We start from the raw sequence: 115,343 nt of genomic DNA, 5'->3' as shown, positions 1-115,343 counted from the left end.
GCTCCGGGCCGTCCGGCGGACGATCACCTCAGCAATCCCCTTTTCGCTGAACGGCGTTGGCCTTTGAGGCACGACGGATACACGTTCAGCAGCAGACATCTGTCCAGGAAGTGGGCAGTGCCACCCTCGGGACGCGGGAGGGCTGGCAAGCCACGGTCCCTCCACTGTGTGCCCGTGCCACAAACCTGAACACACCGCTTGACAAGGAGCAAACATTGAGTCCCTGCACTGGATCCGCACTTCCCGTCGAGCGCTGGCTCCATCTACGGCTGACCCAGAAGGACAGTGTGGTGACGTTACGCTGGACCGTCCCGAGAAGCCCAACGCCGCCTACGCTGACCTGCGCGACCTGCTCGCCGAACTGTCTCGGGAGCGATCGGTGCGCGCCCTCGTACTAGGCGGCGAAGGACGCGGTTTCTGCTCAGGTAGTGACGTCGACGAGGTCATCGGTGCGACGCTGTCCATGGACACCGCCGAGCGGCTGTGGATTCCCGTGTCCTTGCTTCAGGCGGCAGCAGCCATCAGCCCGCTGCTGGTGGGCAACCCCATGAAGCCGACCCTTGAGAAGGCGATAAGTGACCTTGGCCTGCCGCCCACGTTGCGCTCGTGGAGTGCGTTCACCGCGTCAAAGTCGTCGAGGGTCGCGCGTCGAGTGGCGGTCTGGGTGGCAGCGTGCACGTGACTGGTCGTGGTGGCGTCGGTCCGCGACGCCGCGGAGGTGATGAGGCCAGGGGTGGGCACAGTCCCCGGCGGCAGCCCGGAACAGGAGTGGTACCGCGGGCCCTATAGCCCGCCTGAGCCGTCGACTCCCGACGACGAACCGCCCTCCCGCACCCGCCACCGCGTCTGGCCCTACGTCGCCACCGCCGCGGCTCTGGCCCTCGCGATCGTCGGAGGGGGGCAGATGGCCGACAGCGAGCAGCAACGCGAGGACCGCAAGCAGAAGGCCGAGGCGTACAAGGGCCGGTCAGGAGCCGAGCTACGCATCGACGGTGTCAACGCCGCCGTAATCGCCCAATGGAACAGACAAGGACCGCGTCGTCGTCGAACTCCGCTCCTACTTCGACCGCAACGCGCAGTACCTGCGGCTCGACGCGGACGGGAAGAGCGCCAGCAGCGAGCGTCCCGAAGGGTGGTTCCCCCGGACTCCCGAGATTGCGCTGCCGGTCGAGGATCCGCTGGCTGACGTGACGGTCCGGGTAGCGGTCGGCGGGAAGAGCTGGAAGACGGGAGTCAGGGCACAGTCCCGCATGGTCCGGCTGTCCGCGACGGGCATCGCCTACGACGCCGAGACCGGGGAGCGTCTGCCCTCCGACCTCTGACCACAGCACCAGCAGCACGGCCCGATGGCCCTCGCCCCCGCAATCCCGAGGGCGAGCGCCATCAGCATGCAGAGCCCTTGATGACCGGTCCTTCAGACAGCCAGCACAACACCGTGGCTCTTCCCCGGCCAGGAACCCGCGCGACCCATCCGGTCCGTATACCTCGGCCTACTGCTCCGACGCCACGACTTCGAAGGCCTCGCCAGCCGCAACAGCGCCCGTCTCGCCCTGACGTCCGACCTGCCGGCATCCGGCCTCGCCGACCTCACCGGCACGAGCATCAGCAACGACACACGGTGGACCGTATACGCGAAGCGGAACTGGTTCGACTACATCGCCTGTCGCAAGCAAACCTGACAGACCGCGCTCAGCCCGCTCCAAGGCCGACCGAGACTCGTTGCCCGCGCGTACCACGAAGCGTCTACTGGCCAGAGGGATCGGTGAACGAGATCGGCTTGCCGGTGGCGTGGGCGTATGCGATCTCCCTGCTCGTTGACTCGCCGATATACCCGCCTGGGTTGACGACCAGAACCCGGTCAGCCAGGTCGATCTTGCTTAGATGGAGGGCGTCCAGCGCGATCTTCTGCTCGTTGGTGATCAACTCGTCTGCCTCGCCGGGCGCGACGACGATGGCACCTGCGAAGGTCAGATCACGATTCGCCGCACGCATCTCGTCCACGAACCGGGTAGAGCCGCAGAGGCAGACGATCTCAGGTCGGTCGGGCACGGCTCAGTCCTTCGGGTCGAACGGGAACCGTCAGTTGCACGTTGACATCACAGACGGCACACGAGCCGACAGTTTACGCAGCGAGATGGACACCACGCGGCTGCATCGTCGCAGGCAAAAAGCGTGGCCCGGGCGGAGAATGACGCTGCTCGACGCCGAAGTCCGGGGTGCACCCGGCTCACCAGCTTCCTTCAGCAACACGGCCGCATCCCTCAGCGCTACCGGCACGGCCTCTGCGGCACCTCCGCCCCGGCATACGGCACCTGCAGAACAAGTGCGCTCCGCCAATACCCCTCAAACCCTGGGCTCCTGCCTGGAGTGCCACGACGGCACCCACGCCGACCCCACCAGCTACACCGCTCCCCCGGCCATGCACCAGCTGGCCGCGTGAAATCCCGGGGCGGCCGCAGCATCGGCTAATGAGTCGGCCGCCCCGGAGGCCCTCCCCTGTCTCCAGAGCGCTCTGAAAAGGGTTTAGGGCTTCCTCAGCATGCACCACGCCTCCCGGCTCTGACGCAGCAGCCGCCAGCCAACGACGTGCCGCCCAGAGACCACCCATGACAAGGAGAACCCAGCCACATGACCACGATCCCTGTGCCCGACATGGACAAGAACCTCGACCACGCCTGCGCCACGGTGGCCGCCGAGATCGCCCGCACCGACGCCAAGGCCTCCTTACTGCTCGCCTTCAACGGCGCGGTGCTCGCTGGAGTCGCCTCCGCGACCGACAAAGACCTACCACCGGTAACGAAAGCGTTCGGCGCTCTCGCCGTCCTTGTCCTGGGCGCCGCCGCCATGCTGCTGCTCCTGGTCGTCCGGCCCCGGCTCAGTGGGGACGACCGGGCCTCGTTCCCGTACTGGGCACGCCTCGACGACGACGAGATCCGAGCCAGCCTGACCAGCGACACCCGGGCCGCACGCATCCGCGTCCTGTCGACCATCGCCGTCGCCAAGTTCACGCGCCTGCGCCACGCAATCCACCTCAGCCTGATCGCGCTCGCCCTGCTCGCATCGGCTGCGGCGGGCGCCCTGATCTGACCCGCAGCCTGCACGGCACCACTGACAGGCAACGCCCGGGCGGCGACACCGCCAGCAAGCACAGCCGCCGGCCCGGGCTCCCTCTCAACAGGAAGAGGAAAACCCAGTATGAGCACCGCGCCGTTATCCCGGAAGACGCTCCACATCACCGCGGCCGCCGTACCGCTGGCCGGCTGGACCCTTCACACCGCCGTCCTCCACCGCCGCCTCACCAACGCTCAGCGCGACCCCCTGACCGGCACCTGGCGACGCGAAGCCCTCACCCACCGCGCCCAGCGCCTCCTCGAGCGCCGCCCGCACGACGTGGTCCTGATCCTCGCGGACGCCGACCACTTCAAGCGACTTAACGACGACTTCGGTCATGCCGCCGGCGACGCCGCCCTCGCCGCGATCGGCACCCGCCTCACCGCATGGGCCGGACGCCACGGCGTCACGGGACGCCTGGGCGGCGACGAATTCGCAGCACTCGCCCCCATTGAACCCCGACACCAGGAGCTGCGCCTGGACCACCTCACCCGCCTCCTGGCACGGCCGATCCCGTACGGCGCCGACCAGTTGCCGGCTCACCGTCTCTCTCGGTGCCGCCACTCCCGCCGCCCTCGGCAGCCGCGCACTACCAGTGCTCATGAGAACGGCCGACACGGCGATGTACGAGGCCAAGCACACCGGCCGCATCGTCCACGCCCGGCCCGACCACGCCCACACCCCCACCATCAACGGCCGCCGGCAGGGACGGCCCGGCACCGCCACCCCCACGCCATGACCAGGCCCGGGTAGACAGTCCTGCGCGACTGGCGGCACAGCAGCCACCTCCGCCGCGAACCACCCTGAGTCCTCTACGCAAAGCCCACCTCGGGACGGTTTACACCGCCGTCACGGACATGAACCAGCAACCGTCGCAAGGCACTTCCCATCCTCACGCAGACAAGCCGAAGCCCCCGCCCTCCGCACTTCGGGAGGGCGAGGGCTTCTTCACGTTCGCTTCGGTTGGCGGCGCTGTCCCTGCAGGGACCGACCGGCCGCCCACTGCCGTGAGCACCACGGCCCGCAGCTGTGCGTCGGCAGCCACCAGGAGGGGCGCCGCCTCGCCGAGACCGGGAACCCAGCCGCAGAGCGCGGCTACTTCACGCTGGTGGAAGCGGTCGTTCTGGCGGATCTTGACCTACCACTCGCTGCCCTCGGGCCCGCGCGCCCGCCACACACGGCTCTCCACGCGCGCCCAGGACGCGTCCGTCCAGGTGGTGATCCGGCCGACCGCCTGCTCGGCGAAGGCGCGCACCGCTTGCTCCGGGGCCGCGCCTCGGCTGACGGGGTCGGGGGCCAGGACCAGCCGGTCGGCGGACCGGTCGTAGGCAATCGGATCGCCGGGCTTCTGGCCATCCGCGCGCCGGCCCGGGAGTACGCCACCATCGGCTCCGGAAGGGCGGCGAGTAGAAACCAGTTCGTGGCGTCGCACACCCCGGGCTCCATGATCTGCGGGGTGCCGTGCCAGCGCTTCACCTCGAAGAACACCCCGATGCGGGCGCCACCAGCGGAAGAGCAGTGGTGCACGGTGACGGCCGCGTGGACATCGCCCGGATCGACCACGACTCCGGTCTCCTCCAGCGTCTCGCGTACGACGGCGTCAACGACGGTCTCGTGTTCCACATGTCCCGACGGCGCGTGCCACAGGCCCGCCGCGTACACGTCGCCAACTCGCCGGGACAGCAGCACCTCGGTTCCCGCCGTGCCGTCGGGCACGGCGATCGGGTGGGCGTCGAGCGGCTTGGTGTGCCGCTGGGGCTGCTCACGCGGCACCGCCGGGGCGGCAGTGGGCGTAGTCGGCGGCTTCCGGCCCGAACAGGGCATCGTCCAGAGCCGATGCATCTCCAGTCTCACCCGGGGCGTGGGAAAACTGCCAAGTCAGAGTGCCGGTCGGGTCGGCGGTTCGCTGAACGCCGTCGGCGTCGAGGTGGAGCCGGTAGACGGCCGGCTCACCGGCCGCTCTCCAACGACCTGCGACCTCCTGGACTTCCGCCCAGATGTCCCGGGGTCCGCAGGTCGTCACGTCCCACCGGCGGTAGCCGACCTCTCTCACCCGCATCCACGACCCACACCCGGGTGCTCCGATCATCAGGCCCTCGCCGCCGAAGTGGCGCACCAGGCCAGGGTGAAGGGCGTCCAGGGCCAGCCACATGCCTCGCGCCGTGACCGCCGGCGGCGCGAGCCGACTGCGCTGCGTCCACCCGTCGGCCGTGGTGATCGTCGCGCGGAACTCGGCAGACAGGAACAGCCGGTCGAAGCCGGCACCGGCACGGTGCCCGAACTCGACCGCGCGCAGCTGCGGCACCGTCCGGCCGTTTGCCGATCACAGCCAGGCCCGGCCACGACGGCGACGACGTCCCGAGCGTCATCAGCGCGAGCCCGCCCGGCGCAAGCTGCTCCACCAGGGCCTGCGGCACGCGGGGGACGGCGAAGGATACGAAGATCCGGTCGTAGCGGGCCGCGTCGGGCCACCCCGTGATGCCGTCTCCTGTCACCACGGCCGGCCGGTAGCCGAGGGCGGACAGGCGCTCGCGGGCGGCGGCGGTGACGTGCGGGTCGATGTCGAGGGTGACGACGCCGGCGTCGCCACACACGAAGCAGGCCACCGCCGCGGTCACCCCGGTGCCGGTCCCGACGTCCAGCACGCGATGCCCGGGCCGCAGGTCCAGGAGCTGGAGCAGGTCCGCGGTCATGCCCATCGTGCTCGACATCGCGGTCATGGCCCCCCGCGGCGCGGCCTGGCAGCGCGGCCGAGGATCGGCTCGCCCTCGTGCTGGATCGCGACGCTGTCCGCGCTGTGCAGCCGCTTCAGCAGCTCGTCCCGGTCGGCCGGGTGGGACCAGTCCAGCAGATCCCAGCGTGGCGGGTCCTCGTCCGGGGCGCTGCGCCGCACGTACGCCTGAGGGATCAGAACCTGGCGTGGGAGCGCGAGCAGGGCCTCGCGGACCGGTCCAGGCCTCACTTCTCCACTCGTCTCCAGCCGGGCGACCATCGCCGCCCGAGCTGCCGCGGCCCCGGCTTCGTCGGTGACGGGCTGCCATGTGCTCACGGCGTTCACCAGCCCAGTTCCGAGTAGGTGCGGCCCTCGGCGATGCCGGTGATGGCCGTCCGGGTGTAGGAGACGAGCCGGTCCGGGAGCTCGTGCTTCGGCCACCACCGCCAGGTCAGGCACTTCTCGGGCTCGCGGACCTCGGGGGTGCCCTTCCACCGGCGGGCCCTGAACACCATCTGCATCAAGGGCTGTCCGCCCGGTGTGTCCACGACGTGGAGGACGTGGGCGAGCTCCACGTCCACGGCGTCGATGACCAGGCCCGCTTCCTCCCAGGCCTCGCGGATCAGGCATGTGGTGGCTGACTCCTGCTCGCACCGCCCGGCCAGATAGTGCCAGGTGTCGCCCGCGTAGCGGGACGCGGGGTGGCGCAGGCCCAGGAGCACTCGCCCCTCGTCATCCTCCAGGTGCAGGTGGACGCCGACACCGTTCAGCACGGTCCGGCTGCCCCCGTCCCACAGCGGAGGGGCTGCGGTCGGCCGGCCGTCGATTGCGTTCTCTGCCGCGTGCTGGCAGATGAGGTCGTATGTGGCGGGGCTCAGACGCAGCGGTCCAGCTCGTCGGGGGTGAACCAGCGCAGCAGCACGCCCTCGTGCAGCCGGAGCCGGTCGGGGTTGCCGCGCCAGCGGCCGGTGAAGACCTGAATCGGGACGCTGAACCCGTCGATGCTGGTGGCCTGCTCCACGGCATACGGCTCCAGGTCTTCCAGACGGAGGCCGGGGACCTCCTCGGACAACTCACGCAGCAGGGTGCCTTGGAGACTCTGGTCGTGGTGCGCACGGCCACCGCCGAGAAGGGCGAACGCACCCGACTGCCAGATGACGCCGGGCTTGTGGTCGCGCAGATGGAGCAGGTAGCGGCCAGCCCCGTCATGAACCAGCGCGGAGGCGTTCACCGGCTCCGGCTGCCCGTCCAACTGCGCCTGGAGGAGCTTCGCGCGCAGAGTCGGCGAAGTCACCTCCGGCAAGGCCAGCCACCGGGCGCCGGACACCTCCTGGTCCTGCAGCGTGATCGCCGGCGACTCCTCGGCGACGAGGTAGAAGGCGTACCGGAAGTCGTAGTGCTGGTGGGCCGGTTCACCCGTGGACGGGCTGGCGTCGATGTCGTTGATGTCGACGTCGATCGGGGAGCCGAGCATCTGCGGGGTGAGGCACAGGGCGTCCGGTGCGATCCCGGCCTCCTCCGACACCTCGCGCAGCGCCGCGGCAAGCAGCGTACGGTCGCCGGGCTCGACGTGGCCGCCGGGTGCAAGCGTGAGGCCGGTGGCCCGGTGCCGGATGTGCAGGACCCGGCCCTGGTGGTCGATGACAACGGCACTGCAGGTGACATGCCCGGGCAGCGTCGTGCGGGAGGTCACGTCGAGCGGCCGGTCCAGGGCGGCGAGCAGCCGGGCCAGGGCGTCACGCTCACCGGGACGGCGCCCGAGGTATGTCTCGACGGCCTCGCGAATCGCGGAGGAGCTGGGTGGCATGAGCGTTCTCTCACCTTCGACGTGGGACGGTCTTGACGGCCGAGCTGTGGAACGCGGGCTGGAGGACAGCTCGGCGTCTCGCGATCTGGCCTGCATGCCATAGAGCTCGCTGCGGCCTTCGGCGGGTTCCTGGACCCACCGCTGCCTCGTTCGACGGACGTCAATCAGTTCCCGCGCGTGGACGTGGTGGGTGGTGTCGCCGTACTCAACGACGCCGGACCGATTTCGAACACCTGCGCTTTCGGACGGATTGCGCACCCTGGAGTTGAGCGGATTCTCCAAGCTGCGCGGTGCACCGACCCTTGCCGCGCAAGAGCCCTCACCCGATGGCCGATTGGCTGAAACGCCGACTCTTGGAGCTGTGGCCCTCAGGTCGGGCAGGGACACCTCGCTGCGGGTTCCAGGTCTCTACCGGAGCCGACCGGCCATAGATCGGTGGAGAGCGCAGGCTTCATGGCGCCGGTGGCCAAGAGGCACGTCGACGCCCCATGGCGCGTCCTTGGCCCGGGTCACCACAGGTCCAGAGCTTCCAGGAGGTGCGCGGCCGTGGGCAGCGGCCTGGTGGGGACGCTGGCGAGCAGGGTGTCGGGAACTTCGTGTCGAGTGGATCATCTCCCGCCAGCCCATGACCTGCGGCCAATGCGCCGTCTAGGCAGTGCGCAGCTCGTCGGCTGAGAACGTTCGCGGTGGATCTGGATCGGCCGCGTCCCTGTACCGACAGGTTGCGGCCACCTCGTTCCCGCTCGGCGCCGCTGCGACCATGGCCGTCGGCGGCGATCGGGATGGAAACACGGAGTACGCGCATGAGAAGACAGCGCCGCCCCGGCAGGTCGACGTCTCCGCGCTGGCGGCCTTGGATCGGCAGGTCCTGCGGTGGATGAGCGAGGCATTCCTCGCGGCCGCGCGCCGTCTGGCCGGCTCCGGCCGCAGTGAGGCGGATGTGCATGTCATCGCGGCGGCGCGGTCGATCCTCGCCGAAGGCGGCCGCCGGCCGGAGGGCCAGCCGCCGATCGCCCTGCATGGACCGCATGGTCCCGAGGGGGAGGATGTGGCCTTGCGGATCTGGCCCGAGCGCGGCCCGCCCGCCGATCCAGAAGGCCCCCGGTCTGATGTCCGGTGCCGATTCCAGTCTGGGTGATCCGTCGAATTCGTTAGCGTGGGAATTGCCGTCAGGGGAGGCAGAGCTCGTGATTCAGCTTCGTGAGCACCAGGTGGAGGCGAAGCGGGCGATTGTCAGGGCGGCCGCATGGTCGGCACGCATCGAGGCCCTGGCGCGTGGTGTGCGGGCAACGGTCGTCTCCGCGACGGGTTCGGGCAAGACGTACACCGCGGCGGCGGCCGCGCTCGATCTGTACCGGCATGGCCGGGTGCTGGTGATGGTGCCGACGCTCGAGCTTCTGGTGCAGACGGCCCAGTCGTGGCGGAGGGTCGGACACCACGGGCCGATGGTCGCGGTGTGCTCGATCGAGAAGGACGAGGTCCTCGAAGAGCTGGGCGTGCGGACGACGACGAACCCGATCCAGCTGGGGCTGCGGGCGGGGTCCGGCCCCGTGGTGGTGCTGGCGACGTACGCATCCCTGGTCGACCGGGACGACCCGGCGGATCCGACCGGGGTGCGGAAGGTACGCGGGCCGCTCGAGACGGCGCTCGCCGGCGGGGACCTCATGTACGGCCAGAAGCTCGACCCGTTCGACCTCGCGGTGATCGACGAGGCGCACGGTACCGCCGGTGATCTGGGGAAACCGTGGGCGGCGATCCACGACCAGCAGCGGAGATGAGGCCGCTCTGCGAGGCCATGCGTCGCGGGAGCTGGCCGAGGAGATGGGTATCCACACGGCTCCCGAGGTACTGCGGCTGTGGGCGGTCACCCGCGGAGAGAACAGCAGCGTCGGCCTGACCTACCTCACCCCCGCCCTGCCGGAGCGACTGCTGCGCGACAGCTTCGCCGCCGCGGCGAGGGCGGAACGAGCCCAGGGCCGTGATTCCGAGCTCGACCAGATCGCGTTTGTACGCTCTGCGGAGGAGCTGACCGGTCTGGTCGGTCCGCACGCTGACTACCTGGAGCCGGTCGTTCGCCGGTACACGCGGGCACCCCTTCGGCGCGACGCCTGAAATTCACCCGCCGGCGAGGAAGTCGCGGGCGCGTTCATCGAGTTCGGCCGCGCACCGCAGGCCGCGGGCCCGGAAGCGGGCCAGGTCGCCCCGCATGCGGCTGACGGCCTTGCGGGTGCGGACGGAACGGACGCCCTCCATGTGGTCGATCGCGCGGTGCCAGGTGGCGCACGCCTGCTCGATGCCGCCGCGCTTGAGGTGCATCTCGGCGCCCGCGACCAGGTCGAGAGCGACGATCCGGGCGTAGGTTCCGGCAGGGCGGGCGGTAGCGGCGAGGGCGTACTGCTCGGCGGCGGCCCGGTGATCGCCCAGGGTCTCGTGGACCTTGGCGGTGCGGGAATATACGGAGGCTGCCGGCGGGCCCCAGGTCAGGGCCCAGGATTCGAGTTCATCGCCGGGGGCTGTGGCCAGCAGGGTGCGGGCCTTTTCGGCTTCCGCGAGGGCGCATCGTCCCTTGCCGATCTTGGCGAGGGTGTGCGCATAAACAACGCGGAACAGGGCTTCGGTTTCGGCGTCGACCCGTCCCTTGGCCCGGTTCAGGCCTGTTTCGGCGAGTGCATGGCAGTGCTCGGGGCGGTGGAGTTTGAGGCCTTGCATGGCCATGGTGCGCATCACGAACCCGTCCTGCCCAGGGATGCCGGATTCGGCAGCCAGCGCGTAGGACTGGAGGTAGTAGCGCTGGGCGAGTCCTTGTTGGCCGGCGTCGTAGCTCTTCCATCCGCCGTTCACCAAGTCCAGCCTCTCCTGGCCGAGCGCGGCTGCACTATTCCACCCTCGACAGCCAGGTTCCGGACACCTGCTGACATCACCGCGTTCCTCGCCAACGGCAGCCCTACGAAGATCAAACCAGCATGTTGATCCTCCGAGCCCTTAGGTTACATGGACCTGTTTTCTGAGTCCTGGGGCCCTATTTCCATCGCCATCGCGAATTGTCGCCGATGGATATAGGTATCGTTCACGACGATTTGGCATCCGGCCAAACAACAAACGAAAGGTAAGGCAACCTTGCATCCCCTCAAGAAGTTTGCCCGGCTGCAGCCCGTCCGTCTCGGACTGGCCGTCGCGGGCGCTGCTCTCATAGCCACGACCGGAACCGCGGCATGGGAGTGGACGGAGCCGCTGCCCGCCGACGTGTCCGGGGCATGGGGTTGGACGGAGCCGTTGCCCGCCGACGTATGCAACGGGAGTTACGTCAACGATGGTCCCGGCCAATACATCCATGGCGGTGCATGGATGAGCGACGTGGACCAAAGCATCCATTACCCGGACGGGACTTACCGTCCGAATCCAGACGCGCCGCTCTGCCCGTCCCACCCGCTCATGCCCTGGAACGGGGAATAAGGGAGAAAGTATTCCGTGTACCGCCGACCTGTCGTAGCAGGGAGGTGGAGCTGAGGGCAGCCTGATCCGGGTGATGCCGGGGAGGGCGGGAGCGGCCCTGACAAAGCCGGGACGTGCCAGTATTGCCAGCTGGTGCGGGTCCGGCGAGCGGGATGGAGAGGAGTACGCGAGGAACCGGCGTCTTTACGTCTCTTAACGACTACACCGGCTCGAAACCTGGTGGATCTGGGCCGGAAGCGGTGCGCACTCGCTGCCCGAGGGCGGCGGGGAACTCCTTGACCGGTATTTCGAAGCCGTTCGGGAGGCCACGAGGAAGGTCTACGGCGTACTCGTGGCGATGCCGCAGGGACACAGTCGGGCTCCTACTCCAGCGAGCGAATCGCAGTGAACACGGGAACCGCCCGTTCTCAACTCCCCTGTCGTGCACGGCCAGTGCCCGGTCGGGGATAGGCGCATCGACCGCCGAACGGTCCGGGCGGGGAGGAGCCGCCGTAGTACTCCGAGCCGGGGAGAGCCCGTGCACATGGGGAAGGGCGGCAGCGGTTTCGAAGAGGGAAGGAGACTGCAATGCCGAAAGACGCACCGCTGAACAGCGGTGCTCTGCTGGAGGTGGGCCTGGTGGGTCCACGCCAGCGGGTATCGGAGATGCAGGCCAAGCTTCACTGTTGGGCGGCGGCCGATCCCGGCCGCCGGTTCGATGATCTGTTCAACCTCGTGCACGACCCGGCGACGCTGATCGTGGCGTTCGAGCGGGTCGCCGGCAACCGGGGTGCCCGCACTCCTGGCGTGGATGGCCTGACGGCCGCCGACGTCGAGGAGCGAGGGGTCCCCGGATTCCTGGACGACCTACGGGCCCAGCTCAAGAGGGGCTCGTTCCGGCCACTACCGGTGAAGGAGCGCAAGATTCCCAAACCGGGTGGGTCGGGGAAGGTTCGGCGGCTGGGGATTCCCGTGATCGCCGACCGGGTCGTCCAGGCCGCGCTGAAGCTGGTGCTGGAGCCGATCTTCGAGGTCGACTTCAAGCCGGTCTCCTACGGCTTCCGGCCCAAGCGGCGAGCTCAGGATGCGATTGCTGAGATCCACTTCTATGGCACCCATGGATATCGGTGGGTACTGGACGCGGACATCGCAGCGTGCTTCGACGAGATCGACCACGCCGCGCTGATGGACCGCGTTCGGATGAGGATCAAGGACAAACGGGTACTGGCGCTGGTGAAGGGATTTCTGAAGTCCGGCCTCCTCACGGAGCTCGGAGAGCGTCAGGAGACCTTCACCGGCACACCGCAAGGGGGCATCATCTCCCCTCTCCTGGCGAACATTGCCCTGTCGGTGCTCGATGAGCACCTTCATCGGGCATGGGAGCCGGATGGGGAACTGTCCACCAGCGGTCGGCGCGAACGACGGGGTGCCAAGGGCCTGCCTCGTGGCGGCTGGTTCGCTACGCGGACGACTTCGTCGTCCTGGTCAAAGGGACCAGGCAGGACACCGAGGCACTGCGCGAGGAGATCGCCCAGGTCCTCGCTCCGATGGGATTGCGGCTCTCGGAAGCCAAGACCCAACTGGCGCACCTGAGCGAGGGGTTCGACTTCCGGGGTTCCACATCCAGTGGCGCCGCAAACGCGGATCGGACAAGTGGTACGTCTACACCTTCATCGCCGACCGGCCTCTGCGGTCGGTGAAAGCGAAGATCCGTACCCTCACCCACAGAACGTCGCAGCAGGACCTGGCCGTGGTGCTGATCAATCTGAACAGGGCCGCACACGGATGGGCCAACTACTTCAGGCATGCCGTCGCGAAGCGCACCTTCAGCAACCTGGACAACCTCGTCTGGTGGCGGGTCATCCGGCTGCTGCAAGAGCGGCATCACTGGAACTGGTCGGACGTCCGCAGACGGCTCACCACCCCCACCGGGCGGTGGCTGCCGATCAACGCGGGCGAGATCGAGTTGCGGAAGATCAGCGCGATCCCGGTCACCCGGTATCGCTACCGCGGCAACAAGATCCCCAGCCCCTGGACCCCTGCAACCACCTGACGGCAGAGACCGTGGAGAGCCCGTTGCGTCGAGAGGCGCACGGCGGGTTCGGCGAGAGGTCCGGGGAAACGGACCGGGAGCAATCCCGGCACCGCGCCCCGGGCCTACTCAGCGAGGAAGCCGGATTCTCCCCGCCGCAGGCGAAGACCTGGTCACAGCGCGGCCGGACCCTGGTGGTGCGGGTGCGGGGCCGTTCCCGCAGACGGATATCGATCGCCGCACTGACCTGCTACCGGCCCGGCCACCGGTCCCGGCTGATCTACCGGCCGCGCCGGGACGACGGCCGGCGCGACGGACGCAAGAACTTCTCCTGGCGCGACTACCGCGACCTGCTGATCGCCGCCCATCAGCAGCTCGGCGGTCCCATCGTGCTCGTCTGGGACAACCTCAATGTCCACAAAGCCGCTGATCTGCGGGAATGGGCGGAAGCCCGGGACTGGCTGACCATCTACTACCTGCCGCCCTACGCGCCCGACCTCAACCCCGTCGAAGGGATCTGGTCCCTCCTGCGACGCGGCTGGCTCTCCAACGTCGCCTTCAGCACCCCCGAACACCTCGCCCAGCGCATCCGACGCGGCCTACGGCACATCCAGTACCGCAACCACCTCATAGACGGATGCCTTGCCGAGACCGGCCTGGCCGTCAGGCCCGCCTGACCAACAGCACGACATCACGAGTTCAACCTCAGTAGCCTCGAAGTTTCGTGACGGTCCGCCGACGGAGTCGGTGGGCCGTTTTCGTGCCGTGGGCTGAGGCTGTGCAGGCCGAAGAGCCGAGTGTCGCCTCGGCATGGCGCCGGATTCCACTGCTCCAGGTGTCGAGGTGCTGTCGTAGGGACGGGGAATCCGCTTGTCAGCCGGGGTCGGGCAGTTGGGTGAGCCGGTCGAGGGCTGCGGTGATGTGACCGGTCCGGGGCCAGTGCCGGGCCAGGCGGAGGATTCGCCGACGGCCGGTGGTCACGAGCTGTCACCGGCCGCGGTGAACAGGCGGAGCCCAGTCGGCGGGGCTCCCAGAGCCTGGCCTTGCCGGTCAGGCGAGCATCGGCATCCAAGCCAGCAGGTCGAGAGCGATCTGCACGATCTCCAGCCAGATCCGGTTCTGGGCCGTGCGGTGCAGGGGCAGGTTGCGCAGGCCGGTGGCCCGGGCGGCGCGGATGCGGTCCTCGGCCCGGGCCCGCAGGCGGTGACGGAGCTCGAGCTCGGCGATCGGCCGGCCCGAGGTGTTGGTGGCGAAACAGGCAAGCCGCATGCCGTCCGCATCCGTGAGCCGCAACTGGGCCCCAGGGTGCGGTCGTTCCTTCCTGACGATCAGCGGCATGCCCTTGGGCCAGCCGTCCAGGACGTCGCCGATGAGTTCGGCGACCCAAGCGCCGTCGCGGATCTCGCCGTCTGCCTCGACGGCCGCCGTCCAGGCCGATGCCGGAACCTTCAGCACATGCTGGTGGACCTGCTCGGTGATCACCATGCCGACCGAGTAGGACAGCCACCGTCCCCGCTGAGCGAGCCAGGCGACGAAGTCGTGGGTGCCGCCCGCGGAGTCGGTGCGGATCAGGGTCCGGCGCCCGCGCCGGTACGTCTTCGGCAGCTGGGGCAGGGCCAGTTGGGCGGCGGTGATGCGGTCGGTGGCCGTGTTCGATCCCGCGTTGCCTGGCCTGAGCAGGGCCGCGACCGGTTCACCCGTGCCGCCCGGTCCGTGGTCGACGAACCCCATCAGCGGGTGGTGGCCGTAGGTTCGCTTCCACGTGGGTGCGGCGTCCTCCTTGTCCGAGTGCGCGATCACCAGCACCCCCTCGAGGTCCACGGTCACCGTCCCGCCCGCATCAGGCGCTGTCCGGCCGGTCAACCGCCAGGCGTGTTGGCGGACTTCAGCCCGCGCGGCCCGGATGGCCCGCAGAGCCTTCTCCCCGGAGACTGCGAGGGTGTCGATGAGGCGGGAGACCGTCGGGTCGGAGGCCACCGGCCCGAACACAGCCGGCTCGGCCCGCAGCATGGCGACATCCGCGAGGCAGTCCCCGCCCAGCGCGACCCCCAGGGCCACGTCCAGCAGGATCTTGCCCGGATCGTGCACTGCCCGAGCCGTCCGCCAAGGCGTCAGCGCCGCTGATATCGCGGTGTCCACGCCGGCCTTGCGGACGGTCTCGACCAGCAACACGCCCCCCGGCCTGCGAGACCACCGCCCGGCCGCCGCCCTCGATGCGGACACGCGGGTACGACCCGATACGCTTTTTCACCTGGAGAGTGCTTCTTTCCGTGCAGCCAAGTTCGCACCGGTCTTGATGCCGCGTGCTTCATCAGTCTCCAGTTACTGGTGGTCTCTGAGACACAACTATCAATCGATGCCCCGGCACCCGTGCGGGAAGGCGGAATGCTCGGGTGCCGGGGCTCCCTGCGGGGGAGCTTGGGCGGCGTTGGGACTGAGCGCTTCACGCGATCTCGCGCGGACTGCTGATCCGTCCCGCCACCCACAATGGCATCCCTGCGAGATCACAACATCCGCCACTTGGCGGGGAAAGCAACGTGAGCGGCTCGAATGATGCGCAAGCCGTTCGTCGGCGGGGCATCGCCGCAGGTGCTCGTCACGTCGGTTCCCTGACCCGACCGACTGAATTGGCCGGCGAGGTTCGGGATGAGCGGTCGGCTGGCAGGTAGGGGCAGCGACATGCCTTCTCGTACTGGCGGTTCGACGCCGATCTCCGGTGGGCGCCGACACCGAAATCCGCAGGTGGAGGCGGCGTCCGCCGAAGTCCACCTCGCAGCCGCTGACCTGATCGAAGTCGGGGCCAGTGACCGGGAGATGGCCCGGCGGTTCGGGTGACCCGGATATCGGCGAACTGCTGGCGACAAGCCGTGGCTTCGGGAGGTCGGCAGGCCCTGGCCTCCAAGGGCCCCGGCGGCGCCCGCTGCAAGCGTGCGCCGGAACAACCGCGCGTTTTGTGGGCGGTTGGACGCAGGCCCGGCCGCCTCCGAGTGCTGGACGCTGGTCCGGATCGCCGAGATCGTGCACCGCCGGGTCGGTGTCGAGTACACCCTGGCCGGGCTGGACCTGCTGCTGCACCGCATTTGGATTCGTCCCCTCCCGCCACTTCGCCATCAACGCGGCCTTGTTCGAACTCAGCCTCGCGGCAATCGGTCTCCTCGCCCGGACCCGCGTCCTCCTGCTGGACGGCGAACTCGCAGCTGCCGGATCCTGCACGTTGCCGCCCGGATCACTCGGAGCGGCCTCCGCCTCCGCATTCGGATATCGACGACCTGGCCCTGGCGACATGAACTCGCGGCCGCATTCCACCGCCTGGCTGCACCGCCCCGTCACGCCAGCTGACTCGCGGTTCCTGCCCACCCTCGGCGCAAGGACCTTGGAGAACCCGACCCCCGTGTCGGCCCTCACCATGTCCACCGGCCGACACAGCCTCGAACAACCTTGCAGCCACCCAGCAGACCCAACTGAAACGGCGAGGCTGAAGGTTCTCCGAGTTCTCCGACACCTGGCGCAGGAATACCCGGCGATCGTTCGGCTCTGGGAGAACGCGTGGGAGGAGTTCACCCCGTCCCTCCGCTTCGACACCGAGGTCTGCCGCATGGTCTGCACCGCCAACGTGATCGAGTCCGTCAACGCCAGTATCCGGCGGGCGTTCAAGGCCCGGACACTTCCCGAACGAGCAGGCCGCCTTGAAGTGCGTCTACATGGCCATCACCACCGGCAATGACCATGCCCGCTGGACCACGTGAGGGGAGACCGCGGTGAAGCCTTCGACATCACACTCGACGACCGACTCTCCGCAGCGCGTCAGTAAGCAACAACCGCAGTCGCACCTTTCGTTTGGCCCTGTCTCACTTTCGGTGGTGACGGTGCGTGCTGCCATCCGAGGATGGATGCGATGGCGAAGCAGGGTGAAGCTGGCGCGTCCGTGCATCTGGCGCGCGATCCGCTTGGTCTTGGTGTTGACGCCCTCGGTGGGGCCGTTGCTGTACGGCAGCGTGAGGGCAGCGGTCACGGCATCGCGGTCTCGTTCCAGACCTCGGGCGAAGGCATGCAGGTAGGGCAGGTTGGCGCCGCGGATCTGGACGATCCAGCGCGAGAGTGCGTCAGCATTGTCGGCGTGGGACGCAAGGAGCGGACGAAGGCGCCGATACCCGAGGCCAGTTGGGTCATCTCGGGGCAGTCGGCGGTGCGCTTGGCCAAGAGCGCGTGTTGCTCGGCCTTGAGTTGCCGGGCGTGATCAGCAGCATCCGGGCGAGCCGCCGTCGGGAGATTCATCGGTGGTTACAGTAACCAACTCGTCCACCATCGCTTCCATGACGTGACGTCGCATGAGCCGACGGAGCCTTACGATCAGTCACCGCAGTGGTTCCGTCTCCATCTCGGGGCCTCACTCCATCGACTCCAGCCCCCACACGCACAGATGCCTCACTGTTGTTCCTTGGGAGCGCCAACGAAGCCGCTGCATGCCTGGACCGTGCCGTGGACAATCACGACGGTGTACGGGCCCCAAAGCGTCTCCGCTGACCTCTCGTCGTAGGGCTGGTGCAGATCTGCCTCCTGTAACTGCTTGGGCCAGTCGAAGGACCACGTCGTCCGACCCTTGGGCACCCTGACCTGGGTGTCCTCACCTTTAGGAAGGGTGACATGGACGACAGGCGGTTCGTCGAGCCCCCCAGCGTTGCCGACGCTGACTTCGATCACGGCCCTGGAGACATAGCCGCCGTCGTACGCCAAGGGGACCACCGAGACACGGTAGTCACCACTGGAAGCCTCCACCCCCAAGCCAGTGTCCATGGCACACTTCCCTCTCATGGGGTCAAACTGGAGGGAGTTGAGCAGCACCGCGGTGTACGAGTCTGTCTGCTCCGCCACCGGAGACTCTTCTGCCGGTTTCGTCGCTTCATCTGACGGCGTCACCGTGGGTTCGTGCAGGACAGGTGTCGAGGCATTGGCGGACGGGATGGAAGTTCCGGTGTCGGGGCGGTCGTTCTCCGGGAGAAGCCAGGTCCCGATGGCCGCTCCAGTGGCCAACAGCGCCACACCCGCCACAGCGAGGGCGCTCCGTTGGCCCCAGTGGCTTGCGGCAGCGGGGATGGGAACAGCGGTGACACGCTCCGCAGCGGCTGCCGCACCTCGCGGGGCACTGGAAGTGGACCAGCGGAAGGCGGCCGCAGTCTTCTCGTGGCCGTAGTCGCGCAGGGACGTGATGTGAGCGATGACTTCGGCCAGGGGCGGCCGTTCATGCGGGTCCTTGTGCATGCATGCGGTGATCAGGCCCCGCAGCTCCTCTGGCACTTCCGAGAGGCACGGCTCCTCGTGCACAACGTGGTACTGGGCGGTGAGAGGTGTGACGCCGCGGAACGCGTGGTCGCCCGATGAGGCAAAGGTCAGGACTGCGCCGAAGGCGAAGACGTCCGAGGCGGCGCTGACCGGCTGACCCTGCACCTGCTCGGGAGAGAAGTAGCCCGGAGTACCCAGAATCGTCCCGGTGTGGGTGGCATGGCTGAAGTCTGCGGCGTAGGCGAGCCCGAAGTCGATGATTTTGGGTCCGTCGACCGTGAGGAGCACGTTTCCTGGTTTGAGGTCCCGGTGGACGAGGCCGGCCTTGTGGATCGATGCAAGGCCGAAGGAGAGGCCAAGGGCCAAGTCCACCGCTGCGTGGAGCTGCAGGGCACCATGCCGATGCACGTGGTCACGCAGTGACAGACCGTCGACGTACTCCGTGGCCAACCACGGATCGTGCCCCTGGGTGTCGAAGCCGACTACTCGGACCGTGTACGGACTCCTGACCGAACTCGCTGCTGTCGCCTCGCGGGTGAACCGGCGCCGGAAGCCTTCCTCCTGCGCGTACTCACTCCTGATGGTCTTGACAGCTACCTGCCGACCTGACCCGTCATGTACGGCTAGATAGACCGTGCCCATTCCTCCGCTGCCGAGCCGTGCGACAGGCCGGAACGAGCCGATCGAACTCGGGTCGTCCTCCTCTAACTCCCACACGTAGACACTCCCCTCCCTCAGCGCCAAGCGCAGACCCTAGCCCCCCACCGCGTTCCACGCGGTGGTGGATGATTACGGTTGCGCGGCAGCGCTCGAACCCTCCGTGGACGTCTGCGGACACCTTGAGCTGAACCGGGTTTCGTAGAGTCCGCCGGTCATGTTTCAGGCGGTCTGCGGTTCTTCTTCCAGGCTTCGCCGGAAGTCGCGTTCGTACTCGGCGGGCGGTACGTAGTCGAGCGCGGAGTGGAGACGTTCCTCGTTGTACCACGTCACCCACTGGAAGATCGCCCGCTCGACCTGCTCGAAGTCCCGCCAAGGGCCCTGCATCTCGATCAGTTCGGCCTTGAAGGTGCCGTTGAAGGCCTCGCCCATGGCGTTGTCATACGAGTCCGCGACGGAGCCAACCGAGGCGGAAGCGCCGACATCTGCCAGCCGCTCGGTGTAGCGGATAGACACATATTGACCGTATTCAACCGGTCGTTGCAACACCAGCTTGTTGGAGCAACTGTAGCTGCTCGTTGAACGCCTCGGCGGGTGTCTTCCAACCGAGCGTCTTGCGGGGTCTGCTGTTGAGAGTGTGAGCGACGGCCTCGACTTCCTCGGCGGACCATCTCGAGAGATCGGTGCCTTTCGGGAAGTACTGGCGCAAGAGCCCGTTGACGCTTCTATGTCAAGCGGCGAGCTGATGCTGGGCGATGTGGTGCTGCCAGGTGGCTCGATCTTGGGTCATGGCGCGATGGATGACATCGATCGGCCACTGGCTGCTGGCGGCAGCCCCCGATCGCGGTGCGGCACGCCAGGAGTGGAACGAGCGCAGCGTTGCACTGTTGCCCTGTGGGGAGTTGTTCTCGGCCGTGCGTATCCCGCCCGCCTTGGTCCACGCCGCGGCGCGCACCACCGACGAGGCGGTCATCGACGCCTACCTGGCCTGCGCCCTGCTGGACGGGCCGGTCATCTGCGACCGGTACGCGGGCTGGTACTACGCCCTGGTGCCCGCGAGTACCGAACTGCGGTGGTACGTTCCCGACATCGTGCACCTGGGCCAGGAGTCCAGCCTCGGTGTGCCCCGGCCGGGACTGACCGGCGCCGGCCATGAACGGGTGTACTGGTCGGTGCCAACCTCCACGGCCGGAGAGCTGTGCTCGCCCAATGGGGTCACCCAACTCGTCATGACCGGCCGGCACCAATACATGCAACGCCCCGACGCCCCTCGGCAGGCCACCGTTGACCGGACAGACGTCTCCTGACCGGCCTGCAGTTCCCTGGTCTGGGGGGTGAAAAGACTCGGCGGGATTCAGCCGCGCCGAGGACGGTGCCGACAGGAGCTGCTGCTGGGGAGCACGACCAGCTCCTGTCGGCCCACTCGCACGGTGGGAGGGGGCGCTCCCCCGGCGACCGCGGCCGGCCGCAGGTGCCGCCAGGAACCGGCCGCGAGCCACGGGCGGGTGCTAATCGCCGGTGGCTGTGATGGTCGGGTTGGCCCTGTCCCCGCGGATGGGGCGGTGGGCGTGGCCCGATGCTGTGTGGTGGGCGCCGCAGCGGAGTCGCATTTCACTTCCTGTGCTGCCGCTGATCACGCTGCTGCGAGAGCAGGGCCGGGGGCAGGCCCTGCGGTGATGCCAAAGGCGAGGGCGACGTCGCGCAGCCCCGGCAGAGACGTCAGGTCACGATCGAGGAGCCGACCAGTTGCCTTCAGGCGGCTGCGAACGGTGGCCTCGGACATGCCGAGCGTCTTAGCTGTCGTCTCGACATGGGTGTCGCTGTCGAGCCAGACCTGCACGGTGCGTGCGAGATCGCCCGTACCTGATTCCAGCGGTTCGACAAGATTTCGGGCCCAGGTCTCGAGCCGCGGGCTGCACAGCAGCTTCTGCAGATCAGGGGCGGCATGGACCGACGGCGCTGTCGTGACCGGCCGTGCGCCCATGTCGAGCGCCAGGCCCACGAGCACCTTGCTGTGCGTGCGGGCGAGATCAAGGTCGAGCAGCTCGCCGACCCTCGCGAGCCGGTAGGCGATCGTGTTGCGGTGCACGTTGAGGATGCGCGCGGCCTCGGTGTAGGGGTTGCTGAGTGCCACGGGCAGCGTGCGGCGGAGGTCCGCAGCGTGGGTGGAGGGCAGGCGGTCGAGCGGAGCGAGGAACGCGCGGGCCCACGCGCTGGCGGGAAAGGGATCCAGCAGATCAACCGGGTTGGCGCTGCCGGCCTGCAGGACGGGCTGCTGGATGTATCGGCTCAGCCGTACCGCACCCTGGGCTTCGTGATAGGCGCTCAGGGCCTGACGGAAGGGACGGGGGTTACTTCCGCCCAGTCGGGGGCTGCTCGCCATCGTGAGCACCAGGCCATGGAGATCACGCGCAAGGCCGGTCGAAGCGTCGGCGTCTGCGGTCACGGGTTCCACGACCACGATCTGCCGGTCGCGGTGGGGGCAGCGAACGACCAATGCGCGGTCGGCCACGACCGCTTCGTGCCTGCGCAGCATCGCCTCACGCTGCTGGGCGCTCCCGCACTCGATGACGTAGACGCGCAGGTTGTCCGAGGCCCGGAAGCCTGGAACGAGGGCATCCAGTACCTTCAGGGCCTTGTCTGGCTCACCGTTGAGGAACAGCAGGTGAGCGGCTGCTCGTGCTTCCCGCGCGGACTGCGCGGCGGCCTCGAACCCTCGGTGCGCCTGATCGACAAGCCCGCACAGCTTCGCCGCGTGCTGGATGAGCATCGCGTCGGAGTGGTCGAGCGGGGCCTTGGCCTCTACATCCAGCACTGCGTCACCGCGGCCCGTGGGTGTCAGCGATACACGCCTCGCATGGGTGGGGCCCTGAGATGCGGGACGCGTCCACGTGGAGCTGTGTGCGGCTGCGAGTACGCCTCGGCAGGTGTCCCGCACCAGCACACGTGCGTCGAGCACGGTCGCGAGCCAGTCGACGACGCGCTGTATCGTCCGCTCGTCGGCCAGTTGTGACGGCAGTCTCTGCAGGAGTTCGTGGTGGCGGTTCGCCTGCCGTTCCACGTAGCGGATGCGGCAGCGGTCCAGCTCGCTTGCGAGCCGCTGCCAGACCTCGAGACGTGCTGTGGTCGTCATCACTGGCATGGCGAGACGGTCGGCAGTGCTGAGCATGCTCGGTGAGAAGACGTCGGCGGTCTCGGAGCCGGTGCCCCCGCTATCGCGAGGCCCGCGGCTCTATGCCCGTGTGGAGTGCAGCAGGAACAATGTCGCGGGAGGGTGGTGATCGTCGCTGGTGTGGCCCAGGCGGTCGAGTTGGTCGTGTTCCAGGAAGGCCAGCGTCGAGACGTTCGCGAGAGCGGACACGGTGCAGCCAGCGAGGACTTCGAGTTCCAGTTCCCGGTGGTGCTGTACCAGATAGGCGAGATTCAACATGTCTCCCTCCATCACTGTGCCCTAATCCCGCTGCCGATGACGGGAAGGTGGGTGCGCGAGGCAGGCGTCATCAGCCGGCACGACCGGCTGAGCAGGCCGGCAGCATGAACTGATCACTCTCGCACTTCGCACTCTCGAGTCACCGCGGCTTCGGCGGCCCGCAGCACTCACGAATCCCCAGGGTGGCCCGTCGCATCTGCGTACTGAGCGATACGCAGGCGTCTGAACGGAGTCACCCGGTCGGAGCGAAATGGAGCATCACGTAACCCCCGTCCGTTCGGTTGGTCAGCAAACGGTGAACACCCTTCAGCGCACGATGTCTGGGTCTCATCATCGCCATCTGCGGCTTCCTGACCAGCGAGGGAAAGTCGGTTTCCGCTTTTCCCCTCACAAGGAGACCCTTTGCCCCCTTTGCGGTATTAGTCAGCCGGGTCTCGAACGAACAGCCGCCGCGCTCGCTCCGTAGCAACGGGACGCGGTACGACACTCTGCTGGTCGACGTCGAATCCGGCCGCGCTGTCGATGAATCAGAACGTTCCGGCGCGCTCGCGTTGCGTTTGCCAGCCATTACAACCGGCAGGAGACTGGTGGTATCAGCGTGGCCCTGCCGGGGGAATCGGGGCTAGTCGGCGCCCGACTCCGCTTCCACTGCCGCCGCACCAGCGGGTACCCACTGTTGTCTGCTGTGCCGCGCGGCCACCCCGGTCTGTTCAGGGGGCCGCGGCAGGCTGCGCCCCGCCCGTTCGAAGGTCAGGAAGCCGTCCGCGCGTGGGTGGGTTCGAAGCCGTTGTCGGCACCTCGGTCCTTGGGCCCGGATGATCAACCGTCGGTCCTCTCACTCAGGAGGTATCCCATGAGTAGGACCCGCCCGATCAACTGCATCATCCCCCCGTACATTCTCGAAAAGCTCATGGAGAGCGACGACCGTGATGTCCGCCAGGCCGCCTTGGAGACTCTGCTGACCACGGCACGCCTGCGCGGTGAGCGCTCGGTCCGAGCGAGTTTCGCCGCCGCGGCCGCCCCCGGCAGCGGCCGGCGCACCATATTCGACTGCCAGCAGACTGAATCCTTTACCAACGCCGTCCTGGCCAGGTCGGAAGACGGACTGGCGGAGTCCCTGGACGAGTCCGTCAACCAGGCGTTCGAAGCACTCGGCGTGACACGTGACTTCTTCAAGGAGGTGTTCCACCGCAATTCGGTCGACGGCCGGGGGATGCGCCTGGACGGGTTCGTCCACTACGGCCTCATGTACGACAACGCCTTCTGGGACGGACGGCGCATGGTGTTCGGCGACGGTGACGGAGATCGGGTCGGCGACCTCACCCGATCCCTCGATGTGATCGCCCACGAGTTGGCACACGGAGTCACCGATTTCACCTCGGGGTTCGAGTACCACAAACAGTCCGGGGCCCTGAACGAGTCGATGTCGGACGTCTTCGGGTCGCTGGTCAAGCAGTGGCACCTGAAGGAGACGGCCGAAGAGGCGGACTGGCTGATCGGGGCCGACGTGTGGACCCCGGCAATCAAGGGCGACGCCTTGCGATCACTGAAGGCCCCGGGGACGGCGTTCACAGGTGACCCCCAGCCCGACCGTATGAGCAAGTTCGTCGACAAGCCCGACACCTTCTTCGGTGACTGGGGCGGCGTGCACTACAACTCCGGCATTCCGAACAAGGCGTTCTACCTGGCTTCCGTGGGCATCAGCGGATTCGCATGGGAGGCTGCCGGGACCATCTGGTACGAATCGCTCAAGGCGTCCACCGCCGACGATAAGTTCGAGGACTTCGCCGAGACCACCGTCCAGAAGGCCGGGCAATTGTGCGGCGTCGGCAGCCCCGAGCAGTCGGCCGTGATGGCGGCGTGGCAGGAGGTGGAGGTCCCACTGAAGAGTGTCCCGAGCGGCCTCGCCCGGGCACGGAGCTATGCGTTCAACAGGCACGGTGGCGCGGGCCGGGACGACGGTCTGGCAGCCCTGACCAGGCAGTTCGGCGCACTAAACGACATGGTGACGGGGCTGGCCAAGGAGGTGGCCAAGCTGAAGGGCGCCAGGTGACCACCGGATTTTCCCGCCGGTCGAGAGGCTGCGCGCAATGAAGGTGACTCTGGAGTCGTACGGCGGGCTGGCGGCGGCTGCAAACCTCCGCCGCTGGCCCAACATGCTGAACACGGATGACCTGCCTGAAAGCGCTGCGGCCGAGCTGGTGCGGCTGGTGGCGGCGGCCGTAGCGATGCCCGAGGAGGAGCAGAACGGTCGCGGCAGGGACGCGATGAGCTACGTGATCACGGTGGAGGACGGTGGCCGCTCGACGGTTCTCACGCAGTCGGACACCGCCAAGTCCCCCGAGTTCGCGGCCCTGCTCGCCTGGCTCCGAGGCCACTTCGCGCGGCAGCGGTAAAGCGGCACACGTCATCTGCTCGAAGGCGAGCACGCGGGGCCGCACAGCTCCGTGCACGTCGGACAGACCGCCGTAGCGAGGTCAGTCCGCGTAGATGAAGACCAGGCACAGAGCCGCGAACGGGACGACGGACGCGCCGAGCAGCGTCAGCACCGCCGGGACCGCCGCCGTCAGTCGCTCCTTGCCCTTGTCCCGGCCCGAGCGGAACACCACGCGGGCCAAGATGAGCGGCAGCGTCACGAGGGCGAGGAAGATCACCGGAGCCAAGAACCGGCTGAACGCGGTGGTGCCACTGTCGGTGACCAGATGCCAAGTGGTCGTACCGAAGACCACTGCTGGGGCGGCCAGCACACCGGCCGAGAGAGCCGACGCCACGGCGACGGTCAGCCCTTCGGTCAGCCGCTCGGCACGCGCAGGCTCCCGGCGCGCTTCCGTTATCCCGCTGTCCCTCATGCCCGCTCCCCCAGTTGTCGCAGTTCGGTACCCGCAGCGTTCCGGTCGAGCCGCTCAGTTCTTGGTCAGCAGAAAACGACACTGCCAAGTGGACACGATGATCTCACGGGCCCACCGGCCCAGCGGAGATCTCCGCTGCTCTGTACGACTCGCTTCCGGCTCGGCCAGCGACCGCTTCCGCGGTCGGTCTCGCACCCGCTGGACAAACGCACCGTCCCACCCAACGCCATACCGTCACGCGTCTCATGCAACGTCACTGACTACGCAGGTCCGGGCTCTCGCCGCAGCGCAACCCTCAAGTCCTGGCGGTTCCTCCGCAAGCTGCGGTGCTCAACCATCCGGATCACCAAACTCGTCCAGGCCGTCCTCACCCTTCATCTGACCAGCTCAGAGTGAGGATGGAAAAGGCTCACTGAGTGTTTCAGTTGGCGGGTGCGCGCTTGAGCTGGCGAGTTTCGCCGCCTGCCGGGCGACCGCTTGGTGAGACTGGCCCGAGACGCGGTCCCGCCCGAGCGCGTCTTGTCACGTTCAGCAGTCCGCAGGAGGGCCTTGGCCTGGCAAGTCCTCGATGCCGCTGCGGCTTCGGCCAGGCCGTGCACCGATGCCAAAGCCAGGGACAGTCCGAGCAACTTTTGCCGGTACGACGCTATTCGGCGGGGCGCGCCTCGTGCGCGAGCTTGGGGGTGGTGTGCTCAGCTTGCACGGCGGACCGGTCGGGGATGGTCGGCGCGGCCCGGCGGAAGTCCAGGTCGTCGAATTCTCCTATTGTGTCGGCGAGCTGGTCGCCGACGATGTCGCGCAGCACCTTGATGGCCGTCACCAAGAGGTATCTGTGTTCAGGGGTGAACAGATGGTCGAAGGCGGCCTCGGTATATGCGAGGTCGCCGCAGCGTGCGTCGAAGCAAGCCAGTTCGGCGGTCTGGACGAGGTCCCGCGCGATCGCGGGGTTGGCTCGCAGCTTGGTGACCAGGCCGATGTAGCGGTCAAGCCACTCGGGTGGTTCGGCGACAATGGATTGGAGGCTGGCGACGGCGATGTCCTGCCGGGTGGCGCCGACCCTGGTGTAGCTGTCGTGGATGCGCCGGACTTGGTGTTGGACGAGTTCGTCTGCCTGGCTGAGGATTGCCAGGATCTGGCTGTTGTCGGGATCGCCGAGGGTGACTGCGCGGGCGACCCGTTCCCTCAGGTCGCTGGCGGGTACGACATCCAGGCGGGAGGCGTCGCGGATTGCGGCCAGCAGCAGCGCGATCAGGGCGTGGCTGGCCAAGATCTGTGAGGTCGGATTCGGGACGACGCCCTGGCGTGTGGCGGAGTTCAGCGCGACCAGCGCGTTAAGACATTCGGGAGAGTCGGCCAGCAGGCTATCGGCACGCAGAAACGCCACCAGTCCACCGGGGATGTGTTTGAGTCCCTTGAGCTGGGTGTCAGTGCGACGTTCCGCCTGTTCACAGCCCATGCCCTGGATGTGGGCGAATCGTTCGGGTACCCAGGCGTGGCCCTCCTCCCTAAGGGCGAGGGTCTGCATGTCCATGATCTGCAGATCCAGCGCCTGGGCGATGGTCCGGCCCCGGCGGGTGATGGTTTGGCGAACGAGGACGGCTCGTTGGGTTCCGGTCAGGCGCTGCAGTCCGGAGAGCCACAACAGCCGATCTGGCTCGCCGGACTGTCCCTTGGTGGTCTTGCATTCCAAAACCGACAGGCTCGTCCGCAGCCGGCCGTCGATGTCGACCGCGAGCACGTCAAGGTCGGTCAGGATGTCGCGCCCCCGGTCGGCGGCTACCCGCAACGGGACCCGCAGGCGAGCTAGGGCGCCCTCAGCGAACTCGAGGCGTCCCACCCGCCGCTCCAAGTCCGCGCCTGGGTCCTCGGGACGAGTGCGGTTCGTCTGGGTGGCCGCCACTAGAAGTTCCTCCGGGCCGTCGTGTCGCGCAGGGCTGACATGAACCGCCGCGAGTCGGCGTCGTCCAATACGACCGCGGTGGCGACTTGGGCGCGCTCGCGTTCCAGGTGGTTGTACGAGCGTTGCTCGCCGATCCCGGCAAAAGTCGTGTTCTCGCCGCCAGCGGTGTTCCCGCGCGCGTCGAGGATCGCGAGCGCTTGCTCCGCGACCTCGGCCTGCAGCAGGCGCATCCGAGCACGGCGGCCCTCGCCTACGACTTCGATGGTTCCAGCGGTTTCGAGCATGGCGTAGTCCTCCGCGATGCGCTCGTGGTTGCCAGCTTCGCCGTCGCGGATGAGGACGTGCAGGAACGCGCCTGGGCTAGTGAGCTTCCAGGACGCGAACGTCGATGCGTAGATCATGCTGCCGACGAGCTGACGGATGTGGCCGGATGGGTCGCGGGGGTCGGTACCGAACGGGTCTCGATGCAGGTGTGGTGTAAAGAGGAGCTTCTTGTCGCTGGTGGCGACGACCTGGGACCGCTCGACCAACCCGGCACTGACAGCGAAGTCGATCCACCGCTGTTCGGTGCTCTTGACGTGCTCCTCCGGAATACCGGGGGAGGCCATGACCTCCTCAATCAGCGCACCGACCTCTCGCTGCACGCGCGCGTCCTCAGTGCGCAGCGCGGCCGTCACCACCTCGGCGTCACCGACCCAGATGTTCGGATTGAAGACCACCGCGCGACCGTCCTCACTCTGCGCCTCGCGCACGAGGTTGACGGTGATCAGGCAGCCCAACGCCCGCTCGGCAGACTCGTCCCCGTGCCCAGAGCCTGCCTGCAGAGCCGCACGGCGCTCCAACGGCTGGACTGAGGTCGCCCGCATGATCTCCAGCGCGGCACGCTGCGTCGGCGTGGCAAGCAGCATGCCCAGCAGCCGATCCGTCGCACCCAACAGCTCGGCATTCGGCGGAATGAAGGCCGCCACGCTGACCAGCCCCCCGTCGGGTCGCCGGTCGCATTGAACCCAGCCCAGCTGTTCCATCGTAGGCAGCACAAACCGGTCAAGATCCAACGGTCCGATCTTGGCTTCGATGCCGATGGCCCGTACTCGCTCGGCCGAGGAAACTTGGGCGTTACGCAGCCGCCAGGCCATCTCGTAGACCTGCCCGGCAAACCGCAACGTCTCCAGTTCAGCGTGCACAGCCGACACCGAGTAAGCGGTCAGGTGCCGAGAAAAACCCAGGATGAGCTGAGCGTCGCTGATCAAGAATCCCCCTGGACGTGATCCGTGAAGGCTAGACCGACGAGCGTAACGGATAGCAACGTCTTTGCAGGCCCAGCCGATCTCACCAAGCGGTCGCCCGGCACGCGGCGACAATCGCCAGCTCAAGCGCTCACCCGCCAACTGAAACACTCCTTACCTCGTTGGCGGGTTGGTTCCGGTCCTTCGTACGATCGGGAGACCCAGGGGCCTGGGTGTGGCTGAAAGCGCTCATGCCGTACGTGTGGCTTTGACTGATAGGCCGCCCAGTGTCCCGCGACGACACGGCCACTCATTGGGAATCAGTCTCATCTCCCCGGAGCGAGATCGGCCTCCACATCCGTTAGAGCTCGAAGTCGATGTAGTCGACGTCGGTGAACTCGACCTGGAGGTCCTGGGCGCGGCGGCCGTGGTCCTTGAAGTAGATCTCCTGGAGACCTTCGGCGGCGATGGTGCGGAGCTGCTGTTCGGTGGCGCCTTGGTCTTGGGCTTCGAAGAGGCGTGCCGCGTATTGCGGGGGCAGGGCTTGGGTGAGGTGGCGTAGTCGGGCGTCGTCGGTGGTGCCGGGTGCGGCGGTGTAGCCGAAGCGGGCGCGGGTGTCGATGATGATGCCGTCGGTGGTGGCGGCCTGCTGCTTGGCCTTCGCGCGGATCTGTGGCTGCCACCTCTTGGTGACTTCGCGCTCGAGGCGGGCGGCGAGTTCCCTTCGGGGCTTCTTGATCTGGTTCTTCACGTAGCGCTCCACGGTGCGCTGGGTGATGCCCAGGGCTTCGGCGGCGGCTCTGGTGCCTTTGAACTGCTTGACCAGGTATCGCATCTGGGCGCCTGCGGTCTTGGGGAGGGGGCGGGTGAATGCGCCTTGGACCGCTTTGTCGAGGCTGTCGCCGAGCTTGCCCATCTGCTACTCCCCCGTGTCCCTGGTGGCGGCGATGCTGCCGTCCTTGATGTACCGGGCGATGTTGAGGTCGTGTCCGTGCTCTTCGCGGACACCTTCGGCCCACAGAGTGGTCTGGGTGCCTTCGTGCTTGACCATGCCGGGGCTGACGCCGAGCCGGAACCCGCCCGGCAGAGGCTTGCCGTCCTTGTAGGGCAGGAAGTCGAGCGGGCTGGGCCCGTCGGCAGCGTAGACGGCGCAGTCGGAAAGGACTGCGACCGGGTACTGGCCGGTGGCCTGGGCTGTCTTGAGCATCTTGCGGTGCATGTTGATACGCGCCTTGGAGATGACGGCCGCGCGGATGTCCGGCCGCCAGGTGGGCCGGCCCAGAGCGGGCCACGACTGTCCGGGCCGCCAGCCGCCGCCCCGGGGCCGCTCACGGAGCTTGCCGATGCCGCCCTTGACGGTGGCCTTGATGGCCGTGAGGACGACCGCCATCTGCGGGTCGTTCTGCTTGTGAGCGTCCATCGCGGCGAGGAACTCATCGGGGCTCATGCTGGTGGTGACGCCGAGGTCGGCCATGGTGGCGATGTAGGCGTCGCGCAGTCGATTGTACCAGCCGTCCAGGTAGCGGCCGTTCTCGTAGCGCACGTAGGCCTCAATGGGTGTCACCTGGTGCCCGAGCTCCACGGCGTAGGCGACGGTCGGGGTCGCGTACCAGGCCGGGCCGGTCGGGCGTTCGCCGGTCGGCGTGAACGGCGAAGGCAGCCGCGGATCCAGTTCGATGTGGGAGAGGTCGACCAGCCAGGAGCCGGGCAGTTTCGGATCGAACGCCGGCCGCTGGACGTGGACCGGCGCGCCGAGGCCGACGATGGTGCCGTTGGCGGCCGCGGCGAAGGCCATGTTGACGTCGATGCCGACGACGTACCGCTTGGTGCACTCGTCGTCGGTGAGAGGGCGGGCCCAGTCGTAGGCCTCTTCCACCAGGACCTCGGGCGGGGTGCGCTGGTGGAACCGGGGCAGGTCGGCGAGCAGCGGGTGCCCGTCCGGCGCCTCCGGTGGCGCGCAGTCCACCGGCTCGGTTCCCAGCGAGGCGGGGTTGTGCTCGCGGTGCCGCTTGCCCGTCTTGTCCGGCTCGCTCGCCCGGGTCGGCGGGTGCAGGGCGGTCATCAGCTCCAGGCCGGTGACAGCGGTTGAGCCGCGCGGCGTCATCACCCGCTCCGCATAGGTGCCCAGCAGGTTCGCGAGGTCGGGTGCCGACAGGTGCGCGGCATGGCCCCAGGAGCGCTCGTCCAGGGCGTTCCAGCCGAGGATGCACAGCTGCACGCAGGAGCGCTTCGACCCCTGCGCCGGGCGGTAGATACGGGCCCACGGGCCGAACCCGCGCCGTGTGAGCTGCCAGTTCGCCTTGTCCAGCAGCTTGAGGATCTTGTGGTTCTCAGGCAGGCGGCCAGCGCGGCGCTCGTCGTCGGACAGCCGCACCGGCAGGCCGTAACGTTCGGCGGCAGCATCGGTGAGAACCAAAACCGGGTCGGCGTCCTTGCCAGACCGATGCAGGCGCGGCGCGCCGAGTTTCGCCTCCGCGAGGGTCCATTCCACCAGCGCCGGAAGGGACTTGGCCGGGACGTCCAGGACCAGGCCGCCCAAGCAATACGCCGATACTTCCCCGTCGGCGACGTCGATGACGGCCAGCGGGCCATGAGCGAACCGAGGGTCCCCCGTCTGCATCGCGGGTGCGGGCTTTGGTGCCGGCTTCTTCGCCGCCGGACGGCGTGACGTCGGCGCCTCCGCAACGTCCGCCGGCAGAGGGGGCGCGGCGTGAGCAGGACGGGAATGGCGCTGATCGGTCGGGGGGACAGCGACCGGCGCGCTGGGGCCGGTGAACGTTTCCGAAGCCGTGGGCACCTCGTCGACCGGCTCGGCAGCCGGCGCGGGGAAGCGCGCGGCCAGGCCCTCGAGGAGCCGGGAATACGCGGCACGCTTCGGCGGCCGCGGTTCCGTCCGGCCCGCTTCCCAGTTCCCCACAGCCTCACGCCGAGCGTTCAAAGCCGCAGCAATCTGCGCCTGGCTCAGTCCAGCAGCCTCACGCAGACGCTTCCGCTCCCCAGGATCCGGCAGATCATCCTGCGCAACCTGCTCCAACAGCGCATCCACAGCATTGAACAGCTCGTTCTCAGTGGGCATCAGTCCACCTCCATCAGCAATCCTACTCCAATCGCACACTTAGTCGCTCTTGAATCACACAATCAATCGCTCTCGAATCGCACCTGCACTCCGTAGCTGCCCAGCACCGCACTCCTGCCGCGGCAAGCACGGCTGCCCTGGGCCACCGAGGCACGAACCTTCGGATTGGGCATCCCAGTCAGCGGTTCTGCATCAGGAGATGCAGCAGCGTCACTACACCAACGCCCAGCAGGGCAGTGCCGAACGATGGGTGCTCGAAGGCTGCATATGTGGCGCCCCCGCAGCGAGCAGGAGTACCGTCCGCTGATCCAGCCGACCGTGCATAGATGCGGCCCTCCCATGTCTGCGGCGCCCTTGGACTACGGCATCGCTCGGGATGCGATCCGACGGTTCGTGAGCCCATCGAGACGCCTTGCTGTGCCGGCGCGAACGCGTTCGGCCGACCTGTCTGGGCAGCAGCTTCCGGGTCGGCACCATCCGTACACCCTCCGGGACTTGCATGACGCGCACCATCGTGTGCGCTCACAACGGATGCCCCCGATAGTCGGCTGCCCCTGGGAGAGGGCAGCTGGGGCCGAGGCGCCCCCCGCGCCCTTCAGCCTGCCAACACCGAGTGCCGCGGTAGCCCGAGCCGTCGCCTGCACCGACCGGCACCCTGCCGCCTCGCTGTCACCGCAACTACGTGGCGCCTCCTCGGCGCCTACGGTCTCATCGCCTGCCGTCCGTCCCCGTCACCGAACGACTTTCCGCCCTTGGGGAAAGCCTTGGCGGCAAATCAGCGGGCCACGGGCGGAGAACGGACGGACCGCACGGATTGGGTCTCCCGCAGAGCGGCCAGTGGCCCGGAACCACGCTCCCTCGCTGAAGCGTCCGACCATCAGGATCTCCGAGTTGTGAGGATGTATGCCGAATCCACGAGGGCGACAGCACCGATTACGTATCCGACAGCTGCCACCGCGTCCTCCGATACGACCTCGCTCCGCACCCGCCGACGCGCCCGCCGGTGGCTGGTCGGGCGTCACAGCACCTGTCCGCCTCATGAGCCGGTGGTACCGCCGCGTCGATTGGGCCAAGCACACCGCTGTGCTCGCGGCCCTCGTCGCTGCAGCAGGGCTAGCCGTGACGGCCTGGGGAACGCTGAAGACGGCTCAAGTGGCGGACGATCAACTCTCTCAGTCCCGGGAGCGTCAGGCGCAGGAGGCACGCCAGTTGGCTGCACGCGTCACACTGTGGCTACGGCCGGGAGTCACGGTGATCGCCAATCGGAGCCTCGACCCGGCGTTTGTCTACCTGAGGGTCTATGTTCCCAACGCTCCAACGGGCACCGGTAGCGTGAGCAGGATGACACTCGGGGCGGTGCCTCCCTGCACGCGTGTGGACGTACCCAACTCACTTATTGGGGAGAGGGCGCTGGACCCTGAGTACCGTCCTATTTCCCTCCTCATCTCGGAGCCGTCAGGGGTTCTGTGGGAGCGCGGGCTAGAAGGAAACCTCAGGGCAGTACCGCTGGATGAGACTCTCGAGATCTATCTCCGCAGGCCCGGGGCACTCATGGGAGGTGACCCGGAGAGTGGCCTGCTGACCTCTCCATCAGTGAAGTCAAGCGGACTGGAGGAGTGTTGGACGGGTACCTAGCGAATCAAGATCGTCCGTGCCCAACGGGCAAGCCTCCCGGATCAGCTCTTGCGTCGATGACGGCGCTGGCGCACAGGTTTCCCCCGTAGACCCGCGTCACCGGCAGCGCGGTCGGGACCAGGGTGCTCGAGGTGTTCGGCGCGCTCCGAGCGGCCGGGGCAGCTGAGGGCAGGGCATTGGCAGTCTGATGCGCATGGCTTCACGGATCGAGCTTCACTCCGGCGCTTCGGGCACATGGCTGACCCGCCGGGCTCAAGATCGCTCGCATCTGAGATGTCCGTCTCATCCATGAACACGGTGCTCAACCCGCGCGCCCGCACGCAACCTTCGGCTGCCATGAGACATGCGCGCAATTCACTCCGGGTGCTTTGGTGCCGTGCCCTTCCGTTCCGCCGCTCCCTCTGGCTCAAGTCATGAGGCTGCGGACAGTTGCCTGGGTTCGGCGTTCTGGGTGTGGCCGGTGCGCTTGTACGCCAGGGCCGTGCGGACACCACCTTGGAGGGCATCCTCTGGCTGCGCACGTTCGTCCTTCGCGCGCAGGATGTCCTCCTGCGTGGCAGGTTCCGTGAACGCGTCCTCGGGCTCGCGGCGGGCCAGCATTCGCCGTGTCTGGTCTTCGGCGGCGGCTCGGATGCGGCGGTCCATGTCGGTCTCGCGCGTCACCTTGTGTGCATTGTGGACTGACAAGGCTTCGAGGTACCGCGGATCCCTCGGGCGAGGGACAGCAGGCTGCGTGGAGGGAGCGGAATGTCGAGGCTGCGGGCCGGCGCACTCGGCAGGAGGCACCAGGTCGACATGGCTGGAGGTGAGGATCTTCAGAGCGTGGACAGTGCCCTCGCCGACCTTCTCGTTGATACGGGCAATGGTCTGCTCCCGAAACAACTCGAGCTGCTGCCGGTAGGCCGGCGACACGGGACGCAGATGCAAAGTGCGGGTGTCGTCGTCGAACTTGACGGCGGCGACCTTCCCTGCGAGTTCCGGGGCAATGGTGGGCCACTGATCGAGGATGCTGCCGCCCTTGGCCGCCATGTCCCAGCCGCGCTCGGTCATCATGCGTTCGATCGCCGCGGCGAAGGGCAGTGGGTCGCGTCCTCCGCTGCGGTCCCGCTTTGGCCGGGCGGCGCCCATGCGGCGCTTGGGGGCAGGGGTGTCCTTCGCGGCGGCTCTGGCTGCCTGGTAAGCCGCGCGGGCCAGGTCGACGCCGCTGGCAGGGCTGTCGGTCATGCGTGGGCTCCCGTCTGGAGGAAGGCGGCCATGTCGGCAGCCGCATTGGAGTCGGTGAGGTCGTCGAGGCCCTTGGCGGCCTGGTTGGCGGAGTAGGCGGCCATGCCCTGGTAGAGGCCAGCGAGGGCCTTTGTGGCGAGGTGATCGTTTCCGCCGTCCAGGCCGCCTTCGTAGCCGTCGTGACGGGCGCGTTCCGCGGTGCGGGATTCCTGCCAGTCGGTCACGAGTCGCTGCCGCTGGACGGAGGTCGGGTACAGCTGGTGGACGCCCTTGAGGCGGTGGGCGAGCATCCCGGAGCAGCGGCGGACATCGCCGGCGGTGAGCGGGCCGCCCATTTCGGCGATGGCCTGGACCTCGAGGACGGTCCACCCTGCGTCGGCGACGTGCCTGGTGATCCATGCGAGGCGTGCCCGGGATGCTCCGGCGAGCCACGGCACCTGGGTGAGGAGCTGCTGGGCGAGCTGGTAGCGGCGGCCGACGCGGTTGAGTTTCCTGGGCCCGCTGTTGCTGCTGCTCTTCGGGGTGGGGAACTGGTGCTCCCCGCTTGCGAGCTTGCTCTCAGAGGGAGAGCGAGTAGAACCGGTAGCAGAAGACGTTGAGGTACCACCCTGCATTGGGGTGCAACGCGACCGTCGCGAAACAGCCGCCTGTGTGCGGCGACGGCGCAACTGCCGGGCGGCCTTCTTCGCCAGCTTCCCGATGAGCTTCCGGCCCTCCTCGGCGATCCCGACCGGCCGCCGTTCGAGGCCTTCGCCGACCGTGCGGATACCGAGGGCCTCGTCGAACGCGACAGGGATGATCCGCTCGTACTCGGAGGCCCGGTTCACCCGCCCGGAGATACGGGTGCCCTTGTACCGGTAGGCGAGCAGCCCCGCCTCGCGCAGCATGGCAAGGTGGTACTTCACCGTGCGCGGGGACAACTCCAGCTTGCGGGCGAGGTAGTCGACGCTCGGCCGGCACTCGGTCAACGCGGAAATCTCCTGGGCGATGACGACCGTCGTCGGGCCCCACTTGGGGCCGTGCTTCTGCGACGGCGTGTAGAGGCCGGAACCGCTGACCCAGTGGACCGCCTGCATCCACGAGTACGCGTCCGGAGCGGTCCGCCCGGTCGTCGTCGACAGCCACTGGGTCGCGGGCGCCACACACAGGCCCTCGAGCAACTCCCCCTCAGTGTCCGGCGTAGTCGCGCTCATGCCACTGCCCGAGGCGACGGAGATGCATCGGCCGTCACCGGCGCGCCCAGAGGGGGCAAGTCAAGTGAAAGTAGGAAATGGTGGAGATGCAGATCCGCAGTGGAAAATGCGCAACTCGGCCGGAACCCCGCTATTCGGGCACTGTGGAACTGGCAAAAGGCAGCACGATGCTGCAACATGGAACTGGCCTCCTTTGGCACACAGGGGAGGGCATGAAAAAGCGCCTCTTGGCGCTGACTGCTGGGGAGCAGTGATCGAACCGTTCGAGCGGCCGCTAACCGCTTCGGACAATCCCTTCGGGAGGGCCTGCTAAGCCCGAACCCCGGAGACGATGGGGCGCTCGCTCCGAGTGACGGCTAATCACTTGGAAGGCTGGGCGCCCCGGCGGCTTCAGTCCGATCCCACGGACGCCGCCTCATCCCACTACGACGTCGCGACCTCCAAGAGGAGAGATCCGTCCGCAGCCAGGACGGCGCGGAAAACAGAGAAGGCACCCATCCGGAGCGACGCAAAGGTCGCTGCCACGGCGGGTGCCTTGGTGTGTGCCTGAACGAGGGTAGGGGTACCCTGCATCATGGCGTGACCATCCTCTAGTAGGTCTCGCTGCGCGCCCCGGGACTTGCTCAAGGTCCCGGGGCACTTAACGTCTGTATGGATCTTATCCACAGACACACTACTCCCGGCACGGCCCGTAGAGGCACCCCCGCACAGACCATCCCCCCGCAACCCTGTGCTCTTTTGACGCCCCAACAGGCACAATGGACGGCCCCGATCTACAGCCGAGAGTTGAGCGGCTGTACAACTGGCGGCGCACCATACGAGCCCAGCAACGTCGGGAGACATACACGACGCCCGTCCAGGGGCGCCGGTACGGTGCAGCCAGGCGGCGGATCGCCGATCGCCGCCAACCCGGGCCCGCTCGCGTCTACATCGACGCGGCTCCCCGAATGATCTACCAGACTCGGTACTCCAAGGAGTCCGGGATTCCCGCCGGCGTCGAGTACGTCACTTACGCCACCGCTTTCGGCGACCATTACTGCCTGTTTCTGAACCCCAGACCAGCAGGTCAACCAGCCATTGCCCGGAATGCGAAGTTTGCGGAAGCGTTCGCCGAACGGTCACCGTGACCGCTCGGCGAACGGAACTGCTGGGGTGTGTGGGACGCGCGGGGCGGTCTTCGGGGAGACCTTCACCCGGAGGTCGGCGAACGCGGTCGGTGGAGCGACTCAGCCTTGATCGTTCTCAAGTTGCCCAGCAGCAACTTGGCTCTCGGCTCACCTGGTACCAGGCTACCGACCCCGCAGAGTCCGAGGGCTCAGAAGCAGGCACTCAGCAGTACGTCCGGGCCTTCTTGATGGCGGGTTCGGCCCTTTGGGCGTCGGAGGTCACGTTGAGCAGCTGCTGCGCCTCCCTCAGGGCATCGGCGAGCGGCTGGAACCTGGCGTCCGCCAGGGCGGCCGCCCTGGCCAGTTCCTCGGCGCCGACGAGGCGTGCCACCGCGATGTCGAAGGCCTGCCCGCCGTCGGTGTCGGGCATCCGTTCCGGCAGCCGGCTCACGGCCGCACAGGCCAACTCGGCGTCGGTGCCCTGGACCTTGCCGGACGCCGCCCCCGACTGGCAGGCCGTCAGAGCTAGCAGCAGACCGACCGCGGCCACAGCAGCTGTCAGACGCCTCATCAGTTCCCCCCGCTCGAAGACTTCCGGCCATCCTCGGGGGCTTCGCCAAGGGGGCATAAGGGCTTGCAGATCATCAAGGTGTTGCTTCCTGTCTCATGGCTCGTTGATGTGGTATGCGCATCTCGGACGAGACCTGTACTCAACTCGCCATGAAGTTCGCGGTGTTGTTCCCGCATCTGGATGAGCGGCAGCGACGGCTACTGATGGCCGCAGAGGCCCGTGTTCTGGGACATGGTGGTGTTCGGGCCGTGGCACGGGCGGCCGCGGTGAGTGAGACCACGGTCCGCAAGGGCGTGTCCGAGTTGGAGACCGGCGAGGAGCCTCTGGGGCGGGTGCGGCGACCGGGCGGAGGCCGCAAGCGGGTCGCAGATCTTGATCCGGGGCTGCGGCCGGCCCTCCTTGCACTGGTCGAGCCGGACGAGCGAGGCGATCCGATGTCGCCGCTGCGGTGGACGGTGAAGTCGACCCGCACGCTGGCGCGGGAGCTGGCCCGGACCGGGCACAAAGTCAGCGCGGACACCGTCGCCGACCTGCTGCGGGAGGAAGGCTTCAGTCTGCAGGCCAACGCCAAGACCATCGAGGGAAGCCAGCACCCAGATCGAGATGCCCAGTTCCGCTATCTCAACGAGCAGGTTCGTGATTACCGGGACGCCGGCCAGCCGGTGATCAGCGTGGACACCAAGAAGAAGGAGCTCGTCGGCGAGTTCAAGAACAACGGCCGCCAGTGGCGGCCTGCGGCTGATCCGGCGCCGGTGAACGTCCATGACTTCGCCGACCCCCAGCTGGGCAAGGCCGTCCCGTACGGGATCTACGACCTCGCGGCGAACACCGGCTGGGTCAACGTGGGCACCGACCACGACACCGCCGCGTTCGCGGTGGAATCGATTCGCCGCTGGTGGCACGGCCAGGGCCGGGTCGCCTACCCGCAGGCAACTCGGCTGCTGATCACCGCCGACGCGGGCGGCTCGAACGGCTACCGCACCCGGGCCTGGAAGCTCGAACTCGCCCGGCTCGCGGCCGAAACAGGACTGACGATCACCGTGTGCCACCTGCCGCCGGGCACGTCGAAGTGGAACAAGATCGAGCACCGGCTCTTCTCGCACATCACCATGAACTGGCGCGGCCGCCCGCTGACCAGCCATGAAGTCATTGTCCAGTCCATCGCCGCGACCACCACCCGCACCGGACTACGTGTCATGGCCGAGCTGGACACCAACGTCTACCCCACCGGAGTCCAGATCGGCGAAGCAGAGATGGCGGCCCTGCCACTGACCCGCCATGCCTTCCACGGCGACTGGAACTATGCCCTGCACCCCCAGCCCTGCCCAGCCGTCCCAGCACCCCGGGCTCCGCAGAAACCGGTCCCAGAGTGGGACCACGATCTCCTGTCCGACCCCGCCCTGACCGGCATGTCCCGGCAGCAACTGAGCGATCTCACCGACACTTTGGCTCTCGCCGGCGACGTCAAGCGCGGCCGCCCGCCCCGGCTCGCCTTCCCCGACCAGGTCCTGGCAGCCGTCCTTCACCTGCGGGTCGCCCTGGCCGCGGAACCCCTCGCCGTGCTGTTCGACAGCAGTCGGACCGCCATGCACCGCACCTTGCTGAAGATCAGGACACTGCTCAAGGCGCACAGCGTCATCATCCCGCCGGCGGCCACTCCGCCCTCCGCCCTCACAGCCCTCCAGGCTCGGGTTCGAGCCCTGAGCAGCGACGCCAGCAGCATGATCAAGACAACGTGTTAATGATCTGCAAGCCCTAAGTCCAATCCCGGCCAGCTTGCACGGCTACCAACCCCGCAGAGTCCGAGGGTTCAGAAACAGGCACTTAACTTGTCTTTTATCCTCAGGCACTCGCGTGACAGCTACGGTTGATCGCCCGGATCGGGCCCGGTGCGGGGCGGTGTTGCCGGTCGGCGCATGATGACCGTCATGGAGAGCGCGGTCGAGAAGATCAAGGTCTGGTTCCGCCTTGTCCCTCGTGAGGGGTGGTTCCCACAGGACACTGAGGGGCTGTGGGCCACGAAGCTCGGCGACGATACGGCCTGTGTGCAGAACGCCCCCTTCCTTCAGGATGGGGTGGCCGAAGGCGACGTGGTGCGGTACCGGACTGACTCCGACGGGCTCCACTGGGCTGTCGGTCGGGTCAGCTCCTCCGGCAACTGCACGGTCCGTGTGGTGCCCGTGCCCACCGGCCCCCTGGGACGCAGTCCGCAGGCGGTGCATCAGCGCCTTTCGGCGTTCAGTCTTGGAGGCGAGGTCTTCAGTGTGGACTTCCCCATGGTGGCCTTCACCGCGCCAGCCGGCGCGGACTTCGCAGGGATCAAGGCCCTTCTGATGCAAGGCCAAGAGGAAGGTTGGTGGCACTACGAGGTCGGCTGTGGCACCGATGAGTGGTGGAACGCCTGAGTTTGTCTCTCGCCTCTGATCTCGAACATCGAGTCGCACAGGTTCACTCACCTGGGCATTCGCCGGACAGGCGGACGGCCCCCGCATGAGCATGCGTTCCGCCACGGAATCACGTTCATACGAAGGCCGCAGAGGTGAGTGTGCTCGACCATGATGCCCGGCGGGACGCTTTCGACTTCGCGTCCCACTTTAGGGAGGACTTCTACGCATGTCTGACCCGGCGCGGTGACACGCTGTTCGAGCTCACGGACGCGATGCTCTGCGGGGACGGCCCGGTGACCTCGCCGGTCGACCTGACGCTGCTGGCCGAGCACCGGCGTGGGCACGGCGCGTTGTACGACGCGCTCAACCAGGGCCACATCGACGTGGCCGGGCTGCGCAAGGCGCTGGCCATGCTGCCGCAGCCCAAGGCCGCCGACGGGCGCCTGGTCCTGGCCGTCGATGTCTCCGCGTGGCTGCGGCCCGACGCGCCGACCAGCCCGGACCGGCTGTTCTGCCATGTCTACGGACGCTCGGGACGCTCCAGCGACCAGTTCATCCCCGGCTGGCCGTACTCGTTCGTCGCCGCGCTGGAGACGGGCCGCACGTCGTGGTGCCAGCTGCTGGATGCGGTCCGGCTCGGCCCCGACGACGATGTCGCCGAAGTCACCGCAGCCCAGGTCCGCCGCGTCGTCACCGACTTGATCGCCCAGGGGCAGTGGGAAGCCGGTGACGACGACATCCTGGTCGTCTTCGACGCCGGCTACGACGCCCCGCGCATGGCCTACCTCCTCGACGGCTTGCCCGTCGAGGTCCTCGGACGCATGCGTGCGGACCGGGTGATGCGCCGTCCGGCGCCCTCGCTCAAGGAGTACGCCCTGTCCTATCCTCAGGGCGGGCGACCGCCGAAGCACGGCAAGGAGTTCCGCTTCGCCAGGCCCGAGACCTGGGGCGAGCCCGACGCGGAGACGGTGCAGGTCACCGACCGCTACGGCACCGCGAAGGCGATGGCCTGGGACCGTATCCACCCGCGGCTCACCACCCGCAGTGCGTGGATCGACCACGACGACGAACTCCCCATCATCGAGGGCACCCTGATCCGCCTCCAGGTGGACCATCTGCCCGGCGGTCACGACCCGCTGCCCGTCTGGCTGTGGTCCTCCAAGACCGGTATGACCAGCGAGGACGTCGACCTGCGGTGGCAAGCGTTCCTGAGGCGCTTCGATCTTGAACATACTTTCCGTTTCGTCAAGCAGACGCTCGGCTGGACCCGTCCCAGACTGCGTACTCCCGAGGCCGCAGACCGGTGGACGTGGCTCGTGCTCGCGGCACACACCCAGCTCCGGCTCACCCGCGACGCCGCGGCCGATCTCCGACGCCCCTGGGAGAAGCGGGCCGAGCCCGCCCGGCTCACCCCGGCCCGCGTCCGCCGCGGGTTCAGGAACCTCCGCCCTCACCTGCACAGTCCGGCCCGTGCACCCAAACCCTCAACGCCCGGCCCAGGGCGCCCACTTGGATCGAAGAACCGGCGACCCGCCACCCGTTACGACGTGGGCAAATCGACTAGACGCCCTGAAAGCATCGCTGAACGTAATCAACTCAAAGCTCACAAACCATAAAAAACAAGCTTAACGCCCCTACGACTGGAGCCAGATCGTCGACATCATCGACGCCCTGGTCGTCCCCTGCAGGCGGAAGAAGCAAGGCAGCGCCGAGCACATCCTCGGGCCGGCCGCTCGCCTCAAACTGCGGTCCCTCGTGGCGCACAAGCCGGTCTCCTGTACAGCGGATAATTCGGACTGGTTCCCGTCATCGACTGTTCAAGTCAGGTCCTCTCGCCGGCTGAAGCGCCACGGTTGAAGCTGACGCTCCCGCGAGCATGGAATCCGAGCTGCGCTCCTACGCTTGCGGCAGCACTTCAGCCATAACTCCGCGGCCGCGGACAAGGGCGACGCCTCGAGACCGCGAGCGCGTGGCCATGTGATCCGGACAGGATGCGTCTCACCATCAGGTGGTCCCCTGGAGTGCCGAGAGGTAGTGCCTCCTGACCTGCGGGCTAGGACACCGTTCCTATGGCAGGCGACCCGTTGGCGTCGCAGGGGAGACGAGTTGGCCTGTGGCGGTCAGCGCCAGGCGTGAGAAGAGGGTGCCCGAGAAGCCGAAGAGCAGAGCGATCGCGAGGGCGATGGGCTGTGCGGGCGCGTTCCACGAGTTGTCGAGGAAGACCTGTCCCAGGAGGTTCAGTTCTGGGTCCGCGAGCATGCGAACCAACAGCAGGCCGCCAACTGCAGCGAGTGCTCCGCCGACCGGGGCGAGGACCAAAACGCCCCAGGATGTGGGGCGCTGCGAGCGCATGACTCCGATCTGCGGCGAAAGGAAGCCCCCGAGGGCGCCGAGCATCATCGTCAGCTGATGGTCGAGGGTGACGCCGATCAGGAGGACGGCGCCGAGCCCGGTCGTGGCCAGCCAAAGGGCGGTGCGCTGCTGCTCGTACTCCAGATCCGCCTCGTCGTCCTCCCGGTCGTGAAGGTACGCGGTGGCAGCACTGACGAGGGCGACGGCTTCGGGACCGGTGACGGTCTGCGCGGCAAGCTGGGTGGCGAGTTCCGCGTCGCCGGGACGGGTGGAGGCAGCGAGGCGTAGCCGCAGCGACCGGAGCCGTGCTGCACTCTCCTCCGGCGGCTCGAGGTGGAGGAGTCGGCGTTCCGAGCTGTGGAGAACGCGCCAGGCGGCAGCCAGTTTGGACAATGGGATGGCGATGACCCAGGAGGTGGGAAGAAGCCGCCAGACGACCATGCTGGTCTTCTCCAGGTCGTCGAGCCGTGCGGTGACCGCCGCGATCGCCGCCGTACGAACGGGGTCGTCGGGAGCGGTGGCGGCCAGGACCGTTGCCTGCGCCCGGGCGTCACCGATGCGGCCCTGCAACCGGCGATAGCGCGGGGCGGCGATAAGTCCTCTGCTGGTGACGAAGACGATGGTCAGGTAGGAGAGGCACACCAGTGCCAGTCCCCCATGACTCCCCCCTATCACGCTCTGCCACATCTCGAGCCCCCTTCGGTAAGAACCCATCGTCCAGCCGTGTTACGGCCGGGCTCGGATCATCGTGCCGTAGGAGCGAGTGACTTCGAGGGCAGATGGGATGGTTCCGGGCCGGCATGGGACACGGTCGCCTTCTCGCCAGGTCGGCGAACCGGTGTCCGCTTCCGAATCGTCTATGGACGATGTATGCCGCGGCCGTTCCAAGTCTTCCGGCTTTCGGGGAACGCGAAGCGCCCCCCTGGTCTATAGTTACGGTCCGTCACCTTCGGGTTCCGGTGCGCAGGCACCGGCCGGTGACAGGCAGCGGGGTGGGCGCCCAAGCGGGGGGTAGCAGCACGTGAGCAAGGGTTGGGGACTGCCGCCGAGTCCGGCGGCAGTGGGCCGCGGCGGTCGGAGGACCGCCGTTCGACACTTAGTCGTCTTCGTGCCGGGGATCGGCGGAAGCGCTCTGTACCGCGCAGACGGCACGCCACTGTGGGCGCTCGACCCCGCGACCGGGCGCCATCCGATCCGCTCCTTTCGCGAACTCGCCGCCCCCGGGCCCCTATTACGGGACCCCGACTTCGATGACGGGGTACGGGCCACGAAGCTGATGGCGCTGCCGGTGCCGGGGCTCACCCGGTTGCTGGGCGGCTACCGGGACCTGCGTGCCACCCTGTTCCAGCACCTCGATCTGGTCGCCGGAGAGACATACACCGAGTTCCCCTACGACTGGCGGCGGCCGGCAGCCCACAACGCCCGGCTGCTCGAACGTCACGTCCGCGACCGGCTCATCCGGCTGCGCGGCAGGTACCCGAACGCCGAAGTGGTCCTTGTCGCCCACAGCATGGGCGGTCTGGTGGCCCGCGAATTCCTGGAGCGGCACGACCAACACCGCTCGGTGCACGCTCTCATCACTCTGGGCACACCTTTTCGCGGAGCCGTCAAGGCACTGGACTTCCTGGTGAACGGGCCGCGCGTGGCCAAGGTGCGATTCGGCTTCCTCGCTGAGGAGTTCGCCCGGCTGCCCGCGCTCTACGAGTTGCTGCCGGTCTACCCGTTCATTCGGTTGGGTACGTCGCCGGAGTCCCGACTCGGCGGGACACAGGACGTGCTGCACCTGCTCCCGCCCGGTGCGGACAAGCATGCGACGGAGGCGGCCAAGTTCCTTGATCGCCTCAACGAGAGCCCGGAGCCGACCGTCACCCGCTCGTTCGTGGGCTTCGGTGCTCCAACCCTGCAGCAGGCTGTGCTGTCCGGCTCACGACTCACCGTCATGCGGGGCAGTCACCTGCTGCCGGCCTCCCACCGGACTGTCGACGGCGACGGAACCGTCCCCCTGCTGTCGGCGAGCCCCCGCAGCAGCGAGGCGAAGCGGCTCGGCTCGACCCCACAGAATCAGACGCACAGTGGCCTGGTGACCGGCCGCGACGCGCTCAAGGCCCTCGTGATCCAGATCTCGGACCTGGTGCGCGAGGGCAAGATCCTCGACCGTGGGCGCCCGACGATCCGGCGCACGGACTGCGTCGGCGACACCGACATGCCGCCTGAGGCCGGCACGCTCGACACCGGATCCGCGCTGTCCCTGGACGTCAGGGACTGGTACGACGCCGATGAGCCCGTCAACATACCGGGCCGGGCTCCGGGGCATGCCGGCTCAACGCTCTGGTACCGCCTCGGCGGCCATGGCCCGACCGAGCTGCCGGTCGACGACGACGGCACCTTCACGCTCACTCCCGGCCCCCAGACGGAGGGCGTGCAGCGGCTCGACCTGCTGACTGCACCCGAGGGGGACGTGCTGCTTACCGACGTGATCGAGGCGGCCTGATGGCCGATTCCGAACAGTGGCTGCTCGTGGGCGACGAACTCCGTCAGCTCGACCGACTGGTGTACATGGTCGTCCCGGACGTCTTCCGAGGACGGGCAGACCTCGTCCCCCCAGCCGGCTCGGCGCTCCGCCAGACCCTCCGCTCAGTCGGCAAGGGCGGCCCCGTCGGCCAGGAGAGGATGGTCGAGGCGCTCTACGAGCTGCTCGCCGCTCACGAGCTCAGCTACGACCTCGATCCCAGTGACCCGGCCGGCGTCGAGCGGCAAAAGGTACGGCAGCCGCGGGAGGTCTTCGCAGGCAGGCGTGGGAACTGCGTCGATCTGGCTCTGGTGTTCTGCGGGATGGCGCTCGAAGCACAGCTGTTCCCGGTACTCGCCGTCATGCTGCTCCCGGACCGGTCACGCCACACCGTGGTGCTGATCGCCCCGCAGTCGGGAGACGACCGCGGAGCACCGCCCGACTGCTCCCTGGACGAGCGCCAGGGCACGGCCGACGAACTGCGGCTGGCCGAACTGCTCATGCAGGGCTGGATCGCGGTCGACGTGACCCGCGCCACGAGTGACGTGCTGGCCGGCACCTCAGGCTCGGGCACCTTCGCCGAGGCCCGTCATCTGGCCTGGTCCGCGCTGAAGTCCGCGAGGGACATTCGGACCCTCGACGTCGCCCGCCGCCAGAGTGCTGCGGCTACGCCGTTCCGGGCGGAAGAGTTGCCGCCACCCTACGGACAGACGTACTCCTCCGCGCTGCGGGATCGCTACGGTCCGCGCCTCGCCCACGCGGGTGTCGTCCCGGTCGAATGGAACGCCGCCGAACTGCACGCCCTGCGGTCGCGCCACCGCGCCGAGCAGCCGTCCCCGAGCCCTGTCGGCGACATCCTCGAAGCGTTGTGCGCCGCGCTCCAGGCCCGCCCCGTGTTCGACTCCGTCGGAGGCGACGACTTCGCCCTGGCCACACTCCGGCACCTGTACGCCGACCACGTCGGCCAGGCTCCCCGGGACGCATACTCCGCCGACGAACTCCTGGTACTGGCCGCCGCCGCAGGGATCGCCGAGTTCCGCTCAGGCCCCCGCCAGGCCGTCGGCCCACTCGCCCGCTTCCTCCTGGGGGTCGCTGGCCACGCCGACGAGCCCGAAGGCATCGACCTCGGCTCCGCCCGGTACGCCCTCCTCGACACCTGGCTCACCGACATCCTCGGACACCTGCGGGAGGACGCCCGCCGGTACCTTCTCAACGAGGTGAGGCGCAGCACCTGGGCCCTGATGGAACTCGTCGGCTGCAGCTCGACAGCTGCGGCCGGCCCGCCGTGGCCACGCGGGGTGGTGGTCGACCTGGTCGACCCGTTGGGCAACGTCACCACCAGGAACTTCCCCTGCCGAGAACGCTCCGAACAGGGGCTGAGGAATGCCCTGAGGCGAGCCACCGCAACATTCCTGCCCGGCCGGGCAGTGGCCGTCGACCTCGTCGTCCCGCGTGAATGGCTCGACGTCGGCCTCGAACACTGGGACGTCGTCGACGTGGGCGGCGCCTGGGACCCCATGACCCGCGACCTCCGCCCCCGGATGCGCTGGTCGGGTTTCAAGCACGACCGGCTGCGGGAGCGCCTCGAAACACGGTTGAGAAAAGCCGACTGGCACGGTGCCCCTGCAGTCGTCCCCGAAGCCGTCGCAGGCGACCGCACATCGACGGCGGCATGGCTCGATGATGAGTCGGCCGGCCCCGGCCAGTCCCCGTACCTAGTGAGCTGCCCACCGCCAAAGGGCGGCGATCCCTTGGAAGTACTCCTGAGCGAGGGGTGCGGATTCATCGTCTGGTTCATGACCCACCACGAGGAGACAAACTTGCAGGCGGCATGCGTCCAGAGCAACGGTGAGGAGACCTCGTGGGAGCGCCGCAGCAGCCTGCCGCGCCAACTGGCGGAGCGGCTCGACAAACAGCGGACGACGGTCATCTGGAACGACCCGCAAGGCCGTGACGGTTTTCCCATGCCGCTCGCTCGGCGAAGCGGCTCTCTTCGCAGCGGAGGAAGTCGATGAGTTGGGAGCTCTTCATCGGGGACGGCCAACCGCGCCGGGCTCGGCCGACGGGAAAGGCGTGGCATCGCATCCCGAAACCACCACCCTGGCGCACCCAGAGTGCCACCCGGCCACCGGTCTTCGATCTCCCCGACGGCCTCACCGTCGCCGTGAACGCAGCCCTGCATCTGCGCCGGCCTTTGCTATTGACCGGAGCACCCGGCTCAGGCAAGTCGACACTCGCCCAACTCCTCGCCCACGAACTGGAGCTGGGCCCGCTGCTGCGCTGGCACATCACCTCCAAGAGCACACTGACCGACGCGCTATACCAGTACGACGCGCTGGGCCGACTCCACGCGGTCCAGGCACGGTCGAACCGGCCCGCCGTCCCGGGCAAGGAGCCCGGCACCGAACCCGACGCCGCCGATCCCGAGCCGGTCGGCGACGGCACCGACGACGTGGCCCGCTTTGTGGCCCTCGGACCGCTTGGGACGGCACTCGCCTCCCGCCGGATCCGCGCGATCCTGATCGACGAGATCGACAAGAGCGACCTCGACCTGCCCGGCGACCTGCTCAACGTCATGGAGAACGGGCAGTTCACCATCCCAGTGCTGGAACGGGCTGACGGGGGCCCGTTCACGGTGAGGGGCGCTGACCACGACACGTACGTCGTCGCACAAAGCGGCACCGTAAGCCTCCGCCTGGAACACTTCCCGGTCATCGTGTTCACCAGCAATCGCGAACGCACCTTCCCTGCCCCCTTCCTGCGCCGCTGCGTGCGGTTCGAGATGCCGACGCTCAACGAGTCGGCGCTGCGCCGGATCGTCGCCGCCCACCTCACGGACGGCGACGTCGCGACCGCCGAGCAGGACACCATCACCGAATTCGCTCGCCGGATCGAGAGCGGCGACCAGCTCGCCGTGAACCAACTCCTGGAGTTCGTCTACCTGATGTCGGGGGCAGAAAGCGGCGTACGGGCCGAACTCAAGAAGACCATCCTGCAGGACCTGGGCGACACGTGATCGAGCGGCTGACGGCGGCCCTCACCACAGCAACCGGCATGTCCGCCGAGGAAGTCCTGGACGTCCTGTTGCTGTGCACGCGGCGCCCGCTGCCCGAGGAGGAGACCGGGCGTGACGCGGCGGCGCCCCACACGCCCCTGACACCCACCGAAACGTCCAACGACCGGCCCACGCCGCCCATGGTCCCGGAGCCGCCCCCGTCCCCCGTGCCCGAGCTCCGGCTACCCGCCGAACACCCAGGGACCGAAGTCGCGCCGGCGACGAGGATCAGCCTCGACGTGCCCGCACCTATCAGCGATCCATTGGCCGTACCTCGCGCGCTCCGGCGCTTTCGCCGGGTGCGCACTCCCAGCCCACATCCCAGCGTCGACATCGAGGCGAGCGTCGAGGCCACCGCGGAGGCGGGCGGTCGACTCGTCCTGGTCCACACCCAGGAGCAAGAACACGCCCTCGACGTCGTCTTAGTAACCGACGGCAGTCCGAGCCTGCGGATCTGGGACGACGCCCTCGACGCATTCGCACGGCTCCTCGCACAAACGGGTGCCTTCCGTGCAGTGAGCCGCTGCCAGCTCGTAGACACCGATGCGGGTCCCCGCCTGCGCGACCCGCAAGGCGTGCTCCACCCGCCGCGCTACATCGTCGATCCGTCCGGTCACCGACTGGTGCTCCTCGCCACCGACGCCACTGCGGAACCCTGGTACCACCCACCCTTGTGGGAGGCCCTGGCGACCTGGTGCCGGACCATGCCCACCGCAATCGTCCAGATGCTGCCCGTCCACTACTGGAGCGCGACCGCAATCGGTGATCCGTACCTCGCCGCACGAGCGAGGCGGCCCGGAGACCCCAACCAGCAGTACGAGCAGCGCCTCGCCTGGTGGGCGGACACGCCCCGAGGAGCGCCACTGCCGGTGGTCACCTTCGCGCCGGAATCCCTGCAGAACTGGGTGGAGGCAGTGGTCGACGGTGTGGCCTGGACCGATGCGATCTCCGTCGACCCGCCGGATGCCGTCCACGCGCCGTCCCGGACCGACACGAGCAACGCACAGGCACTGGTGAACTCCTTCAGAGCCCTGGCCTCCGAAGGGGCCGAGCACCTCGCCCACGTCCTCGCGCTGGCCCCCGTCCTGTCTATTCCGCTGATGCGCGTCCTCCAGAAGACCCTGGTGCCCGCGACCGGAACCGCCGAGCTGGCCGAGGTCCTGGCGGCCGGTCTGCTGCGCCCCACGGACGCCGCAGGGAGCGGCCGACTACGCTTCCACGACGGCGTCGATGAACTTCTCCTGCTCGGCACAACCGCGTTCGACGAGTGGGCAGCCTACGCGGCCGTGACCCACTACTTGGAGGAGCGCGGGCACTCACCCGGACCGCTGCGCGCGCTGGTCGCCGACCCCGAGGGCATGACACTCCTCGACCCCGATGACGAGCCCTTCGCGGAACTGCGCAACCGGCTCGCCCAACGCTTCACCTCGAGCGCGGCCCTCGGAGCCGGCCCCGCCTCCAGCAGCAAGGCGGGACGAGACACCCGAGCCGGAGACCCGCACCAGATGCCGGAGCCCGCGGGGCGCGGGAGTTACACCGCTCCGGAAAGGCCGATCACGGTCGGTACGATCCCCGCCTCGGCCGTGCCCTTCCAGGCCCGCCGGCGGACACGCGACGACGTCGACCGGCCACTCACCCGCGCCGCCGTCGTCCGCTCGCAGGTCCTTTCTGGCCCCCCCGGCGTGGGCAAGACCCAACTCGCGGCCGCGTACGCGCGCGAGGCCCTGGCCGACGATGCCAATGTGATCGTCTGGGTAAACGCCACCGACACCCAGGCCATCGTCTCCGCCTACGCACAAGCAGCACGACTGGCGCGCGTCCTGCCCGGCGAACCCGTAAACACACAGGCCGACGCCCACGTCTTCCTGGACTGGCTCGCCACGACACCCGAACCGTGGCTGATCGTCCTCGACGGCATCCCGACGCTCGACGCCGTGGAGGGGTGGTGGCCGCGCCCCTCTCCGGACGGCCGGGGACGAGTTCTAGCGACCACCCGTATGCAAGACCCGCACATGGACGAGGAGGACCGCGCGGCAACAGGAGTCGGAGCCTTCGTGAAGATCGGTGCCTTCCAAACGGACGAAGCGATCAGCTTCCTCGAAACGGCGCTGAGCCAGCAACCGGAAAATCGGACGAACCGCCACTGGGCCAACCTTCTCGCGTTTCGTCTGGGGTGCCTGCCCCTGGCGCTGGCCCACGCCGTCGCGTACATGCTGAACCAGAACGTGACGTGCAGCGAGTACCTGACGGAGTTCGATCACCGCCATCCACTGGGCCTCGTGCCCGGGGAAGAACATCACGCCCACACCGTCACCACGACCGTGCAAATGCTCCTGGACGCGGTATGGGCGCACCCACGAAGCGGACACAGCCGCGCCCTACTGAGCCTGGCCGCCGTCCTGGACCCGGCAGGCCATCCAGCAGCCCTATGGGACACCGAGGCGATCGCCCCCTACCTGCGCCACTTCCGCATCTCGCCAGACGACCACCATTTCGATTCGGTCCTAAACCTGCTGGAGCGCCACGCGCTACTCGGCCACGCCCCGGACGACCGGCTGCGGACCGTCCGCCTGCACCCCCTGACCGCCGAGGTGATCCGCAAGGGCGTGACGGTCAAGGTCTTCCCACAGGTGACCAGGGCCGCCGCTACCGCTCTGGCCGAGCTCTGGTCCGATGCGGAACGTCAAGATCCCGAACTGATCGCCACGCTCCGCGCGAACGTCGAGGCGCTCAGAACCTCCGCCGGTGCAGCCCTATGGGAATCCGGCAGCCAAGACATCCTCTTCGTGGCGGGCAGAAGCCTGCTGGAATCCGGCCTCTATCCGGCGGCGGTGCACTGGTGGTCGGAGGTAGGGCGTCATGCCTCGGAGTTCCTCGGAGCCGACCAGCCCAGCACAGCCGAGGCCCGCGCCAATCTCGTTCGCTCTTACCGCCTGTGCGGGCGGCTCTTGGAGGCCGTCGATTTCGCAGAGCAGCTTTCCGCCCACTGCGAGCAAGTCTTTGGCCCGGACCACCCCATGACCCTCCTTGCATGTCGCGAACTCGCCACGGCCTACGGCGACGCAGGCCGCACCGCCGACGCACTGCGCTCGAGCGAGCGCGTCGTCGCCGCCAGCGAGCGGGTTCTCGGTCACGACCACCCGCAGACCCTCGCGGCACGACGCGGCCTCGCAGTCGCCTACCGCAACGCCGGCCGCCACGAGGAAGCACTGGCCACGGGCCAGGAGTCCCTGGAAACCGGGCGCCGGGTTCTAGGCCCCGACCACCCTGACAACATCGCTTCCCTCAACGATCTGTCCATCAGCCACCGCGTAGCAGGTCACATCATTCAGGCGGTAGCCCTCGGCAATTTCGCCATCGGCGACAGCTTGCGAGTCCGGGGCTCTCACCACATCGACACCCTTACCGCACGCCGCGAACTCGCAGAGTCGTACCGGACGGCGGGACGCACCGGCGAGGCACTATCCCTCACCACAGAGGTCCTCCAGGACGGCATCCGCCTACTCGGCGACGACCATCCGTTCACCGTCCGCACCCGCGCGAACCTGGCCATGATGCTGCACGAAGCAGGCCGCCAGACCGAGGCCCTCTCCCTCGGACAGCATGTCCTGGCCGACAGCACCCGACTCTACGGACCCGAATCCCCACAGACGGTCCGAGCGAGAGCCGACCTCGCGTCGATCCGGCAATCGCTGGAGCCCTCAGAGGAGGAGCAATTCCTGGAGCTGAACCTGCACCAACTCCGTCGGTACGTAAGCCTGCAGGTCCGAGACCCGGGCGCCGCAGAGGACATCGTGCAATCAGCCTTGCTGGACTTCCTGCAAGCACAACGCAACACAGACAGACCCAGGCTTACACGGAGCCTTCTCTTCAGCATGGCGCGACGACGGCTGCGCGCCCACCAGAGCGAGGCTGAACGCACGCAGCTTTCGCTCGACTCTCTGGGAGCCATGGGGTGGGACACGCCCACCGACGAGGACGCCATGGCCTTGTCGGAGCAACAACTCGACGTCCTCGCCGCTCTCAAGGATCTGCCGCTCCAAGCGCGAGAGGCCCTCACCCTGGCGAGCGAACACGATTTCAGCACGGCCGAAATCGCCGAGGCGATGGGAGTCAGTCGCTCGACCGCCGCTCGTCTACTCAAGGTGGCACGGCAGGCACTGGCCGGTCGCGGGCCGTCCATCCACCCGATCAGACCGCCTGACGTCCGGCCCTGAAGGCAGCCTCCGGGCGTCGCTCCGAGTGTCGGGATAGTAGGACCCCATGCAGAAGACGTCACGTCCCGAAACTCGGCTTCACCCCCTCAGGCTCGGAATCGGGAGGCCTGCTCGACGTAAGGTCTGGCAGACGATGTGCTGTAGAAGGCGCGCGACCCCGCTCACCTCGGTCATAGCCGAGAGAAACGGGGCCGCAAAAGCAATCAGGCGTTATCGAACAGGAGCTGCGCCAGGCGCTGACGGTACTCCGGGCTGACGGTGCCATTGAGCTGACGAGCGAACTCGTCGGGTCCTCCCAAGAGCTCGAGGTACCGGGCAATCGCCCGGTCTCTCTCTGGGAGCAGCAACTGACGGAACATGATGTCCATGGAGGCGACACCGTCGGTCCACGGCATGTACGTCGGGCCCTTCTTTTCTGGCTCGGGCCGCGGGTCCGGCACGGCCGCCACGGGCGGCGCTGGGGTCGCATCCTTGGCCGCCTCGTGCCGGGTCTCGAGTAGCGAAACCGGCGCCCGCTGGTCGCTGACCGCTGGCAGGTCCACTGCTGCAGGCTCGTCAGCCGCCGCGGTCGAGGGCTGATGTGCCGTCGTGACTCGCGACTCGCTTTGTGTCGACGGCACTGCGGAGGCGATCGAGGGCTCTGCGCTGACCTCCCTGGATGCCTGTGGGTATACCGCGGTATACCCGGGCTCCTCCCGCACGGCCAATGCCGGTTCCTGCTGACGCGGCTGCGACGGCTTCTTCGGCTCCAACGCCTTCTGCTCGGCCGCGGCCTGATCCGCCTTCCACGCCGCCATCTGTTCTGCGGCTGGAAGGGCGGAGTAGCGTCGCATATCCCGGAACGCTGTCAGCTTCCCGCTGATGACCAGCTGCTGCATGTCCTCAGTGAGACGGAGGAGGCCGATGCGCTGGTTGAACCACTGCTTCGACTTCCCCAGCTGCGCGGCAGCTTCCGTCTGCTGCCCGCCGGTCATCTCGAGCATCCGCTGGAGGCCGCGCGCCTCTTCAATGGGGTTGAAGTTGGCCCGCTCAACGTTTTCTGTAAGCACGGCGGACAGGAACCGGGTGCGTGACTCGGCCAGATCTTCTCGGACGTGGACGTCGAGTGTTGGCAGGCCGACCTTCTGTGCCGCCTTCCAGCGCCGTTCCCCCGCGGCCATGACGAGTCGGCAGTCGGGCAGCTGATCGGCATGCTCCGGGAACAGCTTGATGTAGGCGGCACGCGTGACTGCCACGCAGGGCTGCAGCTGACCGGCCCGCATGCTGTTCCCCAGCTCCTCGAGCCCCGTGGGGTCGAAGTCTTGCCGAGGGTTCAACGGTGTTGCCGCAACCTGCTCCGGGGGGAGGTGGACCAGCGTCGGTTTGCTGCTGCCGGGAGTGGTCTCCACCGTCTCGCCGGCGAGGGATGCAAGGTTGAGTCGTCGTCCGGCCATCAGCGGCGACCTCCATACCCAAGCTCCAGAGCCAGGCGGAAGTAGTCTTCCCGGGCACGCAGCGTGGTGCCGTTATCGGCGTACTGAGTGACGACCTTCCCTTCAGCCGCCGCCCGAGTGTGGATCTTGTATCGACGGATCACGGTGTTCGTACGCGGCCAACCCATGGCGTCTATGTACTCAATGGTCTCGTCCCGGTCAGCCTTGCCGTCCCGGGGATCCCAAGCATTGATGACAACCTTGTACGGCAGACCGCGGGGCGCGATGACCTTGTTGATAGTGCGTGCCGTGGGGTCGAACGCCAGCGGCTCAGGCGGCAGCGGCACGAGGACGTCATCAGCAACATCGAGAGCAGCGGAGAGGATGTGCTCGTTCTCGAGGCTGCCAGGGGTGTCAATGAAGATGTGCTGCCGCTGCTCGCTGTCGCCGAGAACGTCGTGAGCGACTGCGGCCAGATTGACCGTGGTGGTGGTCTTTCCGACGCCACCCTTCTGGTTAGCGATCACGTGGATCGCGGCGCCGAGGTTCTTCAGGCCAGCCAGGCTGTCGGGGTCCTCGTGGGCGGCGGCGAAATCAAAAGGGAGGTCATCACCGATGCGGTCGGCCCACCAGATGGTGGAACCCTGCGGGTCGGTTGAGACGACCAGAATTGAAGAAGCCATGATGCTCCGTTCCGTGTGCTTCCCGAGGGGATTCTCGGTACTCGGACTGGGACAGCATTGCAGATGATCGCTGGAAACGAGTGCATCAGGTGTCGCATCGGCGCGTGCGGCCACCCGTATACCGCGGTATACGCCCTCGAAGCTCATGAGAGCCGCAGATTGGCACCGTGCCAGTGGTGGTGGTGTGGCTCGTCGACGACCTGTGGAGCGTCCCGCGCAGTTAGCGAAGTCCTGGCGGGGCACTCCAACTTCGGTGCCCCTCATGACTCGTCCTAACGAGAGCTGGCAGCGGCCTGATGCCGACGACTGTGGCTGCGCCGCTCCGGTGGCTGACGGCCAGACAGTTGGCCACCGCAGGCAAAGCCAACACCACACCATGGTGAGATTAGCCAGAGCTCCTATGAAGTGCTGAACCGCCACAGCGGCATCACGCCGGAAGGCCGCAGCACCCGTCAGAAGCAAGTCGGGCCTTCCCATGTAGCCGACGTCAGGTCCGAGCCGCGCGGGTTGAGGCCGACTGAGGGACGTGCGGTTCGGGGTATACCGCGGTATACCCGCGAGACGCCGAAGGCTACTCCTCCAATGTCACCATCGGATCGAGGGCACCTTTGACTGGATGGGGCGTTGCAAGGCAGCCCCGGGCTGTGCCGTGTCCGATCGTTACGCCGACGCATTGGTGCATCGCCGCCAGAGCGTAGACCCGGCCCCGCGCCGGCCAGGTGCACGCGGACCTGCCCGACACCTTGCAGACGTACCCGGGTCCGGATGTCGTGCGGACTGGAGTCCCCAGCGACAGCCGTCACCATCCCTCGGGAACACCACCGTATCGACGTGGGCTGGTCCTTCTCCTCCCAGCAGGCGACCCTGCGCCGTCTGAACAAGGGGTTTCAGGCGTTCTTCAAGCGGGTGAAGGGCGGTCTCACTCCCGGCTACCCCAGGTTCAAGGGGGGCACTTCGACACCGTCACGTGCCCCAAGGACGGAGATGGCTGCCACTGGGACTCCGCCCCGAACGACACCCCAACCCGCGAACGCCTGCAAGGTGTCGGGCACACCAGCACCGACCCGTGCGGGGCCGGGTCAAGACGGTCTCGTTGAAGCGGGAAGGAAGGCGCTGGTACGTCGCCCTCTCTTGCCACGTGATCCCCACGGAGCCCTTGCCGGCCACGGACAGCATCGTGAGCATCGATCTGGGCGTGACGAACTTCCTCACCACGAGCAACGGGGAGCCCCCGCTTCCTCCAGGTAATGGCTGACGAGCTGACCGCAGCCCCGCAGCACCCTTCCACGTTCCCTCAATGCACCAGACGCCGTACGAAGAGGCACCGGGCCGCTACCCGGCTCGTCGCCAAGCGCACGCCAAGATCCGCAGCCAGCGACTCGACCACCACCACAGGACTGCTCTCGCCCTGGTCCGCGAATACGACGTGATCGGACACGAGAAGCTGAATACAGCGGGCATGACCAAGACGCCCGCACCTAAGCCCGACCCCGACCGGGGAGGACACGTCCCTCCCCAAACGGATCCGCCGCCCAGGCCGGGCTGAACCGCAGCATCCTCGACAGTTCCTCGGAATCCTGGCGCAGAAGGGCGAGAGTGCCGCTCGCCGCCTGGTCCCGGCGGACGCCCGCAACACCTCCCCCACCTGCCCGCCCAAGATGGGCGGATGCCCGCACGTCACGAAGGAGAACCGCGTCACCAAGCCAAGTTCGAGTGCGTCCCGTGCGGCCTGGTGGAGAACGCCGACCGCGTGGGTGCGCTGACGTCCGGCACAGGGCCGGGCTGTTCCTCCGCGACCGTGCTTGGCCACCGACACAGGAAGCCCGCGACTTCAGTCGTGGGTGGAGTCACCGAGGCTGGGTACTTCCTCGCCGTCAGATCCGAGCCGCGGGGGTTGAGGCCGGCTCAGGGACGTGCGGTTCGGGGGTATACCGCGGTATACCCCGCGAGACGCCGAAGGCCACTTCTCCAATGTCACCATCGGATCGAGGGCACCTTTGGCCGGACGGGACGTTGCAAGGCAGCCCCGAGCTGCTGCCCTCTACGATCGTGGCGCCGGCGCATTGGTCAACCGCCGCCAGCGAGATTCCCACAGTCACCCACCCCTCACCGCATCCAGCAGCCGAGATCCTCCTAGTGAATGGGACCAGTACCAACGCGACCATCTCGCTGCAGACGATGAACACAGGATGTGCGTCCAGCCCCAGGCCGGCGGGTGAGCGAAACCTGAACGCAAGACGCGCCAAGCGAGCGCTGGCGCCTGGCAACTGGCCGGACGACCCCCAGAGAGGCAGCCCATCCGGCTCGCTGATTACCGGCCGGGCGCGCTGGGTTCAAGCACAATCGCCCTCGCGCGGCCACGTCTGCATGCTTTCAACCAGCTGGCTCAGGCAGTTGATCGGCTCAAGCACCGTCTCCCTCTCAAGGCCAGTCCTCAATTGCGGCAGCACTTGCACGACGAGCGGCTCGCCCCCACGTGTCGTGGGCTGTGATCAGTGCGTCGAGGTAGGTCCTCAGGTCAGTGTCAGCCTCACGTGCCGCCGGGTTGTCATCGTCATCCCAAAGTTCCGGCCGGTGGCTCGGGCTGGCCATTGAGAATGGTCCCCGAGGTTCGTTCTAGACGTCACCCTGCATCGAGTTGCTCAAGCGAGCAGCGTGGCGACGCAAGAATGAGCGAAACGCGCGAAGTAGCAAAAAGGCGACTCACAGAATGGGGCCGTAGACGGCCGTTCGCCGTAGGGGCGGTAGAAGATGATGCCCCGGGCGCAGATAGGGGCTCAGGGCGCCGTACAGGCGTTTTCGTTGGCTCGGAGTCGCTTCCTGTGCTTGAAATGGGGTGTACAGACAGCCTGTTGAGACTGAGCGCTTCACTTGGCGAGTGAGCCGTTGACTTGGCGGGGCTGTGCGCTTGAGTTGGCGGGCACGGCGGCGGGGCCTTGCCGGGACCGGGCCCAGAAGCGGGTCGTAGGAAAAGCAGGTGCCGAATCACGGGCCGTGCGGGCAGCATGCGTGCATGTCTACCGAAGTCAGCGGGATGATCGAGTGCCGGCCAGGTGCCCGCCTCTGGGGCCCCGACGACGAGGACTCCGTGTGGCACGCCGCCATCGACCTCTTCCTACTCAACAACGGCAACGCCTACGACGCCCTCGCCTGCCTCTTCGGCATCCGGAACCACTTCGGCTTCCGCCCTCTAGCCGAAAGCCGCGGCTTTCCGAGCGACGCATCCGAAGGGCTCCAGACCGAGTACGCCGCGTACGGCGGATCTCCTGACACCCACGGCACGACATGGATCACGTGGGCCGAGCTCGCCTCGACCGACTGGCAGGAAACAGACAGCTCCGGCACGCGAAACCGAGAATCGGTCGCCGGAAACGAAACCCGCTGGGGGCCGGTCTGGACCGTGATGCGGATACTCAGCGAACTCCATGGAGCAGAGCATGTGCGACTCGTTGCCTAGTTCCACTGACCTCGACTCCGCGGCGAAGCGCCGCTTGCCCGATGGGAGACCGGCGTGACCGAACGCGACGTCATACTCAACGAGCTTGCCCAGGGGCTCCGCCCGATGCCACAGGGCATCGCATGGTTCGACGCACTCGCCCCAGAGGAGCAGTCCGAGACCCTGCTGTTTCTGCGCCACCACTGTGTCCAGGCACGTGCCGACGCCGAGGACGGACCGGAGGGCATCCACCGTGCCGGGCTTGCGCCCGACGCACACGCCGGCGGTGCTGATCACGCGTGGTCGGATAGACGATCAACTGGGGAAGATCGCCTCTCTGACTCCCTGCGACGAACGCCGGAAGGCCTTCCGGCTGCTGGTCGCGGTCCTCGCAATCGCCGACGGACGACGCCGCGAGCGCTACTGCTCGAACGGCTGCAGTCACTGGTGGCACAGGCCGTCCGCCGCTGACTGGTCCCTCCGTCGGCATCAGCGCCCAGCTGGGATCCCGTATCAGGCGCGTACGTAGCCCAACGGACCGGCAGCAGCGTGGAAGTCACTACCGCGGCAGCTCGGCCAGTTAACGACCTGGCAAGGGTGCATCTAGAGGGATGGCACGCCGAGCGCGACCTGGAAGCAGCTGGAGCGCCTGGGGATAGCCCTGGCCCTGGATCAGCTCAACTGCAACGACGCATGCAACGATACGGAAGCGGCTTGATCGTCACCTCGGCAGCACCACACCCCACTGTGCCCTTCGCTGCAACGATACTTGCAGCGACGCCTGCGCCCTTTACTGCAACATCAGGTAGATGAACGAAGGCAACATGGGATAGCTCTACCGATGCAACCTCTAGTACGACGAACTCTAGGTTTTTATCTGCTTCGATACCTGCAACACTGTTTCCAACTACATCTCTAGCGATGTCTGCAACGCAGATGCTTTTTCAAGCTCTTTCGTGGTAGCTGTCCATCAATCTATCTACGTCAAAGACAATGCATCTACGCAACCGAGTATGAGACGGGGGAGTGAACGATCACTGCGACTTCCGAACGGGCTATCGCTCACCCATAGTTGCTTTCAATGGACCTAGCTTTCCGACGCACGCACCGTCCCTAGTTCATTCGGTCACCAATGCTTCGCAGCTGACTAACTACGTATGCAGCACTCATGGTTGCTGCGCATGAAGCAGCTGAACGATCTCGCGCACGGGCGCTGCTCGTGTCTGTCGCACGCTCCGTCCGGGACACTGACAGACCACTCATCGCACCTTCGGGCAAACTTCCGACAGCACCTTCGAACACGGGTGGTTACAAAGCCCCGTGCGTGCGAGGCAACAGGTGGCCCGCGCCGTGCGCCGGTGCAGCTAACGAGCAATCAGGCCCCCTGGTGGACGGCGCGCCAGGCCACCCGGGGCTGAAATGGCCGCGAGTCAAGGGTCTGGAGACCATCAAACCTGTTAATGTCAGGCCCAAAGATCGTGTGTCACTAGAGCAAGACGGCCACGGGGAGGCGGCCATCCGCCTGGCGAACCAGGCAAATTGCGCGATTCCCGCAGGTCAGGCGACTGCCCCCGCAAGCGGTGACTCTGGTGACAGTGACACGTAAGCACAGGTTGACTTAGAGAGGCAGGCAAGCGGTGAAAGTCATCGCCGTCGCAACACAGAAGGGAGGGGTCGGCAAGACCAGCACCACGGTCAACCTGGGCGCGGGGCTGTCTCTCGCCGGCGCCCGCGTACTTGTGGTCGATCTCGACCCTCAGGCTCAGGCCGGGACCGCTCTGGGAGTCAACCTCTCGGGCGAAGATCAGTTGGCACGCTCGCTCGGCTGGGTCCTGCAAGCGCGCCTTCAAGGCATGCGCATGGACCTGAGCTCCGTCTGGTTCGACCGCAGCGAACTACTCGCAGAGTTCGAGGATGCGGGCACACTCCACTTGCTGGCGTGCGAGGAATCGACCATGACCGCGGCTCAGGATCTGATTCACAAGAAGGGGTACCAATCCACCCCCACCTTGAGGCGCATGCTTCTCGAGCTAGAGCACATGTTCGACTACGTCGTCATCGATACACCGCCGGCCGTGTCTTCTCTTTCGGCAACTGCTCTGGCCGCTGCTGACTACGTCATCACGGTGTGCATCCCTGAGTACCCGGCGCTCAAGGGGGCAGCCGCTACCCGCGGCACCGTGGGATACGTCAAGGAGCGCACGGGGGACGAGTGCGACCCTCAGTATCTCGGCGCTGTCCTTAACCGGTCGAACCCTCCGTCGAAGTGGAAAGCCCAAGAAGTCAACATCCGCAACGGCATGCTCGATGCGAACCTTGCCCCCTTCATCACCGACGTACGCAGCGACAACCGCATCAGCGACTCCTTCGCATACGGAGTCCCCTCCGTACTGCGCTTCACCAGCCACACCCCTGGCAAAATGTATGGCGAGCTCATGCAGCAGATTCTCACCCGCATGACGCAGCCGGTGGAGAAGTGGGAGCTGCCGGAGCGGATCGAAGGCGAGGCAGTCGGTGGCTGAGGAAGAGCCCAGCACCGGGCAGTCCCGCCCTAAGCGGAAAAAGCGCGCACCTGCCCACTTCAAGCCCGGCGGTCCGGCCCTGGTACAGAATCTGCTGGCCGGCGCAAGCGATGTCGCGGGGCGATCCTTCCTGGGTGGGGGAGGCCCGAACCCGGATGGAGGCAGTACTGCACCCACGTCTCACCCACCCCTTCTCCCGGATGCAGCGCACGGGGGGGTGCCAGCCCCTTCCTCACCCGTCGAGGTCAAGCAGCCCGAACCAGAAGCCGACCCCACGCCCGCTGCTAAGGACCCCAGCGCACCCCGAGCGAAGCCCGCTCGGAAGGCACCAACACCGCGAGTGGCAACGCCCGAGTCGCGACCAGCTGCTGAACTCGTAGAGCCTGTGCCTCAGGTGCGCGCCGGTTCGGAGCTCGTACAGGAAGCCGCCCCCGAACCTGTAGTCAAGGCTGAGGTTGCACCTGAGCCACATCAACGGGCACCTGCCGCTGAAGCTGAACCCCGGCCTCAGCCAGAGACCGAAACGCAGACGGAAAAACCTCAGGTACAACGGCTTGGCCATGCCTGGGCTCACACAGCCATCCATGACAGCTTTGCCGACGCCAAGCTGCGGTCCGCTCGGTGGAAGTCCCACGGCTTTCGCATCTCTCCTGACGTCCTGAGCAGACTCAAGGAGCGCCTCAACGCGGACAGGCGCTCGACGGGGAACTCGAGCCTGGCGCTGGGGCACTACGTCGACGCGGCACTACGCAACCTTCCCGAGACGGTGAACGAGCAGATCGAGATGGCTGCAGCCTTCGAGGCGAATCAGCTGTGGGATCAGGAGAGGACTCAACCCTCCAACTACCGTGTGGGCGAGTCGGCTTATGACCTCATGTCGAACTTGAAACTCGCTCTCCAAGAGGCTGATTTCGGCCGCCGAGGGACGCATGTGGTTTCGGCCGGCATCGAGCGACTGCTCGACGCACTGGACACTGAGGGCCCGTTGCAGCGTCCAGTGCGGCAACGTCCATAGCATCAAGAAGCAGATCAGCTAGGGGCCGGCGACACTTCGTGTCGTCGGCCCCTAGCTATTGCAGCACGCAACACTCAGTGCAACTACATATGCAACTCTCGCACTAACGATCAATCTAACGACGCCACCATCTCGCAAGCACTCATGTCTTGCGACACTAGAACTCTCACGTCCACGACACACGAAGAGAATCCCCGAAAGACCCTCAAATTCGGGGCGACACCGGCCTGCAGAGACCTTCATGACACGCCGACCCTCTAGTGACGCGAGAATCAGAGCGGCTTCTTCCGCTATCGTGATCCTCCGAAGATCATTGGGTTTGCCAGGGAGTCGAAGAAGTGATGGCGGACGAGAAGCTCAGTACGAGCGCTGTCGCAGCAGCAGCCGGCCTCAGTGAGTCGTGGGCATGGAAAGCACGTGACCAAGGTGTGCTCCACGAACCGCACTTTGAGGAGGAAGTCGTAGCCCTCCGCGTGTACGCCTTCGTCTCCCAGATCGTGTGGCCGGGAACGCGACGACCCCGCAGCGCCCGACAGGCCTTGGAGCTCTGGCAGCAGTCAGCCGTCGAAGCAGCTCGCCAGGCAGCATCCGATCCCAGCACCACCCCGGACACAGCCCTCTGGGTTCTCGAGGACAGCGTTCACCTCGTCACCACGCCCGCCGAACGCGCAGCCTTCGACCTCAAGACACTCAACGGCCGCGTTGCCTTCCGCATCCCCGTCGGCGTGTGGGTCGCAGAACTCCCCAACGCCATAACGGCACTCGCCTCTCGCCGCCGCCGCAGTTCGGGCTCCAAGTCCGCCGCGTAGACCGCCTCGCTCCGTGCCCAGCCCCCAGGAATCCAGGAGATGGCAAGGCACAAGCGATGGAAACAAGAAAGCGGCCCGGGATGTGCCGTCCCGGGCCGCTCCTGTGATCGAGGAGGTGAGCGTCACCCGCATCCCTAACTGAACACCGTCGCGCGTCCGGCCTCTCTACCTCCCCAGGCGGAGCCGGATGGCGATGAGGGTTTCCCTCGCACCTCCTCGACAGGAGTAGATCATAGCTACCAGTCAGAGGGCTGGTTCGGTTGTGCCCAAAGCTGACTCGAATCACGCACAAGTACCAGTCCCGCATCCGAATTCCTCGGCGCCTTGTCCGCCCCCTTCCCCTGCCCTGCCCACCTCGGTCGGCAGCCGCAGCGCTGTCCTCGATGAGCCGCTGCTGCTCACGCGCGGAATGCGCAGCGCGCTGGTCTCGGCTGTGCGCGCCCTGCTCGAGGACCCCCGGGTTGCAAGCGAGTGTGACCTCGTACGGCTCGCCGCGGTGATTCTTCTGGCGAAGGCCCCGATCGGTTCCACGCAAGTGGAAATGCGCTCCCGGGACCTTGCCGGTTGGCTTGGCTGCTCGGTCTCGCACGTGGCTCACAGCGTGATTCCGCGACTGAAAAGATCCGGGATCACGCTGTGCACGCCAGTGCGCGACGCCGCTGGGCAGACCACCGCGGTTGCATTCGACCTGCTGCCTCTGCGAGAAGCCCGCATCGAGTCGGCCGGCCACCCTCTGGCGATGCTCAATCGGCGCGACCTCGCCACATTGCTGCGGCTTTGCGAGGCGGTGACATGTCCGGGCTGGGCACCGCAGAACAAACCCGCAACACCGGCCGGCTTCATGGCCAAACGGCAGGGGAGAGGCGCCGCAACGGATCGGCTCGCGATGCTGCGCCTGGTGCTCCAGGCTCGAGGGGACGGCCGGGTCCGGATGGCGGCCGGGCGAGTCGCCGAGGGGTATAGGCGTGCGGACGCCACTGTGGCCCAGGCGTTGGGCTGCTCGATCCGCAAAGCAGCGGGAGTATTGGACCGCCTTGTGGACATCGAAGCCCTGGTCTTGGAACTCTCCGACGACTTGGGGCGGAGCCGTCTCCGGATCCCAGCGGTTCAGGCCGCCTCGGTGCGTGCGAAGGCAAACCTGGCCTCTTCAGCTGCTGCCGCGCCCGCAGAGGCAGCAGGACGTCCAGTGCCCCCGTCACGCCCGGGGACGTGCACGCGGTGTTCCGGACAGCCCGACCGCTGGGACGAGTTGGTGCTCACCGGTGACGGTTGGGCGCAGCAGAGCTTCGAGGATCTCCTTGCCGACGAGTCGGGTTCTGCATCCGGGGATCAAACCGTGAAGTTCGCAGCATCACCGCAGGTCACCCCCGGTTCTGTAGCAGAACACCAGGAGAGTGGTTCTGCAGAACTCCACACCACCCACCCACCAGTGGTTGATCTCTCTTCAGTGGCTGCGGCTGATCTCTACTGCTTTTCCGGCTCTGCCGTCTCGGGCAACGACCGTCAGCGGCAACGCGCGGTTGCGCGCGAGGATCAACTCCACAACACGCGATCAGCAAACCCTCTGGTCGGGGCTGATGTAGGCCCGCTGCGCGGGGAGAAGCACACAACTCCCCAGCTGACTGGTCTTGGAGCCTCCACCTCGACGCTCGCAACCCCTGCAGCTGTGCCGGCGGACCTCAGCCTCGTCCTGACTCCCATCGCCCACCTCTGGGCTCGAACGCAGCGCGTCTCGACAGGCCGTTGGATGGCCAAGGCCGTGCGCAAGGAACTAGCCCGGCTCCGGGGCCAGGTGGGCGCACAGCGGGCAGGTCAGGCCCTTGCCGCACGAGTGGAACGGCGGATCGCCATGCAGGGCCCGCTTCCGGTGGAATCGCTTCCGGGCTGGCTACTGGGCCGGGGCCTGCCCCAGCGCGCAGGATGCTGGTCTCACCTGTGTGACGACGGCGTCCGCATGGACACAGGGCTGGCCTGCGACAGCTGCGCGTGCCTCGTTGAGGACCGGCGCGCCCTGCGCCGGTCAGTCGCAGCAACTGTGGCCGCACAGCACCCGAGTCTGGCGGCCGAGGAGAGGCGTGCGGAAGTCGAACGGGAATTGCGCGAACGACTTGCACACGAGACCACGATGGACCTCGCCAGGCGCGAGCGCACCGCCCAGGAGCATGTCGTGCTGCTGGAAGCCATCGACCGGCAGCGGAAAGCGCTGGCTGCAACCGAGGCGGCTCGTGCGGCGCGGCCATGTGAAGACTGTTCGATCGCCGATGCCGGGGGGTTGTGCCTGGCCTGCAGCACCCGGCGCGGTACGGCCGCCCTTGTCAAGCAAGCCGTCGACATCACGGTCGCCCTGCGTGCCGAGCTCGACGATCAGAAAGCGCTGACCGAGTTGACCGAACGCGTCGAGCAGGACACCTGGAGCGTCCTCACCACCGCGTGCGCTGGTGAGGACGCTGATGACGCCGTCTCAGAGGCGTATACCGAGCGTCTGGTCGCCGAGAAACTGCTGGCCCAGCGTCGAAGCGCCGCTCTCACTCACTTGAGGCGTACCAAGCTGGCCGAGGCCGAAGCTAAGCATGCCCACCGGATGACGATGCGACAGGGCTCCAACTATCCGACCCGCCAGGAAGCCCTCGAAGCGGCCGCCGCGGCGGGCGAGAAGGCCCGGGCCGGAGTCGCCCAGCAACTGCTCAATGACTTCCTCCAAGACTTGCTCCAAGCACGGTCAAACACCGCCCCCGTGCGAAGGCCCTGGCGTGAGCGGTGCGCCGAACTCTCGGCTCGTCCGCCCTCAGGCGAGGTGGCAGCCGTGCCGCTCTCCGGTCCCCGTTCAGCCACCGGTTCATTTCTGCAGGTCAGAGGCTCCACTGCAGAACGCGGAGGGACTGAAGGGACTCAACCTAGTTTAGGTCGCAGCAAGCTGCATGCAGCTCGGGCCTAAGTGCGCGTACGCACGCACTCATTCGACGAGGTGGCGTTGGCGCCAGCCATTGCTGAAGACGGTCAGCTCCCGCTCGCCGACCAGTCCTCACCGCCCTCGCGGGCGCCTTCCGCAGATGACCAACCGGGAGAACTGTCCACCGAGCTAGATGTGCCGTCCATCGACATGAGCCGCCAGCTCGCCAACCACCTCCCTGACTGCTGCGCGAGCTCGGCTGGCAGACGTCCACTCACCTCCGCGCCTGTCCCGGGATCCTGCTGGTGGCGGACGTCCGCAAGCGCCGTAGGCTGCTCTACGCGCCCGTCCAGCGCTGCCCCTGCCTGCCAGAGGGGGGCGGGCGGAACTGCCGGCGCGCTGTCACGCCGAACGCATCGAGGCGGCCGGACGAGGACGACCGCCTCGTGGCGGCCTCTCTCGGCGCAGCCGAGGAACGATGCAGGTGTGATCTCCTTTTCGGCTGACCGCAAAGAGCATGGAGCAGAGTGTGGCTCTGGTAGTCGTTGGCACCCCCCAGGCCGACACCGGAGGCGGGGCAGGAGGGCGAGGGCGCGCCTGACCGGTCAGCCTGGAGGCGGGGCTCGGCACGATCGACAAGCTGCGGCGGTACGCACGATCGGTCGGCCGCCAATGAACTCCTCGACGTCGCGCCGAAGGTTGTGGTCGGCGGACGGCCGCCGGGGGACTCCTGGGAAGCGGCGGGTGCAGCATTGCCGCTCGGTCGGACGGCTGGGTAAAGGTGCCGGTGTCTGACTGAGCCGTTGTCAGGTCTGTCTCGCCCCGGAAGCTTGGCCGGTGCAAAAGCCCCGACCGAGAGACCGAATGCCTTTGGTCCCTCGGTAGTTCAGTCCCTTCCCAAAAGACCAGGTCAAAGCGATTCCCTCGGGGCTCAAGGGACGGAAGGGACTGAAAGTCCCTGTTCCAGCTGCGTGCGCGCGTGTATGCGCGCACAAAGACTGGCCCGCCCATACCCTGGTCCGCTGATAACTAGAAAGTTGAGTCCCTTCAGTCCCTCCACTGGTAGGCGCAATTGCTTTGACCTGGGGAAACGCGGCAGGGGCCGGACGGGGACTGAAGAGTCCCTCGCCCGGAGGTAGCGCTTCGGTCCTCACTCGCCCGCCACGGCAGGCAGTTGGCCGTTCCCTTGTCCCCGACGAGGGACCAAGGGACTGAAGGGACTGTTTCTGTAATAAGTGCTCATGCCTCCGCACGGCCCGCGCACCCGTGCGCTAGGCTCTGCACGCTATAGGGGAAAGTCAGTCCCTTCAGTCCCTCCGTACGCCTGGGTAACCCCCCGACCAGGCAAAACTTCCGGGGACTGAACTGAGAGACCATCCCTGGCCAGTCAAGAGGAACGGACCGACCGACAATGCAGCGCCCGCCGATAGCCGCTCCGCCCGGAGTCGCGCCGCAGCCGCGTCCCGCGGATGTGGCCCGGTGGCTCGCAGGCCGTCAGTTGCCGGTCCATCCTCTTGCCCCGGGACGCAAGACGCCGGCTGCCAACTGCGAGCAATGCCGTGACCGTTCCCACAATCCTTCGGACTGCCCCTGCCACGCCCTGGGACGGTGGTGCCACGGCTTCCACTGCGCGACCACGGACCTCGCGCTGATCGACTCCTGGTGGTCCAAGGAGCCCCGCGCAGGCGTCGGTGTCTCCTGCGGGCCGGCACATCTGGTTGTCCTGGACGTCGACGCCCACGCCGCGCAGGTGCCCAACCGTGACCGACTTCTGCCCGGCATCCCGATTCCGGAGCAGGTGAACCTTGCCGGGCTCGCCTCGGGCTTCGACACGCTGGCCCTCCTCGCTGCCTACCGGCAGGAGAGCAACCCTGCGGAGGACGGCACCACTCTGCGCGTACGCACTCCGTCCGGCGGACTGCATATCTGGTACTGCAACCCCGAACCGACGGTTCGCTTCCGCTCGTCCACCGGATCCAGCCCCAAGACCGCACTTGCCTGGCAGGTCGACGTACGAGCGCACGGCGGATACATCGTCGCCCCAACCACTCGTACGTCCGCAGGCACCTACACGCCACTCGGAGCCGTGCGAGAACCCGCACCCCTCCCCGCATGGCTGGCCACCGAACTGACACGCACCGGGCACGTCATACTGGACTCCCCGATCCCGAGCCCGCGTCCGCACATCACCCGCCCGCGCACCCGGACCGGTGCCGCACAGGCGCTTTTGCGACCACTCCTCGAGATCGTCCGCGAATGTGCCGCTCATGCCGAAGGAACCGGCTTCACCGAGAAGCTCAACCGAGCCGCCTACACAGCAGGAGGACTTGTCGGAGCAGGCCACCTGAACCAGGCCGAAGCCCGCCAAGAGCTGGCAGAAGCCGCTCACTATGCTCGTCCCTACCAGACCCGCCGCAACGAGACGATCATCGACGCAGCCCTTTCCGCAGGCGCCAGCCGCCCGTTCCACCCCAAAGGACTCGCATGAGTAGCGCCGAGAGCAGCCGCTTCGACGCGGCCGCCGCCGCTCAGCAGATGCTTGACCTCGAGGCCGCCACCCCCGCGCGGGTCCCCGCCCAGCAGGCACCAAGGCCTGCCCCCGCCGACACCCCCGCCCTGCTGCCGCCCATGCTCACCGACCGGGGCAATGCCAAGCTGTTCGCCCAGCTCTACAGCGACCAGTTCCGCCACGTCGAAGGCCTCGGCTGGTACTGCTGGGACCAGTTCCGGTGGAAGCGTGTCGGTGGCGAGAAGGCTGCTCTGTGGGCGGCCGGCGACATGGCCGAGCAAATGTCCCCCACCGACCCCCGCGGCACCTTCAGCGACCACGAGATCGCCCAGCACCGCCGGCGGACGATGTCCACCAGCGGGATGAAGGCGCTGCTCCACCAGGCCAAGGCCGCGCCCGCACTGAGCCTCGACCCCGACGTCCTCGACGGCGACGCCTATTCCCTGTGCACCCCGGCCGGCGTCGTCGACCTACGCAACGGACGCCTGCACAAACCCGATCCGCTGCGCGACCTCCACTCCCGTGCCACCAACGTGGCACCCCAGGCGATGCCCACCCCGCGCTGGCACTCCTTCCTGGACGACACCTTCGGCGACGATGCCAAGGGCCAGGAGATGATCGACTTCCTGCACCTGCTGCTCGGGTACTCCATCACCGGCGACGTCGGCGCGCAGGTACTGCCCTTCCTGTGGGGGAAAGGGGCCAACGGCAAGTCGGTCCTCCTGGACGTCATGATCCAGGTCATGGGCGACTACGCGGACGCGGCCCCGCCCGGCTTCCTGATGGACAAAGGCAACTTCGCCGAACACTCCACGGAGCTGACGGAGCTCCACGGCCGCCGCATCTTCGTCTGCAGCGAGCTCAAGCCCAACGACAAGTTCGATGAGGCCCGGGTCAAGCTCCTCACCGGCGGCGACAAGATCAAGGCCCGTCGCATGCGGCAGGACTACTTCAGCTTCACCCCAACCCACAAGCTCTGGCTGCTCGGCAATCACCAGCCCGAAGTGGGCACCGGCGGCCACGCCTTCTGGCGCCGCATCCGCCTCATCCCCTTCGAACGTGTTGTGCCCGCCGAGCGGAAGATCGACAACCTCGCCGGCGAGCTGGTCCAGAAGGAGGGACCAGGCATCCTCCACTGGTTGATCCAGGGCGCCATCCGCTACCTCACCAGCCGAGACCCTCTGACCGGCCCGTCCTCGGTCCGTCTGGCCACCGCCGCGTACGAGACCACCGAGGACCACATCGGCCGCTTCATCAGCGAATGCTGCATGCGCCAGGGCCCCCACACGGGCGACCTGCGTGTCGAGCAGGGCCTTCTCTACGCCACCTACACCGGCTGGTGCAGCTCTGAAGGCATCCGGGCCGACACCACTCGCGCCTTCGCCGGCCGCATCCGCCAGGAGGTCGGTCTCGCGTCCCCTGCCGAGATGCTGAAGTCCAGCGGCAAGAAGTACTACCCGGCCCTCGCGCTGCTCCCGGACGACATCAGCCGCTCCGATGCCCGGCAGGTGGACGCGCATGAGTGAGGGCCTTCTGCCCAGGACCGCGGCGCCGTTCTACCATGGAAGCGTCCCAGACCTCCGTGCCCCGTTGCCCGCCCCGGGCGGCAGGACCCACGACCCGCACCACCACATTACCGACAAGGAGCTGCGTCCATGAGCTCGCTGCTGCACGAAAGCCAGCTCGCACACGAAGCGAACGTGGTGTGGCTGGAGGACCTCGACAACCTCGACTACGTCCGCCAGGCGCTCGACAAGAGCGCACGCCGCGGCGGAAAGCCCCGCTACGCCCGTGACGGACGCATGGTCGGCTACGCCGAACTTGACAAGGACGCCGAGGCCAATCCAGACAGCGGCCTCTTTCAGCGCCGAACCTTCTTCCTGCTGCCCCACGACCGGCCGAACGATCCCGAGGGCCTCTACAAGGAGGGCGCACCCGGCGAGGCGGTGGACCCGCGGACCATCGAGCCCCGCCGCGTGGGGGAGAAGACGCCGCGTTCCCAGGGGAAACGCAGAAGCGAGACAGTGTCCACCTGACACGCCCCAGGTGCAGGGGCAGACCGTCTGAGGGCCTCACTCTGGACGCGCAGCGACACCGGCCAGAGCTGAAGAAGCGGAACCCAGTTCCTCAGCCCGCCGACGGAACAGCAGGTCAAGGACCACTCGCTTACACGTACTTCCGGCCCTACATGACCGTTTCATCACCTGCCCAAACAGTCGCCGAACTTGCTACGCGCGCACGCCGGGCACGTCTTGAGGGCCTGGCACGACGGCGCGGCCTTTGCTGCAGGCGCACGCGATCATTTGTTGGCCCCTCGTATGACGGATCAGCATGGTCCATCAGTCAGGTGCCAGATGTTGTCGGCGCGGACTCCCGCTGCGTCCAGGGTGACGTCGAACAGCACGCGGTTGCCTGCGACGAGCGTCCAGTCAGCGTCGCCGTGAACCGCCGTGCGATGGGCGACGGCGTCAGGGCCGCCGCTGTCCTGGACGATAACGCCCAATCCGCAGCCGGGATCGAACCACTTCACCACGCCAGTCGGCACAGGCAACCCCCGCTCACGCGATGTAGTGGGGCTGCACCCACCACCTGCCAGCGCACTAGCTGCGACAACCCGACGTGCTGGCGCCCGCGGCAGGCGCCACGAGAACAGAGCCCGTCACCACGGCGTGTAAGGCGTACCAGCCCCGGGGCGTCGGCGCCCACCATGCCCGCCTCCCTGACCAGTCCCAGGTCGCATCGCCATGCTTGCGCCATGTCATCGCTAAGTGCTGCCGTTCGTCGAGACGTTCATACGGCTCCGACCAGCCAAAGGTCGTGACGCCGATCCACCCGGAGTTGGAGAGCCCGTCACCGCTGCCGCCGTCGCAGGCGACTCGATCTTGGCGGTGGTTCTTGGGGCCGGCCGAAGGCGTGATCACACCGTTTCGGCCGGCGGGTGCTGCTCAGCCTCTCGGGGGAGCAACATGAGCTAGGCGGAGGGCGAGTACGCCGCCGCTTCGCGAGCGAACCGCAGCCGGGACTGCTCACGCCGACGTACGGGTCAATCACCGTGACCGCCGGGCGGCAGCCGGACGGCGAGGTACCCAGCCCCATTCCGGCGGAACCGAGGGCCCATCCACGAGGTAGTGGTCGATTCGATTTCCTGCGACCTCACCCGGTGCACCCCCAAGCCTCCAGTCGGAGAGCGAGCTTTATCCGCGACGTCAGGGCAAGATTGGCTTCCGACCTCACCTTCCGTCTGTGTCATATTTGAAGCTGAACGTAGCAGGTTCAAAGCAGACAGGCCAGGCCCAATTCACATTAGGCCCTAGGGCCCATTGGGGAAGTTGCCGAGCTCGATCGTCGATTCATAGGCTGCACTCCGGATCGGCTGGGCGAACGCTCGCTTCCTCCAAGTTCTGCCCTGTGACTATCAGTCTGGCTCCTGAGTTCGGGGCAAGGTTCATGTCGGGGTGGGCCTGCAGTGACGACGCATTTGCGGAGTCGAAGCGATTAGATCACCTGCATGAGGTGTCGTAGGGTACTGCCACCATCAATCGTTCGATGGATCCCCCGTGTTGACGGTCGGCCTTGCGGTGCGTCCACCACTGACCCGCTGGCGATTGAGAGGACTCCCATGTCTGAACCCCCGACCTATTCAGCGTGCCCTGAACCCGGTCGGCCGAACCCCGCGCCCCCGACACTGGCACGGAAGAGACACGGCAGAACTCCGGCCCAGGAGTCTGCCCTGGACAGCCGCTCACGTTTCGCATTGATGCGACTCGCCGTCCTCCCAGTGGCAGGTATGGCGGTGGTCTCGGCCACCGTCGTCATATTCGTCCTGCGCTCCCAGGAGGGCACCGCCGATGCCGCCACGTGGAGCGTTCTCGCTGCCGCAACAGTTCTCGGCTGCGGTTTGCTCGTCGGCGCCTTCGTCGCGTCAAACTCCGAGGCACGATCGCGGTCGCAGCGGTACGAGCGGCTATATCGGACTATTGCCAGCGGCGAGTTGCATCTGCAGACCTTGCTGCGTCGAATGAACGACGGCGAGAGGTTGGAGCCGCCTCAATTCGCGCACCCGGCTCCGTCCGAAGGAGATGCGCTCGCCCGTCTCGAGTATGCGATTCAACTCGGCCAGTGGCAGGCGGGGGCAGCCGTCATACAGGCGGCTCACCGTGACGCGCCCATCGTCCACCCCACGTCCGGCGTACAGCCCGCACCCGCCAAGCCGACAAGGGGGGGGAATGGGGCGAAGGTTGAAGTCTTCGTCAACCTTGCGAGGCGGCTGCAATCGCTCGTGCACCGCCAGATTAAGGAGCTTGACGATCTCGAGCGGGAGGTCGAAGATCCCGAACTCCTTAAGCGTATTTTCCTTGTAGACCACCTGGCGACCCGTACCCGGCGTCACGCGGAGAATGTCGCGGTGCTCGGCGGCACAGTCTCTCGTCGGCAGTGGACCCGCCCCGTGGCACTGAATGAAGTGCTGCGTTCGGCCATCGCCGAGGTGGAGCAGTACTCAAGGGTGAAACTTGTGCCGCCAATCGAGGGGACACTGCAAGGCTACGCCGTTGCCGACGTCGTTCACTTGCTGGCCGAATTGATCGAGAACGCCACCGTATTCTCCGACCCCCACACCCAGGTGCTGCTGCGCTCGCGAATAGTCAGGGCCGGCCTCGCTGTGGAGGTTGAGGACCGAGGTCTCGGCATTCCGGCCGAGGAGCAGACTCGACTGAATGAGCTCCTTGCTGACCCCAATCACATCGATGTCGGCGGGCTGCTTGCCGACGGCCGTATCGGGCTGTTCGTCGTTGCCGCGCTGGCCCGCCGACACAACATTCCGGTACAGCTGCAAACCAACATTTACGGTGCCGTGCAGGCGGTCCTGGTGCTCCCGCAACCCTTGCTGGGGGAGGAGTCCGTCGCCGCGTCGAAGCTGGGGGCTGAGATGCCCCGGCGCGCCTCCGCAGTGACGGTACAGCGTCCTGCTGTGCAAGGCGTCCGGGAAGCCGAGCCGGTGGCCCCTCAGCAGGGGATTCCCACGAAGCAGCCTGAGGCTGCTTCGTGGGTTAGGCCGCCCGAATCGCCGCAGCAGCAGGATGCTGAGCCAGTTACACCACGGGGTGCCGTTCGCGCTATGGGCGTCGCATCCAAGGACGGGCGGCCGCAACTACCCAAGCGTAGGGCGCAGGAAAACCTGGTCCCGGAACTTCGGGACACGCCGCCCAGAACTCGCACGACCGGGGACGAGAAGGAAGTAGTGGCCACTCCGGGGCTATTGGGCGCCTTCCGGCAAGGATGGGGACTTGCCGACGACGCATCAGGCGGCACTCCCACCGACAGTCACAGCTAGTAACCCGCGAATAGAGAGAATGTCACCGTGAGTGATATGCGTACTGGCCACACCGACCGGCTGGACTGGCTTCTGCAGAACCTGTTGGTCAAGGTGCCGGGGGCTCGACATGCGCTGCTGCTGTCCTCCGACGGCCTGAAAAAGGCTGCCGCTTCAACAAAGGCCGACCACGTCGCGGGGCTGGACGACAGCGCAGCAGACCGCTTGGCCGCTTTGGCCTCGGGGCTCAGCTCCCTTGGCCGCGGAGTCGGCCAGCATTTTGCCGACGGCGGCGAGGTGCGCCAAGTGGTCGTTGAGCTGACTACCGCATTGCTGTTCGTGTCCTCGGCCGGCAGTGGCGCTGTTCTCGCGGTGCTCGCCGGACCGAATGCCGATCCAGGCACGCTGGGCTACGAGATGGGCATGCTCGTGAAGTCCGTTCGCCCGTTCCTCGCCACGCCTGACCGCCAGCCGATGGGTGCACCGCTCGATGGCAGGCTCTGAGGATGACTGACGGGCCGGACGGGCTCTGGGTCGACGACGATGCTGGGCGTCTAGTGCGTCCCTACACCGTTGCTGAGGGGCGCACCCGCCCCTCAACGCATTTCGATCTCTTGACGCTGGTACTTGCTACCGGCGCGCGGCCGCAGACCTATCTGGGGCCTGAACACGAGCATGCCCTTGACCTGTGCGGCGGTCCCATCTCGGTGGCCGAAGTGGCCGCCTACATGAAGCTGCCGGCCGTCGTCACAAAAGTGCTTCTCGCCGACCTCGTGCAGCACGAGGCGCTCACCACACGGGGGCCCATCGAGTCGGTGGCCTTGACTGATCGAGACACACTGGAGGCGGTGCTGCGTGGCCTACGAAAGCGACTCTGACCCCTTTCCCACTGCCCTGAAAATCCTTATAGCTGGGGGCTTCGGCGTCGGCAAAACCACCTTCGTTGGAGCGGTAAGCGAGATTGAGCCGCTGAGCACTGAGGAGCGGCTGACCCAAGCGAGCGCCGGCACAGACGACTTGGCCGGCGTTGAGGGAAAGTCGACCACGACCGTGGCCATGGACTTCGGTCGCATCACTCTTGACAAGGACCATGTCCTCTACCTGTTCGGAACGCCCGGGCAGGAGCGGTTTTGGTTCATGTGGGATGAACTCTCTGAGGGAGCGCTCGGAGCCGTAGTCCTCACCGATACCCGCAGGCTTGATGCGTGCTTCGCCGCCGTCGACTTCTTCGAGCGGCGCGGTATCGCATTTGCAGTCGCCGTCAATGAGTTCGATGGTGCCTACCAGTACACCCCTGATGAAGTCCGCGCAGCCATCGACCTCAAGCCCCATGTGCCCGTGGTGATGTGCGATGCGCGCCAGTGCGCCTCAGCGACCAACGTCGTCATCGCACTTGTACAACACCTCCTCAGCTCTGCTCCCGCAACGCCGGTTGCTGAGCCCACCCCTGTTGCGCTGACCCTCGCATGACGCAACTGAACCTGCAGTCGAACGGAGCGCCATGTCCTCCTCAGAACTCCATGACCTCTCACGTGACTCGACCGACCATCTGCGCCTGAATCCCGATGACCGCCATGCACCGGCCCGAGTCGCCCGTCTGCGCGCGCTCGGCCTGCGGGGGGACAGCCCGGTTCCGGAGTTCGACCAGTTCGCGCGAGACCTGGCCCTCAAGTTGGGAGCGCGTTATGCCATGGTCAACCTCATCGATGAGCACCGCCAATTCTTCGCCGGCCTTTACACCCCTGACTCCGACCAGACGGTGGAGCTGGCGCCACAGCAGGGCCAGGTCGGCCGGGAGATGGCGCTGGATTACGGCTTCTGCCCGCACGTCGTTCTTAGGCGGAAAGCGTTCCCGCTCGAGGACGTGTTCGACTATCCGAGGTTCGCCGGGAACCCCGTCGTGAACGAGCTGGGCATCCGCACGTATCTGGGTACGCCGCTCATCGACCCCGTCACGGACATGCCGCTCGGGACCATCTGCGTCGTGGACACGGAGGCCAGGCAGTGGGGGGCGCAGGGCGTGGAGACCATAAAGTTCATGGCCCAGGCGCTGGCCGACCGCATAATAAGCGCGGAGGACCGGGACCGGCTCTGAAGGAGAGCGGACGGCCGCGTTCGTAGGGGGAATCTTAATTAGATGAGGGAGCCGCGGACGACGCACTGCGTCCGCGGCTCCGAGTTCTCACACCGCGTGGCCGATTGTCGCCAGCTGCTCCATGTCGCTGCGATGCGGTGATGTGTTCCGCACTAGGGCAGCCAGGCGCTCGGACCACTGGCCCTTCGCAGTACCAAGCGCCATCTCGCCCAAGCGCAGCAGCTGGATGTCCGAGGTGCCAGCGGGTGCGTAGAGGTGTTGCGCATCCCGCAGATACCGTTCTACGGGACGGTCGGTGAAGAGGCCCGCAGCGGCGTGAATGTCCATCGCGTCGCGTGCCGATTCGACGGCGGACTCGTGGTTCAGGTACTTCGCGTTCATGAGTTCCGCGTCACACGGCAGCCCGCGGCCAAGCAGGTCCACAGCGTGGTAGGCGGTCAACCGCGCAGTCATGAGCCGGTGATGCATCAGGCCCAGTTTCAACTTGATGTTGTTGAGTTCCCCGAGCGGCGCACCGTACCGCTCCCGCTCAAGGCAGAAGGCCCGGGTCTCGTCGTACACCGCCTGGTGGATGCCCAAACTGACCGCCGTCAGATTGGGTCTGCCGTACAGAATTGAGGAGCTGTAGGCAACAGCGAGACCCTGCCCTTCCTCACCGAGCCTGTTCGCTGCCGGCACGCGGCAGGCATCGAACCGTAGCTCTCCGAAGGAAAAACCATGCAGCCCCATGGCGGGAATCTGCTTGGCGAGCGAGAAGCCGGGGCGGTCTGCCTCGACAAGGAAGGCTGAGAGTCCCTTAGATCCGGGGCTGGTACGGACGACGACGCCATGCAGGTCGCCTACGTGGCTGTTGCCTACGAAAACCTTCCTTCCGTTGAGGATGTAGTCATTGCCGTCACGGACTGCGGTGGACTGCATGCCGAGGACGTGACCACCTGACTGCGGCTCGGTAACCGCGATCGTCGGCAGTGCATCCCCAGCGGCGATGCGTGGCAGCCAGGTCCGCTTCTGCCTGTCGTTACCGAAGTGGATGATCTTCGCGACGCCCAACTGGCTCGCTTGGACCATCGCTCCCATGGCTCCGCTGACACGCGCGAGCTCCTCGATGATGATGGTCTTAGCCAGGTGTCCGGCGCCCATGCCCCCGTAGGCGGGGTCGATGGTTGCGCCAATCCAGCCCTGTCGGGCAATTGCACGGGACACTTCGTGGGAGGCGGCGCGTGATGCTTCCATCTCGGCCACCCTGGGCCGCACTTCTTCCTCAGCGAAGTCGCGCACCTGCCGACGCAGATCTTGGTGGTAGTCGTTGGCGAAATATCGTTCCACGACGAGCCTTTCTCCGTGCTTCCCCCGTGTCCAGAGGGGACACGGAGGTCGTACGTCGAGCAGTCGTTCCCCGTCCCCCACGCTGGCCGACTGGCAACATGGTCTACAGGTCGCCCCTTCACAGCCAAGATCATTTGCTACCTTTGGCCAAAATGCTACGTGTTGTGGTTAGGGTCGAACTGTGAGATACGACAAGCGCCTTGCTCGCATAGTGAGACACGATGAGTTGAAAATGCTCGCGGGGCAGCACTTGTTGCCCCTTGGCCAGTGGCCTTTTCACCAGGCACGTTCCTCAGTGGTAGGGCAGTCGCCACCAATGCGCACCGGCCATCGAGGGGCGTCTAGCCACCCATCAAGGTTTGACCTAGCCGCCGCCAAGTTTCGGCCGTGAACTCCTAGGTCCTCAGGCCCACTGCAGATCTGCACTGCTTCGTGAAGGCCCGGCGAGGCGAGCTTGTCCCAGGGGCTGTCCCGAAAATGATCTCCGATCGGTGGCATGCGGCGGATCGCTACGGGGATGGCCGCCTACTCGGCGAGGGTGACGTTGGGGAGGCGGGTGATGCCGAGCGTGGATGATGGATACCGTCACCTTTGAGGCTGCAGTCACGCAGACACTAACGAGCTCGTGCACGGTAGGCGGTGAGACGTCGCGAACTTCGGCGTGGCCTGGGTTCACGTCTGCCGTGTCGGCTTCAGGTCCACGGTCTGCTGGTGGGACAGCAGGCTGGCGATTGCTTGGATGGTGTCGCTCATATGCTCGCGGCGGCCGAGGTGGCGGGCCAGGGCCCGCCAGTTCTTCAGATGGGCGATGCCGTGCTCGACACGGATACGGCGTGAGGAGTGTGCCTTGCGCTGGTGTTCGTGCATCTCCTCGTACCAGTCCGGGGCGTTCTTCTTGAACTTGCGGTGCGGTGGTGTCACCACCCGTCCGCCGGTCTGAGCGCCCAGCCCCTGGTAGCCGGCGTCGGCGAGGATCTCCACCGCCGGCCCGTCGGCCAGGAGCCTGACCAGCCCTAACTGGCGGGCTTGGGTGATGTCTGCGCAGCTCGCGGGCCGTGCTGGGCTGCACCACAGCACGCGGCCTTCGCCGTCCGTGACCACCATGGACTTGACGGCGTTCTGCTTGTTCTTGCCGGAGATGAACTTGTCGCGGTCCTTGTGTCCGGCGGCCGGGCGGCGAACCCGGATCTCGGTGCCGTCGACGATGCCGGTCGTCCCGCTCGAGCCGAGATGGTCGACGACCTCGGCCAGGGTCCGCAGCCGCACGTCGGGGCTGACGGTGCACCCTCGCTCGGCGAGCAGGGGCCGCACCTCACCGACGGCACGGGTGATGGTGGATCGGTCCACGCCGAACCAGCAGGCCAGCACGTCATGGGTGACCCCGTGGCGGAGATGGACGAGGGTGGCCAAGAGACGGTCGATGAACACCAGCCGGTGCTTCGCGCCCGCGCCCACGGCCCGCTTCCGCGGGCGAGCGGCAAGCCTCGCTTGGTGACGCTCCTGCCACAACGGGCCGATTTCCTCGACGAGTTCAGCAATCACTTTGGCAGTCAGACCCGTGATCCGCCGATTGCTGATGATCACCGCACGCGTCGCGTTCCCCACCACCTGACCATGATCAACCATCCAGGCTCGACGTCTCACCGCCAACCATGCACGAGCTCGTAAAGCGTGTTGCAGAAGGTTGTGTTCAGGCAGGTCAGAGCCGGGTTGTGGCCGGTGTGATCACGCGGCGAGGGCGAGGTTGTGCATGTGGGCGATGGCTTGGACGGCGTGGTGGAGCCCGTTTCCGCGCTGGTGGCAGTCGCGGAGGATGTTGTAGTGCTTCATGCGGGCGAAGGCGTGCTCGACGCGGGCGCGGACCCGTCGGTGTTCGGCGTTGTCCTCTTCCTCACCGGGCAGGAGTGCCCGTCCGGGGCGTTTGCGGTGCGGGACGACGAGGCCGGTGTTGATGTAGGCCCCGTCGCCCAGCACGGTCACGCCTTCACATCGCTCGGCCAGGCCGGAGTCCCGCCATGCCTTCGCGTCCGCGGTCGTCCCAGGGACCGGCCTGGCCGCCGCGATGACGAGTTTGGTGTCGGCATCGATGATGACCTGCACGTTCGCGGAGAACCGGTAGTTGCGTGAGGAGGCTCCGACCTTCCGGTCGCGGACCGGGATCAGGGTGCCATCCACAATCCACAACCGCTCCACCACATCGGCAGGGCGGGTGGCCGGCTCGATGGCCAGGAGCGGCCGCAGCCGCTGGATGACCCGGCACACCGTCGCCGACGAGACGCCGAACAGCGGCGCGAGCTGCCGCATGGTGAGGTTCGTGCGGTAATACACCGCGACGAGCAGTACCCGGTCGGCCAGAGGCAGACACCACGGCCGACCACCGCCAGGACCGTTCCCACCCCGTCCCCGGACCACCTTCAGCAGCCGTTCGAACTGCCGCATCCGCAGCCCCGTGAACGTCTCCACCCACAACGGCTCAGCCCTCAACACCCCACCCAAACAGGGTAAAAGTTCCCGTCGCAGCCTTCTGCAGCTGCCTTCGACGCAGGCGTGCCGTACGATCTCGTCGCAGCCTTTGCCGCTTCCCTCAGTCCACCGCACCGGTCCTGCGGCTGGTGCTGCCGAGAGCACACAGGGGCTCCTGCACGCCCCAGTCGGCTGAGCCTCCAGCCCGGCCGCTCCGCCGGCTCGGTACACGACGAGCTCGGCCATCCCAATTCGGGATGACCGAGTTTCGTGCGTTCCGGGCTGCTGTTCACAACAGCAGTGAACGTGCCTCCGCAAGCAGTGCGTGAATCTCGCATACCGGGCTGGACGCTTTGGGGCGGGTCAAGACGCTCGTACGAAAGGCATTTAGAGCGACGAAACGTGTTGGACCACCAACTGCCGTCAGCCGCTTCGCAGCTGGTCGGTCGGGATGGTCGACAGGGCACCGGCCACCCGGGTACAGAAGTCGACTCCGCGTTCCCATTGGTTCTTGTCGATCTCGGTGTCGAGCACCCGCTCGCGGCTGGCCTGAATCAGTCGGTGGGGCCCCGAGATCGTCTGGATTGTCGGGACACCGACGTCATACAGGAAGGTGCCCTCACCGAAGAGGCCGTCGCTGGGAGAGGGGTAAAGAACCTTGGTGCGCCGGAAGTCCGCCGCTGCGGAGGCCCGGGCGCACAACTGCTGGAGAGCGGGCACCGGGCTGGTGAGGTGGACGTGCGGTTCTGTGAGACCCGTCGACACGTACTGGTTGTCCTTCTCGACCCACTGGCGCGGACCGACGTGTTCAATGGAGAAGCCGGCGACGGCCCGGCTCATCAGATCTGGCCGGGTGTCGATGAACAGGTGGGTACTCTTCAGACCCCCTGCTTCGAGGAGGAAGTGGCCCGTAGTGAAGACGGCCGCGTAGGTGCGGGGCCGCGCCGAGCGGGGCAGGCGGGCAAGTGCCTGCGCGATGCCAGCTTGGACCACTGCGCCGTTCTCCTCTATGGCGTTCATACCGTCCGTGTGGGTGTTCATCAGCACGACTTCGTCGCTCGCCCCGGGGATCACCGACACGAGCATGTCTGTGCTCTGCCGGCTGACGCTCGCAGTCAGTTGCAATGTGGCGCTGATGCCGCCCGCCTTGGCCTCGGTCCGCACCCGCGCCCCGGCCACCCGGTCCAGGATCAGCGCCGGGGTGTCCTGCAGCATGCGGTTATATGGAATCCACTGGTTGGCGGTGTAGCCGGGGGAGGAGTCGACGAGCATGATCGCCCCGATTGCACCGGCCTGCTTGACCGCGTCGAGCATCGGCAGGGGCGTCTCCCAGGCCAGGCTGATCGGTTCGTCGGGCCGGAACGTGCCGTCCGGGTCGTACGTGCTGACAACCAAGGGATCGAAGGCCGCGAACGGGACGGTCACGATCGGGCGGACCTCGAAGACGGCTATGTTGCCGCGCAGGTCCACTGCAGCCAGGTCCTCGGGAGTCCCGCGGCTGACGTAGACCAGTTTGCCCGTGACTCCGCTCGAGGAGGTGGCGCCGGAGTACGGGTACGGTGCGGCGACTTCGACCACACCCGCAGCCGGCCCGTCGGAGATGCTCAGCGCGGTCCCGAGAGGGTGCCATCCTGTGAAGTACTGGGTAGTGCGGTCAACGCCAAGACCGGCGCTTCGAAGCTGGCTTTCGATGGAGTCGAGAAATGCGGCGTGCGCCCGCGAACCGACCATGCGCGGCCCGAGATTCACCATCGCCTTCAGATCGCCCCACATGTCGGGTGCTTGCAGACCGGGGAGCCCGTCACTCAAGACGCCGACGGAACTTGGGGCCCCCCAGGAGGTCCGGCCGACGAGAGCTGTGGCGGATGCGGCCATACCCGCACCCAGAAAGCCGCGCCGGGAAAGAGAAGGTGCCATGACTGCCTCCAGATGACATGCCGGGACAATGTAGCGATCCTCTGGGCAACGCCCTGATCACCACTGTGCGGAAGGGAAGGGTGTGCATCAGAAAGGGGAATGCAGGGGGCCTGAATGCGTCTCAGGGTTCAAATTTCACCTGGTCCCCACCTGCAGGTGGCGAACATGTCGGACGGTCAGAACCACAAGAGTCCTGGGCCGCCAGTCCTGAGTTTGTGGCCTTCAACGGGCCTGCATTCACGACATGGGAAAGGGGGATATGGGTTCATTTCACTGCCGGAATACCGGCTGTCGGTGAAACTGGGCAGAGCCTAACAGCGCAAAATCCAAGCGGCATGAGCCCGTGGGCCCCATGCCCGAGGCCCTGAGCGAGGAGGACTGGGAGAAGTGGTTGGGACAGTGGGAAGTCCGTTGGTTCCGGACAGTTCAGTTGTGGATGGCCTTCGTCGGGGCCCCTCGGGAAACACTTTGCTGCCCCCGTCCATCCCGCTGGAACAGCGTGTCCAACTCCACAGTCATCACCGGCCGTGCCGACGCCCGGTAGGGCCGAGTTCCGCGCCCCACAGGGGCCCCCGACCGCTTCGCTTCGGGTCCGTCGGTCGCCATGCAGCCGGTGTCGGGGACTGCCCCTATCTCCCCCGTCAAGCTCGGAGAGGATTGGCGTTATGGAGGATAGGGATCAGGGTCGCGACTGGATGGATCGCACTTCGGTGCACTACGGCGCCTTGCATGGAGACGTCGCTGGCTTGCGGGCGGCCGTGGCGGATGGCGCCGATCCAGGCCTTGCGGACAAGGCGGGGATGACGCCCCTGCATTTCGCCGCGCAGTCCCAGGTCGCGTCGGCCGCAGAGATGCTCCTGGCGGCGGGTGCGTCCGTCGATGTCGGCGACAGCAACGGCAACACTGCTCTGATCAACGCCGTGTTCAATTACCGAGGTGATCCGGCGAGGCTCCGAGTACTGCGGGAGGCCGGAGCCGATCCGGAACAGCAGAACGCGAAGGGCCTGAGCCCGCGCGGTCTTGCCGACCTGATCGGCAATTACGACGTGGCCGTTCAGGTGCCCGGCGCCGGGCAGAACCGGTAGATGCTGGTCACGCCTCATGCCTTTCATGCGGCTGCTGGACGCGGCTCGTAGAAGGTGCCGTCTCGGAGCATTGCCAAGAGGACGTCGGCTCGTCGTCGGGCGAGGCAGAGGAGGGCTTGGGTCTGGTGCTTGCCCTGGCTGATCTTCATGTCGTAGTAGGACCGGGAGACCGGGGCGGCCAGGGCCGCGAACGCGGACAGGAAGAAGGCGCGTTTGAGCTGCTTCTTTCCCCGCCGGGACGGCTGCTCGCCGCGGATTGAGGAGCCCGAACTTCGCGCCGCGGGGGCGAGACCGGCATAGGCGGCCAGGTGGGCGGCGGACGGGAAGCAGCTGCCGTCGCCCACGTATTAGGATCCTGGCTCCGGTCCTGACGCCGATGCCGGGCATCGAGACATCCGATCGGTCTATGGCGTCGAGCCGGGGCCGGTAGCGGGGTGGGGAAGGCGGTGTTCACGTCGTAGTTCTGGCGTGTGGTGAGGCAGTGGTGCAACTGGCCGAGGAGTCGGCTGTAGAGGTTGCGCCGGGCTGCGGTGTGACGGTCTCCGATGCTTCTGCGGCGGTCGTAGTGGCCGCGGGCTCCGGGGGATCCGGACAGCGCGGCGAAGGACCAGACGTAGCCACCTGCGGCGAGTCGCTGGTTCTTCACTTTGCGGTGGTGGACGATCAGGCTCTTGCCCGGAGGCTCTGGTGATGGGGGCCGAGCTGGCGTATGCCTTGAGCGCGCGGCCGTCGGCGAAGCGGGACCGGTCGTCGCCGATCTCGGCCAGGATGCGGGCTCCGGTGAGTTCGCCCAGGCCGGGGAAGCTGGTGATGATCTGCGCGTCTTCGTGTTCGGTGAACTTCTCGGCGCATGCGGCGGCGAGGTCGTCGGCTGCCTGGGCGGCGGCATCGAGTTGCAGGACGAGTGCTCTGACCTGCTGGCCGAAGGCTTCCTCGACGCGAGGGAGCTGACGCATGTGCGGCTCGCGCAGGACTCCGGCGAGGTGCTCGGCCCTGGTTTCGGTGCGGCGCTGGCGGCCGGCCTTGCGCAGGAGAGAGCGAAGCCGTGCCTTGCTCAGCGCGGCAGCTGCGGCAGGAGTGGGAGCTGCGGGGAGGACGGTGCGGGCCTCCGGGTGGGCAAGGCCCACGTTTTTGACCTGGAAGGCGGCCAGTGCGGCCGGGAAGAACTCCGTCAGCAGGGAACGAAGTTGGTTGGCCAGCTGCTGACGGTTCCAGACCGCATCTTGCTGGGCCCGGGCCAGGACGGCGATCGCCTGGATAAGTTCGAAGTCGGCGGGCAGCGGACGGTGATGGTCCGCGTCCGTGCGCAGGGCGTTCGCCAGGGCGAGTGCGTCCGCGTGGTCCTTGGCCCGCGCGACCGAACGTCGCTCACGATAGCGAGCGACCGGCATGGGGTTGATGGCCTAGACGGGGCGGCCGGTGGCTCGCAGGCATGCCACCAGCAGACCGCGGCGATCGCGACGGGGATCGGATCCCCGGGCTCGTCCCCGGCCTCGGCGAGAAGGTGCTGCAGGGCATCTAGCCCGGCGAGGTCGTCGCTGATCCGTTGCTTGGCGACCAGATCGCCGCGTTCGTTGACCAGGGCGACGTCGTGGTGGTCCTCCGCCCAGTCGATGCCGCAGAAGATCTTCAAGTAGGCCCTCCTCGAACGCAGATAGTGCAGGAGCCAGTGCAGGGAAACGCCGCGCCCTAATGGGAGGACTCGCAGGTCCGGCATCCGATTGGCAGTTCGCATCCCCAGCGGTCGGCAAGGGCCCCGTGCTGTATGCGGAGCACGTGGCTCTGGTGTCGATGAGAGGTCTCCTTGCCGACGGCTCGGAAGACGCACTACCCAGCGGATGATCACGACGTGCCGGAAACGGAAGGCTGGTTACGCACAGCCTCAATAAAGCAGGAGTCGAGCTCCGGGTCAGGACCAGACGTCCTCCGGCCCTCCGTCACCGTCGTGCACCGCCATTAGGTCAGGACCTTCGAAAGAGACATCCCACTTCCTTAGCGCGTCAAGCGGCGCCCGCGACGATGTCCGAGGGCTGTTGGTTTGGGAAGGCCTTCGCCTCGTTGTAGGGCTCTTGGTGCTGGAGGCAGTGGAAGAGCATCCCGATGTAGCGGTTGAACAGGTTCCGTTGGGCTGCGACGTGACGGTCCCCGGCTTGTCGTCGGCGGTCGTAGTGGGTTCGGGCTCCGGGTGACTTCGTCAGGGAGACGAAGGCCCAGACATAGCCGACGGCGGCCAGCCGTTGGTTCTTGATCCGGCGGCTGGTCACGACGCAGCTCTTGCCGCTGGCCCGGGTGACGGGGGCACTGCCGGCGTAGGGCTTGAGGGAGGAGGCGTTGGCGAAGCGTGACCGGTCATCGCCGATCTCGGCTAGAACCCGTGCACCGGTTAACGAGCCAAGGCCTGGAAAGCTGGTGATGACGGAGGCGTCCGGGTGTTGTTCGAAGGCCTGGGCGCTGGCCGCTTCGAGCTCTTCGGCGTTGACGCAGGCGGTCTCCAGCTGCCGTAGCAGCGCGGTGGTCTGCCGGCCGAAGGCTTCCTCGACCTGCGGGAGGTGGTGCAGGTAGTCGCGGCGGAAGACCTCGTGCAGGCGGTCAGCCGCAGCAGCGATGCCGCGGCTGCGGCCAGCCCGCTTGAGGAGGGCCTGCAACTGCCGACGCGTGAGCCGTGCGACGGCGGTCGGAGTGGGCGCTGCCGCCAGGATGGTCCGGGCCTCACGGGAGCACAGCCCGAACTTGTGCTCCGGGAAGGCGGCCAAGATCGACGGGTAGGGCTCACGTAGCTGGGAGCGGAGCGTGTTGTGTGCCTGGTTGCGGTCCCAGACCGCGTCCTGCTGGGCTCGGGCGAGTACGGCGATCGCCTGGGCGAGTTCGGAATCTGCGGGCAGAGGCCGGTGCGCGGGCATGTCGACGCGCAGGATGTTCGCCAGGGCGGCCGCGTCGACGGCGTTGGACTTCTTCCGAGCGACCGAGTGCCGGTCCCGGTAACGTGCCACGGCCAGCGGATTGATTGCGAAGGCCGGACGCCCGGTTGCCCGCAGACAGGCGACCAGGAGGCCGCGGGATGTTTCGATCGCGACCGGGATGGGCGTTTCCTTGCTGTCACCGTGTGCTGCCAGCAGCGCGGTGAGTTGTGCGAATCCAGCGGCGTCGTCGCTTATCCGCTGCCTGGCGACCTGCTTCCCGCCCGCGTCGACGAGCGCAATGTCGTGATGGTCCTCGGCCCAGTCCACTCCGCAGAACACAGGTGCCGGTAACCCTGCGAGTTCCATACCGTCTCCTCATTTCAGCCTTTTCCGCAGGCCAGAGCCTGTGCAGGGTGCGCGTACTCCCTAATGGCAGTGAAACGCTGTCGCTGCTTGAGCGCGAGCAGTGGGCCGGTGCGGGCCACGATCCGGTCGGCTGCGGACTTCGAGACGCCGAACAGCGGGGCGAGCTGCCGCAGCGTCAGGTTGGTGCGCCAGTAAGCGGCGACGAGCAACACCCGGTCCTCCAGCGGTAGCGACCATGGGCGTCCCGGCCGCAGCACTTCGGCTCCCTCGCGGCGCAGCATCGTGATCAGCTTGCGGAAAGCGCACGGGTTCAGCCCGGTGAACGGGGCTATCCAAGACGGCTCCGACGCCGTGATCACTGCTGCCATATCAAGATCGTCCCACCACGCCAGAGCCCGGACTTACGGAGATCCCTACGCGCGGGAATTTCACTGGGCGGTCTCGTCATCGGCCGGTACCGTGCGACGCAGAACCAAGGGGGATGAGCTGGTGCGCCCAGTGCTGTTGGTGGATGTCGACGGACCGCTCAATCCGTATGCCGCGAAGCCGCACCGCCGGCCCGAGGGCTATCAGACGCACCGCCTGCTGACGCCTCGCTGGAAGGCCGCCGAGCGGCGCCGACTGACTGAGTGGGGGCTGCCGAACAAGCCCGTGAAGCCGCTGCGGGTGTGGCTTAACCCGGATCACGGCCCGGCGCTGGATGCCCTTCCCTTCGACCTGGTGTGGGCGACCACCTGGGAGGGAGAAGCCAACGCTTTCATCGCGCCAGTCCTGGGACTGCCCGAGCTGCCCTTCATTCCCTGGTCCTCGCCGCGGGCCCAGCCCGACAGCGGTGTGTTCTGGAAGACGCCGGAGATCGTCGCGTGGGCGAAAGGCCGTGCGTTCGCTTGGATCGACGACGAGATCACAGAAGCCGATCGTGCCTGGGTGAAGGAACACCACGACGGTCCCGAGCTACTGCACCGAATCGACCCCCGATGCGGCCTCGCCATCGACGACTTCGCCGCGCTGACGGCATGGGCGACCGGCCTGGACTGACTTCACCGCCGCTCGACAACCGCCCGTGACGCCGTTCCGCAGGCACATTGCGGGACAGCTCTTAGGGCTTGCAGATCATTAACACGTTGTCTTGATCATGCTGCTGGCGTCGCTGCTCAGGGCTCGAACCCGAGCCTGGAGGGCTGTGAGGGCGGAGGGCGGAGTGGCCGCCGGCGGGATGATGACGCTGTGCGCCTTGAGCAGTGTCCTGATCTTCAGCAAGGTGCGGTGCATGGCGGTCCGACTGCTGTCGAACAGCACGGCGAGGGGTTCCGCGGCCAGGGCGACCCGCAGGTGAAGGACGGCTGCCAGGACCTGGTCGGGGAAGGCGAGCCGGGGCGGGCGGCCGCGCTTGACGTCGCCGGCGAGAGCCAAAGTGTCGGTGAGATCGCTCAGTTGCTGCCGGGACATGCCGGTCAGGGCGGGGTCGGACAGGAGATCGTGGTCCCACTCTGGGACCGGTTTCTGCGGAGCCCGGGGTGCTGGGACGGCTGGGCAGGGCTGGGGGTGCAGGGCATAGTTCCAGTCGCCGTGGAAGGCATGGCGGGTCAGTGGCAGGGCCGCCATCTCTGCTTCGCCGATCTGGACTCCGGTGGGGTAGACGTTGGTGTCCAGCTCGGCCATGACACGTAGTCCGGTGCGGGTGGTGGTCGCGGCGATGGACTGGACAATGACTTCATGGCTGGTCAGCGGGCGGCCGCGCCAGTTCATGGTGATGTGCGAGAAGAGCCGGTGCTCGATCTTGTTCCACTTCGACGTGCCCGGCGGCAGGTGGCACACGGTGATCGTCAGTCCTGTTTCGGCCGCGAGCCGGGCGAGTTCGAGCTTCCAGGCCCGGGTGCGGTAGCCGTTCGAGCCGCCCGCGTCGGCGGTGATCAGCAGCCGAGTTGCCTGCGGGTAGGCGACCCGGCCCTGGCCGTGCCACCAGCGGCGAATCGATTCCACCGCGAACGCGGCGGTGTCGTGGTCGGTGCCCACGTTGACCCAGCCGGTGTTCGCCGCGAGGTCGTAGATCCCGTACGGGACGGCCTTGCCCAGCTGGGGGTCGGCGAAGTCATGGACGTTCACCGGCGCCGGATCAGCCGCAGGCCGCCACTGGCGGCCGTTGTTCTTGAACTCGCCGACGAGCTCCTTCTTCTTGGTGTCCACGCTGATCACCGGCTGGCCGGCGTCCCGGTAATCACGAACCTGCTCGTTGAGATAGCGGAACTGGGCATCTCGATCTGGGTGCTGGCTTCCCTCGATGGTCTTGGCGTTGGCCTGCAGACTGAAGCCTTCCTCCCGCAGCAGGTCGGCGACGGTGTCCGCGCTGACTTTGTGCCCGGTCCGGGCCAGCTCCCGCGCCAGCGTGCGGGTCGACTTCACCGTCCACCGCAGCGGCGACATCGGATCGCCTCGCTCGTCCGGCTCGACCAGTGCAAGGAGGGCCGGCCGCAGCCCCGGATCAAGATCTGCGACCCGCTTGCGGCCTCCGCCCGGTCGCCGCACCCGCCCCAGAGGCTCCTCGCCGGTCTCCAACTCGGACACGCCCTTGCGGACCGTGGTCTCACTCACCGCGGCCGCCCGTGCCACGGCCCGAACACCACCATGTCCCAGAACACGGGCCTCTGCGGCCATCAGTAGCCGTCGCTGCCGCTCATCCAGATGCGGGAACAACACCGCGAACTTCATGGCGAGTTGAGTACAGGTCTCGTCCGAGATGCGCATACCACATCAACGAGCCATGAGACAGGAAGCAACACCTTGATGATCTGCAAGCCCTTAACTTGTCTTTTATCCTCAGGCACTCGCGTGACAGCTACGGTTGATCGCCTGGATCGGGCCCGGTGCGGGGCGGTGTTGCCGGTCGGCGCATGATGACCGTCATGGAGAGCGCGGTCGAGAAGATCAAGGTCTGGTTCCGCCTTGTCCCTCGTGAGGGGTGGTTCCCACAGGACACTGAGGGGCTGTGGGCCACGAAGCTCGGCGACGATACGGCCTGTGTGCAGAACGCCCCCTTCCTTCAGGATGGGGTGGCCGAAGGCGACGTGGTGCGGTACCGGACTGACTCCGACGGGCTCCACTGGGCTGTCGGTCGGGTCAGCTCCTCCGGCAACTGCACGGTCCGTGTGGTGCCCGTGCCCACCGGCCCCCTGGGACGCAGTCCGCAGATGGTGCATCAGCGCCTTTCGGCGTTCAGTCTTGGAGGCGAGGTCTTCAGTGTGGACTTCCCCATGGTGGCCTTCACCGCGCCAGCCGGCGCGGACTTCGCAGGGATCAAGGCCCTTCTGATGCAAGGCCAAGAGGAAGGTTGGTGGCACTACGAGGTCGGCTGTGGCACCGATGAGTGGTGGAACGCCTGAGTTTGTCTCTCGCCTCTGATCTCGAACATCGAGTCGCACAGGTTCACTCACCTGGGCATTCGCCGGACAGGCGGACGGCCCCCGCATGAGCATGCGTTCCGCCACGGAATCACGTTCATACGAAGGCCGCAGAGGTGAGTGTGCTCGACCATGATGCCCGGCGGGACGCTTTCGACTTCGCGTCCCACTTTAGGGAGGACTTCTACGCATGTCTGACCCGGCGCGGTGACACGCTGTTCGAGCTCACGGACGCGATGCTCTGCGGGGACGGCCCGGTGACCTCGCCGGTCGACCTGACGCTGCTGGCCGAGCACCGGCGTGGGCACGGCGCGTTGTACGACGCGCTCAACCAGGGCCACATCGACGTGGCCGGGCTGCGCAAGGCGCTGGCCATGCTGCCGCAGCCCAAGGCCGCCGACGGGCGCCTGGTCCTGGCCGTCGATGTCTCCGCGTGGCTGCGGCCCGACGCGCCGACCAGCCCGGACCGGCTGTTCTGCCATGTCTACGGACGCTCGGGACGCTCCAGCGACCAGTTCATCCCCGGCTGGCCGTACTCGTTCGTCGCCGCGCTGGAGACGGGCCGCACGTCGTGGTGCCAGCTGCTGGATGCGGTCCGGCTCGGCCCCGACGACGATGTCGCCGAAGTCACCGCAGCCCAGGTCCGCCGCGTCGTCACCGACTTGATCGCCCAGGGGCAGTGGGAAGCCGGTGACGACGACATCCTGGTCGTCTTCGACGCCGGCTACGACGCCCCGCGCATGGCCTACCTCCTCGACGGCTTGCCCGTCGAGGTCCTCGGACGCATGCGTGCGGACCGGGTGATGCGCCGTCCGGCGCCCTCGCTCAAGGAGTACGCCCTGTCCTATCCTCAGGGCGGGCGACCGCCGAAGCACGGCAAGGAGTTCCGCTTCGCCAGGCCCGAGACCTGGGGCGAGCCCGACGCGGAGACGGTGCAGGTCACCGACCGCTACGGCACCGCGAAGGCGATGGCCTGGGACCGTATCCACCCGCGGCTCACCACCCGCAGTGCGTGGATCGACCACGACGACGAACTCCCCATCATCGAGGGCACCCTGATCCGCCTCCAGGTGGACCATCTGCCCGGCGGTCACGACCCGCTGCCCGTCTGGCTGTGGTCCTCCAAGACCGGTATGACCAGCGAGGACGTCGACCTGCGGTGGCAAGCGTTCCTGAGGCGCTTCGATCTTGAACATACTTTCCGTTTCGTCAAGCAGACGCTCGGCTGGACCCGTCCCAGACTGCGTACTCCCGAGGCCGCAGACCGGTGGACGTGGCTCGTGCTCGCGGCACACACCCAGCTCCGGCTCACCCGCGACGCCGCGGCCGATCTCCGACGCCCCTGGGAGAAGCGGGCCGAGCCCGCCCGGCTCACCCCGGCCCGCGTCCGCCGCGGGTTCAGGAACCTCCGCCCTCACCTGCACAGTCCGGCCCGTGCACCCAAACCCTCAACGCCCGGCCCAGGGCGCCCACTTGGATCGAAGAACCGGCGACCCGCCACCCGTTACGACGTGGGCAAATCGACTAGACGCCCTGAAAGCATCGCTGAACGTAATCAACTCAAAGCTCACAAACCATAAAAAACAAGCTTAAAGCGTGTTGCAGAAGGCTGTGAGGGGGGCATTTCTGCTGTTTGGGTGGGGTGTTGAGGGCTGAGCCGTTGTGGGTGGAGACGTTCACGGGGCTGCGGATGCGGCAGTTCGAACGGCTGCTGAAGGTGGTCCGGGGACGGGGTGGGAACGGTCCTGGCGGTGGTCGGCCGTGGTGTCTGCCTCTGGCCGACCGGGTACTGCTCGTCGCGGTGTATTACCGCACGAACCTCACCATGCGGCAGCTCGCGCCGCTGTTCGGCGTCTCGTCGGCGACGGTGTGCCGGGTCATCCAGCGGCTGCGGCCGCTCCTGGCCATCGAGCCGGCCACCCGCCCTGCCGATGTGGTGGAGCGGTTGTGGATTGTGGATGGCACCCTGATCCCGGTCCGCGACCGGAAGGTCGGAGCCTCCTCACGCAACTACCGGTTCTCCGCGAACGTGCAGGTCATCATCGATGCCGACACCAAACTCGTCATCGCGGCGGCCAGGCCGGTCCCTGGGACGACCGCGGACGCGAAGGCATGGCGGGACTCCGGCCTGGCCGAGCGATGTGAAGGCGTGACCGTGCTGGGCGACGGGGCCTACATCAACACCGGCCTCGTCGTCCCGCACCGCAAACGCCCCGGACGGGCACTCCTGCCCGGTGAGGAAGAGGACAACGCCGAACACCGACGGGTCCGCGCCCGCGTCGAGCACGCCTTCGCCCGCATGAAGCACTACAACATCCTCCGCGACTGCCACCAGCGCGGAAACGGGCTCCACCACGCCGTCCAAGCCATCGCCCACATGCACAACCTCGCCCTCGCCGCGTGATCACACCGGCCACAACCCGGCTCTGACCTGCCTGAACACAACCTTCTGCAACACGCTTTAGAGACCACGGGCCCAATTCCCTGGGCCTATGAGCCCTTATTCTCCCCTTCAGCTACAAAGCGACAGCGACACCTTTTAGGGTCTTGTCTGTATCGGTGGCTAGCTTTTTCAAGGAATTCATAATCCCTACCTGTTGATGGATGATCTCGCGCCTTGCGCCTCGATGAGGCTTTAGTAAGGCGAGGGCGGCATAGGTACCAAATTTTCTTTGGGGCCGGCCCGGCGGCGGGCCGTTCGCGTCGGGCTTACCGTCGCTGGCGTCGCTCTGGCAGCTTTGACCAGCGCGGCTGGATATTTCGGAGAGGAGGGCACCTCGTGGGGCGACGCATGGGGATGGGAGTACGTGGCACCCGCCGGTCTCGTGTGACGAGTTCTGGCGCTATGTTGAAGGTCCCATGGACGGCCGCTGGTACTGTGACCGCATCGGCTCACCCGGTTTCGCTCAGACTGCGGAGGCGAGGAGCCGTCCGCAGCAGCGGAGGCCATTCTCGCCGCGGACGCGGACGCGGACGCTACCGCTTCGAACCTTCGCTGCACGTGCCACCGAGCGGGAGTTGTAGGCGTGTCGGTCCTGCGTCACGTGGGTGAGCCTCTAGGAAACGGTGCACCGTCTGAATCATCGAAGACGGTGCACCGCCTTGTTGAGAAAGCAGCTAAATGTTCTTCCTGGCCCCAATAGTGGCCGGTATCCTGCTAGGTTACTTGGTCCGCGGACGGCTGCGCAAAGTCACCAATGCGCCTTTGCGGTACATGTGGTTGCTATGGACGGCGGGAATGTTTAGCTTCCTCAACTCCCTTGCCTTCACCAGCGACACAGCCAACCGCCTGCAGATCCCTTTGTTGGCCTTCGTCTTCATAGCCTTGTCGGTCTGGGGCGTGCGCAATATCCAGCACGCCAATCGTCAGATCCGTCCGCCGCTCCAATTGCTCTGCAGCGGCACTGTACTCAACGCCTTGGTCATCGTAGCCAACGGGCGTATGCCGGTTCTTCTGCCTGCTTCTTGGGCAGAAAAGCAAATGGGCAGCGAACGTGGGGAGATCGGGAAGCATGAGGTTATGAATGCCGACACTTTGCTGCCTTGGCTGGGTGATGTCATTCCCGTAGCGGGGGGCCGCCTCCTGATCAGCATCGGCGACGTCCTCATCGCCTTCGGCTTGGCAGCTCTATTTCCTGCCCTCATGCGACAGCCTGAAATCGCTCAGTCTGAGCATATAGAGCATTCACCGTCGGTGTTTCTTGACTCGCCTAGCAGATAACCTCGGTCGTCCGTGAGGCTGCGCCAGCTCGCTATTGCGACGTGCGGTCAGGTCCCGCGTCGGGTGGGCGCAGGACACTTGCTGAGGTGGTTGAGGCGCCTGCGGCGCATGTGATGCGAGCGCAGCATTGGGCGCTGTGTCGCCCGCAAGGGAACCGAGACGTCGCCACGACTGGGCCACCCCCGCAACTACCTCGCTTTCTTGGTTCGCCGCCGCAATCCACTGCTCCAAACGACTCCTCCACCTGACCGCATAGGGGCACGCTCCTCACGAGGTAGGCAGGGCAGCCTGCCTTCCGGTTGGGGATGCGGTTCGAGATCAACACGAGTGGTGCCAGTTCCTCCTGTTGAACGACGCGCCGCTCTCCCGCGGCAGCCGTCGCCTCCATCTGCGGATCTTCGCTACTTTGTCCTGGCGTCACGACTTGGCCTCAGCGTTGATGCGCCTTGCCGCCCCCAGCCGGCCACCTGATCTGCGGCACATCTTGCCGCCCACGACCTGAGGACCTCCCAGCCCTGGACCCGAGCATCGGGACCCAACCATGTCCATCTGGTGACCTTTTGCGCGAAACGGGGAGGCTGCTCAGCTGGGCTAGCCAATCGGCTGTCGTCGCCACCTGGGGTGGCGCGGCGAGCATGCTCCCTCCCCACAGCCGTCTGGTCACCCTGGCGCGGCTGACGCGCGAGTTCGGTACGTCGGCCGACTCACGGTGCCGACGGCCGTGCCCTTCCCCCTGGAGTGGCAGCTGGACAGGGCTCCGCAGACAGGAAGGTCATCCCATCGCGCTCACGCGAATGTTGGAATGGCCGTCGGCGATGGTAAGTCCTGAGGCCTGCGAGCAGCTGCGCAAGTCCTCTGTGACCGGCTCACCCTTCGTATCCCACCTCGCCAGACCAATTCTAATTTGGCGCTAGCGGCTCAATGCCGCCCGGTGCAGGGGCCCAAGGGCCCAATGCGCTAGGTTTTTTTGGGACTTCACCGAGCCCAGTGTCCTTGCTATCTTTATCGTCGACCGAAATTGCGGAGCGGTGTCCCGCAGGGCGAATAAGGTCAAAGCGGCCTGAGCTGCCGCTGTAGATTGATTTCGGCGTGCTCGACCGCCATTGGGACCGGAGTGTATCCCGAGTGCTTAGGTTCACCTTGCGAGAGGCTCTGTGCTTGATCGTGGCATGTGTAGGGGCAATCGCCATCGGAGTGATTTTCGCGGCACTCAACCGGGACCATATCGATTCGACCCGAGAAGCGCAGCGAAAAGCGCCTCTTTCAATTCAAGTCGGTCAGATATGTGCGGTAACAGCTCCCAATCAGCCCGGTAAATCGTGCCTGTCTGCGGGCTTCGGTGCTATTCGATTTCATTGCCTGCCTGGGAAGCTTGGTAGATGTCCTGAAACTCGAGTGATAGGGGTTAGGAATAGTGGAACCGTTCCGCTGCGGCTGACCGTTGTGAGCGGCTCAAGCTCGGGAAAGCGCTTGAGTGATGTGTCACTCCTCGAGGCTGGCAAGGAAGCCATGGTGTCGCCCCCAACGGGCGACACCTATCTGCTCGATATCCTAGTAAAGCCCATTGGAGACGGCAGGCTGCAGTTGCGAGTTATCCATGTGGAGTAGAGAAAATCGCGACTGGTCTCCATCTGTCGGGTGGAGGCGGCTGAGCGTCAAGATCGTGGTAGCGATGGCTGTCCTGGCCATTGGCATTCTTTGGCCTAGAATCAACCTCTCGCCGCAGGACAGTAAGCATCGCTCCGAGTATGTAACGATCAGTGCGGGGCAAGTATGCGAAAGTAGACTAGGTCCCGATTTTGACGTTTCATGCGGCACGGCAAGCTTCGGCGACGTTCGCTTCAATTGTCGAGAGGCGTACTCGCGGCAATGCGTCAGGACCAATTCCGTGACAGTGAAGAACGTCAGTCGCCAATCGGTTCAGATAGCCGTTATTAGCGGCTCGGTTCCCGGAGAGAGGAATATCACCCGGCAGTCAGTCCTATCGCCGGGGTCTAGGGTCACCTTGCGGCCTCGCGGCCATGATTCATTCCTATATGACATAACCCTACTTGCAACTATCCAAGGATTTTGCGGCATTAAAGTGATTCAGGTGACGTAGTGTCCTGCGCCGGAGACTCGTCGGCATGGCGAGGACTCGAGGTCTTCTCGCCTCTTATGAACGGCTTGGGGTCCTCTGGCCGGCGGCGGATGCAAGGTTCAAGGACCTGGGCCCCTGTTATGGGCGTCGCGACGGATGGTCTGGTCGGCCAAGAGGCCGAACCACCGCTCGACCTGATTGATCCGGGATGAGCAGGCAGCCGAGGATGCCGCGGGCGGGATCGACTAGCTAGGACATGTCGGGGGGACGCGCCCGCGGTGGCGAGCCCATCAGCACGCGCCGCCAGCGCGAGGTAAGCGCCCCCGGCTGCTGCTTCTCAAAGGGATGCCAGGCGGGGACCGAACCAGGCCGATCCGGGACTGCGGCAACTGGCCGCCGGATGAAGGAGGTGGTCGGATCGGCAAAGCCTGGGACGCCCTGCGGAGGCTTCACCACCCAAAATCCATGCCGAGGGACAACGCCGACATCTCGCGTTCGTCCTGCCGCCCGGACACTACGGTGACGGACTTCAGCTCGAACGGGTGCCGGAGCAGGTTTCGGTGCCCCGAACCGGAGTGGGCCGACCTCGCACCTGCCCGACCATGTCCTGCGGACATGCCCTACACGACCCGGGCGAACCGCCGCTACCTGCGACGACGCGAGATCCGGCGCTCCATCCCCGAACGTCTCGACCAGCAGAGACATCGAAAGAACCGAGGTTCCCGAGACAGTGGACCCACCGGTTTCGACAGCGAGTGCTTCGGTAGAGGACGGTGTGGGACTACTACGCGAAGGGGAACGGACGGGACTGCAGTTGGTCCACGACCGCTGCGGGACAAGACCCGGCGCACGTATGGCCGGTCCGTGGACCGGCTGGCGGGCGTGGTTGATGCGCAGGTTGTGAGGACTTCCACCAACGTGACCGGGAAGAGGCAGGCATCGACGCGAAGACGATCAATGGCCGCAAGCGCCAGGTGGCCACGAACGCCTTTGGCCTGGTTGATCGCCACGGCAGCCTCCGTGCACGACTCCGTCGGGGGCAGACGCTAGCTCGACGAGCTCGATGAAAGCGGACCGGACCGTTCATCAGATCACCCAGATGCCTTGAGGACGTCGCGCACGATGGGACCGGCAGTGTCTGCCCCATGTCCGCCTTGCTGCACGACGGCCGCGGCGGCTACATCATCGCGGTATCCCGTGAACCAACTGTCGGAGACATCTGAGCCGGAGACCTCTGCCGAGCCTGTCTTGGCCCCTATAGCGCCGGTCAGCCCACGCATCACGTCGGCTGCCGTCCCACGCTCCGCAGTTCTGGTTAGCATGTTTCGCAGCTGCCGTGTGACTGCAACAGGAAGAGTGCGCTGGGTTCGCGCAATCACGCGGTTGTCAAACTCGGGCGACAGCAGAATAGGTTGTTTAAATTCGCCTGTCGACGCTGTTGCAATTACGGAAGCCATATTTAGAGGGTTCATCTGCACCAAACCCTGTCCGATCATCGCCGCCGCTGAATCGGGTCCATGAGCGACGGGGACAGTTCCGTCTGACGTCGTGACTCCACTGCGCCAATCGAGTCCGATACCGAAGACCTCCCGCGACTCTTTCGTAAGATCGGATGCTGTGATGTCGTCGGCAAACTCGATGAAGGCAGTATTGCAGGATTGGATGAAGCTGTCCGAAAATACACCGTCAGGTATCTCGAAGCCATTGATGTTCTGGAAAGTTCCTCCATGGAACGTGGTGAACTTCGGGCACGGCGTCCTTCCCTTCTCGGTCACCAGCCCTTTCTCGAGCAGCATTGCTGCCGTTATGATCTTCATGGTGGAGCCCGGGGCAAGCTTTCCTAGGAAAGCCGCATTGAATCCGTCCTTTCTGTTGTTTGCCACCGCCAACACTTCGCCGGTGCTGGGCCGGATTGCGGCGACTGAGGATTCGGGATATTGCTTCACTGCCTTCTCTGCGGATCGCTGGAGGGCGCCCGAAAGCGTCGTGCGAATTTTTCCAGGCTTCCCTGATGTGACCGAATGCAGCGTCTCCGTCGTGTGCCGGCCAGCCTTCTTGATGTGAATTTCCAGACCCGGTGTGCCGCCGACTCGTCCGCCGTATCGCTCCTGAAGTTCCAAGACAACACCCGCGAGGGAGGCGTATCCCTCGGGAGCGAGCACCTCTCCATCGCGGTCGAGCACCTCGACCTGAGGCACTTGTGCCTCAGCGGTCTCCAGGACGTCTCCCTCTTCGAGCTGCGGATGGATGACACTAGGGTGCCACGCGACGACAGGCTTTTCGTCACTCCTTTTCCGCGTCACTTCAAGAGTCGATTCGTACTTCCATGTCGAGTCCCTGCCACCCGCTCGTATGCGTGCGGTCACCGTGAAAGTGACCTTGGGCCCAGTTTGCCGGTACGCATGCGAAATTTCGGTGACCCCTACCCTCTCCCCGAAGCTGCGAAGGGCTTTTGTTGCGCCTTCGGCATTGTCTGTGGCGCCGCCCGCCGTTTTCAGATCGCCGTCGGCCCACGAACTAAGAAAGGCCTCAGTAGCGACACGTATCTCATCACTTTTCAGCGGCTGCGGGGCTGTGAACTGGGGTGATTCGATGAGGCAGTAGGTTCCCGTCACTGCGAGCAAGAGCGCCGCCGCTCCTCCACCCACTGCCAGTTTCTTGTTTCCACGCATTGACTCTCCGTTTCTTGAAGCCGTTCTCAGCGAATTGAACCTTGCTGCCGTTCGGCTGTTCATTGAACGATCGTGGTGCTGGAGCGGGCGACGTGTCGTCGCCCCCTACCCTGCAACCCGTTATAAGGGTGATGAGCAAGACGGGTATGGATAGGTGAACTGCCATCCGAGCTAGAGAAGACATCAGGGCCACTTTTCGTATGGGCGCACGGGCAACGGCATCTGCTTCACGTGCGCATCCCTTCCGGGCGGCCGCTCCGCATAGTGTCGGTAGAGGGAGGGATATAGACGAACCGCGAACCAGTGCCCGTCCTGTCAACTGAGACGGTGAGCAATTTCGGCCTGCCTATGTGGTGCCAGGTGTTCGGTCCAGTAGCAGAGGAACCCTGGGGGTCTCAGAGTGCCAGTCTCGACATCCCCCAACGCAGAAAATGCTCTGCCCGCGGGGTTCCGTCCCGAGGACCGAGTACGCGACCGTCAGAGGTTCACCACCTACCAACCCAGCGGACGTACGGTGACTGCCGGACCCAGTCAGCCGAGGCCGCATGCCCGACGATGGCTAGGCCGACCAGGATGGTGTGGAACCGCCAGGATTTGGCCTTCGTCGGCAGAGCTTTCCGACGGATACTCCAGTGACCACCCAACAGGCATACTCGGCTATTGGACAGGCCCAACATTTCCTTGAGGCCGTGGTCCCATCGGCGACCGATACCGCCAGATCCGTCATGCACGGTTCAACGAACGATCAAGCCGTAAGAAACGACGTCTCATGGTCAGCTTGAGGAACCGCTTGTAGCAGCAGTGGGCGGATGCCAGCCCGAGAAAGGCTAGACACCTCATGTAGCTACTGATTCCCAATGTGGTTGTCAACACGGCCTGGTGACTCGCTGTGAGCGTGTCAGCCCAGCGGGAGGGGGCTCGGCGGCGGGGTGATCTCGAAGGTGCGACCGTCGCGTATGAGGGCCCACAGGACGTTCAGACGACGTCGCGCGAGCGCGATGATTGCCTGCTTGTGGTTCTTCCCCTCAGCTCTCTTGCGTTCGTAGAAGGCTTTGGAGGCGGGCCAGGAGCGGGAGGCGACCATGGCGGACATGTAGAAGACGCGCAGCAGCCGGCGGCAGTAGCGGCGGGGTCGCCGCATGTTGCCGCTGATGCGTCCGGAGTCCTTCGGAACGGGGGCCAGGCCGGCGACTCCGGCGAGGCGGTCGGAGCTGCCGAAGACGCTCATGTCACCGCCGGTGTGGGCGAGGAACTCGGCGCCCAGGACCGGTCCGATGCCGGGCATGCTCAGGATGACCTCGGCGTGCGGGTGGTCGCGAAACCGGCCCTCAATCAGGGCGTCGGTCTCGGCGATCTCCTCATCAAGGGCCATCACCTCCCTCGCCAGCCTGGCCACATGGCGGCGGCCAGCTTCTCTCCGGCAACGGTGGTGTGCTGGGCTTCGGCGGCCTCGCCGGCCGTGGCGGCGACGAGCTTGTAGTTGCGGACCTTGCGGTTCTTTCAGCCAGGTCGCGAGCCTGCTCTTGCCGGTCCTGCGGAGCGCGGCTGGGGTCTGGTAACCGCTCACCAGGACCAGGGCCGCCTTCGAGGTGCTGTAGTAAAGACGCGTTCCCGGGCGGGGCAGTACTCCAGCATCTGGGCGCGCAGCCGGTTGATCGCCCTGGTGCGGTCGGCCGCCAGGTCCAGGCGGCGCGAGGTGAGGATACGCAGGTCGACGGCGATGTCGTCGCCGCGGTGCACGGGTTCGAGGTCGCGGCGCATACGAGCTTGGTCGGCGATGACGAAGGCGTCCTTGGCATCGCTCTTTCCGTCGCCCCGGTAGGAGCCGGAGGCATGGTGGACGGTGCGGCCGGGGATGTAGAGGACCTGCTGCCCGTTGTCGGTCAGCAGCGTGATCATCAACGCAGCCCCGCCCGAGTTGAGATCGATAGCCCACGTGACCGTGTTGCCCTCGCTCAGCTCCAGCACATCGGCGATCAGCCTGAGCAGCTCGGTCTCGTCGTTGGCCACCCGCCGCGACAGCCTGCGTTTGTCCTCAGCGTCGATCACTGTGCAGTGATGCGCGGCCTTGCCCGCATCCGTACCGGCCCACAGCTCGGGCACGGCCACCTTTGAAGTCGATCCTGTACCTGTCCCAGCAGACGACCTCGCCAGTGTGTCCTTACCAAGCGATCTTGCCGCGCGCATCCCAATCAGTGGCCGAGTCGTCGCGGGGCAACGGGCGGCCAATCAGTAGAAGCCACTCGTGCGGCATGAGGTTGACAGCCACACCCAGTGCCCCAGGGCCTCCCGATCCCACGAGTGACCGGGATCAACCCACCATCAACGTAAGGAGGTTGAACTCGTGATGTCGCTGGGTTGCTCAGTCGGGTCTGATGGTCAGGCCGGTCTCGGCGTGGCAGCCGTATGAGGTGACTGCGGTACTGGATGTGACGTAGGCCGCGTCGGATGCGCTGGACGAGGTGTTCGGAAGTGCTGAAGGCGACGTTGGAGAGCCAGCCGCGTCGCAGCAGTGACCAGGTTCCGTCGACGGGGTTGAGGTCGGGTGCGTAGGGCGGCAGGGAGTAGATGGTCAGCCAGTCCCGGACTGCCGCCCTACCTCGTCCGCGGCGAAGGCATGCTCGACCAGGCGCGCTTCGTCCAGCCACTGCGCAACGTCCTCATCCGTATGGGCGTAAAGGTGCACGATTGAACGTCGAGGCCACCGGATTCACCGGCACAGGTTGTCCATCACCGCCTTGCAGACTCCCGGGGCGACTTGTCCGGCGCTGTTACTGCAACGGTCCTTTGTTCGACGGCGGTTCGGTTTCTGGTGGAGTGTGGCCGCGTCGTTTGTAGTGGCTGGTGTCGACTTGGTGTGTTGTCTGTGGCGTCGCCAGTGTGACGTGTGCAGGGCGTGGTCGATGCTCGGGCGGGGCCGGGTCAGTTGGCAGATCAAGCGTCTCAGTTCGGGAAGGGTGAGGGGGTACGAGCTGGGACGATCCGTCTCTGCTTTGCCGGTGCCCAACTCGCGGGCACGCAGGGCGGTGAGGCAGGTGTGGGCGGCCATGGCCAGGGTGATGTGGTGGTGCCAGCCGTCGTAGCGGCGGACCTGGTAGTCGCCCAGGCCGCATTCCTGCTTGGTGGTCTGGACGCATTCCTCAACAGCCCAGCGGCTGCCGGTGATGTGGATCAGCTGTTCGAGTGTGGTGCCGACGCGGCAGCAGGAGATCTCGTGTCGGGCTGGTAAACGCTGCGGCGGGCGATGACCCAATTGCGACGGGCTTTCCGGTGCCAGAGGCGGGCCTCGATACACAGAATGCTGCCTCGATCGCCCAGCCCGACGTCGACGGAGAGCCGCCGCATCCTGGGCGCTGCGGTCTCGAGCCTAGCCCTCGTCACAGGCCGTGGCCACTCGGTTCGGTCTGCTCGGTACGTCCCGCGGGGGCCGCGCCACCGGCTGACACGACGACCACGCGGAACGGCCGCCCCCCACCACAGGGGTGGAAAGCGGCCGTTGAGGCGGGGTCAGTCCGCGTACACTGACGCACCCGCCGTGCGGCGGATCTCCGGCAGCGCCGAGTAGAGCGTGGCGCCCGGGCAAAGAGTGGCGAAGCCGTCGCGGTGTCCAGAAATGGTGTTGAGCTTCGCCTGCTCGCCTGCCTCGTAGATGCCGGTGTCGCCGGCGGCGGTGAGCGTCACCTTCGCCTCGGGGTCGACGCCATGCAGGCCGAGCTTCCAGGCGGAGATGTCGGCGATGGCCTGCTTGGCCGCAGGAGTCGGTGTGCCGCCGTTCTCGTAGTCGCCGAGAAGCGAGACACCGGACGAGTAGCCGTTGAAGCCGTACGTGTGGGCTCCGCGTACCGGCTTGTCGACGCCGCCGGCGCGGCCCTCGAAGACCGTTCCGCACTTGTCGACGAAGAAGTTGTAGCCGGTGTCGCTCCATCCGTTGGTCTGCACGTGGTAAGTGAAGATCGCCCGGATGATCGCTGGTGATTCAGCGCAGTCGTAGTTGTTCGTGCCGGCGGTGTGGTGGACGAAGACCGCGTCGACCTGGCTCAGGTAGGCCGGCGGGTCTGTGACGAGCGACTCGTCCGCGCCCCATTCGGCGCGGCTGACGATCGCTGGCGCGGCGGGGACGGCTGGTGCTCCCCAAGTCCAGGCGCCCCGATCAGGCGCCGCAGTTCCTGGACCCTCAATCCCTTGTCTCTTACCGCCCTTCGTCTCGCCGGGATCGATCATGTCGAGCCGCAGCGCCTCCGGGACCCTGGTTTCCTTGCCGCCGACCACAAGTCGGGCCTCGACGGCGTCCGACGGCCCGACCCACAGCGGCTCGGATGCACCGCGCACACCTGAGGCGTTGCCCTCCTGCGATTCCGGGGCCCGGATGTCGAAATCGAGGTCGCGCCAGTCGGTCCATCCGCCGTCATCCACACTGCGGGTGCGTATCTGCGCAGTGCCCTCAAAGTCGTCGGCGCCGTCCTGCCAGGAGACGCCCACGAGCGAGAAATTCTGGGTGTCGGTACGCGGCAGTTCGCGCTTCGCCGCGCCTGCGCCGTCCAGCATGAGCGAGTGGGACTGGGGCGCATGTGAGTTGTCTTCGGTACCAGTGCTCGCAGAGCCTTGTGCCACAGCCGAAGCCGTCACATTCGTCCCCGCCAGCACCACCGCTGACGCTGCCAGCCAGATCGTGCGCTTCGACGTGCTTGCTCGCTGCGTGCGAGCTTCTCTCCGACTCATGCCGTCCTTCATAGAGCTTGTTCGCGAACGCTGCTCGCGGTGAGCAGTTTTCGGTGGCGGGCAGTTCGCTGTGGCAGGGACCCGAACCGGACTCGCCCATGGTGGTCCTGCTGGACTCTTTCCGAGCTGGGCGAAAAGTCCGAGGTCAAGGTGCCGCAGTACGGCACCACCTCGATCACCTACCGGACGACGAAGGTCCTTTGTCGCCCCTCGTCCCGTGCAAATGGCTGAGAGGTGGAGTCCGATGAGTGGCTCCTGTTGACTAGCCGATCCTAGGCAGCCTGACCGCTTGTGAGGCAGACCCAAGGTGTGCGGGCCTATGGCTGTTCCTATCCGAAGGGATCACCACTCGTACCGCCGCTGCGCCACCAAAGGACCGATGAACGGCGGAAAATCATATGTATCTGAGGTGATCACCGCCTCCGCTGAACTGCAACGACCCCACTGCCGCCTCACGGAGAAGGGGACTTTGGGCCCAACGACGACGTGCGTGCCTCCACCGGCCCAGTACCGGCTGGCTTCCGTAGGGGGCGTAGGTTGCGCACCGGACCGGTCCCAGCCTGCTGCCGATGACGCCCCGGGCGCCCGAGCGCCGCAGCCACGATTGCGTCCGGGCCGGCACCACCACTCTGTTCGCCGCCCTGGAGGTCGCCACGGGAAAGGACATCGGCTCCCTCCACCGGCGACACCGTGCCGGTTCAAAAAGTTCCTCACCAAGCTGGACAAGGAGGTGCCCGCCGGCCTCGACGTGCGCCTCCTCCTCGACAACTACGTGCGAACCCGCTCCGCGCCGATAGCGAGAGGCGGCTCGTCATCGCGCTGGCCATGCGCGAGAAACGCCACCGCGAGTTGCAGGGCCTCAATCCTGCTCCATCATCCGTCTCCAGCCCCTGGTTCGAAGAAGGAACCCTAACCGGCTGGGATGATTTTGGTGTGGCTGGTGTGATCACGGCGTCGGATTCGGCCTGGACAGTCCCATTCACCGGCCCCGGGGCCCCAGTTGCGGCTCACGGATGCGGACGGCATGCGGCTGACCTGTTTCGCCACCAACACCTCGTGCCGGCCGATCGCCGAGCTCGAGCTCCGTCACGGGCTGCGGGCCCGGGACGAGGACCGCATCCGCGCCGCCCGGGACGGGCCACCGGCCTGCGCAACCTGCCCCTACACCCCACGGCCCAGAACCGGACCTGGCTGCAGATCGTGCAGAGCGCTCTCGACCCTGCTGGCCTGGATGCCGATGCTCGCCCTGACCGGCAAGGCCAGGCTCTGGGAGCCCCGCCGACTACGGCTCCGCCTGTTCACCGCGGCCGGACAGCTCGTGACCACCGGCCGTCGGCTCCGCCTGGCCCGGCACTGGCCCCTGGACCGGTCACATCACCGCAGCCCGCGACCGGCTCACCCAACTGCCCGACCCTGGCTGATCAGCGGATTCCCCGTCCCTTCGACAGCACCTCACCATCCGGAGCAGTGGAATCCGGCACCATCCCGAGGCGACACTCAGCTCTTCGGCCTGCACAGCCCCAGCCCACGGCACGAAAACGGCCCACCGACTCCGTCGGCGGACCGTCACGAAAGATGGAGGTTAGGAAGGCTGGCCCCTACCGAGTGTCGGTGTGCGCTCAATCCCCGAACTTCGGGTGGTGGTCCCTGTGGCCCATGAACGCTGAATGGTTTAGCTGGCTCCATCCACCCGGATTAGTATGGCCATCGCCCGGTGACGGGCGACGCCGTCGACGACCGGCGCTCGATAGTTAGCATCACGTATGTGCTCCAGGAGCCCGCGCGCCGGCATGAGCCGGTTTTCCTCCAAGAACTGGACAAGAGTGTCGGTCCAGACCCAGGCTCCATCTGTGCGGATACCCAGCGGTGTGACGGATCCATGGGCCTTTGCCAACACCTCGCCTCCTGGTTGTGGGGTGGCAAGTAGCGTTGCGGCCGTGCGGAGGTAGTTGGCAACGAGGAGCAGTTCATCCTTGTCCCGCAGCGCAGGCAGCCCCTTCGCCAGGCGACTGACTGGGCTGGGATCACCGCTTTGAGAGCGCAGTTGACCCGGAACGTGAGCGATTCGAACGGGCGAGGCCGGTCGGTTCGCCCAAAGAAGCGCACCGTGCTCACGAGCCAGCCACTGATAGGCAGGGAGTCTCGCGCCTGTGCGGTACACCTCCACCCTCGGCACGTCCTCTCCTGCAGCGCGCAGTACACGCTGGGCTGCCGCAGTGTACGCTGGCAGATCCGTGCCGTGCCGAACCTCGACAACGTAGACGCACCGGGAGTCAGCGATCTTGTCGGCGAAGGCTGGCAAGCGCCACGTGCGCCACATTCCGACCGCTTCCCTCCCGTCCTCCAATGCGGACAGCAGCGCCCGATCAGCTTCACGCGTCACCTTGGTCGGCTCGGGCGTGTAGAGGTACGCAAGTGCTGGCTGCGCGTCGAAGCCAGGGTACTTGCCCCAGGCCGGTGCTGCAGGAACGCTGTTCAGCTGTGCTGAGTCGTACCCGTCGGCTTCCAGGGCCTCAGCCAACAAAGTGTTATCGGCCTCTGGGAGCGTGGCTCCCGTGCTCAGGACGGCCTTGGTGATGATGTACGCCGCCTCGGAGCGCCGAGAGTCGCCCAAGGCTCGTCGTGCCCGCGCTGTGTCTTCGTCAGGAAGTGCTGCAGCCAACCTCAGGAGCAAGTCGTGGCAGTCGGCCTTCCAATCTTTCCGTAGGCCCTTTGCATCCCTGTGGGTCCACGCTTGCTCAGCCAACGTGCCCATCGTCCTCAATCATGGGTGGCGCTTCTCCTGCGGTTCAATTCAGTAGCGGCGAGGCCTGAGCCTCACTTTGGCACGAGACGATCCTTCATGGAATTCCCTCGAGCCGCTTCGGGCCAGGCGAGAGTGCCACTCTCCTACCATCCGCGGCGACTGGACGGTCGATACGACCCGGCCATCGGAGCACAGGGAGCCAGGGGGTGAAGATTACTTATGGGTCGCCACGGACCAAGGGCTGTCGGTTAGAGCCTCGCTGGTGCAGCCACGGAACTCGACACCTCTGAACCAGAAATGATCTGGTGGTCCCTATCTGACGGGCCCAGAGGCCCAAGTGTGAGTAACCTGGAGGCGGGGGCAGGCCCTCATGCCTCACTCTCCCCAGAGTGAAAGTGACAGGAAGTCAGGCAGCGGGAGGGGTGGCTTAACGGCGGATGAAGCAGTCCTCAAGCATCCACGGCATGCCGCCGAGCGCTGCGAGCTGAGCGTCGGAGACCATCCATTATCCGACTATGAGCAGCCCGGCGTTTCGAAGCCAGCCGCCCCGGTCTTACGGGAGCTTTGCCGCCCCCCTCACCCCGAGGGCGCACGGTGACGGGCTGCCGTCGTGGAGCGTACGCTCCTGCCAACGGTGCGGTGACAACCGCGCCTTCGTGAAAGCCATCCTGTCGGCCATTTTTCGGAATGACCGCAAGGCATTCGCCGACGCCGTCGCAGGGGGTGACGACCTTGTGGCCTCGCATGCGATGAGGCACCACGTGAGTTGAAGCCTCACTAACCAGATCATGCAGCGGCCACGAGTAACATCCAGGAGGATGGCGAGGGACCTCCATGGGCCACAACATGCCGCTGCCCCTGGCCCATGCAGCAGCGGCGCACGAATCAGCGTTGGGGACGACTCACCACAGATCCCTGAAGCCACAGAACGTGCGCGTTCGGCGGCATCACGGGCACCGGATTCCTCCTGAATGCTGGAGATTGGACCGCCGATGCGGACCCTTGGCTGGCCGCCGTCGACGACGTGGTGTGCGGATTCCTCGCATTCCATTCGGTGCGGGCCCGTGGCGAACCAACTTTGTAGGGGCTGCCCTTCGTGAGCGGGCTGTCCTGCGCACTCAAGAGTCCAGTTCGAGAGAGGGTGAGCCCTACCGGCTGGCCCCCGCTGCTCAACCGGGTTACAAGCGGGATCGCCCGGTATCACTTCGCGAGCACCTAGCTACCGAGGTGGCGCTAGTCATCTGCGTGCCCCTCTTCAGTCACCCTTCCCGATCAGCTACTCGTGGGAGCCCACAGCCATGACCGCGACAGATCCGCTGAGGCATTCGTTCGTGCGTGTGTTGCGATTCGGTGACGAGGCGAGCCGGTTCTTCTACTCTCACCTCTTCCTCACCGTCCCCGAGATACATGGGCTCCTTGCGCCGAGCATCGCAACGCAGGGCAGCAGGATTTTGGTAGCACTCGGTCGGCTTGTGGTGCGTCACAACGAATCGGACAGGCTTCTCACGCACCTCTGCGACCTAGGCCGGCGTCACAGCAAGCGCAAGTGCCTGATTGAGCACTTCGAGCCCATGGGAACGAGCCTGTTCGCCACGCTCGCTCACTTTCTCGAAGAGGAGTGGACACCAAGACTTGCGCAGGCTTGGAAGGATGCGTTCGCACGTGTGTCACAGATCGTGATCGAAGCCGCACATGACGACGCCGTCGTGCGCCCACGCCGGTGGCAGGCAATTGTCCTCGAGCACGACATGCGAGCCCATGACATCGCAGTCATCAAGCTCATGCCTGACGAGCCGATCTCCTTCACTCCCGGCCAGTCCTTCAGTCTGGAGACACAGTTGGTCCCTCGTCGGTGGCGGAGGTACTCACCGGCGAACGCGCCCCGTCCTGACGGAACGCTGGAGCTGCATGTCAGGGCTGTGGCCGGTGGCACGGTCAGCACCGCGCTTGTACATGCCCTTCAGGCGGGCGACGTAGTGAGACTTGGTGCCCCCCGCGGCGACCTGCTCTTACTCGATCCGGAGGACGAACGGGAGTTGATGCTACTGGCTGGGGGGACGGGCTTGGCTCCCCTCCGCGCAGTAGTAGAACAGGTCGCCGCGTCGCAGCGGCCCAGACGGGTCGATTTCCATGTTGCGGCTCGCGACAAGGAGCAACTGTACGACCTTCCAGCGCTTCTAGCCCTGCAGGACGCCCACGATTGGCTGACCGTCCGCCCGGCTGTCGCTGAGGACACTCCGTGTGTGGCGGAGCAATTCACATTGGCCAAATCGGCTTTGGGTCAAGGTGTGTCCGCCGCTCGGGCCTACTACGTCTGCGGCTCCCCACGTACCGTCGTTACGACCATAGAGGCCCTGAACCGGGCAGGCGTAGCCTGGAAGGACATGTGGTTCGAGGATGTGCTGGCCGAGAGTGAAGACTGGTGACCATCAACTCCGTCCACCGTAGAGCGGCGAGGCTCATCGTCTTTGCACGGCAGCCTCGGGCTGTCGCTCTACCTTGCGCAGTGCCTCTCGTCGGGCTGTGTCTCATCAGAGGCCATCTGCTTTCGGTCTCCCCGGCGCCTGAGCTTGGCGTTCAATCCCGCTGGGCTTGGTGTTCCTTGATCGATTCGGCGCGTTTGACGGTCTTGCCGACGTCGTGGTGCCTGGCCCGTTGCTTGTTCTTCGAGCCGGGAGGCCGCCCCGGGCCGGGGCGGGACGGTTTCGGCGCACTCGCCGGGCGGGCTGCTGTCGCGCGGACGTTGCGAAACCCCCGGCGGACCCGGGCGGGGGTGAGACGGCGGGGTTCCGCGGGCTGTTCCCAGGGGCGGCGGAGGTCCTCGGCGAGGGGCCGGGCGAGACGGAGCTGGGTGTGGGCAGCGATGATCAGCCAGGTCCACAGGTCGGCCGTGTCGGGATGCCTGATCTTCGGGGCGGTCCAGCTCAGGGTCTGTTTCATCAGCCGGAAGGTGTGCTCCAGGTCGGAGCGGCGGAGGAAGGACTGCCACCAGCGGTCCACGTCCGCCGGTGCGGCGGCGGTGGCCGAGCACCACAGCCAAACCGGTTTCGGGTAGCGGTCGCCGGGCAGGCGCTTGACCTTCAGGCGGATCAACGTGCCGTGCAGGATGGGGAGTTCTTCCTTGGCGTGCTCCAGCCAGGGTCCGCGGTGGGTGAGCCGGGGGTGCATCCGGTCCCAGGCCGTCGCGGTGGCCGTGCCGTAGGGGGTGGTGTCCGTGGCGGTCGTGACGTCGGGCTCGTGCCAGCTGTCGCGCTTCTTGAACGTGAGGACGCCGCCATGCCGGCGGGGACGCCCGCCCTTCGGCCCGGAGCGTGCGGGGCCGGGGTCGCGGAGCATGACCCGGTCCGAGCGCAGTCGCCCGACCAGCACGACGGGCAGGCCGGCGAGAGCGTGGGTCAGGTAGGCGACGTCGTAGCCGGAATCCATCACGATCAGGATGTCCGGATCGCCCGGCTCCCAGTGGCCTGCGCTCGTTAACCGCTGGACGACATTGCCGAGTTGGGCGGCAGTGACGGAGGTCGCGTCGTCAGCCCGGCCCAGGCGGACCGCGTCCAGGAGAGCGACCCAGGAGGTGCGGCCGGACTCCAGGGCCGCGACGAAGGAGTAGGGCCAGCCGGGCACCAGTTGGTCCGAGTTGCGGTCGCCGCGTCCGTAGACATGGCAGAAGAGCCGGTCGCCGCTGGTGGGAGCGTCGGGTCGCAGCCAGTGCGACACGTCCACGGCGAGCACGATTCGCCCGTCGGCCGCCTTCGGCAGCGGCAGGTTCGCCAGCGCGCGGCGCAACCGTGTCGGCTCCAGCCAGCCACGGTCCAGGGCCGCGTACAGCGCACCGTGCCCGCGCCGGTGCTCGACCGCCAAGGAGAGCTCGACCAGGGTTTTCACCGGCCCGTCCGCGCACAGCACCGCATCGGCGAGCTCGAAGAGCGCGTCCGCGCGGGAGTAGAGGCAGTCGTAGAACTCGACACGAAAGTGGGACAGGACGCCCAGTGCGGCGTCGGCGGGACCTGCGGGATGGAGACTCTTCACCAGCGGCCGTTCCTTCACGCGACGTTGCTCGACACCTCGAAGCGTGAAGAACGGCCGTCCTGCTGTCCCGCGAAGAACACGAGATCAGCGGGTCGAGTGAAGCAGCGAGGTTAAACGTCAAGGAGGTCGTTCTCTTTCCGAACCTCGTGTGTGGTTCTCGCTGGTCAGGCATGAGATGGCCGCTGTCGCGGGAGTCTCGGCTCGTGACTGGCTGAGATGTCGTGAGGGTGGCGGATGCCATCGATGCGGGCGGTTTGGAAGCGCGGCAGAAGGTCGCTCGAGGTCGAGCTGGAGCGGGTGCAGGCCGGCTCTGGCTGAGGCGGAAGAGGTGCTCAGGCGCCGGGGGATTGGCCTGGAGCAGCATCTGGAGGCACTGGCCGAGGTGGATGAGCCCGCCGAAGTGATCGACAGGGTGTCACAGCGGAAGCCGGTGGGACCCCGCCGGGCGGTGCCGCACCGGCAGAACGCCACCGGGGCCGACGAATTGTCGCCGGACTATCAGGCGTTGATGGCCAAGGTGGTGGAAGCGGGAGGAGACGGGCTGGGTGCCCGCCGGGCAGCGGTGGTGCTGAATTGGGACAGCGCCTCCGCCTCCCGCGTCGAGGGAGCGAGGGCCCGGCTGAAGCGACTGGTGGAACGTGGCTGGCTGGGGGAGGAGAAACCGGGCAGGTTCATGCCGCCGACTTCGGAACAGGTTCCTGGTGCTGCATGGCCAGACGGCGGCCCATGAGTATGGTCATCGACCACAGGACGACGGCTTCGCTGGTCTCGCTGCGTCGCTCGTAGTCACGAACCAGGCCGGCTGGGCGGAGTCACGGCGAAGGATCTTTCCACGACCAGGCGGCGGGGCAGGAGCTGAAAACCTTGAACGTCGTCGGTGCGGCCGACGATGTCGAGGACGACCCCGAGGTGCTGGTCGGTCCAATCGGTGAGGTGACCGGTGTAACCGCCGTCGGCTCAGACGCGCGCCAGCCGCCGGAAGTGATTCATTGCTGCGGGTAGCAGGATGCGGGCGGCGTCCCGGTCGGTCGTGGAGGTCAGCGTGACCAGCACGGCCAGCAGGAACCCGAGGGTTGTCGGTCAGCATATGCCGATTGCGCCCGTTGGTCCTCTTCCCTGCGTCGAACCCCCGCGAGTGGTGAGCAACAGTGGCGTCCGCCTTCACCGACTGCGAGTCCGCCATGCCTGCGGTCGGCTCCCTTTTGCGGCCCTCCGAGCGGCGGACAGCCTCGCGCAGTCTGTCGTGCAGCTCGGTCACCAGCCCCGAATCCCGCCAGCGGGCGAAGAAGGCATACATACGCGGCCAGGGCGGGAAGTCACAGGGCATCGCCCGCCATTTGATGCCGTTGTCGACGAGGTAGCGCATCGCGTCGATCGCCGGTGGCAGTAACCCTCCGGACGGCCGCCCCGGCCAAGGCAGCCAGCCCGGAACCGGCAGCACCGGACGAAAAGCCCACTCGACATCGCTCATGTCCGAGCCGTACCGAGGCCGGCGCTCTGGCCGGTCGGCCGCGTTCCCGAATCTGTGGGCGAGACAGTCACACCCAGGAGTGGACGAACTGGACCCGCCAACAACGACCACGCGACACTGCGACAACAGAGCCTCTTGTTCTCGCTGGACTCGACAACCGCGAGCTACCAAGAGGCCCTTCCTCTATGCCCCACCAGCCGACAAGTCACCCGATCCACGACCCCGTTCGTGCCAGACCGAGCGCACGACCAGAAAGAGAACGGTCAGTCCGTGTGCCGCAGTAGTTTCCGATGCGCCTGACGTGGTTGGTGGCGGGGTACTGCTTCCGAGAGCTGTGTTTCCTCCGTTCTCGGGGTCCGGTGCTGTCGCTCACTACCGGTCCACCTCCATGCGCTTCGGGTGAGCCTCCGCCTTTCGTTGCGCCTCCCCTTGACATAGGTCCGCGAGGCGCGTACACAGGAAGCAGAAGTAAGTAATTGCTTGGATTTGATTTTCGACCGAGGAGCGGTTGGCCAGAGCCGGAGACCGCACCGAACGTCCCCGGCAGGCCACGCGACAACAGACTCCGAAGTGGCGGGCACCCGAGGCTCCCCACGTTCGTCGGATCCAGTCGCCAATCACCCTGTTCCCGGCAGTGCGACCAGCGGCTGTCCCATCGGCTTCCCGGCCCCATATCGGGAGTGCGCCATGCAGCAGACCAGGATCAAGGTCGGCGCCCCCAGGCGCCCGACTTCCTCCACCCCGCCGCTAGACCTGCGCACCCCCTCAGGCCGGCGCCTCCCTTACTGATCGCGACTGGACACCCCATGTTCCTCGCAACCGACAACCCCTGGACCTCATCCTCGTCCGAAGCCGAAGTCTTCACGCTTCTGCCACGAGCCAGGGCCGACCGCGCCGGATGCGCCGGTGGCCACGCCGTGTGTCAGCACACTCTCACCGTGACACCCACCGAAGCCGCCGCCCCCACCGCCCGTCACGACATCACCCAGACCCTGCGGGTATGGGGCCTGGCCCTGGACGGCGACCTCATCTACGTCGTGGAGCTGATCGTCACCGAACTGGTCACCAACTCCGTCCAACACGCCGGCCGTGTGACACCGCAGATCGCGGTGACCCTGCAGGCCGACGCCGACGGCACCCTTAACCTCGGCGTCGAAGACAACAGCCCCGACACCCCGACCCGCCACGAAGCCGCAACCGATGCCACCGACGGCCGCGGCATCTCCATCATCCACATCCTCCTGGCGGAGTACGGCGGCACCATCGACACCGAACACCACACCGCCGGCGGCAAGACGATCTGGGCACATCTTCCGACACAGGCACAGGAAGCAGACGCTGCATAGCTCACCTGAGAGCCTCCCAGCAATCGGTTGAGTTCGCTATCGTCGCTGCTCAGTGGGGCCTACTGCCCCGGATCCCCCGGATCGGGGGGTTCATGATCTTGTAGATGGCCGCACGGCCGGAACTCGGGATGTGACGTTGCGCGAACCGGCTTCGCCCCGTGCTCTGGCCGGCCGGGAACCGCCGCAACTGGACCTGGCGCGCACTGGGGCACCCACCCAATAGGTTGTGGCCGATCTTGACGACGGCCAGGGCTCTGGCGCGCCTTCCCTCAGGGGACGGACGGTGGACGCGTCGCCGGTAGAACGCGCTGCCTACCGATTAGTTCACGTTTGCTGGCTCCGTCCGCGTGAGGGTGAGTGAATCGGCTGGAGCAGGGCCGGAGTCGGTGCCTGAGTGCCGGCACAAGACCGTGTCCTGCATGGTCAGCAAGGAGCCGTTTGCAGCAGCAGAGTGCGGACGCGAGTCCGAGGACCAGAGGCAGTCCGTTCGCGTCCGACATGACATTCATCTTGGAACCGCCTGCCCGGGTCCACGGGGTCATGTCCCCTGTAGTGGTGTAACCGCGTCGGATTGATCCTCTGTCTGGGGGTAGAGCGAGTCCATGCCGCCTTTGGGGAGGTAGCTGCGGGGGAAGGCGATCCATTCGTCGTGCATTTCGACGAGGACGGCGGTGGTGAGGCGTTCGAGGGCGGGCGGGTTGGGGAAGATCTGGACGACGTCGACGCGGCGCTTGATCTCACGGTTGACCCGTTCCAGGGGGTTGGTCGACTGGATCTTCTTCCAATGTCGTTCAGGGAAGTCCGCGAACGCGGTCAGGTCGGTCTTGGCCTCCAGGAGCATGTCCCTGACTTTGGGGAACTGCCGTCCGAGCATGTCGGCGACGGTGTCGAGCTGGGATCGGACCAGGCCGGCGGTGGGCTGGGCGAAGATCGTGCGGATCGTCGCGGCGACCATCTCCCCGGAGTCCTTGCTGATCACGGAGAAGACGTTCCGCAGGAAGTGAACGCGGCACCTTTGGTAGGCGGCACCGAGCATGACCTTGCGGACGGCCGCGACCAGGCCCAGGTGGTGGTCGCCGATGACCAGGCGGACCCCGTTCAGGCCGCGGGACCTGAGGGAGCGCAGGAACTCGCTCCAGAACACTTCGCTCTCGCTGTCGCCGACCATGAGGCCGAGGACCTCGCGGCCGCCGTCCTCGGTGATGCCGGTCGCGATGACCACGGCCTGGGAGACGATCTGGTGCTCGACCCGGGCCTTGCAGTAGGTGGCGTCGAGGTAGACGTAGGGGAAGCGGGTGTGGTCCAGGGGCCGGGTGCGGAAGGCGGACAGTTCGGCGTCCAGGGCGCCGCAGATCCTGGAGACCTCGGACTTGGAGATGCCGCTGTCGCCGCCCAGGGCCTTGACCAGGTCGTCCACGCTGCGGGTGGACACGCCGTGTACGTACGCCTCCATGATCACGGCGTAGAGAGCCTGGTCGATCCGGCGCCGGCGCTCCAGCAGCGAGGGGAAGAACGATCCGGTGCGAACCTTGGGGATCGCCAGGTCCAGGTCGCCGGCCTGTGTGGTTAGCACCTTCTCTCGGTGCCCGTTGCGCATCGTGGTGCGGGTCTCGGTGTGCTCACCCGGCGCGGCACCGATGTGAGCGGTGGCCTCGGCCTCGATGAGTTCCTGCAGGATCCGCTGGGCCAGAACCCGGACCAACTCGATTCCGTCCGCCGAACGCAGTGACTCCATCAGCCGGAGTAAGTCATGCTGGGACAAGGCCATCGTGTCACCTCTCTCAACGAGCTTCGCTACTCGGAGAGTTGCGCGATGGCCGCCTCATGACCAGGGGGTATGCGGAGATCGCTGTTACACCACTCGACGGGACACCATCGTCCACGGGGCTCGGACCTGCAAGGTTGCCCCCGAGGCTGCTATATCACGTCAGGCGGTTCGGAGGAGATCCTCTTGGCTCGGTTGTGGGCGACGTACGGGATGAGCGTGATCTTGTGCAGGGTTCGGTTCATCTGCCGGTCACCGCTGCGGTTGATCCGGCGGCGGTTCCTGAGCCCGGAAGAGGCCGGGATGGGCGAAACGCCGGCGAGGAAGCAAAGGCGGCCTTGGACCGGAAGCGGCCGGGGTATGACCATCTGACGAGGACCTGGGCGGCTGTGATGGGCCCGACTTATTGCAATTCCAACAGCTCCGGAGCCATCTGCCGCACGAGGGCGAGGATCTCACTCTCAAGGTCCTTTGCCTCGGTCTGGAGTGTCTAGAGGCGTTGAGCAGTGGCCCAAGGGCCCGGAGGGTCATGGGATGCTCCCAGGTCCTGCGGCGGGCGGTCTCTCAGCTGAGCACAGCGAGTGATTTGCTTGAAGTTTCCGCAGATTGGCCCGCAGAGCGTCGGGCCAGAAACGATCAGGACCTTGAACTGGTTGATCGCGGCGGTCGAGGCGACGACAGCGCCGGGCCGGGTGACGAGGAGGACGCGCGGGCCTTGCGCTCTCCTCGAAGCCTCGGCTGGATCTCGTGGTCGCTGGCCAGTGCGTCCTTGGCGGCCCTGATGGCGTCGATCATGTCCGTCCCTGCGGTCGCGCGGACAGTTGGCCGTTTCGACGCAGTACTTCGACGACCTGTTCGCCGGCCTGGTCAAGGAAGGCAGAAACGACGTCTAATCCGACCTGACGAGAAGGCCGCGTACCACGGCGGCTTCTACATGGCTCAACTCGTTCTGGTCTCGACTATTCGCGGCTCGCGAACGCCCAGACCGCCCGCGTCTCCACATCTCGGCTCGCCGCCTTAAACGAACCAGATTATACCCCGCTCAACCCGTTCCTCGAGGACAAACATGCGGCGAGCCCGGCGTGATGATCTCCCAGTACGCCGCCGAACCAGCCCTCCGCGACCTTCGCGCCTTCTCAGCATCCGCATCCCTCGGACACGCCGTCTTCTCCCGCGGCGTCGAGGACCAGGCATGCTTCGCTTCGCTGGCCGGACGCCAGATCCTGCGCGCGGCTCGAGCGTCAGGACTCGTCGTCGGCTGCGAACTCGTCGCCGCCGTACGGGCGCTGCGCCAAGCGAGCCATATGTCCTGACCCGGCCCTCCCGCCGGGCCAGGCGTTCGAACTCGCTGACAGGTCTTGGACGGACAGCACACAAACCAGCCGCTGCCAATGATGTGGCGCAAGCGGCCGAGACGCTCAACTCGTTCGCCCACCTGGCATAGTCGGAGGTCAGCCGACTGATGCGACGCCCGCCTGTCAAGCCGTTCCCTTTCAGGCCGGTGCGAGGTACTGCTTCGTCGGCGATCCCGCCAAGGACACCATGGGACTTGTCTCCGGACCGTGACTCCCTCACCGCGTCGATCCCCTGCAGGTGCGGGACGTCGCTGTTGTGTGCGTGTCGCTTCAACGCCTGGGACTGGATGGCCGCTCCGACCACCGTCCCCAGATGAGTCATCCGGATCAGATAGCAGGGCCACTGGACCCAAGTTTCCAGTCGGTCATTGCCCCACTGCCATCGGGGGGCTGAGCATCCGTCGCGTGAACCTGTCAGACAGCCGGACAGGTGGTGACGTCCCCCGACGCGTCAGTGCGATGGAAGTCGTGCTCAGCCACCTACGCGGCGAAATCGAGCGAGGTGAACTCGCGGTCGGGGACAAGCTGCCCTCCGAGTTGGAACTCACCCGCGATTTCCAGTTCAGCCGCTCGGTCATCCGAGAGGCGCTGCGTGCGTTGCAGGCTCTGGAACTTACGGCAACCCGTACGGGCAAAGGAACCTTCGTCACTTCCAACCGGCCGGTGGACAACCTCATGTTCGGTGACTACTCGGCGCAGGACCTCCTTGAGGTGCGACGACACGTCGAGATCCCAGTCGCGGGGTACGCGGCCCTGCGCCGCACCCCCGAGGACCTCGATCACCTCGTGCGTCTGCTTGACCAGATGGAAGAGGAAACCGACACAACCGCATGGGTGCAGATGGACACCCTCTTCCACATCAGCGTCGCTCAGACGTCAGCCAACCCAGTGTTCCGCCGAATCATCGAGGAGATCCGCGACGCCCTGGCCAAGCAGTCCGCCTTTCTCACCGGATTCGGCGATCGTCGCGCTCAGTCGAATCGCGAACACACGGCGATCGTCCAGGCAATCGCCAACGGCTCCAAGAGCCTGGCGAACCAGGCGATGGCACGTCATCTCGAGCACGTCGAGACAACTCTGACCACGATCGTGCGGCGCTCCCGCATGACACAACAATCCGAAGGCGGTTGAAACGAGTGAGCCAGCAGACACTCAACCAAGCCGGGCCAGATCCCAAAGCTGCGCACGTCGACGCTGGCGATGTCGGATACAGCAAGTCGCTCAAGTCCCGACACGTCAACATGATCGCCATCGGCGGCGCCATCGGCACCGGACTCTTCCTCGGGGCTGGAGGAAGGCTCGCCGGCGCTGGTCCCTCGCTCGCCGTGGCGTACGCGTTGTGCGGCGTCTTCGCCTTCCTCGTGGTCAGGGCGCTGGGAGAACTCGTCCTGCACCGTCCCTCGTCCGGGGCGTTCGTCTCCTATGCCCGCGAGTTCATGGGGGAGAAGGGCGCGTTCGTCGCGGGCTGGATGTACTTCATGAACTGGGCAACCACAGGGATTGCGGACATCACAGCCGTTGCGACCTACACCCACTACTGGAG

General features: G+C 66.6%; 79 protein-coding genes and 26 pseudogenes (1 of these 105 running past the window's edge). 56 read left to right on the top strand and 49 right to left on the bottom strand.

Annotation, left to right across the window (positions count from 1 at the left end):
- Window positions 1-215: 215 nt before the first annotated feature.
- Both MDN94_RS37045 and MDN94_RS37040 read left to right on the top strand, forming a co-directional pair.
- Window positions 216-484: pseudogene (locus tag MDN94_RS37045) on the top strand (enoyl-CoA hydratase-related protein); the annotation flags it as partial.
- A 703-nt stretch (window positions 485-1,187) separates the two neighbouring features.
- A complete protein-coding gene (locus tag MDN94_RS37040) occupies window positions 1,188-1,322 on the top strand; it encodes a hypothetical protein (RefSeq protein ID WP_482730150.1) in 135 nt (44 codons plus the stop codon).
- 421 nt (window positions 1,323-1,743) lie between these two features.
- Here the strand turns inward: MDN94_RS37040 and MDN94_RS37035 are convergent, their stop codons facing one another.
- Window positions 1,744-2,049 (bottom strand): hypothetical protein, encoded by a 306-nt coding sequence (locus MDN94_RS37035; RefSeq protein ID WP_482730149.1) that lies wholly within the window; start codon window positions 2,047-2,049, stop codon window positions 1,744-1,746.
- A gap of 579 nt (window positions 2,050-2,628) precedes the next feature.
- Here MDN94_RS37035 and MDN94_RS37030 point away from each other — a divergent pair.
- The 3 genes and pseudogenes from MDN94_RS37030 (at window position 2,629) to MDN94_RS37020 (ending at window position 3,850) form a co-directional block, all read left to right on the top strand.
- A complete protein-coding gene (locus MDN94_RS37030) occupies window positions 2,629-3,087 on the top strand; it encodes a Pycsar system effector family protein (RefSeq protein WP_482730148.1) in 459 nt (152 codons plus the stop codon).
- Window positions 3,088-3,195: 108 nt separating this feature from the next.
- A pseudogene (locus tag MDN94_RS37025) lies at window positions 3,196-3,531 on the top strand (diguanylate cyclase domain-containing protein); the annotation flags it as partial.
- 181 nt (window positions 3,532-3,712) lie between these two features.
- The gene (locus MDN94_RS37020) at window positions 3,713-3,850 is read left to right on the top strand and encodes a hypothetical protein (protein WP_482730246.1); all 138 of its coding nucleotides are present in this window, start codon (window positions 3,713-3,715) and stop codon (window positions 3,848-3,850) included.
- 399 nt (window positions 3,851-4,249) lie between these two features.
- Here MDN94_RS37020 and MDN94_RS37015 read toward each other — a convergent pair whose 3' ends face one another.
- From MDN94_RS37015 to MDN94_RS36985, 7 genes and pseudogenes are all read right to left on the bottom strand, one after another.
- Window positions 4,250-4,543, bottom strand: coding sequence for a hypothetical protein (locus tag MDN94_RS37015; protein WP_482730245.1), 294 nt, complete (start codon window positions 4,541-4,543; stop codon window positions 4,250-4,252).
- An 8-nt stretch (window positions 4,544-4,551) separates the two neighbouring features.
- A pseudogene (locus MDN94_RS37010) lies at window positions 4,552-4,935 on the bottom strand (NUDIX domain-containing protein); the annotation flags it as partial.
- Complete coding sequence (locus tag MDN94_RS37005) at window positions 4,874-5,416, bottom strand: hypothetical protein (RefSeq protein WP_482730244.1); 543 nt, start codon at window positions 5,414-5,416, stop codon at window positions 4,874-4,876. The gene MDN94_RS37005 and the pseudogene MDN94_RS37010, both read right to left, overlap by 62 nt.
- A gap of 109 nt (window positions 5,417-5,525) precedes the next feature.
- Window positions 5,526-5,804: pseudogene (locus tag MDN94_RS37000) on the bottom strand (protein-L-isoaspartate O-methyltransferase family protein); the annotation flags it as partial.
- A 23-nt stretch (window positions 5,805-5,827) separates the two neighbouring features.
- Window positions 5,828-6,160, bottom strand: coding sequence for a hypothetical protein (locus MDN94_RS36995; RefSeq protein ID WP_482730147.1), 333 nt, complete (start codon window positions 6,158-6,160; stop codon window positions 5,828-5,830).
- A gap of 5 nt (window positions 6,161-6,165) precedes the next feature.
- Complete coding sequence (locus tag MDN94_RS36990; protein ID WP_482730146.1) at window positions 6,166-6,597, bottom strand: NUDIX domain-containing protein; 432 nt, start codon at window positions 6,595-6,597, stop codon at window positions 6,166-6,168.
- A gap of 101 nt (window positions 6,598-6,698) precedes the next feature.
- Window positions 6,699-7,631, bottom strand: a complete 933-nt coding sequence (locus MDN94_RS36985; protein WP_482730145.1) for an NUDIX hydrolase — start codon at window positions 7,629-7,631, stop codon at window positions 6,699-6,701.
- 760 nt (window positions 7,632-8,391) lie between these two features.
- Here MDN94_RS36985 and MDN94_RS36980 point away from each other — a divergent pair.
- From MDN94_RS36980 to MDN94_RS36970, 3 genes and pseudogenes are all read left to right on the top strand, one after another.
- On the top strand, window positions 8,392-8,769 hold the full coding sequence (locus tag MDN94_RS36980) for a hypothetical protein (protein WP_482730144.1): 378 nt from the start codon (window positions 8,392-8,394) through the stop codon (window positions 8,767-8,769).
- A gap of 49 nt (window positions 8,770-8,818) precedes the next feature.
- Window positions 8,819-9,403: pseudogene (locus MDN94_RS36975) on the top strand (DEAD/DEAH box helicase family protein); the annotation flags it as partial.
- 49 nt (window positions 9,404-9,452) lie between these two features.
- Window positions 9,453-9,743, top strand: coding sequence for a hypothetical protein (locus MDN94_RS36970; RefSeq protein ID WP_482730143.1), 291 nt, complete (start codon window positions 9,453-9,455; stop codon window positions 9,741-9,743).
- Window positions 9,744-9,746: 3 nt separating this feature from the next.
- Here MDN94_RS36970 and MDN94_RS36965 read toward each other — a convergent pair whose 3' ends face one another.
- Window positions 9,747-10,472 carry an NsdA family TPR-like regulatory protein gene (locus MDN94_RS36965; RefSeq protein WP_482730142.1) on the bottom strand — a complete coding sequence of 242 codons (726 nt, stop codon included), beginning with the start codon at window positions 10,470-10,472 and terminating at the stop codon, window positions 9,747-9,749.
- A 1,179-nt stretch (window positions 10,473-11,651) separates the two neighbouring features.
- Here MDN94_RS36965 and MDN94_RS36960 point away from each other — a divergent pair.
- The 4 genes and pseudogenes from MDN94_RS36960 to MDN94_RS36945 form a co-directional block, all read left to right on the top strand.
- Window positions 11,652-12,383, top strand: a pseudogene (locus tag MDN94_RS36960) (reverse transcriptase domain-containing protein); the annotation flags it as partial.
- Window positions 12,384-12,439: 56 nt separating this feature from the next.
- Entirely contained in the window at window positions 12,440-12,763 is a 324-nt protein-coding gene (locus MDN94_RS36955; protein WP_482730141.1) for a reverse transcriptase domain-containing protein, read from the top strand.
- On the top strand, window positions 12,760-13,116 hold the full coding sequence (locus tag MDN94_RS36950; protein WP_482730140.1) for a group II intron maturase-specific domain-containing protein: 357 nt from the start codon (window positions 12,760-12,762) through the stop codon (window positions 13,114-13,116). The genes MDN94_RS36955 and MDN94_RS36950 overlap by 4 nt, the downstream gene beginning before the upstream one ends.
- 113 nt (window positions 13,117-13,229) lie before the next feature.
- Window positions 13,230-13,772 (top strand): annotated as a pseudogene (locus tag MDN94_RS36945) (transposase); the annotation flags it as partial.
- Between the two features lie 196 nt (window positions 13,773-13,968).
- On the opposite strand, the pseudogene MDN94_RS36940 reads toward MDN94_RS36945, so the two are convergent.
- Window positions 13,969-15,346, bottom strand: a pseudogene (locus MDN94_RS36940) (IS1380 family transposase).
- A 458-nt stretch (window positions 15,347-15,804) separates the two neighbouring features.
- Here MDN94_RS36940 and MDN94_RS36935 point away from each other — a divergent pair.
- Window positions 15,805-16,194 (top strand): annotated as a pseudogene (locus tag MDN94_RS36935) (winged helix-turn-helix domain-containing protein); the annotation flags it as partial.
- Window positions 16,195-16,574: 380 nt separating this feature from the next.
- Window positions 16,575-16,906: pseudogene (locus MDN94_RS36930) on the top strand (transposase); the annotation flags it as partial.
- Window positions 16,907-16,984: 78 nt separating this feature from the next.
- Here the strand turns inward: MDN94_RS36930 and MDN94_RS36925 are convergent.
- From MDN94_RS36925 to MDN94_RS36910, 4 genes and pseudogenes are all read right to left on the bottom strand, one after another.
- A pseudogene (locus MDN94_RS36925) lies at window positions 16,985-17,366 on the bottom strand (transposase); the annotation flags it as partial.
- 154 nt (window positions 17,367-17,520) lie between these two features.
- Window positions 17,521-19,119, bottom strand: coding sequence for a serine/threonine-protein kinase (locus MDN94_RS36920; RefSeq protein ID WP_482730139.1), 1,599 nt, complete (start codon window positions 19,117-19,119; stop codon window positions 17,521-17,523).
- Between the two features lie 135 nt (window positions 19,120-19,254).
- On the bottom strand, window positions 19,255-19,548 hold the full coding sequence (locus MDN94_RS36915) for a transposase (RefSeq protein WP_482730138.1): 294 nt from the start codon (window positions 19,546-19,548) through the stop codon (window positions 19,255-19,257).
- 13 nt (window positions 19,549-19,561) lie between these two features.
- Window positions 19,562-19,762: pseudogene (locus MDN94_RS36910) on the bottom strand (transposase); the annotation flags it as partial.
- Window positions 19,763-19,832: 70 nt separating this feature from the next.
- Between MDN94_RS36910 and MDN94_RS36905 the strand changes: the two are divergent.
- Window positions 19,833-20,339, top strand: a complete 507-nt coding sequence (locus MDN94_RS36905) for a hypothetical protein (RefSeq protein ID WP_482730137.1) — start codon at window positions 19,833-19,835, stop codon at window positions 20,337-20,339.
- 326 nt (window positions 20,340-20,665) lie between these two features.
- On the opposite strand, the gene MDN94_RS36900 is transcribed toward MDN94_RS36905, so the two are convergent.
- The gene (locus MDN94_RS36900) at window positions 20,666-22,165 is read right to left on the bottom strand and encodes a helix-turn-helix domain-containing protein (protein ID WP_482730136.1); all 1,500 of its coding nucleotides are present in this window, start codon (window positions 22,163-22,165) and stop codon (window positions 20,666-20,668) included.
- Between the two features lie 99 nt (window positions 22,166-22,264).
- On the bottom strand, window positions 22,265-22,462 hold the full coding sequence (locus MDN94_RS36895) for a hypothetical protein (protein WP_482730135.1): 198 nt from the start codon (window positions 22,460-22,462) through the stop codon (window positions 22,265-22,267).
- Between the two features lie 853 nt (window positions 22,463-23,315).
- Here MDN94_RS36895 and MDN94_RS36890 point away from each other — a divergent pair.
- Window positions 23,316-24,515, top strand: a complete 1,200-nt coding sequence (locus tag MDN94_RS36890; protein ID WP_482730134.1) for a M4 family metallopeptidase — start codon at window positions 23,316-23,318, stop codon at window positions 24,513-24,515.
- Between the two features lie 37 nt (window positions 24,516-24,552).
- On the top strand, window positions 24,553-24,858 hold the full coding sequence (locus MDN94_RS36885) for a protealysin inhibitor emfourin (RefSeq protein WP_482730133.1): 306 nt from the start codon (window positions 24,553-24,555) through the stop codon (window positions 24,856-24,858).
- 81 nt (window positions 24,859-24,939) lie between these two features.
- Here MDN94_RS36885 and MDN94_RS36880 read toward each other — a convergent pair whose 3' ends face one another.
- A complete protein-coding gene (locus tag MDN94_RS36880; RefSeq protein ID WP_482730243.1) occupies window positions 24,940-25,311 on the bottom strand; it encodes a hypothetical protein in 372 nt (123 codons plus the stop codon).
- Window positions 25,312-25,599: 288 nt separating this feature from the next.
- Here MDN94_RS36880 and MDN94_RS36875 point away from each other — a divergent pair.
- A pseudogene (locus tag MDN94_RS36875) lies at window positions 25,600-25,707 on the top strand (IS5/IS1182 family transposase); the annotation flags it as partial.
- 250 nt (window positions 25,708-25,957) lie between these two features.
- On the opposite strand, the gene MDN94_RS36870 reads toward MDN94_RS36875, so the two are convergent.
- The 8 genes and pseudogenes from MDN94_RS36870 to MDN94_RS36835 form a co-directional block, all read right to left on the bottom strand.
- Entirely contained in the window at window positions 25,958-27,211 is a 1,254-nt protein-coding gene (locus MDN94_RS36870; RefSeq protein WP_482730132.1) for a hypothetical protein, read from the bottom strand.
- A complete protein-coding gene (locus MDN94_RS36865) occupies window positions 27,211-28,461 on the bottom strand; it encodes a hypothetical protein (RefSeq protein ID WP_482730131.1) in 1,251 nt (416 codons plus the stop codon). Before MDN94_RS36865 ends, MDN94_RS36870 begins: the two co-directional genes overlap by 1 nt.
- A 337-nt stretch (window positions 28,462-28,798) precedes the next feature.
- Window positions 28,799-29,353: a telomere-protecting terminal protein Tpg gene (tpg, locus tag MDN94_RS36860; RefSeq protein WP_482730130.1), complete on the bottom strand. Its 555-nt coding sequence runs from the start codon at window positions 29,351-29,353 to the stop codon at window positions 28,799-28,801.
- A gap of 3 nt (window positions 29,354-29,356) precedes the next feature.
- Window positions 29,357-31,513 carry a telomere-associated protein Tap gene (gene tap, locus MDN94_RS36855; protein ID WP_482730129.1) on the bottom strand — a complete coding sequence of 719 codons (2,157 nt, stop codon included), beginning with the start codon at window positions 31,511-31,513 and terminating at the stop codon, window positions 29,357-29,359.
- Between the two features lie 359 nt (window positions 31,514-31,872).
- Window positions 31,873-32,035, bottom strand: a pseudogene (locus tag MDN94_RS36850) (SCO5555 family protein); the annotation flags it as partial.
- A gap of 1,524 nt (window positions 32,036-33,559) precedes the next feature.
- Window positions 33,560-34,372 (bottom strand): DciA family protein, encoded by an 813-nt coding sequence (locus MDN94_RS36845; RefSeq protein WP_482730128.1) that lies wholly within the window; start codon window positions 34,370-34,372, stop codon window positions 33,560-33,562.
- On the bottom strand, window positions 34,369-35,565 hold the full coding sequence (locus tag MDN94_RS36840) for an ArsR family transcriptional regulator (protein WP_482730127.1): 1,197 nt from the start codon (window positions 35,563-35,565) through the stop codon (window positions 34,369-34,371). The genes MDN94_RS36845 and MDN94_RS36840 overlap by 4 nt, the downstream gene beginning before the upstream one ends.
- A gap of 1,329 nt (window positions 35,566-36,894) precedes the next feature.
- Window positions 36,895-37,242 carry a hypothetical protein gene (locus MDN94_RS36835; RefSeq protein WP_482730126.1) on the bottom strand — a complete coding sequence of 116 codons (348 nt, stop codon included), beginning with the start codon at window positions 37,240-37,242 and terminating at the stop codon, window positions 36,895-36,897.
- A gap of 113 nt (window positions 37,243-37,355) precedes the next feature.
- Here MDN94_RS36835 and MDN94_RS36830 point away from each other — a divergent pair, with 113 nt between their 5' ends.
- The 3 genes from MDN94_RS36830 (at window position 37,356) to MDN94_RS36820 (ending at window position 41,245) form a co-directional block, all read left to right on the top strand.
- Window positions 37,356-38,984, top strand: coding sequence for an ISAzo13 family transposase (locus tag MDN94_RS36830; protein ID WP_482727900.1), 1,629 nt, complete (start codon window positions 37,356-37,358; stop codon window positions 38,982-38,984).
- A 174-nt stretch (window positions 38,985-39,158) separates the two neighbouring features.
- A complete protein-coding gene (locus MDN94_RS36825) occupies window positions 39,159-39,647 on the top strand; it encodes a DUF4265 domain-containing protein (protein WP_482730125.1) in 489 nt (162 codons plus the stop codon).
- A gap of 140 nt (window positions 39,648-39,787) precedes the next feature.
- Window positions 39,788-41,245: an NF041680 family putative transposase gene (locus MDN94_RS36820; protein ID WP_482730099.1), complete on the top strand. Its 1,458-nt coding sequence runs from the start codon at window positions 39,788-39,790 to the stop codon at window positions 41,243-41,245.
- 451 nt (window positions 41,246-41,696) lie between these two features.
- Here MDN94_RS36820 and MDN94_RS36815 read toward each other — a convergent pair whose 3' ends face one another.
- Complete coding sequence (locus tag MDN94_RS36815) at window positions 41,697-42,668, bottom strand: hypothetical protein (protein ID WP_482730124.1); 972 nt, start codon at window positions 42,666-42,668, stop codon at window positions 41,697-41,699.
- Window positions 42,669-43,089: 421 nt separating this feature from the next.
- Between MDN94_RS36815 and MDN94_RS36810 the strand changes: the two genes are divergently transcribed.
- From MDN94_RS36810 to MDN94_RS36795, 4 genes are all read left to right on the top strand, one after another.
- Entirely contained in the window at window positions 43,090-44,472 is a 1,383-nt protein-coding gene (locus tag MDN94_RS36810; protein WP_482730123.1) for a lipase/acyltransferase domain-containing protein, read from the top strand.
- A complete protein-coding gene (locus tag MDN94_RS36805) occupies window positions 44,472-46,505 on the top strand; it encodes a hypothetical protein (RefSeq protein WP_482730122.1) in 2,034 nt (677 codons plus the stop codon). Before MDN94_RS36810 ends, MDN94_RS36805 begins: the two co-directional genes overlap by 1 nt.
- A 149-nt stretch (window positions 46,506-46,654) precedes the next feature.
- Window positions 46,655-47,506, top strand: coding sequence for an AAA family ATPase (locus MDN94_RS36800; protein ID WP_482730121.1), 852 nt, complete (start codon window positions 46,655-46,657; stop codon window positions 47,504-47,506).
- Complete coding sequence (locus tag MDN94_RS36795) at window positions 47,503-51,762, top strand: sigma-70 family RNA polymerase sigma factor (RefSeq protein ID WP_482730120.1); 4,260 nt, start codon at window positions 47,503-47,505, stop codon at window positions 51,760-51,762. The genes MDN94_RS36800 and MDN94_RS36795 overlap by 4 nt, the downstream gene beginning before the upstream one ends.
- A gap of 203 nt (window positions 51,763-51,965) precedes the next feature.
- Here the strand turns inward: MDN94_RS36795 and MDN94_RS36790 are convergent, their stop codons facing one another.
- The 3 genes and pseudogenes from MDN94_RS36790 to MDN94_RS36780 all read right to left on the bottom strand — a co-directional run.
- Window positions 51,966-53,195, bottom strand: coding sequence for a ParB/RepB/Spo0J family partition protein (locus tag MDN94_RS36790; protein WP_482730119.1), 1,230 nt, complete (start codon window positions 53,193-53,195; stop codon window positions 51,966-51,968).
- Complete coding sequence (locus MDN94_RS36785; protein WP_467665177.1) at window positions 53,195-53,857, bottom strand: ParA family protein; 663 nt, start codon at window positions 53,855-53,857, stop codon at window positions 53,195-53,197. The genes MDN94_RS36790 and MDN94_RS36785 overlap by 1 nt, the downstream gene beginning before the upstream one ends.
- 719 nt (window positions 53,858-54,576) lie before the next feature.
- A pseudogene (locus MDN94_RS36780) lies at window positions 54,577-54,691 on the bottom strand (RNA-guided endonuclease TnpB family protein); the annotation flags it as partial.
- Between the two features lie 463 nt (window positions 54,692-55,154).
- On the opposite strand from MDN94_RS36780, the gene MDN94_RS36775 reads away from it, so the two are divergent.
- From MDN94_RS36775 to MDN94_RS36725, 11 genes and pseudogenes are all read left to right on the top strand, one after another.
- The gene (locus tag MDN94_RS36775; protein ID WP_482730118.1) at window positions 55,155-55,403 is read left to right on the top strand and encodes a hypothetical protein; all 249 of its coding nucleotides are present in this window, start codon (window positions 55,155-55,157) and stop codon (window positions 55,401-55,403) included.
- A gap of 1,467 nt (window positions 55,404-56,870) precedes the next feature.
- A complete protein-coding gene (locus MDN94_RS36770; RefSeq protein WP_482730117.1) occupies window positions 56,871-57,314 on the top strand; it encodes a hypothetical protein in 444 nt (147 codons plus the stop codon).
- Window positions 57,315-57,419: 105 nt separating this feature from the next.
- Window positions 57,420-57,503 (top strand): annotated as a pseudogene (locus tag MDN94_RS36765) (DUF5958 family protein); the annotation flags it as partial.
- On the top strand, window positions 57,499-57,822 hold the full coding sequence (locus MDN94_RS36760; protein ID WP_482730235.1) for a DUF5958 family protein: 324 nt from the start codon (window positions 57,499-57,501) through the stop codon (window positions 57,820-57,822). The pseudogene MDN94_RS36765 and the gene MDN94_RS36760, both read left to right, overlap by 5 nt.
- 1,108 nt (window positions 57,823-58,930) lie before the next feature.
- Window positions 58,931-59,815: a ParA family protein gene (locus MDN94_RS36755; RefSeq protein WP_482730116.1), complete on the top strand. Its 885-nt coding sequence runs from the start codon at window positions 58,931-58,933 to the stop codon at window positions 59,813-59,815.
- Between the two features lie 766 nt (window positions 59,816-60,581).
- A complete protein-coding gene (locus MDN94_RS36750) occupies window positions 60,582-60,830 on the top strand; it encodes a hypothetical protein (RefSeq protein ID WP_482730115.1) in 249 nt (82 codons plus the stop codon).
- A gap of 341 nt (window positions 60,831-61,171) precedes the next feature.
- Window positions 61,172-61,639 (top strand): hypothetical protein, encoded by a 468-nt coding sequence (locus tag MDN94_RS36745; RefSeq protein WP_467128438.1) that lies wholly within the window; start codon window positions 61,172-61,174, stop codon window positions 61,637-61,639.
- A 409-nt stretch (window positions 61,640-62,048) separates the two neighbouring features.
- Entirely contained in the window at window positions 62,049-64,574 is a 2,526-nt protein-coding gene (locus tag MDN94_RS36740) for a hypothetical protein (protein ID WP_482730114.1), read from the top strand.
- Between the two features lie 1,366 nt (window positions 64,575-65,940).
- A complete protein-coding gene (locus tag MDN94_RS36735; RefSeq protein WP_482730113.1) occupies window positions 65,941-67,017 on the top strand; it encodes a bifunctional DNA primase/polymerase in 1,077 nt (358 codons plus the stop codon).
- Window positions 67,014-68,564, top strand: coding sequence for a DNA primase family protein (locus MDN94_RS36730; protein ID WP_482730112.1), 1,551 nt, complete (start codon window positions 67,014-67,016; stop codon window positions 68,562-68,564). The genes MDN94_RS36735 and MDN94_RS36730 overlap by 4 nt, the downstream gene beginning before the upstream one ends.
- A 129-nt stretch (window positions 68,565-68,693) precedes the next feature.
- Window positions 68,694-69,074 (top strand): DUF6009 family protein, encoded by a 381-nt coding sequence (locus MDN94_RS36725; protein ID WP_482730111.1) that lies wholly within the window; start codon window positions 68,694-68,696, stop codon window positions 69,072-69,074.
- Window positions 69,075-69,364: 290 nt separating this feature from the next.
- On the opposite strand, the gene MDN94_RS36720 is transcribed toward MDN94_RS36725, so the two are convergent.
- Window positions 69,365-69,568 carry a cold shock domain-containing protein gene (locus MDN94_RS36720; RefSeq protein ID WP_482730110.1) on the bottom strand — a complete coding sequence of 68 codons (204 nt, stop codon included), beginning with the start codon at window positions 69,566-69,568 and terminating at the stop codon, window positions 69,365-69,367.
- 1,257 nt (window positions 69,569-70,825) lie between these two features.
- On the opposite strand from MDN94_RS36720, the gene MDN94_RS36715 reads away from it, so the two are divergent.
- Genes MDN94_RS36715 through MDN94_RS36695 form a run of 5 tightly spaced genes read left to right on the top strand, consistent with a single transcriptional unit; the run spans window position 70,826 to window position 74,444 of the window.
- Window positions 70,826-72,370, top strand: a complete 1,545-nt coding sequence (locus tag MDN94_RS36715) for a sensor histidine kinase (RefSeq protein WP_482730109.1) — start codon at window positions 70,826-70,828, stop codon at window positions 72,368-72,370.
- A gap of 36 nt (window positions 72,371-72,406) precedes the next feature.
- Window positions 72,407-72,853 (top strand): roadblock/LC7 domain-containing protein, encoded by a 447-nt coding sequence (locus MDN94_RS36710; protein WP_482730108.1) that lies wholly within the window; start codon window positions 72,407-72,409, stop codon window positions 72,851-72,853.
- A 2-nt stretch (window positions 72,854-72,855) separates the two neighbouring features.
- Entirely contained in the window at window positions 72,856-73,227 is a 372-nt protein-coding gene (locus MDN94_RS36705) for a DUF742 domain-containing protein (protein WP_482730107.1), read from the top strand.
- A complete protein-coding gene (locus MDN94_RS36700; protein WP_482730106.1) occupies window positions 73,205-73,819 on the top strand; it encodes a GTP-binding protein in 615 nt (204 codons plus the stop codon). The genes MDN94_RS36705 and MDN94_RS36700 overlap by 23 nt, the downstream gene beginning before the upstream one ends.
- A gap of 31 nt (window positions 73,820-73,850) precedes the next feature.
- A complete protein-coding gene (locus MDN94_RS36695; protein ID WP_482730105.1) occupies window positions 73,851-74,444 on the top strand; it encodes a GAF domain-containing protein in 594 nt (197 codons plus the stop codon).
- Window positions 74,445-74,531: 87 nt separating this feature from the next.
- On the opposite strand, the gene MDN94_RS36690 is transcribed toward MDN94_RS36695, so the two are convergent.
- The 4 genes from MDN94_RS36690 to MDN94_RS36675 form a co-directional block, all read right to left on the bottom strand.
- Window positions 74,532-75,770, bottom strand: a complete 1,239-nt coding sequence (locus MDN94_RS36690; RefSeq protein ID WP_482730104.1) for an acyl-CoA dehydrogenase family protein — start codon at window positions 75,768-75,770, stop codon at window positions 74,532-74,534.
- Window positions 75,771-76,442: 672 nt separating this feature from the next.
- Window positions 76,443-77,375 carry a transposase gene (locus MDN94_RS36685; RefSeq protein ID WP_482730037.1) on the bottom strand — a complete coding sequence of 311 codons (933 nt, stop codon included), beginning with the start codon at window positions 77,373-77,375 and terminating at the stop codon, window positions 76,443-76,445.
- A 120-nt stretch (window positions 77,376-77,495) separates the two neighbouring features.
- Window positions 77,496-78,266, bottom strand: coding sequence for a transposase family protein (locus MDN94_RS36680; protein ID WP_482730098.1), 771 nt, complete (start codon window positions 78,264-78,266; stop codon window positions 77,496-77,498).
- 390 nt (window positions 78,267-78,656) lie between these two features.
- Complete coding sequence (locus MDN94_RS36675) at window positions 78,657-80,042, bottom strand: hypothetical protein (protein WP_482730103.1); 1,386 nt, start codon at window positions 80,040-80,042, stop codon at window positions 78,657-78,659.
- An 803-nt stretch (window positions 80,043-80,845) separates the two neighbouring features.
- Here MDN94_RS36675 and MDN94_RS36670 point away from each other — a divergent pair.
- On the top strand, window positions 80,846-81,235 hold the full coding sequence (locus MDN94_RS36670) for an ankyrin repeat domain-containing protein (RefSeq protein ID WP_482730102.1): 390 nt from the start codon (window positions 80,846-80,848) through the stop codon (window positions 81,233-81,235).
- A gap of 23 nt (window positions 81,236-81,258) precedes the next feature.
- On the opposite strand, the pseudogene MDN94_RS36665 reads toward MDN94_RS36670, so the two are convergent.
- From MDN94_RS36665 to MDN94_RS36650, 4 genes and pseudogenes are all read right to left on the bottom strand, one after another.
- Window positions 81,259-81,625, bottom strand: a pseudogene (locus tag MDN94_RS36665) (transposase); the annotation flags it as partial.
- Window positions 81,626-81,650: 25 nt separating this feature from the next.
- A pseudogene (locus tag MDN94_RS36660) lies at window positions 81,651-82,868 on the bottom strand (IS110 family RNA-guided transposase); the annotation flags it as partial.
- Window positions 82,869-83,235: 367 nt separating this feature from the next.
- Window positions 83,236-84,501 (bottom strand): IS110 family RNA-guided transposase, encoded by a 1,266-nt coding sequence (locus MDN94_RS36655; RefSeq protein WP_482730101.1) that lies wholly within the window; start codon window positions 84,499-84,501, stop codon window positions 83,236-83,238.
- Between the two features lie 71 nt (window positions 84,502-84,572).
- Window positions 84,573-84,869 (bottom strand): annotated as a pseudogene (locus tag MDN94_RS36650) (helix-turn-helix domain-containing protein); the annotation flags it as partial.
- A 118-nt stretch (window positions 84,870-84,987) separates the two neighbouring features.
- Here MDN94_RS36650 and MDN94_RS36645 point away from each other — a divergent pair.
- Window positions 84,988-85,539, top strand: coding sequence for a hypothetical protein (locus tag MDN94_RS36645; protein ID WP_482730234.1), 552 nt, complete (start codon window positions 84,988-84,990; stop codon window positions 85,537-85,539).
- Between the two features lie 78 nt (window positions 85,540-85,617).
- Here MDN94_RS36645 and MDN94_RS36640 read toward each other — a convergent pair whose 3' ends face one another.
- Complete coding sequence (locus MDN94_RS36640; RefSeq protein WP_482727900.1) at window positions 85,618-87,246, bottom strand: ISAzo13 family transposase; 1,629 nt, start codon at window positions 87,244-87,246, stop codon at window positions 85,618-85,620.
- Between the two features lie 146 nt (window positions 87,247-87,392).
- Here MDN94_RS36640 and MDN94_RS36635 point away from each other — a divergent pair, with 146 nt between their 5' ends.
- From MDN94_RS36635 to MDN94_RS36620, 4 genes are all read left to right on the top strand, one after another.
- A complete protein-coding gene (locus MDN94_RS36635; protein ID WP_482730100.1) occupies window positions 87,393-87,881 on the top strand; it encodes a DUF4265 domain-containing protein in 489 nt (162 codons plus the stop codon).
- A gap of 140 nt (window positions 87,882-88,021) precedes the next feature.
- Window positions 88,022-89,479 (top strand): NF041680 family putative transposase, encoded by a 1,458-nt coding sequence (locus MDN94_RS36630; protein WP_482730099.1) that lies wholly within the window; start codon window positions 88,022-88,024, stop codon window positions 89,477-89,479.
- 53 nt (window positions 89,480-89,532) lie between these two features.
- Entirely contained in the window at window positions 89,533-90,303 is a 771-nt protein-coding gene (locus MDN94_RS36625) for a transposase family protein (RefSeq protein ID WP_482730098.1), read from the top strand.
- Between the two features lie 717 nt (window positions 90,304-91,020).
- Entirely contained in the window at window positions 91,021-91,620 is a 600-nt protein-coding gene (locus tag MDN94_RS36620; RefSeq protein ID WP_482730097.1) for a DUF5317 family protein, read from the top strand.
- 3,171 nt (window positions 91,621-94,791) lie between these two features.
- On the opposite strand, the gene MDN94_RS36615 is transcribed toward MDN94_RS36620, so the two are convergent.
- From MDN94_RS36615 to MDN94_RS36595, 5 genes and pseudogenes are all read right to left on the bottom strand, one after another.
- Window positions 94,792-96,372, bottom strand: a complete 1,581-nt coding sequence (locus tag MDN94_RS36615) for a penicillin-binding transpeptidase domain-containing protein (RefSeq protein ID WP_482730096.1) — start codon at window positions 96,370-96,372, stop codon at window positions 94,792-94,794.
- A gap of 898 nt (window positions 96,373-97,270) precedes the next feature.
- A pseudogene (locus MDN94_RS36610) lies at window positions 97,271-98,475 on the bottom strand (IS110 family RNA-guided transposase).
- 259 nt (window positions 98,476-98,734) lie between these two features.
- Window positions 98,735-98,957, bottom strand: a pseudogene (locus tag MDN94_RS36605) (transposase); the annotation flags it as partial.
- A gap of 365 nt (window positions 98,958-99,322) precedes the next feature.
- A pseudogene (locus tag MDN94_RS36600) lies at window positions 99,323-99,663 on the bottom strand (IS701 family transposase); the annotation flags it as partial.
- Between the two features lie 216 nt (window positions 99,664-99,879).
- Complete coding sequence (locus MDN94_RS36595) at window positions 99,880-101,103, bottom strand: peptidoglycan recognition protein family protein (protein ID WP_482730095.1); 1,224 nt, start codon at window positions 101,101-101,103, stop codon at window positions 99,880-99,882.
- Between the two features lie 566 nt (window positions 101,104-101,669).
- Between MDN94_RS36595 and MDN94_RS36590 the strand changes: the two are divergent.
- Together MDN94_RS36590 and MDN94_RS36585 are read left to right on the top strand one after the other, a co-directional pair.
- A pseudogene (locus MDN94_RS36590) lies at window positions 101,670-101,783 on the top strand (IS630 family transposase); the annotation flags it as partial.
- A gap of 290 nt (window positions 101,784-102,073) precedes the next feature.
- A pseudogene (locus tag MDN94_RS36585) lies at window positions 102,074-102,512 on the top strand (transposase); the annotation flags it as partial.
- Between the two features lie 251 nt (window positions 102,513-102,763).
- On the opposite strand, the gene MDN94_RS36580 reads toward MDN94_RS36585, so the two are convergent.
- Window positions 102,764-103,837, bottom strand: a complete 1,074-nt coding sequence (locus tag MDN94_RS36580; RefSeq protein ID WP_482730094.1) for a hypothetical protein — start codon at window positions 103,835-103,837, stop codon at window positions 102,764-102,766.
- Between the two features lie 1,298 nt (window positions 103,838-105,135).
- Between MDN94_RS36580 and MDN94_RS36575 the strand changes: the two genes are divergently transcribed.
- Entirely contained in the window at window positions 105,136-106,263 is a 1,128-nt protein-coding gene (locus tag MDN94_RS36575) for an FAD-binding oxidoreductase (RefSeq protein WP_482730093.1), read from the top strand.
- A gap of 151 nt (window positions 106,264-106,414) precedes the next feature.
- Here MDN94_RS36575 and MDN94_RS36570 read toward each other — a convergent pair whose 3' ends face one another.
- Window positions 106,415-107,824 (bottom strand): NF041680 family putative transposase, encoded by a 1,410-nt coding sequence (locus MDN94_RS36570; protein ID WP_482730233.1) that lies wholly within the window; start codon window positions 107,822-107,824, stop codon window positions 106,415-106,417.
- A 367-nt stretch (window positions 107,825-108,191) separates the two neighbouring features.
- On the opposite strand from MDN94_RS36570, the gene MDN94_RS36565 reads away from it, so the two are divergent.
- Together MDN94_RS36565 and MDN94_RS36560 are read left to right on the top strand one after the other, a co-directional pair.
- Complete coding sequence (locus MDN94_RS36565) at window positions 108,192-108,593, top strand: hypothetical protein (protein WP_482730092.1); 402 nt, start codon at window positions 108,192-108,194, stop codon at window positions 108,591-108,593.
- A gap of 134 nt (window positions 108,594-108,727) precedes the next feature.
- Entirely contained in the window at window positions 108,728-108,865 is a 138-nt protein-coding gene (locus MDN94_RS36560) for a hypothetical protein (protein WP_482730242.1), read from the top strand.
- 301 nt (window positions 108,866-109,166) lie between these two features.
- Here the strand turns inward: MDN94_RS36560 and MDN94_RS36555 are convergent.
- A pseudogene (locus MDN94_RS36555) lies at window positions 109,167-109,334 on the bottom strand (transposase); the annotation flags it as partial.
- A 938-nt stretch (window positions 109,335-110,272) separates the two neighbouring features.
- Between MDN94_RS36555 and MDN94_RS36550 the strand changes: the two are divergent.
- A complete protein-coding gene (locus MDN94_RS36550; RefSeq protein WP_482730091.1) occupies window positions 110,273-110,680 on the top strand; it encodes an ATP-binding protein in 408 nt (135 codons plus the stop codon).
- Between the two features lie 538 nt (window positions 110,681-111,218).
- Here MDN94_RS36550 and MDN94_RS36545 read toward each other — a convergent pair.
- Both MDN94_RS36545 and MDN94_RS36540 read right to left on the bottom strand, forming a co-directional pair.
- A complete protein-coding gene (locus MDN94_RS36545) occupies window positions 111,219-112,448 on the bottom strand; it encodes an IS256 family transposase (protein ID WP_482729975.1) in 1,230 nt (409 codons plus the stop codon).
- A gap of 149 nt (window positions 112,449-112,597) precedes the next feature.
- Entirely contained in the window at window positions 112,598-112,813 is a 216-nt protein-coding gene (locus MDN94_RS36540) for a transposase (protein WP_482730090.1), read from the bottom strand.
- 521 nt (window positions 112,814-113,334) lie between these two features.
- Here MDN94_RS36540 and MDN94_RS36535 point away from each other — a divergent pair.
- The 3 genes and pseudogenes from MDN94_RS36535 to MDN94_RS36525 all read left to right on the top strand — a co-directional run.
- Window positions 113,335-113,889 (top strand): annotated as a pseudogene (locus MDN94_RS36535) (aromatic amino acid lyase); the annotation flags it as partial.
- Between the two features lie 370 nt (window positions 113,890-114,259).
- On the top strand, window positions 114,260-114,931 hold the full coding sequence (locus tag MDN94_RS36530; RefSeq protein WP_482730232.1) for a FadR/GntR family transcriptional regulator: 672 nt from the start codon (window positions 114,260-114,262) through the stop codon (window positions 114,929-114,931).
- 5 nt (window positions 114,932-114,936) lie between these two features.
- Window positions 114,937-115,343 carry the 5' end (the start) of an amino acid permease gene (locus MDN94_RS36525; RefSeq protein ID WP_482730089.1) on the top strand. 1,090 nt of this gene lie beyond the right edge of the window, so 407 of the gene's 1,497 nt are visible here — the first part of the coding sequence; its start codon is at window positions 114,937-114,939; its stop codon lies beyond the right edge, outside the window.

The sequence above is a fragment of the Streptomyces sp. WAC00040 genome (genome assembly GCF_056835925.1).
Note: the sequence above shows the minus strand (reverse complement) of the source record. Positions and strands in the feature narration are given on the sequence as shown.

What these genes read in the sequence shown, in the direction of transcription:
- MDN94_RS37030 (WP_482730148.1), top strand. Translation starts at nt 2,629, where the DNA reads ATGACCACGATCCCTGTGCCCGACATGGACAAGAACCTCGACCACGCC.
- MDN94_RS37020 (WP_482730246.1), top strand. Translation starts at nt 3,713, where the DNA reads ATGAGAACGGCCGACACGGCGATGTACGAGGCCAAGCACACCGGCCGC.
- MDN94_RS36985 (WP_482730145.1), bottom strand. Translation starts at nt 7,631, where the DNA reads ATGCCACCCAGCTCCTCCGCGATTCGCGAGGCCGTCGAGACATACCTC.
- MDN94_RS36980 (WP_482730144.1), top strand. Translation starts at nt 8,392, where the DNA reads ATGGCCGTCGGCGGCGATCGGGATGGAAACACGGAGTACGCGCATGAG.
- MDN94_RS36970 (WP_482730143.1), top strand. Translation starts at nt 9,453, where the DNA reads ATGGGTATCCACACGGCTCCCGAGGTACTGCGGCTGTGGGCGGTCACC.
- MDN94_RS36955 (WP_482730141.1), top strand. Translation starts at nt 12,440, where the DNA reads ATGGGAGCCGGATGGGGAACTGTCCACCAGCGGTCGGCGCGAACGACG.
- MDN94_RS36905 (WP_482730137.1), top strand. Translation starts at nt 19,833, where the DNA reads ATGACATCGATCGGCCACTGGCTGCTGGCGGCAGCCCCCGATCGCGGT.
- MDN94_RS36900 (WP_482730136.1), bottom strand. Translation starts at nt 22,165, where the DNA reads ATGACGACCACAGCACGTCTCGAGGTCTGGCAGCGGCTCGCAAGCGAG.
- MDN94_RS36895 (WP_482730135.1), bottom strand. Translation starts at nt 22,462, where the DNA reads ATGTTGAATCTCGCCTATCTGGTACAGCACCACCGGGAACTGGAACTC.
- MDN94_RS36890 (WP_482730134.1), top strand. Translation starts at nt 23,316, where the DNA reads ATGAGTAGGACCCGCCCGATCAACTGCATCATCCCCCCGTACATTCTC.
- MDN94_RS36885 (WP_482730133.1), top strand. Translation starts at nt 24,553, where the DNA reads ATGAAGGTGACTCTGGAGTCGTACGGCGGGCTGGCGGCGGCTGCAAAC.
- MDN94_RS36880 (WP_482730243.1), bottom strand. Translation starts at nt 25,311, where the DNA reads ATGAGGGACAGCGGGATAACGGAAGCGCGCCGGGAGCCTGCGCGTGCC.
- tpg (WP_482730130.1), bottom strand. Translation starts at nt 29,353, where the DNA reads ATGGGCAAGCTCGGCGACAGCCTCGACAAAGCGGTCCAAGGCGCATTC.
- tap (WP_482730129.1), bottom strand. Translation starts at nt 31,513, where the DNA reads ATGCCCACTGAGAACGAGCTGTTCAATGCTGTGGATGCGCTGTTGGAG.
- MDN94_RS36845 (WP_482730128.1), bottom strand. Translation starts at nt 34,372, where the DNA reads ATGACCGACAGCCCTGCCAGCGGCGTCGACCTGGCCCGCGCGGCTTAC.
- MDN94_RS36840 (WP_482730127.1), bottom strand. Translation starts at nt 35,565, where the DNA reads ATGAGCGCGACTACGCCGGACACTGAGGGGGAGTTGCTCGAGGGCCTG.
- MDN94_RS36835 (WP_482730126.1), bottom strand. Translation starts at nt 37,242, where the DNA reads ATGAGGCGTCTGACAGCTGCTGTGGCCGCGGTCGGTCTGCTGCTAGCT.
- MDN94_RS36830 (WP_482727900.1), top strand. Translation starts at nt 37,356, where the DNA reads ATGCGCATCTCGGACGAGACCTGTACTCAACTCGCCATGAAGTTCGCG.
- MDN94_RS36825 (WP_482730125.1), top strand. Translation starts at nt 39,159, where the DNA reads ATGATGACCGTCATGGAGAGCGCGGTCGAGAAGATCAAGGTCTGGTTC.
- MDN94_RS36815 (WP_482730124.1), bottom strand. Translation starts at nt 42,668, where the DNA reads ATGTGGCAGAGCGTGATAGGGGGGAGTCATGGGGGACTGGCACTGGTG.
- MDN94_RS36805 (WP_482730122.1), top strand. Translation starts at nt 44,472, where the DNA reads ATGGCCGATTCCGAACAGTGGCTGCTCGTGGGCGACGAACTCCGTCAG.
- MDN94_RS36790 (WP_482730119.1), bottom strand. Translation starts at nt 53,195, where the DNA reads ATGGCCGGACGACGACTCAACCTTGCATCCCTCGCCGGCGAGACGGTG.
- MDN94_RS36785 (WP_467665177.1), bottom strand. Translation starts at nt 53,857, where the DNA reads ATGGCTTCTTCAATTCTGGTCGTCTCAACCGACCCGCAGGGTTCCACC.
- MDN94_RS36775 (WP_482730118.1), top strand. Translation starts at nt 55,155, where the DNA reads ATGCACCAGACGCCGTACGAAGAGGCACCGGGCCGCTACCCGGCTCGT.
- MDN94_RS36770 (WP_482730117.1), top strand. Translation starts at nt 56,871, where the DNA reads ATGTCTACCGAAGTCAGCGGGATGATCGAGTGCCGGCCAGGTGCCCGC.
- MDN94_RS36745 (WP_467128438.1), top strand. Translation starts at nt 61,172, where the DNA reads ATGGCGGACGAGAAGCTCAGTACGAGCGCTGTCGCAGCAGCAGCCGGC.
- MDN94_RS36740 (WP_482730114.1), top strand. Translation starts at nt 62,049, where the DNA reads ATGCGCAGCGCGCTGGTCTCGGCTGTGCGCGCCCTGCTCGAGGACCCC.
- MDN94_RS36735 (WP_482730113.1), top strand. Translation starts at nt 65,941, where the DNA reads ATGCAGCGCCCGCCGATAGCCGCTCCGCCCGGAGTCGCGCCGCAGCCG.
- MDN94_RS36730 (WP_482730112.1), top strand. Translation starts at nt 67,014, where the DNA reads ATGAGTAGCGCCGAGAGCAGCCGCTTCGACGCGGCCGCCGCCGCTCAG.
- MDN94_RS36725 (WP_482730111.1), top strand. Translation starts at nt 68,694, where the DNA reads ATGAGCTCGCTGCTGCACGAAAGCCAGCTCGCACACGAAGCGAACGTG.
- MDN94_RS36715 (WP_482730109.1), top strand. Translation starts at nt 70,826, where the DNA reads ATGGCGGTGGTCTCGGCCACCGTCGTCATATTCGTCCTGCGCTCCCAG.
- MDN94_RS36710 (WP_482730108.1), top strand. Translation starts at nt 72,407, where the DNA reads ATGCGTACTGGCCACACCGACCGGCTGGACTGGCTTCTGCAGAACCTG.
- MDN94_RS36705 (WP_482730107.1), top strand. Translation starts at nt 72,856, where the DNA reads ATGACTGACGGGCCGGACGGGCTCTGGGTCGACGACGATGCTGGGCGT.
- MDN94_RS36695 (WP_482730105.1), top strand. Translation starts at nt 73,851, where the DNA reads ATGTCCTCCTCAGAACTCCATGACCTCTCACGTGACTCGACCGACCAT.
- MDN94_RS36670 (WP_482730102.1), top strand. Translation starts at nt 80,846, where the DNA reads ATGGATCGCACTTCGGTGCACTACGGCGCCTTGCATGGAGACGTCGCT.
- MDN94_RS36655 (WP_482730101.1), bottom strand. Translation starts at nt 84,501, where the DNA reads ATGGAACTCGCAGGGTTACCGGCACCTGTGTTCTGCGGAGTGGACTGG.
- MDN94_RS36640 (WP_482727900.1), bottom strand. Translation starts at nt 87,246, where the DNA reads ATGCGCATCTCGGACGAGACCTGTACTCAACTCGCCATGAAGTTCGCG.
- MDN94_RS36635 (WP_482730100.1), top strand. Translation starts at nt 87,393, where the DNA reads ATGATGACCGTCATGGAGAGCGCGGTCGAGAAGATCAAGGTCTGGTTC.
- MDN94_RS36620 (WP_482730097.1), top strand. Translation starts at nt 91,021, where the DNA reads ATGTTCTTCCTGGCCCCAATAGTGGCCGGTATCCTGCTAGGTTACTTG.
- MDN94_RS36615 (WP_482730096.1), bottom strand. Translation starts at nt 96,372, where the DNA reads ATGCGTGGAAACAAGAAACTGGCAGTGGGTGGAGGAGCGGCGGCGCTC.
- MDN94_RS36595 (WP_482730095.1), bottom strand. Translation starts at nt 101,103, where the DNA reads ATGAAGGACGGCATGAGTCGGAGAGAAGCTCGCACGCAGCGAGCAAGC.
- MDN94_RS36575 (WP_482730093.1), top strand. Translation starts at nt 105,136, where the DNA reads ATGACCGCGACAGATCCGCTGAGGCATTCGTTCGTGCGTGTGTTGCGA.
- MDN94_RS36545 (WP_482729975.1), bottom strand. Translation starts at nt 112,448, where the DNA reads ATGGCCTTGTCCCAGCATGACTTACTCCGGCTGATGGAGTCACTGCGT.
- MDN94_RS36540 (WP_482730090.1), bottom strand. Translation starts at nt 112,813, where the DNA reads ATGGTCATACCCCGGCCGCTTCCGGTCCAAGGCCGCCTTTGCTTCCTC.
- MDN94_RS36530 (WP_482730232.1), top strand. Translation starts at nt 114,260, where the DNA reads ATGGAAGTCGTGCTCAGCCACCTACGCGGCGAAATCGAGCGAGGTGAA.